Origin of the sequence: Paenibacillus sp. S150 (assembly GCF_019352175.1) — a bacterium.
Lineage (GTDB): Bacteria > Bacillota > Bacilli > Paenibacillales > Paenibacillaceae > Paenibacillus_AQ.
The window spans coordinates 1-97,739 of sequence record NZ_JACBYI010000025.1 but is presented as its reverse complement, the minus strand read 5'-3'; the positions used below and the strand labels follow the sequence as shown (position 1 = coordinate 97,739).

86 protein-coding genes, 1 pseudogene and 1 riboswitch are annotated in these 97,739 nt (G+C 53.3%); of the genes and pseudogenes, 17 read left to right on the top strand and 70 right to left on the bottom strand.

The annotated features are described in order from the left end of the window. Positions 1-491 precede the first annotated feature (491 nt). Positions 492-1,367, bottom strand: coding sequence for a nucleotidyltransferase-like protein (locus HYD27_RS20830; RefSeq protein WP_219218341.1), 876 nt, complete (start codon positions 1,365-1,367; stop codon positions 492-494). A gap of 128 nt (positions 1,368-1,495) precedes the next feature. On the opposite strand from HYD27_RS20830, the gene HYD27_RS20825 reads away from it, so the two are divergent. Continuing rightward, positions 1,496-1,861 (top strand): DUF2614 family zinc ribbon-containing protein, encoded by a 366-nt coding sequence (locus HYD27_RS20825; protein WP_219218339.1) that lies wholly within the window; start codon positions 1,496-1,498, stop codon positions 1,859-1,861. A 69-nt stretch (positions 1,862-1,930) separates the two neighbouring features. Here HYD27_RS20825 and HYD27_RS20820 read toward each other — a convergent pair whose 3' ends face one another. The 21 genes from HYD27_RS20820 to HYD27_RS20720 form a co-directional block, all read right to left on the bottom strand. After that, positions 1,931-3,652 (bottom strand): glycosyl hydrolase family 18 protein, encoded by a 1,722-nt coding sequence (locus HYD27_RS20820; RefSeq protein WP_219218336.1) that lies wholly within the window; start codon positions 3,650-3,652, stop codon positions 1,931-1,933. Between the two features lie 213 nt (positions 3,653-3,865). Next, positions 3,866-4,297 carry a Fur family transcriptional regulator gene (perR, locus tag HYD27_RS20815; protein ID WP_219218334.1) on the bottom strand — a complete coding sequence of 144 codons (432 nt, stop codon included), beginning with the start codon at positions 4,295-4,297 and terminating at the stop codon, positions 3,866-3,868. Between the two features lie 126 nt (positions 4,298-4,423). Next, positions 4,424-6,349, bottom strand: coding sequence for a DUF4097 family beta strand repeat-containing protein (locus HYD27_RS20810; protein WP_228745234.1), 1,926 nt, complete (start codon positions 6,347-6,349; stop codon positions 4,424-4,426). A 42-nt stretch (positions 6,350-6,391) separates the two neighbouring features. After that, positions 6,392-6,862: a GNAT family N-acetyltransferase gene (locus HYD27_RS20805; RefSeq protein WP_219218333.1), complete on the bottom strand. Its 471-nt coding sequence runs from the start codon at positions 6,860-6,862 to the stop codon at positions 6,392-6,394. Positions 6,863-6,959: 97 nt separating this feature from the next. Then, positions 6,960-8,393 (bottom strand): Asp-tRNA(Asn)/Glu-tRNA(Gln) amidotransferase subunit GatB, encoded by a 1,434-nt coding sequence (gene gatB / locus HYD27_RS20800; protein WP_219218330.1) that lies wholly within the window; start codon positions 8,391-8,393, stop codon positions 6,960-6,962. A gap of 98 nt (positions 8,394-8,491) precedes the next feature. Then, positions 8,492-9,949: an Asp-tRNA(Asn)/Glu-tRNA(Gln) amidotransferase subunit GatA gene (gatA, locus tag HYD27_RS20795; RefSeq protein WP_219218329.1), complete on the bottom strand. Its 1,458-nt coding sequence runs from the start codon at positions 9,947-9,949 to the stop codon at positions 8,492-8,494. A 24-nt stretch (positions 9,950-9,973) separates the two neighbouring features. Next, positions 9,974-10,261: an Asp-tRNA(Asn)/Glu-tRNA(Gln) amidotransferase subunit GatC gene (gene gatC / locus HYD27_RS20790; RefSeq protein ID WP_219218327.1), complete on the bottom strand. Its 288-nt coding sequence runs from the start codon at positions 10,259-10,261 to the stop codon at positions 9,974-9,976. 2,063 nt (positions 10,262-12,324) lie between these two features. Further along, positions 12,325-12,708, bottom strand: coding sequence for an ATPase (locus HYD27_RS20785; RefSeq protein WP_219218326.1), 384 nt, complete (start codon positions 12,706-12,708; stop codon positions 12,325-12,327). Between the two features lie 156 nt (positions 12,709-12,864). Next, complete coding sequence (locus HYD27_RS20780) at positions 12,865-13,635, bottom strand: ABC transporter permease subunit (RefSeq protein WP_219218325.1); 771 nt, start codon at positions 13,633-13,635, stop codon at positions 12,865-12,867. Then, on the bottom strand, positions 13,632-14,543 hold the full coding sequence (locus HYD27_RS20775) for an ABC transporter ATP-binding protein (protein WP_219218324.1): 912 nt from the start codon (positions 14,541-14,543) through the stop codon (positions 13,632-13,634). The genes HYD27_RS20780 and HYD27_RS20775 overlap by 4 nt, the downstream gene beginning before the upstream one ends. Beyond that, complete coding sequence (locus HYD27_RS20770) at positions 14,543-14,734, bottom strand: PLD nuclease N-terminal domain-containing protein (protein ID WP_219218323.1); 192 nt, start codon at positions 14,732-14,734, stop codon at positions 14,543-14,545. Before HYD27_RS20770 ends, HYD27_RS20775 begins: the two co-directional genes overlap by 1 nt. Before the next feature lie 48 nt (positions 14,735-14,782). Then, positions 14,783-15,004 (bottom strand): hypothetical protein, encoded by a 222-nt coding sequence (locus tag HYD27_RS20765; protein ID WP_309242105.1) that lies wholly within the window; start codon positions 15,002-15,004, stop codon positions 14,783-14,785. A gap of 2 nt (positions 15,005-15,006) precedes the next feature. Next, positions 15,007-15,327: a YxlC family protein gene (locus HYD27_RS20760; RefSeq protein WP_219218322.1), complete on the bottom strand. Its 321-nt coding sequence runs from the start codon at positions 15,325-15,327 to the stop codon at positions 15,007-15,009. After that, on the bottom strand, positions 15,308-15,850 hold the full coding sequence (sigY, locus tag HYD27_RS20755) for an RNA polymerase sigma factor SigY (RefSeq protein WP_219218321.1): 543 nt from the start codon (positions 15,848-15,850) through the stop codon (positions 15,308-15,310). Before sigY ends, HYD27_RS20760 begins: the two co-directional genes overlap by 20 nt. Positions 15,851-15,908: 58 nt before the next feature. Further along, positions 15,909-16,085, bottom strand: coding sequence for a hypothetical protein (locus HYD27_RS20750; protein WP_219218320.1), 177 nt, complete (start codon positions 16,083-16,085; stop codon positions 15,909-15,911). A 186-nt stretch (positions 16,086-16,271) separates the two neighbouring features. Continuing rightward, entirely contained in the window at positions 16,272-16,901 is a 630-nt protein-coding gene (locus tag HYD27_RS20745) for an MBL fold metallo-hydrolase (protein ID WP_219218319.1), read from the bottom strand. Positions 16,902-16,907: 6 nt separating this feature from the next. Then, positions 16,908-17,474, bottom strand: a complete 567-nt coding sequence (locus HYD27_RS20740) for a thioredoxin family protein (protein WP_219218317.1) — start codon at positions 17,472-17,474, stop codon at positions 16,908-16,910. Next, positions 17,471-18,085, bottom strand: coding sequence for an undecaprenyl phosphate transporter UptA (gene uptA / locus HYD27_RS20735; protein WP_219218315.1), 615 nt, complete (start codon positions 18,083-18,085; stop codon positions 17,471-17,473). Before uptA ends, HYD27_RS20740 begins: the two co-directional genes overlap by 4 nt. A gap of 372 nt (positions 18,086-18,457) precedes the next feature. After that, a complete protein-coding gene (locus HYD27_RS20730) occupies positions 18,458-21,163 on the bottom strand; it encodes an O-antigen ligase family protein (RefSeq protein ID WP_219218312.1) in 2,706 nt (901 codons plus the stop codon). Positions 21,164-21,315: 152 nt separating this feature from the next. Beyond that, positions 21,316-22,497, bottom strand: coding sequence for a class I SAM-dependent methyltransferase (locus HYD27_RS20725; RefSeq protein WP_219218310.1), 1,182 nt, complete (start codon positions 22,495-22,497; stop codon positions 21,316-21,318). A gap of 58 nt (positions 22,498-22,555) precedes the next feature. Further along, positions 22,556-23,230 carry a DUF6483 family protein gene (locus HYD27_RS20720; RefSeq protein WP_219218309.1) on the bottom strand — a complete coding sequence of 225 codons (675 nt, stop codon included), beginning with the start codon at positions 23,228-23,230 and terminating at the stop codon, positions 22,556-22,558. 143 nt (positions 23,231-23,373) lie between these two features. On the opposite strand from HYD27_RS20720, the gene HYD27_RS32980 reads away from it, so the two are divergent. Further along, positions 23,374-23,616, top strand: a complete 243-nt coding sequence (locus HYD27_RS32980) for a hypothetical protein (RefSeq protein WP_219218308.1) — start codon at positions 23,374-23,376, stop codon at positions 23,614-23,616. Positions 23,617-23,648: 32 nt separating this feature from the next. On the opposite strand, the gene HYD27_RS20710 is transcribed toward HYD27_RS32980, so the two are convergent. Together HYD27_RS20710 and yyaC are read right to left on the bottom strand one after the other, a co-directional pair. Next, entirely contained in the window at positions 23,649-24,434 is a 786-nt protein-coding gene (locus HYD27_RS20710) for an alpha/beta fold hydrolase (RefSeq protein WP_219218307.1), read from the bottom strand. A gap of 121 nt (positions 24,435-24,555) precedes the next feature. Beyond that, positions 24,556-25,083: a spore protease YyaC gene (gene yyaC / locus HYD27_RS20705; RefSeq protein WP_228745233.1), complete on the bottom strand. Its 528-nt coding sequence runs from the start codon at positions 25,081-25,083 to the stop codon at positions 24,556-24,558. A gap of 146 nt (positions 25,084-25,229) precedes the next feature. Between yyaC and HYD27_RS20700 the strand changes: the two genes are divergently transcribed. Beyond that, on the top strand, positions 25,230-25,454 hold the full coding sequence (locus HYD27_RS20700; RefSeq protein ID WP_219218306.1) for a DUF1128 domain-containing protein: 225 nt from the start codon (positions 25,230-25,232) through the stop codon (positions 25,452-25,454). A gap of 99 nt (positions 25,455-25,553) precedes the next feature. Here HYD27_RS20700 and HYD27_RS20695 read toward each other — a convergent pair whose 3' ends face one another. After that, entirely contained in the window at positions 25,554-26,273 is a 720-nt protein-coding gene (locus HYD27_RS20695) for a pirin family protein (protein WP_219218305.1), read from the bottom strand. Positions 26,274-26,694: 421 nt separating this feature from the next. Here HYD27_RS20695 and HYD27_RS20690 point away from each other — a divergent pair, with 421 nt between their 5' ends. Together HYD27_RS20690 and HYD27_RS20685 are read left to right on the top strand one after the other, a co-directional pair. Beyond that, positions 26,695-27,198 (top strand): YtxH domain-containing protein, encoded by a 504-nt coding sequence (locus HYD27_RS20690; RefSeq protein WP_219218304.1) that lies wholly within the window; start codon positions 26,695-26,697, stop codon positions 27,196-27,198. A 151-nt stretch (positions 27,199-27,349) separates the two neighbouring features. After that, on the top strand, positions 27,350-27,682 hold the full coding sequence (locus HYD27_RS20685) for a DUF5665 domain-containing protein (protein WP_219218303.1): 333 nt from the start codon (positions 27,350-27,352) through the stop codon (positions 27,680-27,682). 110 nt (positions 27,683-27,792) lie between these two features. On the opposite strand, the gene HYD27_RS20680 is transcribed toward HYD27_RS20685, so the two are convergent. The 10 genes from HYD27_RS20680 to HYD27_RS20635 all read right to left on the bottom strand — a co-directional run bounded on the left by HYD27_RS20680 (position 27,793) and on the right by HYD27_RS20635 (position 38,734). Then, positions 27,793-28,563 carry a sigma-70 family RNA polymerase sigma factor gene (locus tag HYD27_RS20680; protein WP_219218302.1) on the bottom strand — a complete coding sequence of 257 codons (771 nt, stop codon included), beginning with the start codon at positions 28,561-28,563 and terminating at the stop codon, positions 27,793-27,795. Beyond that, the gene (gene rsbW / locus HYD27_RS20675) at positions 28,560-29,012 is read right to left on the bottom strand and encodes an anti-sigma B factor RsbW (RefSeq protein ID WP_219218300.1); all 453 of its coding nucleotides are present in this window, start codon (positions 29,010-29,012) and stop codon (positions 28,560-28,562) included. The genes HYD27_RS20680 and rsbW overlap by 4 nt, the downstream gene beginning before the upstream one ends. Before the next feature lie 18 nt (positions 29,013-29,030). Then, a complete protein-coding gene (locus HYD27_RS20670; protein ID WP_219218298.1) occupies positions 29,031-29,369 on the bottom strand; it encodes an STAS domain-containing protein in 339 nt (112 codons plus the stop codon). 97 nt (positions 29,370-29,466) lie between these two features. Next, a complete protein-coding gene (locus HYD27_RS20665; protein WP_219218296.1) occupies positions 29,467-31,137 on the bottom strand; it encodes a response regulator in 1,671 nt (556 codons plus the stop codon). A 17-nt stretch (positions 31,138-31,154) separates the two neighbouring features. Then, positions 31,155-32,024 (bottom strand): CheR family methyltransferase, encoded by an 870-nt coding sequence (locus tag HYD27_RS20660; RefSeq protein WP_219218294.1) that lies wholly within the window; start codon positions 32,022-32,024, stop codon positions 31,155-31,157. A gap of 81 nt (positions 32,025-32,105) precedes the next feature. After that, positions 32,106-35,774, bottom strand: coding sequence for a response regulator (locus HYD27_RS20655; RefSeq protein ID WP_219218292.1), 3,669 nt, complete (start codon positions 35,772-35,774; stop codon positions 32,106-32,108). Continuing rightward, positions 35,771-36,943, bottom strand: a complete 1,173-nt coding sequence (locus HYD27_RS20650; RefSeq protein ID WP_219218291.1) for a SpoIIE family protein phosphatase — start codon at positions 36,941-36,943, stop codon at positions 35,771-35,773. Before HYD27_RS20650 ends, HYD27_RS20655 begins: the two co-directional genes overlap by 4 nt. A 237-nt stretch (positions 36,944-37,180) precedes the next feature. Further along, entirely contained in the window at positions 37,181-37,528 is a 348-nt protein-coding gene (locus HYD27_RS20645) for a YflT domain-containing protein (RefSeq protein WP_219218290.1), read from the bottom strand. An 88-nt stretch (positions 37,529-37,616) separates the two neighbouring features. Further along, complete coding sequence (locus HYD27_RS20640; protein WP_219218289.1) at positions 37,617-38,150, bottom strand: hypothetical protein; 534 nt, start codon at positions 38,148-38,150, stop codon at positions 37,617-37,619. 77 nt (positions 38,151-38,227) lie between these two features. Further along, positions 38,228-38,734: a DUF948 domain-containing protein gene (locus HYD27_RS20635; RefSeq protein ID WP_219218288.1), complete on the bottom strand. Its 507-nt coding sequence runs from the start codon at positions 38,732-38,734 to the stop codon at positions 38,228-38,230. 195 nt (positions 38,735-38,929) lie between these two features. On the opposite strand from HYD27_RS20635, the gene HYD27_RS20630 reads away from it, so the two are divergent. After that, positions 38,930-39,097: a DUF1328 domain-containing protein gene (locus tag HYD27_RS20630; protein ID WP_025709419.1), complete on the top strand. Its 168-nt coding sequence runs from the start codon at positions 38,930-38,932 to the stop codon at positions 39,095-39,097. A 315-nt stretch (positions 39,098-39,412) separates the two neighbouring features. After that, positions 39,413-39,796, top strand: coding sequence for a hypothetical protein (locus tag HYD27_RS20625; RefSeq protein WP_219218287.1), 384 nt, complete (start codon positions 39,413-39,415; stop codon positions 39,794-39,796). A 326-nt stretch (positions 39,797-40,122) separates the two neighbouring features. Here the strand turns inward: HYD27_RS20625 and HYD27_RS20620 are convergent, their stop codons facing one another. Together HYD27_RS20620 and HYD27_RS20615 are read right to left on the bottom strand one after the other, a co-directional pair. Further along, complete coding sequence (locus HYD27_RS20620; RefSeq protein WP_219218286.1) at positions 40,123-41,169, bottom strand: C40 family peptidase; 1,047 nt, start codon at positions 41,167-41,169, stop codon at positions 40,123-40,125. Positions 41,170-41,400: 231 nt separating this feature from the next. Then, positions 41,401-42,276, bottom strand: a complete 876-nt coding sequence (locus HYD27_RS20615; RefSeq protein ID WP_219218285.1) for a cation diffusion facilitator family transporter — start codon at positions 42,274-42,276, stop codon at positions 41,401-41,403. A gap of 139 nt (positions 42,277-42,415) precedes the next feature. On the opposite strand from HYD27_RS20615, the gene HYD27_RS20610 reads away from it, so the two are divergent. Then, positions 42,416-42,601 (top strand): hypothetical protein, encoded by a 186-nt coding sequence (locus HYD27_RS20610; protein WP_219218283.1) that lies wholly within the window; start codon positions 42,416-42,418, stop codon positions 42,599-42,601. A gap of 106 nt (positions 42,602-42,707) precedes the next feature. Here the strand turns inward: HYD27_RS20610 and HYD27_RS20605 are convergent, their stop codons facing one another. Then, a complete protein-coding gene (locus tag HYD27_RS20605) occupies positions 42,708-44,333 on the bottom strand; it encodes an ABC-F family ATP-binding cassette domain-containing protein (protein WP_219218281.1) in 1,626 nt (541 codons plus the stop codon). Positions 44,334-44,451: 118 nt separating this feature from the next. Continuing rightward, positions 44,452-45,444, bottom strand: coding sequence for an MBL fold metallo-hydrolase (locus tag HYD27_RS20600; RefSeq protein WP_219218279.1), 993 nt, complete (start codon positions 45,442-45,444; stop codon positions 44,452-44,454). 259 nt (positions 45,445-45,703) lie between these two features. Between HYD27_RS20600 and HYD27_RS20595 the strand changes: the two genes are divergently transcribed. From HYD27_RS20595 to HYD27_RS20585, 3 genes are all read left to right on the top strand, one after another. After that, positions 45,704-46,837 carry a virulence factor gene (locus HYD27_RS20595; protein ID WP_219218278.1) on the top strand — a complete coding sequence of 378 codons (1,134 nt, stop codon included), beginning with the start codon at positions 45,704-45,706 and terminating at the stop codon, positions 46,835-46,837. A 99-nt stretch (positions 46,838-46,936) separates the two neighbouring features. After that, positions 46,937-47,152: riboswitch (Lysine riboswitch) on the top strand. 165 nt (positions 47,153-47,317) lie between these two features. Beyond that, positions 47,318-47,497 (top strand): hypothetical protein, encoded by a 180-nt coding sequence (locus HYD27_RS20590; RefSeq protein WP_219218277.1) that lies wholly within the window; start codon positions 47,318-47,320, stop codon positions 47,495-47,497. A 254-nt stretch (positions 47,498-47,751) separates the two neighbouring features. Then, a complete protein-coding gene (locus HYD27_RS20585) occupies positions 47,752-48,063 on the top strand; it encodes a DUF3889 domain-containing protein (RefSeq protein WP_219218276.1) in 312 nt (103 codons plus the stop codon). A 7-nt stretch (positions 48,064-48,070) separates the two neighbouring features. Here HYD27_RS20585 and HYD27_RS20580 read toward each other — a convergent pair whose 3' ends face one another. The 9 genes from HYD27_RS20580 to xylA form a co-directional block, all read right to left on the bottom strand. After that, positions 48,071-49,210 (bottom strand): transglutaminase domain-containing protein, encoded by a 1,140-nt coding sequence (locus HYD27_RS20580; protein WP_219218275.1) that lies wholly within the window; start codon positions 49,208-49,210, stop codon positions 48,071-48,073. A gap of 1,406 nt (positions 49,211-50,616) precedes the next feature. After that, entirely contained in the window at positions 50,617-52,986 is a 2,370-nt protein-coding gene (locus HYD27_RS20575; RefSeq protein ID WP_219218274.1) for a glycoside hydrolase family 95 protein, read from the bottom strand. A gap of 112 nt (positions 52,987-53,098) precedes the next feature. Further along, a complete protein-coding gene (locus HYD27_RS20570) occupies positions 53,099-54,826 on the bottom strand; it encodes an ABC transporter substrate-binding protein (protein ID WP_219218273.1) in 1,728 nt (575 codons plus the stop codon). 205 nt (positions 54,827-55,031) lie between these two features. Then, positions 55,032-55,931, bottom strand: a complete 900-nt coding sequence (locus HYD27_RS20565; RefSeq protein ID WP_219218272.1) for a carbohydrate ABC transporter permease — start codon at positions 55,929-55,931, stop codon at positions 55,032-55,034. A 14-nt stretch (positions 55,932-55,945) separates the two neighbouring features. Beyond that, positions 55,946-56,926, bottom strand: a complete 981-nt coding sequence (locus HYD27_RS20560) for an ABC transporter permease (RefSeq protein ID WP_309242103.1) — start codon at positions 56,924-56,926, stop codon at positions 55,946-55,948. A gap of 119 nt (positions 56,927-57,045) precedes the next feature. Then, the gene (locus HYD27_RS20555) at positions 57,046-58,833 is read right to left on the bottom strand and encodes a sensor histidine kinase (protein ID WP_219218271.1); all 1,788 of its coding nucleotides are present in this window, start codon (positions 58,831-58,833) and stop codon (positions 57,046-57,048) included. Between the two features lie 155 nt (positions 58,834-58,988). Beyond that, entirely contained in the window at positions 58,989-60,521 is a 1,533-nt protein-coding gene (locus HYD27_RS20550; protein WP_309242106.1) for a response regulator transcription factor, read from the bottom strand. 99 nt (positions 60,522-60,620) lie between these two features. Then, positions 60,621-62,117, bottom strand: coding sequence for a xylulokinase (gene xylB, locus HYD27_RS20545; RefSeq protein WP_219218268.1), 1,497 nt, complete (start codon positions 62,115-62,117; stop codon positions 60,621-60,623). A 222-nt stretch (positions 62,118-62,339) separates the two neighbouring features. Beyond that, on the bottom strand, positions 62,340-63,659 hold the full coding sequence (gene xylA / locus HYD27_RS20540) for a xylose isomerase (RefSeq protein ID WP_219218267.1): 1,320 nt from the start codon (positions 63,657-63,659) through the stop codon (positions 62,340-62,342). A gap of 537 nt (positions 63,660-64,196) precedes the next feature. Between xylA and HYD27_RS20535 the strand changes: the two genes are divergently transcribed. Both HYD27_RS20535 and HYD27_RS20530 read left to right on the top strand, forming a co-directional pair. Beyond that, positions 64,197-65,357 (top strand): ROK family transcriptional regulator, encoded by a 1,161-nt coding sequence (locus HYD27_RS20535; RefSeq protein WP_219218265.1) that lies wholly within the window; start codon positions 64,197-64,199, stop codon positions 65,355-65,357. Positions 65,358-65,489: 132 nt separating this feature from the next. After that, entirely contained in the window at positions 65,490-65,690 is a 201-nt protein-coding gene (locus tag HYD27_RS20530) for a hypothetical protein (protein WP_219218263.1), read from the top strand. Positions 65,691-65,770: 80 nt separating this feature from the next. Here the strand turns inward: HYD27_RS20530 and HYD27_RS20525 are convergent, their stop codons facing one another. From HYD27_RS20525 to HYD27_RS20510, 4 genes are all read right to left on the bottom strand, one after another. After that, on the bottom strand, positions 65,771-66,211 hold the full coding sequence (locus HYD27_RS20525; RefSeq protein WP_228745231.1) for a GNAT family N-acetyltransferase: 441 nt from the start codon (positions 66,209-66,211) through the stop codon (positions 65,771-65,773). A 111-nt stretch (positions 66,212-66,322) separates the two neighbouring features. Then, positions 66,323-66,556, bottom strand: coding sequence for a glutaredoxin family protein (locus HYD27_RS20520; RefSeq protein WP_219218261.1), 234 nt, complete (start codon positions 66,554-66,556; stop codon positions 66,323-66,325). A 199-nt stretch (positions 66,557-66,755) separates the two neighbouring features. After that, positions 66,756-67,697 carry a thioredoxin-disulfide reductase gene (gene trxB, locus HYD27_RS20515; protein ID WP_219218260.1) on the bottom strand — a complete coding sequence of 314 codons (942 nt, stop codon included), beginning with the start codon at positions 67,695-67,697 and terminating at the stop codon, positions 66,756-66,758. Positions 67,698-67,903: 206 nt separating this feature from the next. Continuing rightward, entirely contained in the window at positions 67,904-69,871 is a 1,968-nt protein-coding gene (locus HYD27_RS20510; RefSeq protein ID WP_219218259.1) for a heavy metal translocating P-type ATPase, read from the bottom strand. Positions 69,872-70,536: 665 nt separating this feature from the next. Here HYD27_RS20510 and HYD27_RS20505 point away from each other — a divergent pair. Then, positions 70,537-71,337, top strand: a complete 801-nt coding sequence (locus HYD27_RS20505) for a polysaccharide deacetylase family protein (RefSeq protein WP_219218258.1) — start codon at positions 70,537-70,539, stop codon at positions 71,335-71,337. A 350-nt stretch (positions 71,338-71,687) separates the two neighbouring features. On the opposite strand, the gene HYD27_RS20500 is transcribed toward HYD27_RS20505, so the two are convergent. The 9 genes from HYD27_RS20500 to HYD27_RS20460 all read right to left on the bottom strand — a co-directional run bounded on the left by HYD27_RS20500 (position 71,688) and on the right by HYD27_RS20460 (position 80,913). Further along, positions 71,688-72,743, bottom strand: a complete 1,056-nt coding sequence (locus HYD27_RS20500; protein WP_219218257.1) for a hypothetical protein — start codon at positions 72,741-72,743, stop codon at positions 71,688-71,690. Positions 72,744-73,201: 458 nt separating this feature from the next. Beyond that, positions 73,202-74,494, bottom strand: a complete 1,293-nt coding sequence (locus HYD27_RS20495; protein WP_219218256.1) for a homocysteine synthase — start codon at positions 74,492-74,494, stop codon at positions 73,202-73,204. A gap of 202 nt (positions 74,495-74,696) precedes the next feature. Further along, entirely contained in the window at positions 74,697-75,137 is a 441-nt protein-coding gene (locus HYD27_RS20490) for a GNAT family N-acetyltransferase (protein ID WP_228745236.1), read from the bottom strand. Between the two features lie 241 nt (positions 75,138-75,378). Beyond that, a complete protein-coding gene (locus tag HYD27_RS20485) occupies positions 75,379-75,717 on the bottom strand; it encodes a hypothetical protein (RefSeq protein WP_219218254.1) in 339 nt (112 codons plus the stop codon). Between the two features lie 517 nt (positions 75,718-76,234). Beyond that, positions 76,235-76,957 carry a GntR family transcriptional regulator gene (locus tag HYD27_RS20480; RefSeq protein WP_219218253.1) on the bottom strand — a complete coding sequence of 241 codons (723 nt, stop codon included), beginning with the start codon at positions 76,955-76,957 and terminating at the stop codon, positions 76,235-76,237. Positions 76,958-76,967: 10 nt separating this feature from the next. Continuing rightward, positions 76,968-77,981, bottom strand: coding sequence for a sugar kinase (locus tag HYD27_RS20475; protein WP_219218251.1), 1,014 nt, complete (start codon positions 77,979-77,981; stop codon positions 76,968-76,970). Next, positions 77,974-78,729, bottom strand: a complete 756-nt coding sequence (gene dagF / locus HYD27_RS20470) for a 2-dehydro-3-deoxy-phosphogluconate aldolase (protein WP_219218249.1) — start codon at positions 78,727-78,729, stop codon at positions 77,974-77,976. The genes HYD27_RS20475 and dagF overlap by 8 nt, the downstream gene beginning before the upstream one ends. After that, entirely contained in the window at positions 78,726-79,835 is a 1,110-nt protein-coding gene (locus tag HYD27_RS20465) for a DgaE family pyridoxal phosphate-dependent ammonia lyase (protein WP_219218247.1), read from the bottom strand. Before HYD27_RS20465 ends, dagF begins: the two co-directional genes overlap by 4 nt. Next, positions 79,813-80,913 carry an amidohydrolase/deacetylase family metallohydrolase gene (locus tag HYD27_RS20460; RefSeq protein ID WP_309242102.1) on the bottom strand — a complete coding sequence of 367 codons (1,101 nt, stop codon included), beginning with the start codon at positions 80,911-80,913 and terminating at the stop codon, positions 79,813-79,815. The genes HYD27_RS20465 and HYD27_RS20460 overlap by 23 nt, the downstream gene beginning before the upstream one ends. 415 nt (positions 80,914-81,328) lie before the next feature. Here HYD27_RS20460 and HYD27_RS20455 point away from each other — a divergent pair, with 415 nt between their 5' ends. Beyond that, entirely contained in the window at positions 81,329-83,665 is a 2,337-nt protein-coding gene (locus tag HYD27_RS20455; RefSeq protein ID WP_219218245.1) for a helix-turn-helix domain-containing protein, read from the top strand. 22 nt (positions 83,666-83,687) lie between these two features. Here the strand turns inward: HYD27_RS20455 and HYD27_RS20450 are convergent, their stop codons facing one another. From HYD27_RS20450 to HYD27_RS20420, 7 genes and pseudogenes are all read right to left on the bottom strand, one after another. After that, positions 83,688-84,704: a glycoside hydrolase family 130 protein gene (locus HYD27_RS20450; protein ID WP_219218243.1), complete on the bottom strand. Its 1,017-nt coding sequence runs from the start codon at positions 84,702-84,704 to the stop codon at positions 83,688-83,690. Positions 84,705-84,706: 2 nt separating this feature from the next. Continuing rightward, on the bottom strand, positions 84,707-84,955 hold the full coding sequence (locus HYD27_RS20445) for a glycosyl hydrolase-related protein (RefSeq protein ID WP_219218240.1): 249 nt from the start codon (positions 84,953-84,955) through the stop codon (positions 84,707-84,709). Continuing rightward, positions 84,955-85,401 (bottom strand): hypothetical protein, encoded by a 447-nt coding sequence (locus HYD27_RS20440; RefSeq protein ID WP_219218239.1) that lies wholly within the window; start codon positions 85,399-85,401, stop codon positions 84,955-84,957. The genes HYD27_RS20445 and HYD27_RS20440 overlap by 1 nt, the downstream gene beginning before the upstream one ends. A gap of 35 nt (positions 85,402-85,436) precedes the next feature. Next, positions 85,437-87,238 (bottom strand): annotated as a pseudogene (locus HYD27_RS20435) (glycoside hydrolase family 3 N-terminal domain-containing protein). Positions 87,239-87,271: 33 nt separating this feature from the next. Further along, positions 87,272-88,885, bottom strand: coding sequence for an extracellular solute-binding protein (locus HYD27_RS20430; protein ID WP_219218238.1), 1,614 nt, complete (start codon positions 88,883-88,885; stop codon positions 87,272-87,274). A gap of 37 nt (positions 88,886-88,922) precedes the next feature. Beyond that, the gene (locus HYD27_RS20425; protein ID WP_219218237.1) at positions 88,923-89,834 is read right to left on the bottom strand and encodes a carbohydrate ABC transporter permease; all 912 of its coding nucleotides are present in this window, start codon (positions 89,832-89,834) and stop codon (positions 88,923-88,925) included. Positions 89,835-89,850: 16 nt separating this feature from the next. Further along, the gene (locus HYD27_RS20420) at positions 89,851-90,801 is read right to left on the bottom strand and encodes an ABC transporter permease (RefSeq protein ID WP_219218236.1); all 951 of its coding nucleotides are present in this window, start codon (positions 90,799-90,801) and stop codon (positions 89,851-89,853) included. Between the two features lie 369 nt (positions 90,802-91,170). Here HYD27_RS20420 and HYD27_RS20415 point away from each other — a divergent pair, with 369 nt between their 5' ends. Together HYD27_RS20415 and HYD27_RS20410 are read left to right on the top strand one after the other, a co-directional pair. Then, a complete protein-coding gene (locus HYD27_RS20415) occupies positions 91,171-93,924 on the top strand; it encodes an alpha-mannosidase (RefSeq protein ID WP_219218235.1) in 2,754 nt (917 codons plus the stop codon). 29 nt (positions 93,925-93,953) lie between these two features. Continuing rightward, positions 93,954-95,234 carry a glycoside hydrolase family 125 protein gene (locus tag HYD27_RS20410; RefSeq protein WP_219218234.1) on the top strand — a complete coding sequence of 427 codons (1,281 nt, stop codon included), beginning with the start codon at positions 93,954-93,956 and terminating at the stop codon, positions 95,232-95,234. A gap of 313 nt (positions 95,235-95,547) precedes the next feature. On the opposite strand, the gene deoC is transcribed toward HYD27_RS20410, so the two are convergent. Together deoC and HYD27_RS20400 are read right to left on the bottom strand one after the other, a co-directional pair. Next, complete coding sequence (deoC, locus tag HYD27_RS20405) at positions 95,548-96,225, bottom strand: deoxyribose-phosphate aldolase (protein ID WP_219218233.1); 678 nt, start codon at positions 96,223-96,225, stop codon at positions 95,548-95,550. Positions 96,226-96,274: 49 nt separating this feature from the next. Then, positions 96,275-96,610: a hypothetical protein gene (locus HYD27_RS20400; protein ID WP_219218232.1), complete on the bottom strand. Its 336-nt coding sequence runs from the start codon at positions 96,608-96,610 to the stop codon at positions 96,275-96,277. Between the last annotated feature and the right edge of the window lie 1,129 nt (positions 96,611-97,739).

Below are 97,739 nucleotides of genomic sequence, written 5' to 3'. Positions count from 1 at the left end.
ATTAGGCACGCCGCCAGCGTTCGTCCTGAGCCAGGATCAAACTCTCCAAATTGGTTTTAGAAAGAGCGATTGCTCATTTTGAAACATCTGACGAGAATTTGCATTCTCTTGATGAATTCCCAAGCGTCCAAGACGCTGTGAAACCCACCGGTTTTGGAATCACCGAAGTGAATTCCGATACTCACTCGTTGTTCAGTTTTCAAAGATCAAGTTCTCATTTTTCTTCATCGTTGCTTGTCAGCAGCGACCTTTATAATATATCACAACGCCCTTGCTTTAGTCAATCATTTTCTAATTCCTTTTTTCGACTGCCTTCCGCTATGCTCAGCAGTATATTACCTGCGTCAGAGGGACGAGTTATAATTTAACATAATATTAACATAAGAGTCAACTATAAATATTCCCTGGATTGATCATCTCATACAGCATGGGAACAAACAAAAAAAGAGAGCATACTGCCTCTCCTATCCATGCGTATTTCCAATATATATTTATAAAGTGTAGCGTACTGCATGACCATCTCCGGCATCCTCTGCCCACGAAGCAATTTCCCTGATTTGTGATCGCGATACAAGCTTGCGCAATACCAGCGGCAGTTCAGCGCCAAGCGGGCTAAGGCCGGAATGCTGGAGCAGTTCTTTTATACTCCATGGTTCCTTGCGGCTGCCCAGAATATTCAATAGTATGGTACAACAATCAGACATCTTGGACATAATGGCAAATTCGCAGGCCAGCAGGATAAGCTCCACTCTCTGATCCAGCGTCTCAGTACTTACAGTTAATTCCTCATACAGCTTATGGACGGATGAATTCAGGCCTTTGACTTGCTCCCACACTGCAGGGTCGGGAAAATAACCCGCCTCACTCACTTCTATCCGCGCCCAATGATATAAGGCGATCAATACACAGTTGTAAGCATCCATAGTGCAGCGGGCTTCCAAATACCGCTTGGATTTCACGTACATATGCAGAAACCTGGAGAATTCCATAAACAGTATACGTTCCTTAAGCGGCCCCTGGAACTGGATAATCTCCCGGCGCATCGCCTCCAGAATCCCCTTGGGGTCCCATATGACTTCACCTGCTATGAGGCTGGTAAGAAGCTCGTTGTTGTCTCCCGCCATCACTGCTCTTTCCAGAGCCGAAAGACCGACATGGACCGACTGTGTGCGCCGCTCCCCGGCAATGGTATGGGTGATAATCCGCTCCTTGTCCTGCTCCTCATGCAGCATCAGTACCACCATATCAAAATCATGAAGAAGCGCACTCTGAAACGGAGCATTTCCCTTCTGATGCAAAGCGACAGCTCCCAGGACGTTCTCATCAAACGTTTCTCCACTAAACAAGGTCAAATTGGACAGTTCCATGCTTCCCTCCATCAAATTTGGCGAATTTGCGTCTGTCAGTTATAATTCTCTTAAATATTAATATTCTACATATTCATGTCAGTTCCTCCTGGACAACCGAACTATATTTTAGTTAGGAGCAAACACTCATGAAGTTTAAATCGGCTAAAATCAATGCCTTTCGCACCTGGGGACTGCTGCTTACCATGCTCGGAATGGGCCTTATGATCCTGGGGACGGCAGGCATCGTGTTCTGGGGGTCGGCCGGAAAGGTTGTTGCTGCAATTGGGCTCGTTATCGGCCTGTTCTCCATGATGGCAAGTCTGGCGATCTATTTCTGGGCAGGCATGCTCTCAACAAGTGCGGTGCAGGTAGAATGCCCGGAATGCCATAAGCTGACCAAAATGCTTGGCAAAACTGACCGCTGCATGTTCTGCCATACCATACTTACAATGGACCCTGCACAAGCGACCATCACTGCAGAACAGCTTGAAAGCCGGCAGCTTAAGCAATAGCCTATTTTTTATTCCCACAAAAAAACAGGGGTTCCCGTGAGGGGACCCCTGTGCTATGACTAAAAATAATTATTGGCTAATCTGCTGCAAGGTCTCCCAAGCCTCAGCAATGGCAAAGCTGCGGTTCCAGGAGCCTATGCCTCCCAGCCCAAATGATCGGGCGAGCTCTACTCTGGCTTTTAGCGAGACCTTGTCTTCGATCCATATTTTACGCAGGACGCCATCCTCTGTATACTCCACATAATTCTGCCCCGCAGCCTTATCAAATACTGGCGTCAGCTTCTTATCGGCAAGAATTTCCCGGACCGCATTCATACTAACGGCTTTGGAGCTAACCCTGGTTTGTCCGTCCACCGTGGTTTCCGACCAAATGCGGGTATAGAGCGGGATACCGAGTATCAGCTTCTCAGCAGGAACATCATCCTCTTCAATAATGCGGCTTATGGAATTTTCCACCCAAGGCAGCGAAGCAACCGAACCGGCGGTAGGGCTGGACGCCCAATGCTCATCATAAGCCATTACGATCAAGAAATCCGTAACTGCCGCAAGCGACCGGCGGTCCAAAAAGAGCGACCACATCTCGCTGTTTGATTTTGGGGTTACATCCATTGAGACAATGAGATTTTTGGCTTGGGCCATCGGCTTCAGCTCCCGCATAAACTGCGTAACGTTCTCCCCGTCCTTGGTGTAGACATTTTCAAAGTCAATATTAATTCCATCCAGACCATACAGATCAGCATACTCGAGCATCTGCACGATGGCATTCATCCGTTTCTCATAACTGGACAGCGCCTGGGTAGTAAGGTCGGCATCGAAGCTGTTGCTCAGCAGCCCCCAAACCTCCATCCCCCGATTATGGGCCCACTGTACGTATGCGTTGTCAGCCTTGCTGCGGACATTGCCGTTTATATCGACGATTTCAAACCAGGTAGGGCTGACCACGTTAACCCCGGGAAGAGCGCCGAAATTAGCCGGATCAGGCTTGCGTTCATATACAGCTTCCCAGAAAAGGTTGACCGGCTTTCCTTTCCAGCTGCGTTCCGCGCGCGAGGGAGTGACTGGCTTCGCGTCCACCGCCTTCTCTCCGTCCGGGATAATATCGCCAGCCTTGATATAGCCCGTGAATCCGCTGCTCATCTGCACATACAGCCAGTCCTCACCCTCCGAGTGCCAAATCCTGACCACGGTTCCCGGAGGCATATCGGCAACAATCGGGGCATGGATAGTAGCTTCACTGCGCAAAGCTTTGGATCTCCCGCCCTCTTCGCCTTTGATTTTGCCAAGCGGGACGGTTTCTCCGGCGGTCATCAGCAGAACGGCTCCGGTAGCCTGGTCCTCTTCCACCTCGAACCCATACAAATTCTCAAGCGTGTCCGCCGGCAGGTAGGTTACCCCATCCTTTTCTTCAGGGGCCAGACGGAGCTGCAGCGGCTCATTGTTCAAGCTGGCGGCAGTAGTATCCTCTTGCATATATAACAGCTCATTGTCTGTCGATAAAATGACCGATTTGGTCGCTTCTTCATAATGAATGGATGAATCCACATATTCCTGCAGCAGCGGAAGCGGTAAAAGCAGTCCGTCTCCCGTACCTGAAGCGGAATAGCCCGTCAGCTCTCCTTTGACAAAAACAGGATGCTCCAGACCTTTCCAGTCAGGAACGATATGCAAACGGTTCGGCAATACATAATATACAACCCAGTAGGCTGCTGCGGCTATAATGACAAGTCCCAATAAACGGCGAAAAAGACCTCCGCGCTTCCTGACGCGTCTTTGTCTCTGTCTTGTTTCCAAAATGTACCTCCAGATCACTAGTAGAATATAATGCCGGGTATAGCCAATCTTAAGTATACGCTATGACAGGCTCCTTAGTTGCGCAAATCTGCTGGAAGGGCTGGGCTTTTTTAATAGAATGACGAACTACAATATATCATAAGCTCAAAAAAAACGTGTGGCCTCCGTTACCGGATACCGCACGTTTCAGAAAATTCTCATCATTATAAAATTTCAATGCGCTTTCTCGCTGCAGGACTTGCAGACTCCATACAGCTCCATGCGCAAGCCATGAATTATGAACCCTGTCTCCTGCTCGGCGCGCAGTTCTACCTCATGGAGCGATGGATAGCTGAAATCCTCAATCTTGCCGCACTCCTGGCAGATAACATGATAATGATCAGACACATTGGCATCAAAACGGCTGGAATTATCACCGTAGGTCAGCTCGCGGACCATCCCCGCTTCCATGAACATCTTGAGGTTATTGTACACTGTTGCCACACTCATGCTTGGAAACTGCGGCTCAAGAGCACGGTAAATATCATCTGCCGTAGGGTGATTCATCGCTTCCATCAGATAGGAAAGAATCGCATGACGCTGGGGCGTAATACGGACACCGGTTGTCTTCAATTGTTCCAATGCATGCTGTACGCCACTACCCATCACTGCCACCGCCTTTTAATAAAAAAACGTAATAATAACTCTAATGTAATTGTAAGACCAGACTTTCGATGTTGTCAACGGAGTCAATACATTATATTTATTATTATATAATAAAAATTACTTATTTCAATATTTCATCACATTTAGGTTGCTGTTTCCTTCAACATGCAGCTTAAACTCGCCGTTGCCTACTTCGCCGGAGATATTTTTTTTGTCGATGGTCAGCTCCGGTATATCGGTAACGATATCGCCATAGCCGCTGGAGCCGTCCAATGTGAAATTTCCCGACACGGGAAGATACAGCCTGATATCGCCAACCGCACTGTAGATATCCCAGTTGCCTCCAAAATCCGCCGAACGGACATTGATTTTGCCGTTGAGGGACTCGGCATGCAGCTTCGATCTGGCCCCGTCAATCTCCAGATTGCCGTTCTTGCTGGACAGGTCCATCTCATCCCCGCTGCCCTCTGCCGAAATATTGCCGACAGCCGTTGAAAGCTTAAGCGCTCCCGTTACATCCCAGGCTGCCATGTCCCCGCCGCTTGTCGCCAAATCAACACTGCCCTGAACGGTTCTGGCCCGGACAGCCCCATTCAGCGTTTTTCCTTTGACATTGCCGAAAATACGGTGGAGAATCATCTCCCCGTTGCCGGTCTCCAAGCTGATATTCTCAATGGCCTCTACATTCTGCAGGGTAATACCGCCATTCATCGTCCGCACCTCCAGATTAAACCGGCGGTCTTCAGGCAAGGAAATATCAAGGTCCATCCGCGGCTGGCGTTTGCCGGAGTCTCCGTATGCCTTGCTCTTAGGAGTGATTTTGATTGTGGTGCCTTCGACCACTTCTACAAAGGACTGTTCCGAAATCGCCTCGGCGACCGCACCCTCCAGCTGATCTACCCATACGGTTGTTGCAATTTCGATATCCTCGACGGGTGCGCGGTGGATCAGAATATCACCGTTAATGGCGTCTATAGCAACTTTGGAGGTGACCAGTTCAACCGGAACAACGAGCGGAGCCTTTTGGAATTTGCTTCCCTTGGCCTCACCGTAATCCACAGCCGCTGCGGTCAGATTAAGACTGACCCGGTTCCACAGATGCAGATAATGCTCCTGCTCCGAAACAAGGAACACACTGGCGGCGAGCACAATTGCAGTCAGCAGCCCCCGCAAATCCATGCGTGAAGGGGCCTGCGTTCTTCCCTGGCCCAGGCGTTGTGAGAAAAAATGCATGAGCAGGTACTCCACTCCCCACAGCACGGCAATGACCGGCCACCATTTCAATAACAGCAGCATAGTCTCGGTTCCGTTCCTCCAATCCAGGAACAAGAGCACACCTACCGCTGTGAGCAGTGCGGATGCCGTGTATCTGCCAACCCTCCGGCGGCGCTGTTCATTGCCGCTCTGCCGGGACAGCGCCTTTGCGGTCTCGCGGACGCCCAGAAATATTCCACAGGCCGCCAGCACCGCCGAAATCGCCACACCGGCGTAATGCTCAATGAAATATTGCAGCCAGACCGGCTTTTGCCGGAAAAGAAACAAAAGCGCTCCGCCCAGCAGCAGCAAAAGCCCAAACGAGATTCCCGGCTCGCTGACCAGACGGCGCCGGTTCCCCTGGGAATTGGGGAGCGGCATCAATTCAGGGTCCTGCTCTTCGGGCAAACGCAGAAGACGGTCTGCCGACTGCAGTACATCGAAGACATTGTAGAAATACAGCACCGGAATCATCAGAGCCAGCAGAATGAGCAGCGGCACATTAATCTGCATGCCAATCGAAGAAAAGTAGAGCAATGCAGCGATATCCAGCAAAATGATGAAAATGAAAGAAATCCCCTTGCGGAGCAGCCCGAAATAGATATGTCCCGTGCCGGGGACAAGCGCTGCCAGAAGTCCGGCAATGAACTTCCGTTTGCGGCGGGGACGCCGCTTCGGGCGGGGCGGAATCAAAGGCTGCTGCTGCTCCTGACCGGCGTCTCCCGCCTGCGCAGCGGGGCCAGCCTCCCCTTCCCCCTGCATGGGAAGCATGGCGGGATCATTGTGCTCGGGACTCATTTCGGGATTCCTCCTGTCGTCATGACTGTGTTTTCTCGTTCTTCAAACGCGGCCGCTCCTGTGAAATTCAATCAACTCTACGCCGGGGGCAACCTCTTCAAATCCGGCAGGCACAAAACCGTGCTTGGTGTACAGGGCAACAGCCGGAACATTAAGCTTTCCTGTAGATACAATGTACTGCTCCATATCCGGGTACTGCTCAAAAATATATTCCAACAGCTTGCCGGCTACTCCCTGGCGGAAAAAATCCGGATTAACCATCATTCGGGTCACGGTAAGCTTGCCTGGCGCTTCCTCCTGGACCGCAACAGCCCCCGTTAACTCCCCGCTGTCGTCGAAACTGCCGTAGAAAGTCTCCGCAGAGCGGCTCAGCATGTCTCTGGTCTCCAATAACGGCGGAATCTCATGGAAGCCTATGATTTCCGCCTCCAGCCTGTATGCCTTGTGCTGAAGGCTCCAGAGCTCACTCAAGATGTCCCCGTCCTGCAAATCGAGCCTGTATATTGTGTTCATCTGCACATTCCCCTTATATGCCGCGAAAGGCCTGCCGTTGCCGACAAGCCCTAGCGCTTATGTTCCTAATGTATATTACCCCAAAAGCGGGAAAGCTCTAGCTGTTCAGCACTTCAGCAAGCAACGTATTCACAAGCCCAGGGTTCGCCTTGCCTTTGCTTTCTTTCATGACCTGTCCCACCAGAAAGCCTATCGCCTTCTGCTTGCCCGCCTTATAATCCTCAACAGACTGGGGATTGGCAGCCACAACCGCTTCAACGATCTGCTTGATGGCCCCCTCGTCGCTGATCTGCACCAGCCCCTTCTCCTCAACGATTGCCGCCGGCAGCTTGCCGCTCTCCAGCATCTCCTTGAAGACGGTCTTGGCGATCTTGCTGCTGATCGTTCCGCCCGCGATCAGGCCAATCATTTCACCCAGTCCCTGCGGGGTGATCTTCACCCGGGACAACTCTAACCCGGCACCATTCAGATAACCCAGCAAATCACCCATCATCCAGTTTGCAACGGCTTTGGCATCCTTGGTATAGGCAAGACTGCCCTCGAAGAAATCGGCGAGCAGCTTGGAGGAAGTCAGCACACCGGCATCATAGGCAGTAAGTCCGTATTCCTCGCTGTAACGGCTCTTTCGCGCATCCGGCAGCTCCGGAATAGTCGCACGGATTGATTCTTTCCAGGCATCATCAATATGCAGCACAATGAGGTCCGGGTCCGGGAAGTAGCGGTAGTCATGCGCTTCTTCCTTGCCCCGCATGGACAAGGTCTTGCCCTGAGCCTCGTCCCAGCGGCGGGTCTCCTGAATCACAACGCCGCCGTCATCCAGAATTCCGGCCTGGCGGATTTGCTCATATTCAAGTCCACGCAGCACGCCGCGGAAGGAGTTCATGTTCTTAAGCTCCGCGCGGATGCCGAATTCTGCCTGACCTTCCGGGCGCAAGCTGATGTTGGCATCGCAGCGCATCGAGCCTTCTTCCATTTTCACATCGGATACATCGCAATACTGCATAATGGCACGGATCTTCTCCAGATAGGCGCGTGCCTCCTCCGGAGAGCGCAAATCCGGCTCGGACACGATTTCGATCAGCGGTGTACCCACACGGTTGAAGTCGACCAGAGAAGCAAAGCCGCCGTCCACGTGAGTCAGCTTGCCGGCGTCCTCCTCCAAATGAAGGCGGGTGATGCCGATCCGCCTGGTCTCTCCGTCCACCTCAATGTCAATCCAGCCGTTCAGGCCGATGGGCTGATCGTATTGCGAAATCTGATAAGCCTTTGGAGAATCGGGATAAAAGTAATTTTTGCGGTCAAATTTGCTGATATCCCCAATCGTACAATTCAGCGCCATAGCCGCTTTCATGGCATATTCCACCGCCTGGCGGTTCAGTACCGGCAGGACGCCGGGATGTCCCAGACAGACAGGGCAGGTATGCGTGTTGGGCGGAGCACCAAATTCTGTGGAACAGCCGCAGAAGATTTTGGACCGGGTATGAAGCTCCACATGAACTTCCAGTCCGATGACCGTTTCGTATTTAGCCATATCTATTCTCATTCCCTTAAAAGTTTTGTGAGCCTATACTCCTGCTTGAGCATCTTCAAGCAAAACCTGCTTGGAAGCTCCAGCTGTCAAGACGGCAATTACAGCTTAGGAAGCTGCTTGTGATGATCCGTATGCTGTTCAAAGGCATGCGCTACGCGCAGCATTGTACTCTCGTCAAATTCTTTGCCGATAATCTGCAGACCTACAGGCAGCCCTTCGGCAAAGCCGCAAGGAATGCTGACAGCCGGAATCCCCGCAAGGCTGACCGGGATCGTCAAAATATCATTCAGATACATCGTCAGCGGATCTTCAGTCTGCGACCCCAGCTTGAAGGCGGTTGTCGGCGCAGCCGGTCCGATGACTACATCGTACTTTTGGAAAACCTCGTCAAAGTCCTGCTTAATCAGGGTCCGCACCTTCTGGGCTTTCAAATAATAAGCGTCATAGTAGCCCGAGCTCAGCGCGTAAGTACCGAGCATAATCCGCCGCTTAACCTCGGCCCCAAAGCCCTGGCTGCGGGAATTATGATACAGCTCAAGCAGCCCGCCCCCATCATCGGCGCGCACTCCGTAGCGGACACCGTCAAAACGGGCCAGATTGGAGGAGGCTTCCGAGGAAGCAAGCAGGTAGTAGGTTGCTACTGCGTATTCGGTATGCGGCAACGAAACCTCTTCCCAGACCGCGCCAAGGCCTTCCAGCACGTTCAGAGCGGACAACACGGTCTCGCGGACAGAAGGATCGATGCCCTCGCCGATGTATTCCTTCGGCACAGCGATCCTCAGGCCGGAGATATCACCCGTAAGGGCACTGAGATAATCAGGAATATTGACTTTAGCCGAGGTTGAGTCCTGCGCGTCGTAGCCGGCAATCGCCTGCAGCACATAAGCGGAATCCTCAACATTGCGGGTAATCGGCCCAATCTGGTCCAGGGAAGAAGCAAAAGCCACCAGGCCATACCGTGAAACCAGGCCATATGTAGGCTTAAGGCCGACAACGCCGCAATAGGATGCAGGCTGGCGGATAGAGCCGCCGGTGTCGGAGCCGAGCGCAAACAATACTTCTCCCGCAGCCACAGCTGCCGCCGACCCGCCGCTGGAGCCGCCGGGAACACGATCCAGGTCCCACGGGTTGCGCACAGCGCCGAAGGAGGAATTCTCATTGGAGCCGCCCATGGCGAACTCATCCATATTCAGCTTGCCGATCGTTACGGCATCCGCCTGGCGCAGCTTGGAAACAACAGTGGCATCATAAACCGGCTGGAAGTTTGAAAGAAACTGACTCCCGCAAGTAGTGCGCAGCCCTTTGGTGTTAATATTGTCCTTGATTCCAGCCGGAAGGCCAAAGAGCAGTCCGCGGGCGGCTCCGGAGGCCAGCTTGTCATCAAGCGCACGCGCGGAGGCGCGGGCCCCCTCTTCATTTAATGTCAAAAATGCATGCACCTTCCCGTCGCGCTCTGCAACGGCAGCCAATGATTCCTCAGTCAGCTCGCTGACTGAGGCTTCTTTGCTGTGCAGCATGTTATGTAATTCAGGCAATCGATATTGAAACAGGCTCAACATTCTTCCTCCTTTCGCTTTTGTTTATTCCAGAACTGCGGGAACCTTGAAGTGCCCGTCCTCAGCTTCGGGTGCATTAAGCAGCGCTTCCTCTTGAGACAGGCTCTCCTTGACCACATCATCGCGCATGACATTGCTGACCTGAAGCACATGTGTTGTCGGCTTTACGTGTTCAGTGTCTAGCTCATTGAGTTTCTCAGCATATTGTAAAATAGCATTCATCTGTTCAGTAAGTTTCGCCTCTTCTTCCGGGCTTAAATGCAGGCGGGCCAGCCTGGCCACATGCTGCACATCTTTGACGGTAATGCTCATTTCGGATATCCCTCCTGTTTAAAGGGCTAAAGCGCCCGGATAACGTGTTTAATTATATTGTAGAAGCCTCTACAATTCAATGCGCTTGTGGTTACAAGGCGTTCCAATTCGAAAAGCCCCACTTCAGTGGGGCCGAGCCGGGTGCGGCGTCAAGTTCAAAACCGGACAGAATATACTATCCTACGAGCCGTTAGCCCCCCGATTAAGAGCTACCTCCTGAAAAATATAGAACCCGCAGGTTCAGCACGACTACAACGCATTTTAACTTATTCCCAAACTTCACACGGCTTATCACAGCAAAAGAAATTCATAATTTCCTAACAATAAGAAAAACGGCTTCGCCGTCCTCTGAAAGAGGCGGTATCCGTTTCTCCAAAAATAGAAGGATAATTGATGACGTGAAACATATAAACCTGAATTTCGAAAGTGAATTGAACAAGTCCAGATCGGACAAGGGATAAACCCTCTTTTTCCTTCACCCATTTGGTGCAAGTTGTTTTTCACAAAAAATCCCTTCGTTTAGAGCCTTTTAGATGATTTGTAGATGCTTACTTTCGAAATTCAGGATAAATTCTTATCTTTGAACAAAACGGCGATGCCGCCCTTGACTGGACAGCACAGCTGTTGGGATTTCAGGTGTAAGGCTGGCTGCGGTTCCCTGGCTCTCCGGTTCCCCTGGCCGGCTGAAGCTCTTCCTCCCCGATCCTCCAGACCTTCCTGCTCAGACCCGTCGGCTAAGCCCAAGTGGAAAAAGGAAACTTAATCCCCACTTTCCCTTTTTCGCTTGCGTTAGCGGGAAAAAGGAGACCTAATCGACCCGTTTCCCTCCCTTGCAGAGGAATACGTCTAACTTAAGATGAACTTGAAACACATTCATAAAAAGGTCAGCCATTTTGGTGGTAAAAAATATAACTAAGGTAGCGCATTCGGCTCCTGGATCATCCCTAGTGGTAAAAAGTACAACTAAGGTAGCGCATTCGAATTCTGATTCATCCCTAGTGGGAAAAAGTACAACTAATCCGGCTGAAATCAGCCGTATGGGGTGAGCAGGCCTCTATTAAGTGTACAAAATCCCACTAAAGCCCGTTAAAGCCAGGATTCCAGCCTATTAGTGTTACTTTTTCCACTTCGCTTCCATTCCCTATGAACCTCCTTGCGTTCCATCAGCGTTTTCAGGTTCTCCGGTTCCATTCATATACAATGAAACTCCCCGCATCAAGCTGCGGGTATTGAACCTGTAGCAATTAAATTACCTTTTTGGCTCAACACCAAAATCAGCGGTTGACGATGTGAATGAAGTCCGCTGCGGGTTAAGAGGGTTCTTCCGATCCCGCTGCTAAAGCCCGGTTTCCTGATTGGAATAAGATTGCAGGTTGAAACCGGTCTTTAAAGGCGAACACTATCGTTTCTCCGGAATTCCTCTACCCTCCGCTTGTCCGCACTTAGTGCCGGCCCCTAATTTTTAGATAAAGCCGACTTTTCCCACGATTCCTTTAAGACTTTTCCTTCCGTGTAAGTGTACTAATTCTTACGAATTCCACTTCATTCACTTCATTCCACTTTACGTCCCTGCCCAGTAGCGGCCTCGGTTGGACCCGCTCTATTCCGCGCTTCCTCCTGCAAAACATAGAGCCCGCAGACCCAGCACGGCTCAGGAGACTCAGCACAATTCAGCAAACTCTGCAGACTCAGCAAACTCAGCACGGCTCAGCAAACTCAGCACGGCTCAGCAAACTCAGCACGGCTCAGCAGCTCAGCACAGCTCAGCACGATTAAGACGCATTACAATTTTCCCTCTAACTTCATAACATACCTTATCCACAATTGACGAGAAGCATAATTTCCTAACAAAATAGCCCCACAAAGTGGGGCCTTGGCTTCGATGATGACTCAGGTACTTTGCGGGGACCCCAAAACATATAAATTCTTATCTTTCAAGCAGAAACGGCTACGCCGTCCTTGTAAAGGACGGCGTGTTTCAGCGAGAAATATAAGGATCATTTAGAGTGCCCAGCATATAAATTCTTATATTTCAACAAAAAAGCCAGCTTGCGCCGGCTTCCTTAAATCCAAGCGCGGAGATTCACCTGTTTGATGAAATCCGCCTGGGACAGACTTTCCTTAGTAGTTGTCTCTGTCTCTTCTGCTTCTGCGTCTTCGCCGTTCATCAATTGATGAAACAGCTTCTCGTTGTGCGTGGACAAAGCATAATCAATCAACGCTTCTTGCGTTGCTCTTTCCGCCTGGGCTGCCAGCAATTGCTCTTCCGCTTCAATATCCTCAGCTGTAACATAGAAATTCCTGTTCGCCTGCGGAACACGGATGACGTAATCAAACGCATTGTCAGGATTACGGTCGTAAGCAATCAGGTAGCCGTAGTCTCCGATAGGAAGACTCTGCTCAAAAGCGTCCGCAACTATGACAATCTTCTCACCTAAACGCAGCATCGCCCTGCCTCCTGACCTGGAATCTATCATGTTTTGCTTGTTCCAACAGTCTACTAAAAAAAGATAGAGCTGTCCAGCGCCAGCAGCGGGTTGATCAAACTTTTGCAGAAAATATTCCGAAAATCGATAAAAATCGGCAATTTCCGCACTTTGACCTCAATCCGGCAATTTATTCCTGCGGATCAGGACTGAAGCACCGGCAAGGCATAAAATAATCAGTGCGGCAGCTGAAAGAATCGGCCCTTTGGCAAGGCCGCCTCCTTCTGTCATTATATCGGCAGACAGGGCGGTGAGCGCCGCTGGAGTCCAAGCAAGCGGGCCGGGCAGCAGCCCCTGTGCCAGCGACATAGCCGCAGCGGCCAGCAGGCCAAGGATGGCAGCCGAGGGTCCGCGCAGCCAGGCGCTGAACAGCAGGGTCAGCGAGACTGCACAGAGCAGCCACAGCCCGTACAGTCCGGCTGCAGCCAGCAGGCTGCTCCAGGAAAGCGGACCTATAAGCTGTTCTGTATAATAGGCAGCTCCGGCTGCGCCCGATCCAAGAGCAAGGATAAGCAGGGTCAGCTGTGCGGCCCATTTGGCCGAGACGATAGCCGCCGGGGTGAGCGGCTTGACCATCAGCATCTCGATAGTTCCGCTGCTCCGCTCACCGGCCAGGCTGTTCATCACGCCAAGCACGAGTATCAGCATACCTAAGATACCGTATTGTCCAAGCGCCTGAGCCATAACCACAGCAGCACCCGGCATCTCGTAGCCTTCCAGCATCCCCGGAGGCAAATTACCGGAAGCTGCAAGGATTTCCGGCATGTAATATGTCGTGAGCGGCTGCATAACACCCAAAATAATGAATACTGCCGGAACCCAGATCAGCCTATAGCTGCGCAAGGCCTCCAGCATTTCCTTATGGTAGAGTGTCCAGACATTCCTCATGCCTCCACCACCTTCATAAACAAATCCTCCAAGGTGGAAGAGCCTGCTTCGAATTGCAGCAATGGAATACCGAGGCTCCCGGCTTCCTGAAGAATTGTCCGCCGGGCGAGTTCCACATCGCTCACGTTCAAGGTGGCGGAGCCGGAAGAAATTATAGACTGTTCAACAAATGACCGGTTGGCAAGATCCTCAAGCCATATCAGCGCTTTCACATCCAGCTCCGTACTTAGCCGGATGACCGGTAGGCTGTACTGCGAGCGCAGCCGGGACAACGCTCCCTGCTCGGCGATTAAACCATGATTCATAAGAATAATATCGTCACATATCTCATCAGCATCATGAAGAACATGGGTAGAAAAAATAATGGTTGTCTCCTCCCGTATCTTCCGCAGCAGTTCCATCACCTCCCGGCGTCCAATGGGGTCCAGCGCAGAGACCGGCTCATCCAGAAGCAGCAGCCGGGGACGGTGCACCAGCGCCTGGGCAAGACCGAGCCGCTGCTTCATGCCTCCGGAATATCCGGCAATCTTGCGGCGGGCATCATCCCGGAGTCCAACACGCTCAAGAACGTCCGCCGCAAGTCCAGCAGCTTCCGCGGAAGCTATACCGCACAGCTTCGCAGCAAAAACAATGTATTCCTGCCCGCTCATCCAGCCGTAAAATGCCGGAGACTGGGGCAAATAGCCGAGCGCACTGCGGTAATTCCCACCGGTACCGCCGTCAAAGGATATGGACCCCGAGCTAGGCTTCAGCAAACCTGCAAGCATGCGCAGGGTGGTCGTCTTTCCCGCTCCATTGGGCCCCAGCAAGGCTACGCACCTCCCGGCCTCAACATCAAAGGAAATCCCGTCCACCGGGATATGCCTGCCATAGACCTTGCGTAAGTTCGCAGCTGTAAGCAGCGGCATCAGCTTTCTTTCCTTCCCACAGTAAAATAAGCGACGCTGCCCAGAAGATTTCCAAAAATCAATATAATACCCCACAGCCATTTCGGCCCCCGGGTCTGCTCTGCCTTGGCCAAAGAAATCAAACCGATAACGGCGAGCAGTGCCTGCAGCGCCAGCAGCGGCCAAATCAGCCCCCATCTTATCTCAGTCATGAATATTCCCACCCTTCTATGGCTTCGCCTGCTCCACAATCCGGTTGATCAAAATTTTCTGTTCGCTTTTCTCCAGTCAGAAAGGACCACGAACAGCAGATAACAAATAAGCGGTGTAGGTATTCCGGTCAGCCCCCATATTCCCCAAAACCAGGCCATTTTGCCTTTGCCGCGCTTCTGTGCATTACGAAACAATAGGGTGCCCTGCAGCAGCAGCGCCACTGCGATGCCTCCCAACAACCAATACGGCACATCCTGCAGTTCCTTCACTCTTACGCATCCTCCCGCCGCAGCCTGAGCCGCATGACCGCCAGGCAGCCGAGCGCAGCGATTGGAAATGCCGCCTGCAGTATCCAGTACGTCACTGGCGCAAATCCCAAACCAAGCAAGACCACGCTCACCATGAATAGCGCTACAAGCAAGAACCACAGAAATTCTCTGCGGCGCTGATGCTGCCTGCGGATTGCTTCCCCGGCAATGAGCCGCTCCAGCTGAGGCAGGGACGGCGGTGTAACGTCGCCGTATTGCGCATCCAGCCGTTCAAGGTCCGCTGACAGCATACGCAGCAGTTCTTCATCCTTCTCCTTCTTCATCCTCACTCAGCTCCTTTCGCAGTTGATTCAATCCTGCGGCTACCCGCGATTTGGCTGTGCCGGAAGGGATCTGCAGAATATCTGCAATCTCTTCATACCCGTAGCCGTAATAATGCTTCAGCAGCACAGCCATCCGCTGGGCGGAAGTCAGGCGCGAAAGAGCATCAAGCACCTCGCTCCATTCCATGTTCCGGCTCTCAAAACGCCAGCGGATGGACCTTGCCCCCTCTTCCTGGCGTTTCCACTCCATTTCAAGCTTCCAGCGGCGCTTCCTGTCAATGTACAGCCTGGTAGCAATGGTAATCAGCCATGAGGAAAAAGAAGAAGAACCGTTGTAAGTCGTGATCTTCTCCATGCACCTGACCATGGTATCCTGGGCAAGCTCCTCTGCGAGCGATGGGTCCATGGTGGCCTTGACCAGATATTTATACAGAAAGGCATAATGATCCCGCAGCAGCACAGCCAGCGCGGAAGCATCGCCTTGCTGCGCCCTGATGATCCTGTCGTGCGTCCCGTCGCTCATCTGCTCCTCCATCTATAGCTTTCATTCACCTGTAATACGAATATGTATGGCGAATCGTTCATTCGCGGTCCAAATTATTTTGCAGCTCCCACAGCCTGCGCCGCCAGGGCTGGACAGCCCCTTTGCCGTGCGGGAAGCTCCAGAAGAGACATGCCTTCTTATCCTTCTTCCAAGCATCGGAAGCTGGCGCTGTGCAGGCTTCATCCGTATGGACTTCATGTTCAGTATCTTTCATCATTCTGCCCCCAATACCTGTATCCCTGAAAATAGACAAAAAAAGAACGCAAACCGGGATTATTCCACAGTCTGCGTGCTTCGCGAGGTTAAATGTTACATTTAATTAACGTTATTGTAGCAACTTTGCAGCCTCTTGTCCATCAGTAATTTCCCGTTTTTTGTCGCTTCCCGGAGAAGAGGAACATTACATCGGAACGTAAGGATTACGGAGCCGTTCAAACCCGACCGTTGTCCGCGGCCCATGGCCGGGAAATACTCTGACTTCCTCATCCAGGCTGTATAATTTGCCCCTTATGGAATCAATCAGATCCCGTTCGCGGCCTCCGGGCAGATCGGTGCGCCCAACCCCCAGCTTAAAGAGTACATCTCCGGAAAAAAGATCACTGCCGCACAGGAAGCTGACGCTGCCGGGAGAATGTCCGGGCGTATGCATCACACGGAAGGTAAGTCCCAGCAGCTTAAGCACCTGGCCTTCTGCCAGATCATATTCAGCAGGCCCGGTACTGATAGGAGGCGTTACGTCCGGCCACATCAGCGAGCCGTTGAGCTTGGGGCTGCCCAGCCATTCACTCTCCAGCGGGTGGAGGTATACCGGACACTTCTTGGCTTTGCGGACCTCGTCCAGTCCGGCGATATGATCAAAGTGGGCGTGAGTCAGCAGAACAGCCTCAATCTCCATACCTTCGGCAGCGCGCAGAAGAGCCGCAGGATTCGTGCCCGGATCGATAATGATGCCGCGTCCGGGATCAGCTCCGGTAAGCAAGTATGCATTCGTCTGAAGCGGTCCAAGATTATATGAACGGATATTAAGCATCGTTTCTTAGAATCCGGAGATCAGGCTGCGCAGCTCTTTGGCGATTACTGCGTGCGATTCCGTTCCTTCCCCATAGGCTTGCCCCATCGCCTTGCGCACTTCAGCGATTTTGCTCTCATAGCCGGCTGCTTCGCGGTCCGGATTCTCCTGTTTGAACTCCCTCATCAGCGATTGCACATGCTCCGGGCGGGGGCCCCAATGGCCCAGCACATAACCGCCGGTATCGGCAAAAATAACAATCGGCACGGCTCTTCCGCCCATAGTCAGGAAATCGTCCATAACGTCCTGATTTTCTTCCAGAATCAGCACCTCGGTCTTGATTCCTGCCGTTTCCAGAATGCGGAACACGACTGGCACATTGCGCACAACATCCCCGCACCAATCCGCAGCCAGTATCAGCACGCGCAGATCGTCGCGGTGGTTCAGACTCTCAAAATACTCACGGTCGTCCTGGTCCTCCCAGACGAATTTCTCGTACCAGGATTCGAACGCCTGCTGATTCTTCGTCATGCCTTCCACGAACTGGCGCGGAGTAAGGCCCTGGCCAAACTTAGTAGCTAAATTCTGCTTCATACTGCACTACCTTTCTTCTTGGATTTGTACCATTTGAACAGGAAGTATATAACAATGACAGCAATGGCGGCAAGAATCAACTCATGGGTGTACTGCGCAGCGACTTCGTCAATCGTTTCCCATTTGTCGCCAAGAGTATAACCCAAGTAGACAAAGAGCGCACTCCATGGAATGACCGCAAGCGTAGTCAGCAAGGTGAACTTGCCCAGCGGCATGCGCGAGATTCCGGCAGGAACAGATATGGCATGGCGCACAACCGGAATGAACCGGGCCGTGAAGATAACGCCGGTGCCATACTTATTGAACCATTCTTCCGAATGGTCAATATGCTTTTTCTTGATAAAAATGTACTTTCCGTATTTCTCCAGCACGGGTCTGCCCCCGTAACGGCCGATCCAGTACACAAATATCTGGGCTATAACTCCGCCTACCGTGCCGAAGAGTACTGCACCAAAATAATTAATCTGCCCCTGCGAGACCAGATAGCCGCCAAAGGCCAGTACAATTTCACTTGGAATAACCTCAATCATCAGTCCGATCATAATCCCGAAATACCCAAGGCTCTGAATCCATTCAAACAAATGCGAGATCAGATCAGAAATAACATGCACTGCAGCTCCTCCTCCCGTTTTTCGCGAAATTCTTTTTCCTTACCGATTCCGCTCTATGTACCCAGCTTCTACTAGCCTATTCTAGCATAAGCAGCCTTACGACTTCTACTTAAGGGAAACTGAAAACCTCTCCGGCGTGATGTGGATTATCGGCGGCTTGCGGATCACAGCGGGAGCATTTTTGCCGAAAAGCCTGTCAGTCAGTACGATTATTGCCGCCCTGCTGCTTGTCGCTATCCTAGCGTTTATGTGCTCATGGCTGGTTTCGGCACGGAGCAAGGCCTGGGAACAGAGGCAGCAGCTGCAAACAACCGGCGGGTGATATTTTTTTCCGATTATAGGCTGATCATGAACCTGTAAGCTTATTAAGGCTTAAGTTCCCGGTGCGGCAACCCCGCCGTTTACAGGGAAGGCTTCCACCCCGGAACGGGAGGCTTCAGCATGCGCTGTCATGAGCCGGAGGTATATGCCTTCGGCTTCTTGCAAAGCCCCAAACCGGCGGTCATTGTGCTGCATCCCCTTGCTTCCTTCCTGTTCAGCCAGCAAACGGTACTCCCGCAGCAGCTCAAGCCCGGCATCCGCGCTCTGGCATGCTCCCTTCCCATCCCCTGCCCTCAGCCTCCGAACACTCATATCCAGCATTCCTTCAGCCGCCTCAATCCGCTTGTCCGCATTAAAGACATCCAGCCGCTCGGCTCTTCGCACCCGGTACAGTGCCGTTCCCGGATCATTTCCGCCCATGGCCCGCTTAGCCAGTTCCCAGTGCAGCTCCGCATTCTCCGGAGAATAATCCAGACTTTGCAGAAGCAAGGCACTCCCCTGCCTGTCCGGCAACAGCCGGGATAAAGCTGCCGCGGCACGCGGCTCACGGGGGTTCCATCGGAGGGATTGCCGCAGCAGGGAAATTGCTGCTTCACTCTGCGGTGCAGCCGCCGCCTGCTTATATAGCGACTCGCCTTTCATTGCGTGAAAAGAAAGGCTCGCCAGCGTTAGCGCCACGCCGCAAAGCAGGGCTACCCCGGCAGTACGCCCCAGGGGGCGCAGCAGCGCGAAGAACTTCCCGCGCCTTGGCTGGACGGGTACCGGCGCGAGCGGCGGGGACAAGGCTGCGGGGATCGCAAGGCCGGTTCCTGCAGCGGAGCCGAGCGATTCGCCTGCGGCCGGCAGAGCAGCAGGCGAACCGGAAAGCTGCGCCGGGGAGCCTGAGGCCCGCGCAGTTGCAGCGGAGGCCGGAGAAACCAGAAATCCGCCTGCGGCGGACGCCGGAATTGTAGCTGCGGATGTGCGGGAACCTCCCGGTGCGCCTGTTCCGGGCGGTGGCTCTGCTGATGCGGGGAAGCATGCAGAGAAGCATGCAGAGAAGCCTGCGGAAGCGGCTGCAGGGGGCTTCGGAGAATTGTCTGCGGCAGGGCAGTGAAGCTTTTCGGCCAGGGCAAGCGCCGGCAGCAGGAACAGCAGCAGCCAAATGAGGCCATAGCTCCAATCAAAATCGACGGCGCTGTGCAAGGCAAGCGCCAGCAACGGCGGCAGCAGCCTTGGCGCCGCTGCCGCCGCCAGCCATCCTGCGGCAGCCAGCAGCAGCAGGATTACGGCAAGGCCGACACCTCCCAGGTTCAGCAGGAGGTCGAGGTACCCGCTGTGCACCTGGCTGCCCACATAGGGGCGGGACTGGGCGGCGAGATACGTGCTCCGCCAAGTCCCGCCCCCGCGCCCCAGCCAGGGCGCCTCTGCCGCGAGCTTCCAGGCATCGCGGTACAGCAGCCCGCGGGCGGCGACCGTCGACGACGGTCCGGTGATCCGCCCGCGCACCTGCAGAAGGACGGCGCCGCCCGCCGCCGTCCAGACCGCCGCCGCCAGGACCACTCTGGCGGCACGTCCCCCGCCTGCCGCGCCCGGCCGGCGGCGGCACAGCCAGGCGCCGCCAAGCAGTGCGGCGCCCCACAGCCCGGCCAGCAGCAGCAGGCCGGACACAGGCTCCGCCGCCAGCCCGGCACGGGCCAGCTGGCGGCAGAGCAGCGCCGCAGCGGCCACGGGCGCGGCGCCGGCAAGAAGAAGCGGCGCGCAGAGCTGCCGCCTCCAGGGCAGGACCGCGGCGCAGGCCAAGGCCGCGGCCAGCCAAGCGCCGCGCGACTCGCTGAGCAGCAGCGCGGCGGCGCAGGGAAACAACGGCAGCATGCGCAGCAGCCGGTGCTGTTTCCCTGCTGCCCTCCTGCACATCCTGCCCCAGTTTTTAATCCTGTACCTGCCGCCCCCCTCTTTAATCCCAACCTTCCCGCTACGCTCTTTAATCCCGCACTCTCTGATACCATCCTTCCCGTTACGCTCTCTAATCCCGTCCCTGCCGCTCCACTCTCTACATCCAGCGGACAGCCCCGGTGCTCCAGCATTTCCTGTTTGTTTCCATGCTTCTGCCCCCGGCTGTGCCTGTTCCATTCCGGCGGCGACGGCAAACAGCCGCTCCAGCAGAAAAACAGCCATCACCGCGCCGAAGCTGTTCGGGTATTGCAGCAGGCCGGCCAGTCTGGCGCCAGTGGCGCTCACTTCCGGCGCTGAGCTGTATGCTACCGCATAGGGAAGATCCAGGACCCCGGTTGCCGCAAGCAAAGCGCTTAAGCTTATGGCCATCCCTGCCAGATGCCAGGCAGCGGCAAGAAGCCGGGCACCTTGCCGGTGTCCCGCACAAAAGCAGGCAAGTATAGCAAAGGAAGCATAAAACCCCCAGCGCAGCAGCTCATTCAGCGTTTCCTGCGAGGATACGGGACCACGCAGTCCTGCTGCTGCATAAAGAACAAGGACCGCCAGCGGACAGCAGAGCAGCAGCAATTGGGCATTCTTCATTCCAAGGCGCTTTACTAGATCGCCTTGGACCCCGCTTTCGGGTAATCCGGGGGCAGCGGCCAGCACACACACCGCAAGGACGCAGCACAGAACGAACCATACCGCAAGAAACGGATACATCTCCCCGGCAAAAAACAGCCCCCGCAGCAGACAAGCAGCCATAGCCGCAGCAATTACCGCTCCCGCACAAGCATATACTACTGCCAGCCCCCAGCCTTTTTTCAGCTTTTTCAGCCTCATTCGAATTTCCCCTATGTGAGTCAAGTTACCCCTAGTATTTCCAGATTGAGTCTGAAACAAAAGGCAACGCAAACAGGACGGGCCCGCTCCCGCGTTGGGAACGGCCGTCCTGTCATGGCATTAACTATTCATCCTATAAAATGCTCAACCCTTCACAGCACTCTTGGCAGCAAATCGGCACAGACGCGTTCAAGATACGGCTTCGCGCCGAGAAAATCACGGAACGCGCTGTACTCGCGCCATTTGGCGGCATTGTCTGCGCTTGTGCTTTTAACGGCACGGATCAGAATATTCTTCGGTGTATGCTCCATGTCAATGAATTCAAGCAGCTGTGTGCGGTAACCCATGAGGTCAAGCAGCTTCGCCCGGACAGCATCAGTTGCCAGGGCTGAGAAGCGCTCTTTCAGAATTCCATGCGACAGAAGCGGATTCAGCACCTCGCTTTCGATCTGGGCGAACAGCTCATGCTGGCAGCAGGGAACGGACAGGATCACCGATGCGCCCCAGCGGACGGCTTTTTCCAGTGCAGCGTCGGTTGCCGTATCACAGGCATGGAGCGTTACGACCATATCGACCTGATCCAGCTCGTTATAGTCCGCAATATCTCCAACCAGGAAACGGAGCTTATCATAGCCAAGCTTGGCCGCAAGCGCGCCGCAGTGCTCAATCACATCGGCTTTGAGATCAAGGCCGACAATGTTCAGGTCCCGCTGCTCGCGGATGGCCAGATAATGATACAGCGCAAAGGTCAAATAGGATTTGCCGCAGCCAAAATCAACAATGGTCAGCGGCCGCCCGGCCGGCAGATCGGCAAGCACGTCCTCCACCATCTCCAGGAAGCGGTTGATTTGGCGGAACTTATCGTATTTCTTCGCCAGCACCTTCCCCTCGCTGTTCATAATGCCCAGCTCCTCCAGAAACGGAACAGGCTCTCCTTCATCCAGCACATACCGCTTACGGCGGTTATGGGCCAAATCCGGCACCTCCTGCTTGCTCGGCGATTTGGTCAGGATAGAGACCTTATATTTCTTGCTGATCAGCACTTGATAATCGGCCTCTATGGTACAGAGCAGCCCCTGGCGGAATGTTTCTCTAAGGAGCGGCATCAATTCCGCCGCCGCCTCATCGGCAGGAATATTGCGGTGCTCGACCTTGGGACCGGTATAGTAGGCAAACTGATAATGCAGCTTGCCTTTTAATTCAACGGGCTTCACCTGCACCTTGGTAAAGGCAGCTTCACCTTTGCTGCGCAGCTGGCTGAGAGTCGCCGCTATGAGGATGCGGCCGCTCATGACTTGTTCAATCAAAGCATTCAAAGATTCCACAGGGTACATCTCACTTTCACAAGCAATTTATAATAATGAAGACAGCTGTCTCCTGAATATCCTTACACTATAGCATTGTCGGCTTAACAATAGCAGCGGCAAGCCTTTCCCATTCTTGCAGGCCTTCGCCGACCTCCTGCGCGGGGAGGCCGCCAAGCTCAAGCTCCTCCGGGCTTTTCAGCAGCAGACGGCTGTACAGCGCTTTTCCTTCCTCTGCCACATTCTCTCCTTGTTCCCGTAATCTGTAGAGACTGTCCTCAGCTTTGGCATACCGGCCAATTGATTCCATGTAGGCAAGCACTAGCCGCTCTGTCTTGGCCGGCAGCCTGTAGCCCTGGGTCTCCCTCAGAAGCTCATCGATGTCGTCCGGCATTTGCAGCAATTCACGGTCTGCGCCATGAAGATCAGCATACAAAAAAAGATGCAGCGACCTCATGGCTCTGAACAGCGCCGCTTCCTTGTCTCCGGCAGCAGCATAAATTGCCCCTTCTTCCTTGAGCAGCCGCGCCACGCCCTGAAGCTTGTCGGATTCCACAACACCCCCGAGCAGATACATATCAATAATATCCTCTACGGACAAAGAATTCAGCAGCCGGGAATTCAGGCGGAAATGCCGTATCAGCAGCTCATCGACCTCCCATAAGGCCTCAGTTGTTTTCTTCTCCTGCTTAAGCGTCATGACCTTGGCGATCATCGCTGTCATATCTTCAATCATCCGTACGATATAATCTCTTCGGAACATCTTGCACACCCCTTTCCATAGCTGCAGCGCATGGACTGCCATTCTTCCCTCAGCCACCCCATCCTTAAGGCAGCCTCATAGGATCATCTTAACCCATTATTAGGACCTGCGCCACTTGGGAAGGCAAGCGGGCAGGAACGGTTTTGGATATCCGGGTCACCGCCAACCCGGTAACGCAAATGACCACGCAGGCTGTGCGTTTGATCGGCCCTGCACTCGGCGGGCTGCTGATTTCTCACCTGCCGGCCGGCTATACGCAATTTTCAGTAATGGCAGTTTCCATACTCTTCAAGAGTCGCTGCCGTTTCTTCAACCGCAAAGAGGCAGCCCCGCCCAGTCCGGCGGGTGCTGCCTCTTCTTGCTTGCAGTGTGCAAGCTATGGTTAACAATCCATACTGAACTTATTTAGGCACAGCACTTATTTACGCACAGCTGCATGCACATAATCTTTGATGATTTCCGCCAGGCGTTCTGGCGCTTCATACATGCTCATATGTCCTGCTCCTGAAATGGTGGCCTGAGTTACATTCGGCTTGTCCGAGGTAAATGTCCGGTCTGCCGGCACCTTGCTGTCCTCTGCACCGGCTACAAGCAGCACAGGCAATGCGGCGGCCGAGATGACATCGCGTCGGTCCGGACGCTCCCGCATGGCCATCGCCGCCCCCACCGCACCTTGCGGAGGCGTTCTGTAGCCAATCTCTTTCGTGCGCTCCAGCAGCTGCGGAGATGCCCCCCGCGCAAAAAGCCCCGGCACCAGTTCGTCCACGAACGCGAAGATCCCTTCATTCTGAATCTTGCTTACGCTTTTCAGACGGTTCTCCTTGGCCTCCTCGCTGTCAGGGTAGCCGGTCGAGTGAATCAGCCCAAAGCCTTTCAGACGGGACGCATGGCGCTGCGCAAAGGAAAGAGTGATGTATCCGCCAAGGGAATGCCCCAGCAGATAGCATTCTGAAATTTCCAGCGCATTAAGCAGGGACAGCACATCATCGGCCATCTGATCCACGCTGTACGCCCCAAGCGGAGCATCCGAGGCACCATGGCCGCGCAGATCCGGAGCAATTACCCTGTAATTGCCGCTCAGAAGCGGTATTACCTGCTCCCAGTAGCTGGAGCTTCCACAGAAGCCGTGCAGCAGCATAATTACGTCACCCTTGCCCTGATCACTGTAGCAAATATTGCTTCCCTCACAACGAACATTTTCCATGGCAGCTTCCTTCTTTCTATGTAGTAGCCAAACACGGCTCGCGGACAACTGGACGATCCGCGGGTTGAGACGGTTTGCTTGTCTTAATTATTAAGCTATTTCTTCACTCTTGAAACGCTCTTCAGGCATTCATTCGAAATCCCGCCGCAGCCGCTGCGGCAATCTGCCCGGCCATCACCATCACCCGGTGCAGCGGAGTGCTCTGCAGCGTCCGGTAAGGCCGAGGCCCGTTCACATCAACAATCGCCGCCAAGCTGTAATGGCCTACTGCCGGCAGCATCAGCCCCACCGACTGTGCAGGCTGCAGCGGCTCGGCAGCGGTCAGAAAATAGCCAAGCGAGGCCGGGGGACCAAGGCAAGCGTCCACGGCAATAATAACCTGCCCTGGAGGAATCTCGGCTATGCGCTGCACCAGATTATCTGCGTCACAAGGAGCTGGAAGCGTGCCGCTCACCTGCAGAAAGCCGTGCTCCAGGAGCCGGCTGCCGGTCAACGGGCCAAGCGCATCGCCGGTGGACCGGTCTGTACCTATACACAAAAAGGTGACATTCTCCACCGGATGCACGGACGCGATCTCCCGGAAGAACAAAACCAGCCCGGCTGCATCCATTTTTCTGCGTTTTCTGCTCTCCTGCTCTCTGATCGCCAAGGCTATCACCCTTTCTGCTTGTAAATTCGCCTTTGTATTTCCTTTAATTTAACATGCATTTCAATGGGGCGGACAAAAAAATGGTGTTTCCGCCTTCAAACATGATAGAATATTTGAATTAATATACAGAGAGGACTGTTGCCCCCATGGATTTATCACAGCCTACCCAGGAAAATGTTGAATATATGATCGAAGGAATTAAAAACAAGCTGAAGATGGCCAGTGCGGCAGCCATGCAGGCTTCTGCCTTCTCGGTGAAGAATTACGAGGATATTCTTGATATTTACGAGGTGGCCATGGGCAGTGACCGCCTGAGCATTTCACAGGTGGAGGCGCTGGTCTCCGAGCTTGGACGCTTGCGGGCCAGATAGAATCAGGAATAATGACCAGCCTGAGCCCCATGCCTTACAGCCATCAGCGGATGGACATATAAGTCATGGGGCTCTCTTTGGCCTGCTGTCTGCCGGAATTCAGGGAAGATCGATCAGTACAAACTCCGCATTGCTTCCGCTGCCCATTCCTTTGAGATTCAGATCACAGCTTTTGCGGATTCGGGCAGCATCGCCCGGCTGAAGCTGAAACACTCCGTCCGCGCAGGCAACCTCCAGATTGCCGGAGATGAGGTAAATATGGGTCCGCCTGTCCTCAGGCTGCAAATATTTCAGCTCACGGTTTGTTTCCAGGGAAGACAGGTAGATGGTTGCATCCTCATTGATCTCAAGCGCGCCCTCTTTTCCTTGTCCCGAAGCTGCCGGCAGAAGCGTATTGGTCTTGTGCTCCACCGGATAGAACTTTGCATCCCAACCGGGCTTCCGCCCCGGCTGGTCCGGCAGCAGCCATATTTGCAGAAAACGCGTATTTTCACTGTCCGACGGGTTCGTTTCGGAATGGTTGATTCCCGTACCCGCGCTCATGATCTGTACACTGCCACCCTGCAGTTCGGCATGGCTGCCCAGATCATCCTGATGCTTCAGCACCCCGGAAACCACATAAGTAACAATCTCCAGATCATGATGCGGATGTTCATGCATGCCCTGCCCCGGCTTCAGTTCATTGTCGTTATGGGCAAGAAGCGCCCCAAAGTGCGCATTGCTGGGATCGTCATAATCGGCAAAGGAAAAGCTGAACTCACTGTGTATCCATTCTCTATTCGAAGTATGGCGCTCCGCTGACGTAATTACTTTAATCATTACTGTGCACCTCCAAAGATGTAGGAACCTTTTACTTACTGCAAGCCCTGACCGCTTCCTGAGCTATTGCTGCAATAGGCGCTTTAATTATGTATTTCTTACCCTCTTCCTTTCTTTGTCAATCAAAGATCATACCGACCTTCCATTTATTTTTGGGGTTTTGGCAGTTTGTAAAGTTGGAAAATCACCCGTTTTAATAACAAAATGTCTCCTTACGTCTCAAATGCTTCAATAATCTCCGGTAATCTTTCCCATGCTCCCTTGCTGTTTCAGCCTATACGCCCACGTTTATATACGAAGTAAGAACCTTCAGGCCACCCTGAAATCCGGATGCCGGCCGCACGGAATATAAAGCTCTAGATGCCGCCCGCCTTGCAGCCGGAAACTGGAATACAATAATCTGAATGAGGAGTGATTGGTTATGAATAAAGCAGAAAACGAATATCCGGTAGAGAGCGGAAGCACATTTTTCAAAGGTATTTTTATCGGAGGTTTGATTGGTGCTGCCGCAGCATTGCTGTTCGCTCCCAAGCCGGGCCGAGAAATACGCAGTGACCTGTCGGACAAATTCTCGACCGCAACGGACAAAACAAAAGAGGTTGCAGGTGTCGTAACGGATAAAACCAAAACCATTGCCGCTACCGTCGGAGAGAAAGCCACTGACCTTGCCAGCACTGTATCGGCCAAAGCTTCCGATATCTTCACTACAGTCAATGACAGCAAGCAGCAAATTGCATCCACCCTGTCGGAAACGGGTAAAAAAATTGGTGAAACGGTAGGAAGCGCCTCCGCTGATGTTGCGTCTGATGTCAAGGACGCCTCTAAAGATATCGCCGATGAAGCCGCTGCTTCTTCCAAGGATGTAGCGGATAAGGCTAAGGATGCCAAAGAGGAAGTCAAAGCGTCTTACAAATCTTCTTACTAACTGTGGTGACCCACGGCTTATCTAGATTCCGGGAACAGCCAGCTCACCGCAGCTGGCTGTTATTATGTGACAGAATGCTTCTTCTTGAATGAATGAGGCTTGAATTTCTTATTAAAGTCCGGTTAAGGACTATAGAAAGCAGGTACGCCTTATGGGAGATGCGGGCAGCAACACGAAAAGCTACGAGGTGGATGAGCATCCCTTCGAGCTGCGGCATGAGGTCAAGCGGTTAAACGCCAGGCTTGATAAAATTGCCGATTCGCTGGAAAAATCAGAATTTAAAGATATCCTGGAAAACTATACCGACCCCAAGAAGCGGATCATCACCAATCTTATGGCAGGCATATCCCGTGGTCTGGGACTGTCGCTTGGCACCTTTGTTATTCTCGGCTTACTGGGCTATATCCTCAGTCTGTTCCTGGACGTGCCGGTGATTGGAGAATACCTCGGGGAAATCAAGAAGTATATTGATGCCAACAGTTGATCCCATTCCCGGGAAACGGCAAATAACAGCTTTTATACTCCAGACCAAAAGGACATGCCCTATCCCGCCGGGGATAAGGCATGTCCTTTTGTATTCCTGCCCTGCTCTATTTAATACGATGAATTCGCCATAATCTGCTTAAGCTTTTCTGTCGCCCGCTTCTGAATCCGCGATACGCTCATTTGTGACACTCCAAGCTTCTGGGCAATGGCACGCTGCGATTGGCCGTCCTGGAAAGCCAGCAGCAGCACCTGCTGCTCCTGTTCCTTAAGCTGCCCCAGAGCCTGCTGCAGATCCATGCGCTTCTCTACGGTCTCATAATCATTGGCATCAGAGCTGATAAGCTCGCCAAGCGTGGCGCCTGTCTCCTCTTGTGAAATAGGGGAATCCAACGACACATAATGATAGCATTCTCTGCCGGCCAGCACTTCCACAGTTTCTTCCACGGTAAGATCAAGATAATGGGCGATTTCCTCTACTGCAGGAGAACGCTCCAATCTGATGGTTAGCTCATCAATGGCCTGCTGGACAAGGGCGCCTTTTTCTTTGATCCTTCTAGGAACCTGTATGTACCAGGATTTATCGCGCAGGAAATTTTTCATATGCCCAATCATGCTTTTCATGGCATAAGGCTCGAAAGGAATTCCCAGACTGATGTCGTATTGCTGCAGCAGCCTGATCAGCGCCATTTGTCCTACCTGGTACAGGTCTTCGTAAAGGTCCGGACGGTTACGGGCGATTTTGCCGGCAGCCATCTTCACCATCGGTTCATATTTACGGATCAAAACTGTTGCAATTTCATTATCCTTGGTCTGCTGGTATTCCCAGATCAGACTTACCGCTTCGTTCATGGACTCGGGGGGAGTCACTTTGTCGTTCATACTTTCTCCTCGCTGAAATTAAGCCGTTTGGTCAAGGTCACGGCTGTCCCTCTCCCTGCTTCGCTCACAATGCTAACGTCATCCATGAGCGCCTGCATCAGGTAAAATCCCAGCCCGCCAACCTGAACATCATTCAGCTCTTTGTCATGCAGCGTCATGCGTTCTCCGGACGCATCCAAACCGTCAAAGCTCTCCCCCTCGTCTTTGACTGTTATGGACAAGGCTCTTGTTCCAACTTCAAAAATTACGTCAACCAGACCGTCTGCCTGCCCGTAGGCATAGAGTACGGAATTATTGCAGGCTTCCGATACAGCAACTTTCATATCCTCGATATCTTCATAAGTAAAGCCCATTTTTGAGGCAATGCCATATAAATTCAGTCTGACGATATCGACATATTCTGCACTGGCGGGTAACTGAAGAATTACTTTTTGCACGTCATCACTCATCCTTAGTTCGATCCTTTCCTAGTGGGAATTCTCTTGGGGGGCAAAAAACTTGGAGATGCCTGTCATATCAAACAGCTTCTGTATTTGCGGCGGGACTTCCTCGACTGAAAACTTAACGTCCATTCCATGTCTTGCTTTGAGAATCGAGAGCAAAATGCCAATCCCCGTGCTGTCGATATATCTCAATTCCTGCAGATTGATCACGAGATCAAGTTCTGTATCCCCAACGAGCGGTTCCATAACCAGACGAAAATCGGGAGCAACCGACAAATCGAGCTCTCCGATTAAATAAACCGTGCAGACATTGTCTTCAGTTTCGGTTCTTGCGTGGAACTTTTCACTTTTATTTGTATTCATAGACAATCTCTCCTGATAAATGTTTTCTTTACCAATAACCCTAAAGTCCTACGCTTGAAACAAAAAACACGACATTGGCATATTGGTACTTATTGGATTACGCTTTGAAAAGGGAAGTATTCTGTTCAGCCGCCGGCAGGTCCCTGGTGCTGTAACTTGAAATAATCTGGCTCAAACTGCTCATCTTCAGCGGTTTGCTGATATATCCATCCATTCCTGCCGCTGTGCAGCGGTTCTGGATCCCTTCCATAACATTGGCGGTCATGGCAATAATCACCGCCTTTGTGGCAGTATATCCTGAGCCTTGCCGAATCCTGGAAGTAGCCGTCAATCCGTCCATTACCGGCATTTGCAGATCCATAAAAATAAAATCATATTCCTCCTGAAGAGAGAGCTCCACCGCCTGGCTTCCATCCTCGGCCACAGTGGAATCATACCCCAGCTTGTCCAGCATGCTCACCATCAGCCGTTGATTAATCGGGTGATCATCCACTACAAGGACTTTTTGGCGCCATCTGTGATCTTGCACGGCACCGGAATGCTCTTCCTCCTGAAAATTTCTTCCGAGCTCGCCGTCCGGCACCGTAGCTTTGATCGTAAAAACAAAAGTGGCGCCTTTTTCTTCCATGGACTCCACGCGGATTTCGCCGCCCATCATTCCGACCAGCGATTTGCAAATGGCCAGGCCCAAGCCCGTTCCCCCATACTTGCGCGTCATGGATGAGTCGAGCTGGGAAAAAGGCTGGAACAGCCGGTCACACTTCTCCGGAGAAATTCCAATGCCTGTATCCTTAACGGTGAATTCAATCATAAGCTTATTATCTGCAGAAGATGTGCAGGAAGCAACAAGGTAAACTCCCCCCTGATTGGTGAATTTAACCGCATTCGCCACCAGATTAATCAATACCTGCCGCAAACGGGCCATATCCCCGTAGATCAGCCGGGGCAGCTTCTGGTCAATGAAATAGGCCAGCTCAAGATTTTTTTTGCCAGCCTCTGCGGAAAATAGGCTAAATACCTCCTGAATGGTGGTCTGAAGCTCAAACAGCTGCTCTTCCATTTCCATTTTGCCTGATTCCATTTTGGTGAAATCAAGAATATCGTTAATAACGGTAATCAGCGTATCGGCACTTTTACGGATAATTTCCGTATACTCCTTCTGCTCAGGGGTCAGCTCCGTCTCCATGAGCAGGTCAATCATCCCGACCACCCCGTTCATCGGCGTGCGAATCTCATGGCTCATCATGGCCAGGAATTCCGTCTTGGCTTTGGCGGCAATTTCCGCCTCTTCCTTGGCCTTGATCAGCTCCCCGTTGATTTTCTCAAGCTCCTGCGTCTTTTGCTGCAAAAGCATGGACTGCATCTGATGCTTCTTGGTGGTAAGATACATATCGACAAAGCCTTCGATTTTGGATTTCAGAATCTGGGGGATGAAGGGCTTGACCATATAATCAATCGCACCAGCAGAATAACCGGCGAACAAATGCTCCGCTTCCTTGCTGTTGGCCGAGATGAAAATAATCGGAATATCCTTCGTTTTCTCTCTGGATTTGATCAATTTGGCGGTTTCAATTCCATCCATACCCGGCATTTGTACGTCCAGCACAATCACTGCAAACTCATGCCTTAACAGACACCGCAGCGCTTCTTCGCCGGAATTGGCTTTGACAAGCTTATAATGCTGACTCTCAAGCACCGCTTCCAGCGCCAGCAGATTCTCAGGACGGTCATCGACAAGCAGTATATGAATCGGTTCTTGAACCCCCATTGGCCCCTCCTTACCCGCTACTTATTCTTGCGGTATATTTTTTCAACCCTATCCAAAGGCTCGTAGCTGTCGCTGTATCTGGTAAAATGTATAGATTCCTTGGAACCGAGCACCAGGACTCCAAACCGGCTTAGGCTTTCATGGAATAATCCATGCACATGATCCCTGAGCTCATCGTTGAAATAGATCATGACATTCCGGCAGAAGATGACATTGAATTCGTTAAAGGATGTATCTGTAGCCAGATTATGCTCTGCAAAAATAATATTTTTGCGGAGATAGGGCTGCAGAATCACCGAATTATATTTAGCTGTATAATATTCGGAGAATGCACGGGTTCCGCCCGCCTCCATGTAATTCTTGGTATACTGCTTCATCTTGCTGATCTCGTACACGCCTTCCTTGGCCTGCTGCAGCGAGCGTGCGTTCATATCGGTGGCATAAATGCGCGCTTTGTCGTACAGCCCTTCCTCATGCAGGAGGATAGCCATGGAGTACACTTCTTCTCCTGTGGAGCATCCGGCGTGCCAAATCCGAATATAAGGGTAGGTACGAAGCAGCGGAACCACCTTCTGGCGGAAGGTCAGGAATAGCCCGGGGTCCCGAAACATCTCCGTCACAGGAATCGACAGGGTGTATACAAACCGTTCAAAGCAGTTCCGGTCATGCAGCACCTTCTCCTGCAGGGCAGATATACTCGGCACATTCTCCGCGTGTACATGATGCCAGATCCGCCGTTTCAGGGAAGGCAGCGCATAGTTCCTGAAATCATACCCGTAAAGGCGATGCACCCCGCTAAGAAGCAGCTCAATTTCTATCTGCTCAAGCTCCTGTTTGGTGCCGGTCTGGGCAGATTGCTCTTCATACCCGCGTTCCATCGCTGTCATTGTTATCTAAGCTCCCTTGCGCTTACCGTATTTCCGGACCGGTTTATTTAGTACTGTAATCCTATTACCCCAAAAGCAGGCTTACGAATACAACCACACACGCATTAGCGAAAGAAGCTGCTCCGTGCTGATCGGCTTCTTCATGTAATCGGAAGCTCCGGCTTCTATACACTTGGCCCGGTCCTCTTTCATCGCCTTGGCTGTAAGCGCAATTATCGGCAGCTTCTGGTACTGCGGCATCTGCCGGATCCGGCGCATGGCCTCATATCCGTCCATCTCCGGCATCATCATGTCCATAAGCACCAGATCATAATCCTCCTGCTCCACCAGCATATCCAGCGCCTCACGGCCGTTCTCCGCAAATTTCACTTCCATATGGTAGCCTTCGAGCACACTGGAAAGTGCGAAGACGTTGCGGATATCATCATCCACCAGCAATATTTTCTTGCCGTCGAACAATTCTTCTTTATTGTGCAGCTTTTGCAGGATTTTACGCTTGTCTTCAGGCAGATTGGCTTCCACCCGATGCAGGAACAGCGTAGTTTCATCCAACAGTCTCTCCGGCGAACGCACATCCTTAATAATAATGGATTCTGCATATTTACGCAGTCTTGTCTCTTCCTTGCTGTCCAAATCCTTACCGGTATATATAATAATCGGCAGGTCATTCAGCTCCTCATCATCACGGATCTGGTCCAGAAGTTCAAAGCCGGTCATATCATCCAGCATCAGGTCGAGGACCATGCAGTCATATCTCTGCTTCCGCAGCTCGTCCAGCGCTTCTTGTCCCGTCGAGACTGCGGTGATGGCTACATCATCATGTCCGATAAGCTCCATAATAGAACGCCGCTGAATATCATCATCCTCTACAATCAGCAAATGCTTCAGGGTGCTGTCCGTATAATTCTCAATCTGCGAGAACGCACGGTCCAGCGCTTCCCGGGAGGTTGGCTTTCTTAAATAGGCCATCGCCCCCATCATCAGCCCCTGCTTGACTTCATCATTCACTGAAATGACATGTACAGGAATATGACGGGTCTGCGAGGAGCCCTTGAGCTCGCGGAGTATTGCCCAGCCATCCATGACCGGCAGCTGGATATCGAGGATGACCGCATCCGGCAGATATGTCTTGGCCATATTCAGACCAGTATCGCCCTGGAGGGCCACCAGACCCTTGAAGCCGCGGCCTCTGGCCATATCGAGCAGAATTTTGGCGAATTTGTCATCATCCTCAATGATCAGGAGAATCTTATCCTTGGACGACAGATCCTCACGGTCATCCTCCATAATGGTAATCTCCGGAAGGGCAGATGAAACCTCCTCCGATTGTTCTGCCCTCAGCTCATTGGCGTATCCGGCAAGGACTGATACCTCCTGGGCGGCCGCAGCCTCCACCGCGCCCGGTAACAGGCTGTATTCGCCTTTAACCGGCAAGTACAGGGTGAAGCTGCTGCCTTGCCCCTCGCGTGATTCCAATCCAATGGCTCCGCCCATGAGCCTTGCAAGCTCCCTGCTGATGGACAGCCCTAGTCCTGTGCCGCCATATTTGCGGCTGGTCGTGCCGTCCACCTGCTGGAAGGCTTCAAAGACTATATCTGTCTTATCCGCCGGAATCCCGATCCCGCTGTCTTTCACGGAAATCGCAATGTATTCGAACTCATGCGGAAGGAAGGCGGGCAGATGGTCCTTCTCCGCAGGACTTACTGAAAATTCCACAAAGCCTTTACTGGTGAATTTAAAGGCGTTGGACAGCAAATTCCGCAAAATTTGCTTCAGCCGGTGGCTGTCTGTGAAGAGCGTATCCGGCAGCGGCTCATCGAACGAAAGGCGCAATGACAGCCCTTTTTTGACAGCCTGCGGCGCAAAATTCTGTTTCACAAAGGTCTTGAGCTCGGTGAGGGGAATTTCTTCATAATTCAGCTCCATCTTGCCGGCATCCACCTTGGACAGATCAAGAATCTCATCGATCATTTTGAGCAAATCCGCGCCGGACATATAGATTGTATGCGCAAATTCCACCTGCTTCTCCGTCAGATTCCCGTCCTTGTTCTCTGTAAGCAGCTGGGACAGAATCAGCAGGCTGTTCAGTGGGGTGCGCAGCTCATGCGACATATTAGCCAAAAATTCGGATTTATATTTGCTGGTCACGGCCAGCTGCATAGCCTGCTTCTCCAGCTGGCTGCGGGCATGCTCAATTTCATCCTTCTTCTCTTCAACCTGCTGCACCTGATCCTCCAGCGCACGGGTCTTGGCGACCAGCTCCGTATTGTAATGCTCCAGCTCTTCCTGCTGCCGCTGCAGCAAATCTTCGGAGCGTCTCAGGGCATCCGTCTGCTCCTCCAGATTCTCATTGGAGCGGCGAAGCTCTTCCTGCTGCGTCTGCAGCTCCTCCGACTGGCATTGCAGCTCTTCGGTAAGCGCCTGCGATTCCCGCAGAAGTTCTTCCACCGCCAGCCGGTGGCTGACATTATTCAGAATCACACCGAGGCTGTTCGCAAGCTGATGCAGCAGTTCATTCTGCAGAGTGCTTAAGGGCGCGAAGGAAGCAAATTCAACAACGCCCATCAGTTCATCCTCGAAAAGCACCGGATAAATCAGGATATGGTCCGGATGCGAGCCCCCAAATCCGGAAGCAACCGAAACATAATCCTCCGGAGCCTCGGCAAGCTTAATCGGCTTTTTATCCAGTGCGCTTTGCCCGACAAGGCCTTGGCCAATTTCGAAGCTTTCTCTGGGCTTGCTCCCCGCTTCTCCCGCATAATAGGCACTGCTGGACAGCAAATTAGGATTCTTCTGGCCCTTCAGGTAGAGCACCCCATATTGGGCGCCCAGCACAGGGGTGAATTCACTGATGAAGGTCTGCGAGACCTGCTCCAGCGAGCTGACTCCGCGCAGCAGATCCGTCACGCGGGCTATATTCGCATTCAGCCAGGCCTGGTCACTTTGCGCCTGCGCATACACCTTCTCCAGTTCCTGCTTCTGTTCGATATCTTCAGCCATTTCCTGGAATACCCTGGCAACATCCCCGATCTCATCCCTGGAGGTAACTCTGATCCGGCGGATGGCCCTGAGCTTGCCGTTGCCGAAGCTCTTAATCATCATGGATACGACATTAAGGCCGCGCGTAATGCTCGGAATCACCCACAAAACGACTCCAAGCCCCAGCAGCAGCCCCACAATCATAATTAAGTTTACCATTTGAATGGATCTTTCATAGGCACTCTGGGCACTGGCGTTCTGCTCAGTCATTCTGAAGGCGTTATAGTCCGAGAGGGCATTGAGGCTGCTCAGCACCTCATTCTGAATATCCTGCCCCTCCGAATTCCGGTAGGCATTGGCATTCTGAAAATAGCCTGCCGAGAGCATCTCAAGCACTTTGTTTTGATAATTGATATAAGCAGAATAAGCCGAATCAATCCGGTTCAGCAACTGCATTTCTTCCGTTGTTTTCGTCGAATCCTCTATCGCCTTTAAATATTCTTCGGCTTTTTGAATTTTAGCGTCAATCTCGCTTTTTTGGGAATCTACCGAAAGCTTGTCGGCATTCAGCATGGATATGGTCAGAATACGCGCCATGTCGTTCACTTCCCCCCGGAGTCCGGAGGACGAACGGCCCTTGTTGTATCTTTCCTGAAAGCTGTCCAGCTGGCTGCTCATATAATTGAGCCGGTCGTATCCAATGAAGGTCAGTGCCAGCATAATAGCCAGCATTGCACTGAAGCCGATCAGCAGTTTCGCCTTTATTTTCATTCCGGATCTGTTCCTTTCTTCAGCGAAATCCATACCAGGCATTTGTCATCGTCGCGCTCCTGATTAGGTGCTTCATTGAAGAAAGCAGCGCGCATCGGCTCCTCCTGCCATTCATGCCCTCCGTTCAAATGCGAGACCATAAACTCCAGCTGCTCTTCCTGCCCGCCTTCTGCCATTTCCAGCAATCCGTCTGTGTAGAGCACCAAATGCCCTTCATCCTCGAAAAAAAGGGTTTGCGGCTCAATTTCAATCGTGTCGAATAAGCCCACCGGATGGCAGTTGCTCTCCAGCAAGAACGGTCTGGAAGCCCCGCCTTCGAAGAAGAGCGCCGGCGGGTGTCCGGCATTCACATAGTCAATGCGCTTCAGCCGGGTATCAATGACCAGATAAATCGCCGTAAAATAATACTGCACCAGTTGCTTCTCGATATACAGCTGGTTAAAACGGCGGTTCAGCTCCTGAATCACCTTCTCAGGCTGCACATAGGTCGTAACGGTATCCTTGAGTACGGAGGCCAGAAACATACAGAAAAGCGATGAGGATATGCCATGTCCCATCATATCCAGCAGAATAACGGCATACCGCCCTTCTCCAAGCGGATACCAGGCGTACAAGTCGCCTGCAAGCTCGAAGGAAGGCTGATAGATGGCATGCACCTCGAACGCCTCTTCCTTCAGCGGCAGACTTAGGACCGCATTCTGCACCAGTGCAGCCAGCTTCAGTTCATCCTGAATCCGCTGATCCCGTTCCACATGCCAATCCTTCTCGCGCTTTAGGCGCAGCGCCAGCCGGATTCGTGCCATCAGCTCCACCTTGTTAATCGGCTTGGTCACATAATCTACGGCACCGGCGTCGAGCGCCTCCGCTAATTTCTTGGAATCGCCAACGGCCGTAACCATAATAATGGGTATATCCCTTAGATGTTCATGCTGCTGGACAACACGGCAGGCCTCAATCCCGTCCATCTCCGGCATCATCATATCCAGCAGAATCAGATCTATGTCCGACTGCCGCGGACGCTCCCCTTCATGGCCGGAGCCGATCCCCAGCAGCTTCAGCATTTCTTTGGCCGAAGCTGCCGTTATAAAATTCCGGTAATCTTCTTTTTTTAGAATTTCACGGATAATGATTACGTTGGTCGGATTGTCGTCTACGATCAAAATTCTCAAACCTCTTCACCTCGCACGAATAGTGTTTCAACCGTAAAATCCAGAAATGTTCAGCTCTATCATACGATATTTAAACGGCCAGTTTCCATAAAGCAAAATATTGGAAAAAGGATAATTTATAGCGTGAAGCATATAAATTTTTATATTTTCAACAAAGTAACCTCCAGCCCCACCGCTTGCAGTGGGACTGGAGGTTACGCTATTGGACTATACAGCTCTCCATACGAAAACCATCAATTATTGCAGGTTTTTTTTGGCGATAACGAGAACCTTGCCCAAATCAAGCTCTTTTTCGTAGAAAGCCGCTTCCGCCGCACTGAACCCCAGTGAAGTAATCTTGTTGCGGAGCGCATCCCCCCGTGAACGGAACATGTTGGCAATCGCGCCGAATAATCCTTCTTCCTGCAAGCCGACCTCATTCGCGCCCGCCGCATCCACAATCCGGCCTTCCCGATCCTCATTGTGGCTGATTACATAGATGTCATCCCTGGTGTAGCCGCTACCCAGCAGCCGATTCACTTCTTCTATCGCCTGAATACCATTCTCAAGCAGCTTGGCATAAGCCTGCGTACGGATTGAATCCATGAAATCACGCTCCTTATAAATATTTAAGAGGGCAACGTTATAAAGATGACTGAGTTCCATTAACCATTTTTACAGCGTATGAAACGCCTTAGGAGGAATTCCCGTCAAACAAATCAACCCCGTCCCATTCACCCGTTTGTGCATTGCGGTAGATCTTAAGTGCAGTATTCCCCCTCAAATACACATCTCCGTCCTCGGCAACGAAATCCGGCTTGCCCAGAATTTCATGGAGATTATTTCTTTGCGGCTCAATCCGCTGTCCGTTCAGGTACAGCCCATATTCTCCGGCCTGTGCCGGAGCAACATGCACATATAGTACGGCTCCCTCACAAATTCCGACGGACATCTCGGCGTAGTGATACTCCTGGCATTCCTGCCAGGGGTCCGGAGTAACGGCGAGCGGCAGGCCCTTAATCCGCAGCAGTTCTTCTTCCGGCACATGCAGCGGCACCCCTGCCAAAGAATCGAAGCTGCCGACGTAGGGATTCGCATTCATATTATGCTCGAAGGCCAGCACTGCGGACGGCTGCGGGTACAGCCAAGCGGCAGGAACAGACACGTTTTGCGGAGATGCCGTTAAGTAAGGAGAGAGGAGACCCAGTAAGAGAAAAATAACGTTCATATACCATCCCGCCTTTCTTCTGTTCTGCTGCTTAGTATTCCCGTCCGGGCAGGGTGTTCCTTAGGTTTGCCGCTTAATTAATGGCGGAATTTCTGCCAGATGGCGGCAGCTGCATCCACCCCTTTTAGAGCCATGGCAACCTTCCCGGGGGATTTCTTGGCATTTACAGCCTCATATGATTGTACAGTGCGCTCTTCAGAAGGGGTAAGCCGGGTGTCTTCTATAGATACGGCCTTGGCCTTTTCCTTCAATTCACGCGACTTGCGGTATTTCTCAATTACCGTTACGGATACCTGCTTCACGGTGAGTGTCAATTCATTCATGACATCGCCCAGATTTTTCACCGAATCCACAATCGGATCAATCTTTTGAATTTTGCTCTGAACATCCGCGGTGATATCGTTCGCATGTCTGACCGTTGTTTTCACCTCATAGGTAAGCTCATCAATCGTTTTCTGAACTTCCTGCAGAGTCTGGCTGACTTTGTCGAGGGATTCCTTCGCTGATTTCAAGGTTTTAATTAAAAAGAAGACCAGTACGGCGAATGCAATCGCAACAAGTGCGACGCTAAGATCAATAATCATGTCAAAAACCCCTTCCAAATCTTAAATGTCGGCTTGCTCTGCCTTATTATTGCATAGTTACCCTTACACCCATTGCCCGAAACAATTTGTCAAGCCTCTTTAAGTCCAGCCCTCCCCTTTGATTCAAAACAAGACTCCCCGTTTAAACAATGACTACATTCGACTATACCTTCACCACCGAAAGGATGACATCTCATGTTAAAATGGTCGGTAATTCTGCTTGTTATCGCTTTAATCGCCGGAATTTTCGGGTTTTTCAATGTTGTCGCAGCCGCTGTAGGCATCGCAAAAGTGCTGTTTTACATCTTCCTGGTTCTGTTCATCGTCTCGCTCTTCATGGGGCGCAGGGGAAGATCGATGTAACCGGCAGACCCTGCCTAAGAAATCAATCCCCGCATTCAAACATCCTGAGCCCGGACTCCTGTCGGAGTGTCCGGGCTTATTATGTGAAACGCAATCCCCACCGCCTTTTTTCCACCGATTCCGCTCAACCCTGCCGCCTGATTCCTTATATCTTATTCACACTGCAGAAACTGTAGGCCTTCCCTCGCCGTGATTGCAATAAATAAAAATTGGGACGTTTGGTTCATAGGGTCCTCTTTATGTTTACAACCTTATTAGCACAGCAGAACATGGAAAAACCTACTACAACCAAAACAATCTCAGGAGGAATGACCAATGAAAAAATTCGCCAGCATCGCAGTAGCAATGGGTCTTGTAGCTTCTATTGCTGCAACGGCTTCAGCCGATGAAGTAACAGGAACTGCAACAGACACCTCCACAGTAACAGGCACCATCTACAGTGATACATTTGAAACTATAATCACCCAAGCCGATATCAAGCCCGCAACTCCTGTGATCATTCTGACCAAAGCAACTCCTTTCCACCTGTCCACGAACAGCATAACTCCGATTGGCTGGCTTAGCGCACAGACCATAGACACCACCGGGGTTGTCGTAACTGACAGCTGGGGCAATGAATGGAGAGAAATCTACACCTGGCTGGGCAAAGCATGGATCAAGGTGCCTGCATCCGCTTATGTGATTACTCCGGCTCTGTAATCATTCCACCCTTTCACCCTTGCGTCAAGATACGGTTGTGAAGCATATTGCACAGCTTGAACAACGGCCGTAACTTCGCACCTTTACTTGCGCCCTCTGCGGGCGTACATACAAAGCAGCCATACGGAATCTGACAGATTCCGTATGGCTCTTTATTTTCTGCTGCGGCTGTTTCCGGAGTGCGGACTGCACATAAGCATAGAAATAGAGGCTATCTCTCCAGTAGAACCGTTCTACTGGAGAGATAGCCTCACAAAACATCCGCCCTATTTCACCCGTCACAAACTTGTACTGCTGTCGCTTCGTATCTTATGCAACTCTATATTTTAGCGGATGACCGAGCCTCCGTAAAGGAAACGATTCATCCAAGAAGCGCTTAAATTATCGACCCGGACACCGCCGGAAGCCACCGAATAGGTCTGAAGCAGCTGGCCGTCTCCCAAATACATAGCCACATGCGTAATTCTTGCCGTAGACTTGTCTACTCCCGCATATGCTGAAGCTGAGCTGCCTTTATAATCCATAAAAAACATTATATCTCCACGCTTCAGAGCGGAAATATCGGTTACCACCGAGCTGTTCTGCTTGATCCAATCCCCTTGCTGCCGGGAATCTGCGGGAAGCTTCAGATTGGCTGCATCCAAGAAGATCTGCCGGATGAAATCGGAGCAATCGAAGGTGCTTGTATCGCTGCGGCTGGAGCCATACTCGTATGGGGTTCCGAGATAGCCCATGCCTGCGGCAATTACACTTTCAATTACAGCGGACTGGGATGGATTCGCAGGCACCGGCGTTGGTGCTGGTGCCGGCACCGGAGCGGGTGCTGCCGTTCCGCCGCCCGTTGAAATGTACTGATCCGATGCGCTTGTATAGCCGACATTGCCCTTAGCCGTTCTGACCTTGTACCAGTAGCTGTTCGTCTGCTCCAGAATGGTTACCTGATCACCTTTGTATAAATATCCCATAACCTGACCGCTTGTTGAAGGTGTCTCACGCAAGCGGACAGTGGATTGGATCACTGCTGTTTGTGTTGCCGGAGCTGCATTTACACTAATATACTGCGTTCCCCTGCTCGTATAACCAACATCGCCGTTCGCTGTTCTGACTTTGTACCAGTAGCTGTTCGTTTCTTCCAGAATGACCACCTGGTCGCCTTTATCCAAATATTTCAGCACTTGGCCGTTTGTCGACGGAGCGGTGCGCAGACGCACTGAAGCTACAATAACGCCTGTTTGTCCGGTGGATGCCGCAATAGATGCATTGGAAGAAACTGATGCAGCCTGTACCTGCTGAGGATTGAACACTCCCAAAGATACTGCAAGTGATGCCGAGACCAGCAGCGATGCTGCCAGTTGCTTATGTGATACGATCATAGCGTTCCCCCGCTTAGTATAATGAGAAATTCAACAACGGCGCGCGCTGCGTTTGTTGCTTTCTGCCCTCATTATAGGCTTGACCGGGAAATGGAACATGCTCCAAATTTCACAAAAAGGCTTGCCAACTTATGGTAATATGCAGGTCTATAGTCTTGATTTCTCCTTGGATTTGGTGGAAATTACAGCTAACTAGGAGAAATTAAGGAATACGTCCGTGAATAAGCGGCATCAGTCTGCCTGCTTTGGCTCGACATGGACCTGAACATGCATAATGTTATCCAGCCTGCCCATCCGCTCCTCAATAGAGTCGCTGATCTCATGCCCTTGCATGACCGTGATTTCGGCATTCACTTCCACAACGACATCCACCAGCACATGATTTCCGTGAACCCGGGCTTTTAAATCCTTGATGCCCTCCACTCCCGGTGTCCGGGCGATCGTGCTGCGCAGATCCAGAAGCTTATCCTCGTCGAATCCGTCCGTCAGACGGTAGGTCGAATCGCGGAAAATATCCCATGCCGTCTTCAAAATCAGCAATCCGACACCCACAGCGGCGGCTGAATCGATCCACGGCAAGCCGAACTGTGCGCCGGCGATGCCTGCCGCCGCCCCTATGCTGACCATCGCATCCGAGAAGTTATCCTTCGCTGCGGCCATCAGCGCACCGTTATTAATCTGTTCGGCGAGCCGCTTGTTATAGATATATACCCCCATCATGGCTGCAGCACACACCACCGCCACCCCGGCCGACCAGAGCTGCGGCGGCGCCTTGGCTCCTTCAAACAAGGAGCGTACAGCCTCCACAATCACCTGAATGCCCACCACGGCCATAATAAAAGAAGCCAGCAGTGCCGCTATTGTCTCCGCGCGGAAATGTCCGTAGGTATGGTCCGAATCGGGGGGCTTCCGCGAAATCCGCAGGCCGATCAGCACCGCAAGGGAGGCGACAATATCCGTCAGGTTATTGAACCCGTCGGCAAGCAGGGCACTTGATCCGAAGACATAGCCGCTGACCAGCTTGAAGGCCGAGAGAACGAGATAGGCGATGATGCTGACCAGAGCACCCCGTTCACCCTTACGTATATCACCATAGATATCAGCCAATTGCCTCACTCCCCCATATTGATCTCTTTACTGTTCCCGAGCCTTGGCAGATCATTCTTTGAATTATTCTTGCCCTTGTGGCAGCATTTAAAAACAATTAGAATGAAGGAAAGGCGTGCTACCTAAGGGGGTTAACATAATGAGCGAGAGCAACGAAAAACCAAAAATCAATCTGGCGGATGCCATCCGCCAAAAGCTGGAACAGAAGAAGCAGCAGTCTTCCTCCAAGCCCGGCTCCGCCTTTCAGGCCGGTTCAGCCAAACCGCTGAAAAGCCAAAACAACAAAAAGCCCAACAACCAGCGCCGCCGTACCGGCGGGTCCTAGAACGGGTGCTTGTTATATTTGAACATAAACGGCTGCGTTATCCCTCGGGACAACGCAGCCGTTTGCGTATGAACTCATTGCCGTTCAATGCTTCAATATATAGTGCTTACACCTCTACAGGATACATCCGCGCACGCAGTTCCTTAATTTCCGGGTTCTCCAGATATTCATCGTAAGTCATGGAGCGGTCGATAACCCCTGCCGGTGTAATCTCAATGATGCGGTTAGCGATCGTCTGGATGAATTGATGGTCATGGGAGGTGAACAGGATTGTGCCGTCAAAATCAATCAGCCCGTTGTTCAGCGCGGTGATGGACTCCAGGTCCAGATGGTTGGTAGGTTCATCAAACACGAGCACATTGGCGCCGTTCAGCATCATCTTGGCCAGCATGCACCGTACCTTCTCGCCCCCGGACAGCACACTAGCCTTCTTCAGGGCTTCCTCTCCGGCGAACAGCATCCGGCCAAGGAAGCCGCGCAGGAAGGTTTCGTCCTGATCCTTGGAGTATTGGCGCAGCCATTCCACCAGGTTCAGGTCCACACCATCGAAATAGCTGGAGTTGTCCTTCGGGAAATAAGCCTGGGTTGTGGTAACGCCCCATGCATATTCACCGGCGTCAGCTTCCTGCTCGCCCATAATCACATCGAACAGCAGTGATTTCGGCTGGGAATACGGGCCGACAAAAGCAATCTTATCGCCCTTATTGACCACAAAGCTAATCTCATCCAGCACCTTCTCGCCGTCAACCGACTTGGTCAGTCCGCTGATCGTAAGCAGCTGCTTGCCGGCTTCACGCTCAGGCTTGAAGTTCAGGAACGGGTATTTGCGGTTCGACGGGCGGATATCGTCCAGTGTAATCTTCTCCAGCTGCTTCTTGCGGGAGGTTGCCTGCTTGGACTTGGAAGCGTTGGCCGAGAAGCGCTGGATAAATGCCTGCAGCTCCTTGATCTTGTCTTCCTTCTTCTTGTTCGAATCACGCTGCAGCGCCTGGGCCAGCTGGCTGGACTCATACCAGAAGTCATAGTTGCCTACATACATCTGGATTTTGCCGAAGTCGATGTCGGCAATATGCGTACAGACCTTGTTCAAGAAGTGGCGGTCATGGGAGACGACTATAACAGTGCCTTCATAGTCCATGAGGAAATTCTCCAGCCAGCCAATGGATTCCAGATCCAAATGGTTGGTAGGCTCATCGAGCAGCAGATTGTTCGGCCGTCCGAACAGGGCTTGCGCCAGCAGGACGCGGACCTTCTCATTGCCGCTCAGCTCGGCCATTTTTTTGTCATGCAGCTCACGCATAATACCCAGCCCGATCAGCATCGCTGCCGCATCCGGCTCGGCATCCCAGCCGTTCAGCTCGGCGAATTCACCTTCAAGCTCCCCGGCACGCAGGCCGTCGGCTTCCGAGAAGTCGCTTTTGGCATAGAGCGCATCTTTTTCCTTCATGATTTCATACAGCCGGGTGTGGCCCATAATTACCGTTTCCAGCACCGGGTATTCATCATACTCGAAATGGTTCTGCTTGAGAATTGCCAGGCGTTCGCCGGGAGTAATATGAACTTCGCCGGTATTGGCTTCAATCTCGCCGGACAGAATTTTCAGGAAAGTCGATTTGCCGGCGCCATTGGCACCGATGAGGCCGTAGCAGTTGCCGGGTGTGAATTTTATGTTTACATCCTCAAATAGTGCGCGTTTTCCGTAGCGGAGTGTTACGCCGCTTGTACTGATCATTAAGCATTACCATCCTTTTCACTTAGGGTTCCGGCTCATTATAGCATAAAATCAAGGGAAAAAGCCCGCCAATCCGCCTACAAAATGCGGTTTGGCCTTCAAAGGGATGCGGCGGCTCCTACTGGGCGGGCGTACGCTCTTCGGGATGCACTACCAGCGTCTCCCCGTAGGCCAGCGTGCGTATGCGTTCCCCGGCAATCCCCTGAGCCTGCCGGGCCTGCTCCATCCGGTCCAGCGCCTCCCGGGCCGTGTCATCGGCCAGCCGGAAGGTGCCGAAGTGCATCGGGATCATAAGCTCAGCCCCCACATCCAGGAAGGCCTGGATGGCCTCCTCAGGATTTACATGCTGCGAACTCATGAACCATTCCGGCTCATAGGCACCGATCGGCATCAGCGCCACATGCAGCTTGAAGCGGCGGCCAATCTCCTTGAAGCCCGGAAAAAAACCGCTGTCCCCGGCAAAATACAGATTGGGCGGCAGCTTGCGCTTGTTCCCGTCTTCGCCTTGCGGATGCGTTCCGGGATTGGCCGGCTCCAGCACAAAGCCGCCCCAATGGGATGTATTGGTATCAAAAGGCGTCCGCCGCGTCCAATGCTGGGTCGGCACGAAGGTCAGCTTCAGCGCCCCGAGAGTAAGCTCCTCCCACCACTGCATTTCGTGGCAGTTCGGAAAGCCCTTGCGCAGCATTTTGCGCTTCAGCCCCGCCGGCACCACGAGTGCGGTTCCCGCCTTGTACAGCTTGCGGATGGAGGCCAGATGCAGGTGATCGTAATGCGAATGGGAGATCAGGATCAGATCCACCGGAGGAATTCCACTCAGCGGAATGCCGGGCTGGCTGATCCGCTTCTCAAATCCGAGCCGCTGCGCCCAGACGGGGTCGGTAATTATATTAATTCCTTCATATTGAAGTAAAAAAGTCGAATGCCCTATCCAGGTGATGGTTGTCTCCAGGCGGTTCTCCGCGAGGTAGCCGAGCTTGGGCGGATGGTTCGGCACTTTGTAGGAGTAATCCTTCTTCTTGATGCGGCGCTCTTCGCGCCATTGGCGGAGCTGCTTGAGCGTTTTATCGGTACTGACATTGTCGATGTTATTGTAGCGTATCTTGGCCATTTGCATCTCTCCTTCACAAGCTCAAGGACAAATATATGCGAATCCCTTCAGCTTTCTTTTCCTCTAACTATAGGATTCCCCGGATGGTTTTGCAAAAAAGCATTCTATGCGCATCCCCCATTTATTACAAAGTTTAACCATTTGGCACCCGGCTTAAGCGGACCGGTACAGCAGCCCTTTTGTGTTGGACAGCAAAAATGGGGTAAAATGCGGGTAAAGCATCTCAGGTGCTTATGCCGTTCAAAGGGGAGCTTAGCGTATGAAGATTACATTTATTGAACCGACTCCAAGTCCCAATACGATGAAACTTCATCTGGATGAGACTCTGGAGTCTGGAGTCCGCCGTACCTATACACCGGAAAGCCAGCGTTCCGCCCCTTCCTGGGCGCGGGAAATGCTCGCGATTCCTGGCGTCACCAGCATTTATCATGCGGCTGATTTCGCCGCGCTGGAGCGCAAAGGCAATGCCGATTGGGCGGCAATTCTGCGCGAGGTCCAGATCCGCTTCGGCGCGGAGGGCCTCCGCACAGAGTTCAATCCGGAGGATGAGAACGCCGGTGCCCATTTCGGGGAATCGCAGGTGTTCGTGCAGATGTTCCGCGGCATCCCGATCCAGATCCGCGTCAAGACCGGCGCGAGTGAGGAGCGCATCGCCCTCTCCGCCCGGTTTACGAAGGCGGTAACGGATGTGGCCAGCGCCGTAATGATCAAAGAGCGCAAGCTCACCGATTACGGCGTGCGCTACGGCGAGCCCGAGGCCATTGCGCGCGAGGTCGAGCAGGAGCTGGAAGCGGCGTATCCGCAGGAACGCCTCGACTCCCTCGTGCAGCAGGCCATCGCGCACGGGGCTGCCGGCGAGTTCATCGAGCAGCGGCAGAAGAAGGAACAGGCCGAGCTGCTGCGAGACCTGAAGGACGAGGACTGGCGCGTGCGCTACGCCGCGCTGGAGGATCTGGCGCCTACGGCAGAGCTTCTGCCGGAGCTGCGCACGGCGCTGCACGACCCCAAGCTGCATATCCGCAGGCTTGCGGTCGTGTACCTGGGCGACATCCGCACGCCGGAGGCGATGGAGCTGCTCTATGAGGCGATGGCAGACAGCGCCCCGGCCGTGCGGCGCACGGCCGGAGACACGCTGTCCGACATCGGCGACCCGGCGGCGACGGCGGTGATGACGGCGTCGCTGGCAGACAAGAGCAAGCTCGTCCGCTGGCGGGCGGCACGCTTTCTCTATGAGGTGGGCACAGCCGAGGCTCAGGACGCGCTGAGCCTGGCTGCGGATGATCCGGAATTCGAGGTCGGCCTGCAGGCCAGAATGGCGCTGGAGCGCATAGCATCCGGCGAAGAAGCCGCAGGTACTGTCTGGCAGCAGATGTCGGAGCGCCGGAGAACCTAACGTCAACCTGCCGTAAATTGTCATTTCTTGCACGGATAAGTTGCATTATACTAATTCCTGCTATGTTCATATCGTTACAAAATAGCCTCATCATACCCAAGATGAGGTAGAGGCCGCGGATATAAAGAGTACGCCCGTGGAGACGCCATAAGAGCCGTCTGTGAAACGCCGCCGAAAGGAATATCCGCCGAAGCCTGCGCCGCTGCTCTTACCAGGCCGCGCGGGCTGGGGCCGTTGCCGAAAGGCACGGAACTGTCACAGGGCACGGCTTGTCAGGAAACTTCGGCCAGGGCGCTGTGTTGCGCTATCTGAACAGGGAGTATGGTGCGTAGCTGTAAATACAGGAAACCGCAGAATCCGTCTGCGGTTTTTTTGTGCTTGCAGGATGGGTAATCTTCTTGGTTAGTGACCTTTGAACAGGAGCACCACTATTAGAGGGAGTGTCCTATCCATGCAGGCGAGGCACTGGCCTTTTGCCTGGTGGCCATATTCGGGCAGAACCTGGGTGCCTTCACAGGGGGAAGCATCGGCTGGTACGGCATCCTCGTCTCTTATGTCAGCCTGCCGCTGTTCCTGCTGACCCGGATTTTCTACCGCTGGTTCCGCAAGAGCAGCATTGTCCCGCTGGATCAATGCGACCTGAGCACTCACGCCGATTAACGCCTGGCTTAGAGCACAAGCCGCCCGGCCTATGCCACTTCGCCAATAAAACTAGCTGGAACAGCAATCATATAATTTTCACCGCAGCAGCAAACAGGGATGCCCGCAGCCAAATGGCGCGTTGGCATCCCTGGTTGCTGTCTGCTGTAATTGGCTATCCCAGCCATAGGTATCTCCGTGATTAGCGCAATTCAGCATAGAATCCGTTGACCGGGGGGACGCTAACCGCAAATTCACATTCTAAGGTGGTTGCCATGAAAAAAAGTTGGTTGATATCCTTGCTGGCCCTATTCTTGGTCATAGGCAGTCCGGTAAGCTCCGCCGCTCCCGGCTATGCCAAATGGGGAACCGTAGCTGTGAAAGCTGCACAGCAGAAATACAACGCCGATATTATCGATTATAAGCATGTGGGACGCACGCAAATACAGCCTAAACTTACGGAGGAACTGTTCAAACTATGGATCAGAACCCGTGCAGGCAAGGAATTTGGCGTCTTTGTCGCCATCCGCTTTGATCCGTCAACCGACCAGATTCAAACGATTCAATTCTCGGAGACGAACCGCTGACGTTTATTTATTTCCAGGTCAGATATACCCTTAAATCCCCCGTGTTGTCGAACGGGCTGCTGTTGTATGACAAGTTCTCCAAACCTAAGCTGTACAACCCCTGCAGGTCTGTTTTGAGCAGCTTCTCGCTGCCCCGGTAGCGGAATAAAAGAGACTGCTTGCCGGACGCTGCCGCCTCTTTGGCAAGTGTGTGCAGCTCTGCCGCAGAAGTAATCACCCGGGCTTCCTCATACAGCCGGTAATCGAGCTTCTTCTGGAGCTCCTGATACACAGCCGCATTCTGGCCGCCGCGGCTTACCAGCTCGGAGAGCGTCTGGGCGTAGCCGACGGACGCTGCCGGGTAGGACTTCGTCCAGCTGTGGTCGCGGCGCATCTGGGCATCTGTCCGCATGTAGTAGACTGTGCTGATTCCCCCCTCCGGGCTGGGCGTTGGATCATCCCAGGTTGTGTCCAAATGGTACCAGCGCCCGTCCAGCTGCACCAGATTCCAGGCATGCGACTGGGCCACTCCCCCCTCCGGTCTCGCCTTACCTTCAACAATTTTGTTCGGGATTCCCGCGCCGAGAAGCAATTTATAAGTCAGAAGCGAATAGCCCTGGCAAACGGCGCTGCCTGTCTGCAAGCCTTCATAGGCGGTATACTTGCGGTACGTGGTATCATATTTCAAGTGCAGCACAACCCAGTCATGAATTACCTTGACCTTCTGGTGGGTGTTCATTCCCGGTGTAATAATCTGCTGCAAAATCGTCTTCACCTGCTTGTTCACCTGAGCCGTCTGCTGCAGGGTCTCGCGGTATTCCACCTGCACCGATACATTGGCCGAGCGGCTGCTCCCCCGGTAAGAAAAGGCGTAGCTGTCAATAATATAATACAGGTAAGGGTCACTGCCCATCGCCTGGTCAACCGCCTTCTGCACCTGGGACTTCAGATGGGTTGTCTTGCCCTCAAACACGAACGTGATGTTCTCTCTGCGGTTATTCATCGCCCCGGTCAGCTTCCCGGCCATCTCGGCTTCCGAACGCAGCACCGCTGAAGTACTGGCGGCATAGGCCTGGTCCAACCCCCAATAAAGCGCCGGCGGCAGAGCTGCGCAGACAAGCATTCCTCCCAGAATGGTTTTCATCAGAGACAGATGCTTTTTTCCCATAGATTCTGTATCCTCCTGCATGCTATATTATGGCTCACTGAATAGTATGTACTCTATAGTAGATGCCGGAATTCCAGTCTGCACAACCGTAACATTCCATATTCCGTCCAATTTATTCCCGGAGCAGGGATCTCATCTTAAAATACTGCTTATTGTCTCTATATCGGTCCGCTGCTGCCGCAGAATAAGCCCTTCCGCTCAAGAATACACAGCTCCTGCCTCTGCTGACAACGGGCTTCGAATCGCCATACGTATCTTGATAGGCCATTTTCCACTGTTCAACTTCAAATGATATAGTTTCAGAAAATGTAGTTAAAGCTTGCTGCGGGTCTCGTAAAAACATTGCAATTCAAGACAGGAGGTCCGTTTACCCATTGCCCGTTCAAGTGGAAACGGCTGCGCCGTCCTTGACCGGGCAGCGCAGCTGTTGGCATTTCAGGTGTAAGGCTGGCTGCTGAAGCCAGGCGGGAAGACAAGTGAAAAAGGCCACTTCATATTCCCCCAGCCGCTTTTTCGCAAGCGTTAGAGACTGCGACGAAATAAAGTACAGCTAAATTGTTGACAAAACTCCCAAAACCGTGGAGATTTTGTCAACAAAAGCGGGTACTCATTTCCTCGCAGCTCCTAAGTGGAAAAAAGGAAACCTAATCGATACGGTTCTCTCCCTTTCAGAGGAATACGCCTACATTAAGCTGAACTTGAACCATTCATCCAAAGGGCAGCCATTTTAGTGGTAAAAAGGATAACTAATCCACCCCATTCGGATCCTGGATCTTCCCTAGTGGGAAAAAGTACAACTAATCCGGCTGAAATCAGCCATATGGGGGGAGATGGCCTCCATTAGGTGTACAAAATCCCACTAAAGCCCGTTCAAGCCAGGATTCCAGCCCATTAGTGTTAATTTTTCCACTTCGCTTCTGTTCTCTATGAATCTCTTCCTTGCCTTCCATCAGCTTGTTCAGATTCTCCGGTTCATTTCATAATAAGCCGGTTCCATTTAGGATAAATTAAGTTTCTTTATTGTGTTTTTTAAAGATTACAGAACCACCTTCCGCTTAAACAGCGGAGCGCACGGACCCGCGGAACAGCGGCAGCGGCCGCCTGTGTCTCCGGATTCTCACGGCTAAGGGGAATGAAAATAATCTGGAGAGCACAACGCTCCAGACAACGCTCCGTTCGCGGAGCATCCACTCCAAAAGCCTACGTATATCCTGCGCAAGCAGAAACGGCTACGCCGTCCTTATAAGGGACGGCGTGTTTCAGCGAGAAATAGAAGGATCATTTAGTATGCAAGGCAATATAAATTCTATTTCAAAAAACACTGCTTTCCCGCAGATTCCCTGCAGGAAAGCAGTATTTAATGTGCTGCAGTATTGTCACGCCTTCAACCCTGCAGCTATACCCAGCTACGCGCTTACAAGAAGGCTCTCTCCTGCTTTCAGGTGCACCGGGCCTCCGGCTTCCGTTACCGTGCCGTCCGGAAGCTGAAGCTTCAGCCCACAGGAATAGCTTATGCTGCACAGGCCTTCCTTAGACGCGGCAATCTTGGCTGAGACGAGGGCATGATCCTGCCATACGATATCCACCACGAATCCGCCACGCGCCTTGAGTCCCAGGACCCGGCCGTCCTTCCAATGGTCCGGCAGCGCCGGCAGCAGGCTGATTTCACCCAGATGGCTCTGCAGCAGCATTTCCGCAATCCCCGCAGCCGCCCCGAAATTCCCGTCAATCTGGAACGGCGGATGAGCGTCGAACAGATTCGGATACACGGAACGCGTCAGAAGCGTACGGACAAAACCGTAAGCAGCCGCCCCATCCTTAAGCCGGGCATACAGATTGATCAGCCAGGCACAGCTCCAGCCGGTATGGCCTCCTCCGGAGGAGATTCTCTGCTCCAGGGACAAGCGGCCGGCTTCGAGCAGTTCCGGTGTCTCCCGTTCGTTGATCAGATTGCCGGGATACAGTCCATACAAATGTGATACATGACGGTGGCCCGGCTCGGACTCGGTGAAGTCCCGGAACCACTCCTGCAGGCGCCCGTCCCGGCCGATCTTCAGCGGAGACAACCGGCTCAGCGTTTCCTCCAGCCGGTTCCGGAAGTCCTCATCAACACCAAGAATCTGCGCCGACTGCAGGCAGTTTCCGAACAGCTCACGAATCAGGCTCATGTCCATAGCCGATCCCATGGAAACGCTGCACGGCCGGCCCTCTTCTGTCACAAAACGGTTCTCCGGCGAAGTGGACGGACTCGTAAGCAAGAGACCGTCCGTTCCTTCCACCAGCCAGTCCAGACAGAATAACGCCGCTCCTTTCATAAGCGGATATGCGGTTTGCGCAAGATATTCAAGGTCCGGGTTAAATGCATAATGCTCCCACAGATGGCTGCTGAGCCATACCCCGCCCATCGGCCAGAATGCCCAGCTGGCATCTCCGCCTGAGGGCGACGCGCTGCGCCACAGATCCACATTGTGATGGGCCACCCAGCCCCGGGCACCGTAATGAATCGCCGCCGTTCTTGCTCCCGTAACACTGACCTCCCGGATCATGTCAATCAGGGGTTCATGGCATTCACTCAGATTGCATACCTCGGCCAGCCAATAATTCATCTGCGTATTGATATTTGTCGTATAGTTGCTGTTCCAGGGCGGCGTAATATGAGGGTTCCAAATCCCCTGCAGATTGGCAGCCTGTGTTCCCGGACGTGAGCTGCCCATCAGCAAATAGCGGCCATATTGGAACAGAAGCGCCTCCAGTGCCGGGTCCTCCTTGCCTTCCCGATATGCGGCCAGCCGCTGGTCGGTCGGCAGCGCCTCCGCTTCGCGGCCTCCAAAATCCAAATCCACACGGCGGAAAATAGCCTGGTGCTCCTCCGCATGGCGCCGGCGCAGCTCTTCATAGGAGCGGCGCAACGCTGCCGACAATCTCTGCGCGCAATTCTCCGCAGGAGTCAAGGCAGCTGCCTGGCCTCCCCGGATATGCCCCGCTTTATGCTTCAGCTCTTCATAGGTGGTCCCTGCCGCAAGCAGAAGCACTGCGCTGTCCGCGCCGGAAATCACGAGCTTCCCGTCCACTGCCCGCACGCTTCCGCCGGTTACCACAGCCTGAAGCTGGAGCTCAAAGCCGATGCCAAGCCCTTCCTCATACTGCACCGGATAGGGATGGTCACCATGATAATTATCGGCAACATGCGTAGGGCATTGCCCGCGCATAATAAGCTTTTGATCGCCGCTGCTCTGAACCTTATGCTTCAAAGGGCTGTCCAAAGAAACCGTAATATTAAGCTTGCCCCTTGCCTGGCTGGCAGTATGAACGACGCACACCCCGTCGGGAGCGCTGATGAACGCCTCGCGGGTAAAAGCGCCTTCAGTTGTGTGATATCCCACTGTGGCTATGCCGCTGTCGATATCCAGCCTCCGCTGGTAGCCCCCGGCTTCCTCCACTCCCTGATATTCCAGATACAGATCTCCCAGCGGTAAATACGGCTGCGTATTTACACCAAGCATATGTGCATTAACAAGCTCTTCGGCCTCGCAATAGCTTCCCGCCCCGAGAAGCCCCCGCACCTTCTTCAAATAACGCTGTGCTTCATAATTATTGCTGTCACGGGGAAATCCGGCCCACAGCGTGTCCTCATTAAGCTGAATATGCTCTTTCACCGCACCGCCGAACACCATGGCGCCCATATGCCCGTTGCCAAGCGGCAGCGCTTCTTCCCATACGCCTGCCGGCCGGTCATACTTCAGCATCCAGGCATGCGCTCTGCTCTCATCTGTCATGTCTCTCACCCTCCATAATCTCAAATTACAGGCAAAAGGCCCTGACCAAAGTCGGGCCTTTTGCTTAACACTGGCAGGATAGCATATTCATGCTCCGCTTGCCACTTATATCTTAAAGTTCTTTTCCGGTCCACAGGGATACTCTCTTCTTAACGAGTTCTGTGTATTCTTTTTCCATATCTTCAGCGCCTGCTTTGTTCAGCTCGGCAATGAACGCATCATATACCTTGTCGAAGTCAGCCGGTTTGGAGAGGACCGCTTCAGGGATGCGCTTGCGGATAATATCCTGTGTCTTTTTGTAGATAACCTGATACTGTCCATCGGTAGGAACCGGCATGTTGTACAGAGCGCCCCATTCCTTGACCGGGAAAGCATCCTCTGCAGGGAACAGATCTTTCCAGGTTGTAGCGTTGTAAGCGGCCAGAGATTCTTTTTCGGCTGCGGAATACTCGGCAACGATTTGTTCCGGAAATCTCGTAGTGTAGTAGTTGCCGGTTGAGTCCTTCACGCCGTCACCATAGCGTTGGCCGAAGATGGCGTATTGTTCAATGCCGGTTTCTTTGGTGAAGTTGTTGAAATCTTTCGTTTTCTTCTCCAGAACTTCCGGCAGAAATTCACGCTTGCCATCAGCATTTACAGTGTAATGCGTGCCTTCGATACCCCAGTTCTTCAGAACCTGGGCTTCCTCGGAAGTCATCCAGTCCAGCCATTTAATTGCGCGGACCGGGTCCTTGCAAGCCGTAGTGATGCTGATGCCATAGCCGTCAATGCCTGTAGCCTGGAAGGAATGGTCTTGATATTCTTCGGACAGGGTGACAGGGAAGTGGGCATAAGTGTAATCATCCTTGCCGGCAGCTTTCAGTGCGTTTTCACCGTCCTGATATTCCCATTCCTGGGAGATCAGGCCGAGTACGCGTCCGCTGGCCACTTTGGCTTTGTACTGGTCGTCTTTTTGCACAAAGGTATCCTTATCCAGCAGGCCTTGAGCATACATATTGTTCAGCCAGCGGAAGTATTCCTTTTCTTCCGGCCGTTTGTAGTGAAGCTGGGCTTCATAGGTTTCCGGATTTACATAGTATTCACCGTCATCCGGTGCACCGGTTGCCTGGAAGGCAGGGTTGGTCACCGTAATCATGATTTTCCAGTCATCCGCGTTCAGGGACAATGGAATGGTTGGCTGGCCGTCGGTTTCCGGATACAGGGCAACGTAGTCCTTCAACACTTTCTCATAATCGGCCAGTGTTTTTACTTCAGGGTAGCCCAGTTCTTTCAGCACCCGGTGCTGAATTTCAAAGCCGCCGGTGGCATCAAAGGACTGCTGGTCAACCTGGGAGTTGGTTGGCAGGGCATAAATCGCCTCATCTTCGCTGCTGTATTTCAGGCGGTTCATGTTATCTCCGTAAATCTTCTTCAGGTTCGGGGCATATTTGTCGATCAGCTCAGTCATATCTACAATCAGACCGGCATCCACCAGATTGCCCAGGCTTCCCTTGGCAAAAATCATATCCGGCACATCGCCGCTCGCAGCCATCAGCGCAATTTTATCTTCCCCGCCGCCGCTGCCGACATCAAATTCGGCATTTATAGTCACGCCTGTTTTCTCGGTGATCACTTTACCTACATCGTCCTGCATGTTGTTCCAGTTCGGGCTGGCATCCGCACCGAAGAACGAGAATGTGATTGGGCTCGTATCTTCAGCAGCATTGTTGCCTTCCTGGTTCGTTCCCGTATTGTTGCCAGTGTTATCCGCAGCGTTATTGTTACCGCCGCCGCAGCCTGCAATCAGCATTGAGCTCATCAGCATGAGCGTAAAAATAGTTTTGATGCTCTTGCGTTTCATTGTGTCTCCCCCTTGTTAAATTGTGTGTTTCATCTATGCATATCAGGCCAAGCCTGTATATACCTTGTTAGCGCTTGCATAAAGCATATAATAATAAGTTTCCCAGCATCACTTGTTCCGACAGGCGGATAAGCGGAGTGCACAATCAGGGCCGGCTCTAGCCGGAACCCTGAACTGCGCACTCTCCACTCTATCCCTTCAGAGCTTAAGCCTTTACTGCGCCCAGGGTCATGCCGTTTACAAAATACTTCTGCAGGAACGGATATACCACCAGGATCGGTACAGTAACTACAATGGTAATCGCCATCTTGATCGACTCAGGAGAAATCTGGGCCATCCGGTTGGCCATATCGTTGGCGTTCACCATGCCGCTGCCCTGGTTGGTCGAGGCCAGCACCTTCATGAGCTCATATTGCAAGGTGGTCAGGTGCGGCTTGTTCCCGTTATACAGATACGTTGTAAACCACTCGTTCCATTGGCCTACGGACAGGAACAAGGCGATCGTTGCAAGCACCGGCTTGCAGAGCGGCATGATGATTTTATAGTAGATCACGAAGTCATTGGCTCCGTCCAGCTTCGCCGACTCCTGCAGGGCAAACGGCAGGCCGTCCATAAAGGAGCGGATAACGAAGACGTTAAACGCAGAAATTGCACCCGGCAGAATATAAATCCAGAACGTTCCGATCAGATTGAGATCTCTCATCAGAATGTACATTGGCACCATGCCGCCGGAGAAATACATGGTCATCGCCAGGAAATACGATACAAACTTTCTGGCTCTGAATTCCGGACGGCTGAGCGTAAAGGCCAGCATTGAAGCACTGACGAGTCCCAGAATCGTACCGGAAATCGTTCGGAGCACCGAGATCTTGAAGCCCTGTATCAGGCCGGTATAGCTGAAAATTACTGCAAAATTCTCTAAAGTCGGAACTCTCGGCCAGATATAGATGCCCCCGCGGACGGTGTCTGTAGAATCATTTAAAGAAATCGCCAGCACGTTCAGGAAAGGATATAAAGTTACTATCATGATGATTCCCAGAAATATATACAAAAATATGTCGAATGCACGTTCAGACTTTGACATTTGAAAAGCTTTGCCTGCCACTTCTATCCCTCCCCCTACATGATGCTTTCTTTAGTGACCTTCTTCATTACACCGTTAGCCAAGAGCAGCAGAATTACACTCACTACAGAAGTAAACATGCTGATCGCAGTACCATAAGAGAAACGCCCTATTTGAATCCCGTACTTAAGCGCATACAAATCCAGCACTTCCGAATAATCGGTTACGAGGTTGTTGCCCAGCTGAAACTGCTTCTCAAAGCCGATGCCGATCAGGTGGCCGATGGACATGATCAGAAGCACCATGATGGTTGTGCGGATACCCGGCAGGGTAATATTGAACATTTGCTTGATTCTTCCCGCTCCGTCCACTTTTGCGGCTTCGTAGAGCTCTTTGTCAATACCTGTAATGGCCGCCAAATATATAATTGCGTTCCATCCGGTTTCCTTCCACAGATCCGAGACGGTTACAATTCCCCAGAACCATTTGGCCTGGGCCATGAACTGAATCGGTTCATCTATGACATTAAGCCACAACAGAATTTCATTGACGATGCCTCCGTCGATGGAGAGTGTCTTCGAGACAATCCCGGCGACGACGACCCAGGACACAAAGTGAGGGAGATAAGATACCGTTTGAACGGTCCGCTTAAAAGCATTCCCCCGCAGCTCGTTGAGCAACACCGCGAACATAATCGGAACAATGAAGCCGAACACCAGTCCCAATCCGCTCATCGCGAGCGTATTTCTTAGCACAAGATAGAAACGTTCATCATGAAAAAGCTCCTTGAAGTTGGCTAAGCCTACCCATTTCTGGTCGCCAAAGGACTTGGCCGGTTTATAATTTTGAAATGCCATTGTCCATCCCCACAAGGGTACATAGCTGAAAATAAATACCCAGATCACGAAAGGAATAGACATCAGATACAAGTACTTTTGCTGCAGTACACTACTCCAAAATCCACTTTTCCTCTTCGTAGGTGGGGTGGGGGTTACGCTTTCATTGACTGTAACACCTTTATCCGTGAGCGCTTTCACGTTTATTATTCCCCCTTCGTTTTTATATTCATATCATACCCCAGGCTTTTGAAAGCGGATACCCGACAGATTTAACGTAAAATCATATGAAAATTAGACATTATTCGGCGGGACAAGCTTTACGTTCTGAAATCATGGTCTTTGGGAATGGTGAAGCAAATCCGTGTACCCGCACCCGCTTCACTGCTGATCTTCAGGCCATGCTCCTCCCCGTAATACAGGGTAAGCCTTTGATGCACATTCCGCAGACCGATACGGCTCCGCTGCTCTTCGTCCGCCTTGCTGATCACCTTGACGATCTCAGCCAGTTTCTCCCCGGAAATGCCGATACCGTCATCCTCTACGCAGATTTCAAGCACTTCTTCCCTTACCGCCACACTGATGCTTACATGGACGGTGCCTTCCTTATTTTCCAATCCGTGCACCACTGAATTTTCGACCAAAGGCTGAATGATCAGCGGCGGAATCAGAATGTCAAAGGCCCGGGGATCGCAATCAAGCATATACTCCAGCCGCTCTTCATACCGGAATTTTTGAATTTCAAGATAGGAGCGGATCATTTCTATTTCCTCCTTCATCGGAGCCTTCTCTCTGCCCACCTCCAGATTCTTGCGCATCAGCTTGCCGAGCAGCCGGACGATGTTGGCAATTTCCTTCTCACCCTTAAGGTGGGCATTCATCCGGATCGATTCCAGGGCATTGAACAGAAAATGCGGGTTAATCTGGCTGGCCATCATCTTCAGCTTGATTTCCCTTTGGGCAATCTCAAGTGCATTGTTTTTTTCATTGCTCTCCACAACCTGGGCGATTAGCTGGTTTATACTGCTCACCATATAGTTGAACTGCCGCGACAGCTGGCCAATCTCGTCGGTCCCGTCAATTTGGGACACCACATTCAGGTTTCCCAGCGCCACTTGATTCAGCTGTCTGCTGAGGCGGAGCAGCCGGTTAGTCGTGAGAAAAGAAATCGTGTATACGAGCACTAATGCAATCAGCAAAACGCCCATGATTATAAGCAGGCCCAGCATGCTTACCTTGTTGGCGGAGCTCAGAATACTGCCGGTCTCAAATACAGAGATGACCTTCAGCTTGCTTACGCTCAGCTGCGGAGTCAGCTCATCGACGATGACAAAGGAGTTCTTGCCCTTTACCGTTGTCCGTAAGACATCCTTGGTTGTCTTTGACAGGTCCATCCCGATATCAAAGGCATCCAGCGTACTGCCCACCAGCCCGGGATTCTTGGCAGCGACAATATACCCCTGCTCATCTGTAATAATGGTCTCAAACGGTTCCTGATACAGCATTCCGTTCAACTCGGACTGGCTTACCTGCACCATTAATACACCGGTTCTATTATATTCCGGATAGGAAACCTGGCGGATCAGACTGAGCTTCTTGATCGTTCCCTTCTCACTGATAGGATAGCTCTCTTTGTCGGGGATATACAGCCAATAAATGTTTTTGCTCTGCATAACCGTGCGGAACCAGGGACGGGACTCAATGACAGGGTCCAGAGGAATTACCGACATGTTATCCACCAGCGTTGGATTGTCGATAAAGAAGCGGATATTGGACAACTCGCGGTACTGCAGGATGTAGTTCTGGAAATCCTTATAGTTCAAGTAGGCCTTCGTAACATCCAATATATTGGTGTAACGCGTGTTTACGAGCTGCTTCAGATTATCGTCAAAATACAGCAGATTTGAAATATCCGTCGGGACCCGCAGCTTGGTGATCATTTGGCTCTTGATCTTTTCGACATTGTTCGTTGCCTGTTCAATGGCTCTGGTCAAGGCCGTTCCCCGGAAATAGCTGGTCAGGATAATCCCAACAATCAGAACGGGGATCATCACCACAATGATGTAGAAAAAAATCAGCTTGTACTTCAGCTTCATATTGTTGATCATACGCACCAGTTTTTTTATAGCAGTTCCTCCTCCCTATGCTTGAGCTTGAATCATGGAGAAACAGGCTGTTCCCCGCATCTGCTGCAGCGCGGGAACAGCCTGTACCTCATAATCGTCTATTATACAGATATATAATTGATTTCAGCAGCCCCCAATTATTGCTCCTTGCGGAACGCGGTTGGAGACACACCGACATATTTGCGGAATTTGGCATTGAAATAATCCGAATTCATATAGCCGACTCTTTCGGCAACCTCGTACACCTTCATGCCCTGGTTCAAAAACTGCTTGGCCTTCTCGATTCTTACCTTGTCCAGATAAGTATTAAAATGCTCACCCACCTGGTTCTTGAACATTTTGCCCAAATAAGCACTGTTATAGTTAAAAACTTCCGCAAGCGATCCCAGCTTCAGGTTCTCATTGTAGCGGCGCTGGATCAGATCGGTAATCCGTTTGATCTCATCCCCGCGTCCGCCGCTGTTCATCTGCCTGGAAATCTGCTCCATATAGTCTGCAACCAGCGTCTGGACATCACTGAGATAATCGCTGCCGTACACTTCACTTATAGGGGCTGCATGACTCAGTATGAACGGACGGATATCCGGGTTAGCCGCTTCCAGACGGGCGATGGTGCTGCTTACGATCCGCATCAGATTATCCTTGATGTAGATTTCGTCGCGCTTTGCTGCAACCAGCTTGCGGATAATTTGCCCGACCAGCATGGCAATTGCCTCATTGCTTCCGGTTTCAATCGCCAGCAGCAGCTGGATTTCCACATCGCGTTCGGGGTCCGGCTCCTCCCCGGATTCCTGCTCAGGCTCGGCCCACTCATCCGGCGCTCCGCTCAGAATGATGTCCTTCCGGCCAAAAAAAGCCTCCCCCAGCAGCTCGCCGGCCGCTGTAAAAGACCGGGATACCTCTTCCGGCCCCGCTGCAGGCCCTCCGGCCGCGGCGCGGAATTCCAGCTCTTGCCCGGCGATGATTCCATTCAGCTTCCGCCATAAAGCGGACCGGCCGGTTTCGTCCTTCAGCGGTTCCTTCAGCAGGATACCTATATAAGGCGGCAGCGAGAATATTAATCCGTTATCCGGCTGCCACTGCCGCTCCAGTTCACTTCTGACCTGCTCTTCCCGCGAATCTCCGCCCTTAAGCAGACCCTTGAGCTCCAGCAGCACAACCTCGCAGGCTTGTCCTTCCAGGCCAAGCTCCGCAGCGGCCCCGGCTCTGACGGCTTCGTCCTCCTGGGGCTGAAGCAGGTGGCGAAACAGGATATCCTCACTTCGCACAAACTCCATGTTCTGCCATTCGCTCACGCGTTCCTCTTGGATTATCGTTTCGCGGAGCTCCTGCAAATAGGAGATCAGCTCATCCTCATCAACCGGCTTAAGCAAATATCCGTCAATGTGAAAAGAAATTGCCCGTTTGGCATATTCGAAATCCGCATAGCCGCTGAGGATCAGCACATGACAGTCAGCGTTTTCTTTACGCAGTTCGCCAATCAGCTCCAAGCCATCCATACCCGGCATGCGGATATCCGCAATAATCAGCTTGGGTGCATGCTCACGGAATTTATCAAGCGCTTCCAAGCCGCTTGCAGCTGTCGCGGCTACGGTATAGCCGTGGTCCTCCCACGGAATCAGCGTGCTCATCCCTTCCCGCAGCTTGGGCTCGTCATCTACAATCAGCACTTTTATCAATGTGGTCAACCCCTAAGGCAGAATCCCGGGAGGCCTCTGCCGCCCTCCCGGCAATTCCAAGATGTAGGCCCGAGCTTGCCCAGGCTCTGACTATTTACGGTATTCCGCCAGTTTATCATTTAAAGCACGTGTTTGGCTATATACTTCCCGGTACAATCCAAACAGCCCGTCATAGATTGCCGCCTGCTGCGCATTGGGTCTGTAGACTTCCGCCGCTCGGATGAAGGCGTCTGCGCATTTGCCCAGCGAAGCAAACCATCCGCTGCCATAAGCCGCCAGCATTGCGGCACCCATTGCAGGTCCCTGCTCGCTCTCCAGCTTGATGATCGAGGCATTGAAAATATCCGCCTGCATCTGCAGCCAGGCTTCATTCTTCGCCCCGCCGCCAATCGCAACAATCTCGGTAATTTCCTTGCCGGAATCACGCACGATATCAATGGATTCGCGCAGCGAGAACGTAATCCCTTCCAGCACCGAGCGGGTGAAATGGGCCAAGGTATGGCCGGAATCCATGCCGATGAAGCTGCCGCGGATATTCGGATCGGGATGCGGGGTGCGTTCACCGCTGATATAAGGTGTGAACAGCAGGCCGCCGCTGCCGGCGGGAACGGAATCCACTCCTTGAAGCAGCTCATCAAAGCTTTTTTCACCGGCAAAGGTTTCCTTGAACCAGGTAAGGCTGTGGCCCGCAGCAAGTGTAACCCCCATGATATAATAAGCGTCCTTCTCCCCGTGGTTGAAGAAATGGACTTTGCCTTCGAGATTCAGATCCTTATTGCTCTCGTAAGACAGCACCACTCCGGAAGTTCCGATACTGCACATCGTCCGGCCTTCACCCAGAATTCCGGCACCCAGCGCGCCGCAGGCATTGTCCGCACCGCCGGCGAACACCTTGGTGGACGGCAGCAATCCGGAAGCTTCGGCTATCTCCGGAAGCAGGGCTCCGGTCTGCTCGAAGGATTCGACAAGTCTTGGGCAGAGGGAGAGCGGCAGCTTGAACGCTTCGGCTATCTCCGGACTCCACTGCTTGGAGCCTACGTCGAGCAGCAGGGTTCCGGCCGCGTCGGAGTAGTCCATCGCATAATCTCCGGTCAGGCGGTAACGCACATAATCCTTCGGCAGAAGGAACAGCTCAGCCTGCGCCAATACCTCTGGCTCGTTCTCCTGAACCCACAGAATCTTCGGAAGCGTGAAGCCTTCCAGCGCCCGGTTTCTGGCGATTTCGATCAGCTTGCCGCCAAGCGTCTTCTCAATCTTACGGCACTGGGCGGTAGTGCGTGTATCATTCCACAGGATAGCCGGACGCAGAGCCTTTCCTCCGCCGTCAACGAGTACAAGCCCATGCATTTGCCCGGAGAAGCTGATTCCATCCACTTGTGACGGAGCTGCACCGGATGCCTCCATCAGGCGCTTCAGGCTGACGATCGTTCCTTTAACCCAATCCTCCGGATTCTGCTCGCTCCAGTTCGGCTGGGGTCTGCTGAGCGGATAAGCTTCAGAGTGCTCGTAAGCCACCTTGCCCTGGGGATCGACCAGTACAGTCTTCACTGCACTGGTTCCGAGATCGACACCGATTACATAGTTCATATTTATCCTCCTAAAAGTTTTGCGAGCTTCTGCTCCACGTATCCACTTCAAGCAAAACTCGCTTCGTAAGCATGGCAAGGCAACAATAGATCCTGAAAAGTTAAGAATAAGCGGCACTTATTGGGCTTTGACAAAAAGGGGCTGCCGAAGAATGCTCTCTTCAGCAACCCCCGTTGCGTTAGTAGTTCAGGCAAAATAATGCAGCTCTTGGTCCCGCTTCTCTTATTGCTCGGCAAGGATGTATTGGTTCAAAGTAGCTCTTAGCAGTTCCTGGCGTCCGGACTCATTCTTGCGCGGACTCTCATTGTTCAGCGCGTAGTCAGCCAGCGAAGCCAGAGTAGCTTTGCCGGATACGATGTCAGCGCCAACGCCTTCAGTGAAGCTGCTGTAGCGTTTGTCGATGAAGTTTTCAAATACGCGGTCTTCAAGCAGCTTGGCGGCAACCTTCAGGCCTTTGGCATAAATATCCATACCGGAGATGTGCGCCAGGAACAGATCCTCAGGCTCGAAGGATGGACGGCGAACCTTGGAGTCGAAGTTGATTCCGCCTTTGCCGAGTCCATCGTTCTTCAGCACTTCATACAGCGTCAGGGTAGCGTCGTAAATGCTTGCAGGGAATTCATCCGTATCCCAGCCGAGCAGCGGATCGCCCTGGTTCGCATCCAGAGATCCCAGCATACCGTTGATGCGGGCTACGCGCAGCTCATGCTCAAAAGTATGGCCGGCAAGTGTCGCATGGTTCGCCTCAAGGTTCAGCTTGAACTGTTTGTCGAGGTTGTATTTCTGCAGGAACGCAATGGTTGTTGCCGCGTCGAAGTCGTATTGGTGCTTGGTAGGCTCTTTCGGTTTGGGTTCAATCAGGAACTGTCCGTCGAAGCCGATTTCCTTAGCGTAATCCACAGCCATGCTGAACAGGCGTGCGATGTTGTCCTGCTCAAGGCCCATATCTGTATTCAGCAGCGTTTCATAGCCTTCGCGGCCGCCCCAGAATACATAGTTTTGAGCGCCCAGGCGTTTACCCACCTCCAGACCTTTCTTCACCTGTGCAGCTGCGTGTGCGTACACATCGGCGTTGCAGGTGGAGCCGGCACCGTGCATATAGCGCGGGTTGGTGAACATATTGGCTGTGTTCCAGAGCAATTTTTTGCCGGAGGCTTTCATGCCTTGTTCAAGGATGTCTGTGATAGTGTCGATATTGCTGTAAAATTCACGCAAAGATGCGCCTTCCGGGGCGATATCCACATCGTGGAAGCAATAGTACGGCAGGTCCATCTTTTCCATGAATTCAAAAGCGGCTTCCGCACGGGCCTTTGCCTTGTCCAGGGCGCCCAGCTTATCCCAAGCGCGGACTGCAGTTTCAGCGCCGAACGGATCGGAGCCGCCGGCTGTTAAGGTATGCCAATAAGCCATTGCAAACTTCAGATGCTCCTCCATGGTTTTGCCGGCTACGATTTCTTTCGGATTGTAGAATTTGAATGCATAAGGGTTGGTGGAACGGCTTCCCTCGTAAGAGACCTTGCCCACTGTTTCAAAATAAGCCATTTGTGAAATCCTCCTCGATATTTTGCTTCGCCCGCAAGCGTTTACAGCACCATCTTAACACATCTTTTTGACTTTGTATATTGGTTAAACAAAGTTTTGCGCAACTTTTATTTGTAGCGGATTGGTCCGCCTGGAAGTCCGCGAAGGCACAGCCTTCTCCCTCCGGCCCGCCTGTTAATCATGAACATAAAGTACCCCTGCGCAGCATAGCCTATGCGGCTATCGCGGCCAGACCCGCAATCCCCAGCCGGCGGGCTGTACTCCCCTTCTCCACGGCTTCGCTTGGCTGCCGGAATCCTTGCAGCATACAAATGCACGCTGCCGCCTGTTGCATTTTCCCGGACATCGCACTAGACTAAGTGGCATACTCTAAATGAAAAAGTTGCAAATAGACCGCAGAGACGGGGAAAAACCGGATTTGTAAGTCTGACTGTATTCTGTACCATTGAAAGCGGCCCGTCCAAGCCGGATAGAAGGATGAAATTATGGCGTACAACCTGTACATCCGTATCTTTTCAAAAAAGGAAGTGTAGACCGTTGAGGGTTACTGGTGATCAGGCACTGGTCAAAAAAATCAATAAATCGATCATTTTACATACGATCCGCAAGCAGTCTCCGGTATCCCGGGCCAGGGTATCCGAAATGACCGGACTGAACAAAGCCACGGTATCCAATCTTGTTGCCGAGCTCTGCGGTCAGGAGCTGGTCACCGAGGCGGGGCCGGGGGAATCCAGCGGCGGCCGCAAACCGCTGATGCTGCATTTCAACAGCATGGCCGGCAGTGTAATCGGAATTGAGCTGCGGATAAAGCAGCTGAAGTCGGTGCTGTGCGATTTGGGAGGCAGCATTCTGCATGAGCTGGACTGCCCGCTGGAGGTCCATGACCTGCCTTATGTTCTGGAGAAGATGAAGAATACAATCTCGGAGCTGATTGGCTCTGCCCCCGTTTCTCCTTACGGCATTGTCGGGATTGGAGTAGGTGTGCCGGGGATGGTGGATGAGCATGGTGTTGTATTGTTTGCACCCAATCTGGGCTGGGAAATGGTTGATCTGCGGGGCATTCTGGAGCAGTCGTTCGCGGTCCCTGTGACCATAGACAACGAGGCCAATGCCGGAGCACAAGGAGAGCTGAATTTCGGTGCGGCACGCGATGTGCGCCACCTGCTCTACATCAGTGCAGGCTCGGGGATCGGTTCCGGAATCATCATCGGCGGGGAGCTGTACAAGGGAGCCCGGGGATATGCCGGAGAGACCGGCCATATGACCATTGAAGCGGAAGGCAAACCCTGCAGCTGCGGCAGCCGGGGCTGCTGGGAGCTGTATGCCTCGGAAAAAACCTATGATAATCCCGGGCTGGACCTGCCCGCGCGCAGCACCACCGAGCTGGTCACGTATGCGCTCGAAGGGCAGGAAGATACGCTGCGCCATTTCAATTCCATCGGGGAATATCTCGGGATCGGGGTCACCAATCTGATCAACAGCTTCAACCCCGAGCTGATTGTGGTCGGCGGCGCCTTGTCCGAAGCCGAGCCTTGGCTGGGCGAGCCGCTGCGCAGAGTGGTTGCCGAGCGGACGCTCCCCTATCACAAGCAGCAGCTCGAAATCACCTTTTCCCGGCTGGGCAGCCGCGGAACAATGATCGGGGCCGGCTTTGCGGCGGTGATGCATTTCCTCGGGAACATCCGCGTAACCCTCTAGGCAAAATTGACGTAAATTCGCCGCAATTGCAGCCGTGTTAGGTACAGCAAAAGGAAGATCAATCCTCTATAATAAGGGATGCAAGTGTGATAAATGTCACTACACCCCTTTTTCTGAACGGAGAGAGAGTCCATGACCTATGTTGACACGTCTGATATTTCGGCGCAGATGTTCATCACTGTGCTGCTGCTGCTGCTCATCATCGCTCCACTCATCAGCCTCGGTGTGCTGCGTCTGTTCCAGTCGAGAAGGAAATCGGGATTGCTGCTTATTGCCGGCGGAATTGCTGTGTACGCCCTTTTTCAGATAATTATGTATCTTATCGAAGCTTGAGAATAAACGAGGGAATACATTCCGTACAAAGCCAGCCCCTGCCTTAGCGCAAGAATATGCTTTGTACGGATTCCCCGCAGTTATACAATGTCTCTTTCTGACACAGGGACAGACATAACACAGCTGAAGCGCTCGACGCCCGGATACTTTTCGCCCAAACTGCTGACAGTAAATCCGCAGCTGCGGTAGAAACCGGCGGCATCCCGGTCCGTCTCGGCCTGCAGCGTTTCGATTTCTTTACATTTCCGGATTTCCCCGATCATTGCGGCACCGATACCCCGTCCCCGCAAGCGGCCAAGTACGGCTATATGCAGGATTTCAGCTCCAGCCTCCGGACCATGCCGGATTCCGATGACCCCGGCCAATTCCCCACTGGCGAAGGCGCCCAGCAGTTCCCGGGAATCTTCCGCAAGGTACCTCTCCAACTCTTCTTCAGCTTGTGCCGCATCCGCCCACATGCACTCTGCCAGCAGCCGCTCTGCTGCGGCTCTGTCCCAATAATTCTTTAAGCTGATTAACAATTATTCCCGCTCCTCTCCGTCGAAAACCTCCCAAATTCCGAGAAATAAAAGACCGCTCCCAGTTGGAAGCAGCCTTTTCCCTCTCAATAACGGGCTAAACTATTGAATTATTTATACAGAGGCCAACGCCTTGTCGAATTGGGTTTTGTTCATGCCTACAATTTTGAAATCGCCGATGACGGTGATTGGCACAGCTCTCATTCCCATATCCCAAACCTGCTGGGCAAAATCATCGTTTTGTTCAATGTTGCGTTCCTCGTAGGAGATGCCTTTCTCGCTCAGGAAGCTTTTGACCTGACGGCAATGCGGGCAGTTGGTTGAAGTGTACACAATTACATTTTCCATATTATAATCTCCTCCTAAAAGTTTTATGGGCATGGCTTCCTGCATTTCTTCGCAATAAAACCGGCTTCGGAAGCATACTCATAGTTTGAATTAGCATGCTTCTTCGTTAGAGCCTCGTGCACAACTCCCTTCGGAAGCTTACACTAAAACATCAGCTTACTATATTATAGCACCGCAGTGCCCGCTATACCAAGGGAGCTTACAAAATAACCGCGCTGTGCTCCAGGCTCTCAATGTACTTCTCGGCATCCATAGCCGCCATACATCCGCTGCCCGCTGCGGTAATTGCCTGTTTGTAACGGGTATCCTGCACGTCTCCGCAAGCAAATACGCCGGGGATGTTGGTCTCGGAGGTGCCTGGATTGGTGACGATATAACCGTTCGCATCTGTCGTAATCTGTCCGCCGAGGAATGCTGTATTCGGGTGGTGCCCGATAGCGACAAATACGCCGCTGGCTTCAATGAACTCCTCTTCGCCGGTTTCATTGTTAAGCACCTTAATGCCGTTAACGCCTCTGTCGCCGGAGGTTACCTCCAGCGGTGTGCGGTTCAGTCCCCAAGCCACCTTTTCGTTGTCGCGGACGCGGTCCTGCATGATTTTGGAGGCACGCAATTCTTCGCGGCGGTGGACAAGGGTTACTTTTGACGCAAAACGGGTCAGGAAGCCTGCTTCCTCCAGCGCCGAATCGCCGCCGCCGACCACGACAATCTCTTTGCCGCGGAAGAAAAAGCCGTCGCAGGTGGCGCAAGTGCTGACACCCCGCCCAATGTTGTCCTGTTCCCCCGGAATCCCCAGGTATTTGGCCGTTGCACCCGTCGACAGAATCAAGGTATCTGTAGTCAGTGCACCCATGCCTTCCACATTCAGCTTAAAGGGACGTTCCCCAAGCTCAACACTGTCCACCCAGCCTGTAACAAATTTTGCACCGAAGCGTTCAGCCTGCTTGCGCATATTGTCCATCAGATCCGGTCCCAGGATGCCTTCAGGGAAACCCGGAAAATTCTCGACTTCCGTTGTAGTGGTAAGCTGGCCGCCCGGCTGAGGGCCTTCAATAACGAGCGGATTCAGATTGGCCCGGGCCAAGTAGATGGCTGCAGTCAATCCGGCAGGTCCGGTACCAATAATAATTGATTTATACATGTCTAGATCCTCCTTGAGATGGACGGCTTAGGCGTCGGCTTTTATATTTCTTAATTAAAATTATTATAATGTAGTACTAATTATGCTCAACTCAAGGGAATCTGTCAATATGCCAGACACGATGTAATCGCTCCATTTTGTGAACAATTCAATTTTAAGCAATCAAAATTTCAAGCGGAGCAAAAAAACACCAATTCCGACCTTTTTCAGCGTAAAAGCCGCAGTCCATTGAGAATCACCAGGATCGTGCTGCCCTCATGGCCGATAACACCGAACGGGAGGGCAATCCCCTGCAAAAAGTTGCTTAACATCAGGGTGGCAATCACCGTAGCTGCAAAAATCATATTCTGCTTCACAATCCGCTGTGAACGCCGGGCCAGCGCAATCGTAGAGGCGATCTCTTCAATGTTGTCGTTCATCAGCACAACGTCGGCAATCTCCAGCGCGGCTCCGCTGCCCTTCATGCCCATTCCCATGCCGACCGTGGCTGTGGCAAGCGCCGGTGCGTCATTCACTCCATCGCCCACCATAATCACATTCCCGTATTGCTCGCGGAGCGCCTTAATATGTGTCACTTTGTCCTCGGGCAGAAGTCCTGCGAACACAAGGTCGACACCGGTCTGCCCGGCAATTACTTCCGCAGTCACCGTACGGTCACCGGTCAGCATCGCTACCTTAATCCCAAGCTCCTGCAGCTTGCGCACCGCAGCTTCCGCCTGCGGCCGCACCGTATCCTGCAGCGCAACCATCCCGGCAATTTGCCCGTCTTCGAGGATTAGGGATACGGTCTTTCCCTCCTTCTCCAGCTTCCCGCGCAGCGCTTTCCACTGCTCATCCGCGCTGAGTACCGCTTCGCCGTTCCGTTCATCCAGCAGATCGGATTTGCCGATTCTCCACAGCCGCCCGCCGATCAGCCCTTCAATCCCCCAGCCGGTCACGGATTTGCTCTCCTCAACCGCAAGCAGTTCAAGGTGCTCCTCTTCGGCCATGCGCACAATCGCTTCCGCCAGCGGATGGCGGGACAGCTTCTCAATGGAGGCGCTGGCTGCCAGCAGCCCATTCCTGTCATATCCCTCTCCGGCTATAAAATCAGTCACCTGCGGAACCCCCTCAGTGAGCGTTCCCGTCTTGTCAAAAGCAACCACCGAGGTCTTCGCCATATTCTCCAAATGGACGCCGCCCTTGAACAGGATGCCTTTGCGCGCGCTCTTGGAGATCGCGGACAGCATGGCCGGCATAATGGACGACACCAGGGCGCATGGGGAGGCCACCACGAGAAATACCATCGCTTTATAAAAGGTGGCGCCCCAGCTCCAGTCCAGCACAAGCGGCGGCAGAACAATCAGGGCTGCTGTTGCAGCAACCACCGCCCGGGCGTAAATTGACTCCAGCCGCTTGATGAACCGCTGTGATTCCGGCACTTCGCTCTCCGCCTCTTCGACCATCCGGATGATTTTGGCAAAAAGCGTGTTCTCCGCAGACTTGGTCACCTCGATATACAGCGGCCCTTCCCCATTGACGGTTCCGGCAAATACATCGCTGCCGGCCGTCTTCTCGGCGGGCAGCGACTCACCTGTAATGGAGGCCTGGTTGACAGCCGATTCCCCGCGGCAGACAATGCCGTCCGCAGGGATCAGCTCACCCGGGCGCACCAGGAGCAGGTCCCCAACCGCGAGCAGATCAATCGGCACCTCGCTCATAATCCCTTGTTCTATACGCACAGCGGTGGCCGGCTTAAGGGCCATCAGCGATGAAATGTCCTTTTTGCTGCGCTCCATCGTGTAGCTCTCCAGGGCTCCGCTCAGCGCAAAAATAAAGATCAGCATCGCACCTTCGTTCCAGTACCCAATCGATGCCGCGCCCAGTGCGGCGGCTATCATCAGCAGGTTCACGTCCAGGTCACGTTCCTTGACCAGCGTTTCCATCCCTTCCTTCGCCTTGCTCCAGCCGCCTACGGAATAGGAGACCACATACAGAAGGATCGAGATCGCCTCCGACCAGCCGCTGACGGCCCAGGCGGTCAGCATCAGCAGCCCGCTGCCGAGCGCTGCCTGCATTTCGGAATTGCCCAGCATCGCCCGCGGATCAAACCGGCGGGGCCGCGGGGTGCGCGGCTGCTGCGTGCTGCCTCCACGCGTTATGGATTTGGGAATTTGTTTGGATGTAGCTTGCATAAGTAAATCACCCTCCTGATTGGTTTGCGGAAATTCAATTGGTAATCTCTCTTGCCGATGACAACGCGCTGACTGAGAATGAGAGCCATTATTAAGCCCCTTAAAATGACACATGCTGCCCCGGCTCAGCCGGGACAGCATGGTAAATGAGAATGATAATCGTTTTTGCCATTGTACAAATTTATTTCCTCTATGCAACTTACAGCTCTAATATAACATGAAAACCGCAAATGTAAACCCGGAGACAAGCCTGATTTTTTGGGGTGCTTGGACTTGTGAAGCTGAAGATAACGTATAGAAGCCCTGCTCATGAAATTTGATTTGAATTGAGCGGCCAATATGTCCATAGTTAACTTCTTTAAAATAAGTATGCGGGCTTTTAATTGTCGTTTATATAGATTGCAGCTGGAGGATTTAGTGTATGATTGTAATTTATGCAATCGTAAGCTGCATTGTTCTGCGCTGAATCGCATTTTGCTGTATTTCCTGCATTAGATTTCGGGAATAGGGGTCAAAACCGCCTTTCTCAGGGGATCGGCATAAGCCGCTTGATAGGCCCTTCGTAGCTTTTCAGGTTCAAATGATATATTAAAAATCTTGCCAACAGCCGCCGCCTCTGGCATTCTTCATAGTGAAGCTGATAATTGCCAGGAGGATGATATATTATGAAAATCAAGCTGGATCTTTTCCCGGGCGGTGTTACTAAAGCGCTCACACTGAGCTGGGACGACGGCAGAGTCTATGACAGACGGCTGGTGGCGATCCTGAACCGGAATGGCCTGAAGGGTTCCTTCCATTTGAATTCGGGATTCTTCGGCAAAGAGGGCTACATCACGGACGGGGAAGTCGCGGCCCTCTATGAGGGGCATGAGATTTCAGCACATACAAGCGCCCATCCCTTTCTCACCATGACCCCCCGCGAGGGCATCGCCCAAGAAATCCTGAAGGACCGCGAGCGTCTGGAGCAGCTTGCCGGTTATCCCGTGAGGGGCATGTCCTATCCGTTCGGTGATTACAATGACCAGGTGCTGAGCACGCTTCCGGCGCTGGGAATCGAGTATTCACGCACCGTGCGGTCCCACGGCGGCTTCAGCCTGCCGGACAACCTGCTGGCCTGGCATCCCACCTGCCATCACCGGGATATGCTGGCCCTTGGACAGCAATTCCTGGAGGAGCAGCCCAGATTTTCGCGAATGCAGCTTCTGTATGTCTGGGGGCACAGCTATGAATTCAACGACAATAACAACTGGGAGGAATTAGAGCAGTTCGGCAGCCTGATGGGCGGTCACCAAGACATCTGGTACGCCACCAATATCGAAATTGCCGACTATCTGTCCGCAGTCCGGGGATTGCGTTTCTCCGCTTCCCAAGCCATTGTCTATAATCCATCAGCATTGGAGGTATGGTTCACGGCTGAGGACCAGGCCCGCCAGATACCGGCAGGTGCAACTGTGCAGCTGGTTTAAAGCGGGAAAGCTTTTCCGCTATCCGCATTCCTGATACCTGTGCAGCTTTCAAAAACCCGATTCCTCCCGTCACCCTCCGGGAGAAACCGGGTTCTCATTTTGTATGGAACGCTTCACGACTGGCAGACACTGGCTAGACTGGCAGTTATGCCAGCTGATCATGCTGTCCTGATGACGGCCAAATAAGGTAAGGTCCATAGGTCCATACGAAATACCATTGAACTTGCGGGCGGACCGGAAATGCCTTTAGCGCAGAAGAACGATGGTTAACCGAACCGAAAGGCGCCTGGCGAAAAGCTCTGCGCTGATAACCCGTCCGGACAGGATCATCAGCGCAGACAGGCGGGCCGCTACAGCCGCCCTCCGGCAGCTGTATCCGCATGGTCCTGCCGGGCCATCCAGGTCAGGCAGGCTGCCCGCAGCAGCGCCTCGGTCCGCTGGCCCGCGCTGCAAAAGATCCCGCTCAGCCCGATCCGGTACAGATCGGCCAGGGCATACGCCGCCGGTGCTCCCGCGGCGAGCAGTGCCGCCGCCGGCTTGACTCCGCGCACGGCGGCCAGCACCTCTTCCGCCGCCCGGGCGAAGCCTGCGGCGGCCTCTTCCGGCGCGGCTTCGCCGGCCGCGCCGTCCAGCACCAGGAAATCGGCGATGCGCGCGATTTCCCCCGCGGCGGCGCGCTCCACATCGGGCGAGATCATCGCCCCGATGCGGCACGCTGCCGCGTAAGCGTGGCCGAGAGTCTGTTCGGCCACGCCCTCGATGAATTCGCGCTGTGCCGCGAATTCGGCAGCGCTGGCGGGATACGGCGCCAGCAGGTCCAGGCGGCAGTCGCCGCCCAGGCGCTGGCGCTCTGCGACCGCAGCGAACAGCGCGTCAAGCTGCGCATCCTGCAGCGCAGCAAGCCTTGCCGGCTGATCATCCAGCTCCGGCATGAAGGGCGGCATGACGGCAGCCCAGACACCGTCGGCCGATTCCAGCAGCGCAGCAGCCGATGCCCGCAGCCGGTAATAAATCCGCTGCAGCATCCGTTCTTCCTGCGCCTTGTCTTCGCTGAACAGCCAGCCGGCGTAGAGTTCGCTCACCTCCGGAGCAAGCAGCCACTCCCCGCTCCGGATCAGGCAGGGACCTGCCGGCAAGCCTCCGTCTTCCTCCCGAGGAACCGGACGCTCCTCGCGTCCGTCCCGCAGCACCAGAAAGGCCGGACGTCCGCCCGGACGTCTGAAACCGGCACGGTTCAGAGGCTCGGTTCTGCTTGAGCGTTCTCCTTCAGCAATAAATTCCGCAGCCGCGGAGGCCACAGATGCTGCCTGGCTCATCTCCACCCCAATGGTCCGGTCCCCGGCAAGATACTTGAACGGGCGCTTTTCATTATTCCGGTTAAGATCCTGCTCACGTTCACCCTTCATCTCCGCACCCACCTTTTTCAGCTTTGGATTGCTGCCGGTTTTCATTTTTGGCCTTGATGTTCCGCCGGCATTGTAGCATACTCCATTCTATAAATACGGGATTTTGCAGCAAAATATGCAAGCGTTACCAATTAATTAGGGGCAGCAAACCGGGAGAACAATGACACTTTGCCGTCGTCCTCCTGTTTTAGGCATATGCATACAGAGCAAGCGATATTCTGCATTCCTTGCAGCTTATAAGCAAAAAAACACCGTCCAAATACAATGCCCGTCTTTTAGTTGAACAGGCAGCCTGTTGCATATGCATCTCAAGCTTGCCTCGATTCTTAACTGTAAAAGAAAGACATTCCGTATCTGGACAGTGGCCTTCATGGTCTGAGAACCCGAACTACCTTTGGGTACCCGGGTTTTAGTATTTGCAAAGTATAATTCCGGCAACTGCCTGCTGCCGCACTTGACTACTGCTGGCTGGCCGCAATAGCCTGCTCCAGATCATACAGAATATCATCAATGGATTCCGTACCTATGGAGAGCCGGATAAGCTCCGGGGTTACCCCGGCTGTAATCTGCTCCGCATCCGACAGCTGCTGATGGGTGGTGCTCGCCGGATGAATAATCAGCGATTTGGAATCTCCGACATTCGCCAGGTGGGAGAACAGCTTCACACTCTCGATCAGCTTGACACCGTTCGCCGCTCCGCCCTTGATCCCGAAGGTCAGAATGGCTCCCTGCCCCCTGGGCAGATATTTCCGGGCAAGCTCATAGGACGGGTGGCTTGGAAGCCCGGCATAGCTGACCCATTCCACAGCTTCATGCTGCTCCAGATACTGGGCTACCTTGAGCGCATTCAGGCTGTGCCGCTCCAGCCTCAGATGCAGAGTCTCAAGCCCCTGCAGCAGCAGCCAGGAGTTGAACGGTGAGATTGACGCGCCCAAATCACGCAGCAATTGTACCCGTGCCTTAATGATATAAGCAATCGGTCCCACAGCTTCCGTGTAGACCAAACCATGGTAGCTCGGGTCCGGTTCGGTCAGGCCGGGGAATCGGCCGCTCACCTTCCAATCGAACTTGCCGCTGTCCACAATAATCCCGCCGATGGAGGTTCCATGTCCCCCAATGAATTTGGTTGCTGAATGCACGACGATATCCGCACCAAATTCAATCGGCCGGAGCAAGTACGGACTTGGGAACGTATTATCCACGATCAGCGGAATTCCGTGCTCATGGGCGATGGCCGCTACAGCCTCAATGTCCAGCACATTCCCCTGCGGATTGCCGATGGTCTCGGCGTACAGCGCCTTCGTTTTGTCCGTGATTGCACTGCGGAAGTTCTCCGGGCTATCCGAATCCACAAAATGCACCTTAATCCCCAGCTTGGGGAGTGTAGTTGAGAACAGATTATAAGTGCCGCCGTACAGACTGGCGGAAGAGACAATTTCATCTCCGGCCCCGGCAATATTCAGTATGGACAAGGAAATCGCCGCTGCCCCGGAAGCAGTCGCAAGCGCCCCCGCCCCGCCCTCCAGTGCAGCAAGGCGCTGCTCAAAAACATCGGTAGTCGGGTTCATCAGACGGGTATAAACGTTGCCGAATTCCTTCAGCCCGAACAAATTGGCCGCATGCTCTGCATCACGGAACCCATAGGAAGTGGTCTGGTACAGCGGGACAGCACGCGCGAAGGTGGTTGGATCAATCTCCTGGCCTGCATGAACGGCTAATGTTTCGAACGACAGCTTGCGATCTTCTGACAATGGATTTTCCTCCCTAAGAATACATAATGGTAAAACTTTACATCCAAGAATTGTACCTATTCTCTCACAAACCATCTCATTTGAAAAGATAAATATCTCATTATTCCACTGTGTTTTATTAACTTAAGTAAAACTGCAGACTTATAGCGCATTCCACCCATGGATAACGCTTTCAAATTTCTCAGTGCAGCGGACTGTATCACTATGTATCGGACTTTGATTCAACGTCCATTGTATCTTGAAATAACGGTGTCCGAGCTAAGATCCTCTGTGGCCCCTGCCCCATCTTTTCAAAGCCGCATTGGATCACCGGACGAAGCGCTTCAGTCATCAGCCCTCTGCACCGGAAGGCTCTGGATAGACCAATACCAATTTTCCGCTTTGACCGAGGTCCTGTTGTCCAGCAATGGCAGCCGCAGGTTCCCGCCAATTGCTCTTGCTGCTTATCGCCCCCCCAGCGGCAGCCCGAATCGTCGATGTGGAACTGGATAATTTCATCAGTTTCGCCAATGGACCGGCATGGCGGGATATCCATGTAACGCGTTACTTCTTCAGCCGCGAAATGCCGGAATACTGCCTCATGGCCTTCAAGCGTCAACAATCTTAACCTCAATCTGTCCGTTTCAACGGCAGGGTACTTCATCTTCCTCAATGCTCTCTCCTTCATCACAACCACTTACTCGGACCAAATTCGCAGTCACTTTTACCTCTCATTCCGTCATATTGACCACTCACGCTGGATTCAAGAGCACTTTTACCTTTCATTCCGACATATTGCCCTCTCACGCTGGATTCAAGAGCACTTTTACCTTTCATTCCGCCATATTGCTCTCTCACGCTGGATTCAAGAGCACTTTTACCTTTCATTCCGACATATTGACCACTCACGCTGGATTCAAGAGCACTTTTACCTCACCCCCGCCACATTGACCACTCACGCTGAATTCAAGAGCACTTTTACCTTTCATTCCGCCACATTGCCCTCTCACGCTGAATTCAAGAGCACTTTTACCTTTCATTCCGCCACATTGCCCTCTCACGCTGGATTCAAGAGCACTTTTACCTCTCATTCCGTCATATTGACCACTCACGCTGGATTCAAGAGCACTTTTACCTCTCATTCCTCCACATTGCCCTCTCACGCTGGATTCAAGAGCACTTTTACCTTTCATTCCGCCACATTGCCCTCTCACGCTGGATTCAAGAGCACTTTTACCTTTCATTCCGCCACATTGCCCTCTCACGCTGGATTCAAGAGCACTTTTACCTCTCAACTTATCATGCAGCTCGTCCAACAGTCATGTACAGTTGCCGACATCTTAACGCTTGAAAACAGGGGGCTACGCTGACGGTTCATTAGGTTGTGTTATTGAGAATTCCCGCTCCACAAAAAAAGACCCGCGCCGCAAGCAACGAGAGTCTGGGAGGAATGAAATCCGCCTTAGTTTTTTCAGCAAATGAACCCGTCCAGGAATTCACCTGTCTTGCCCATCATCAAACTTATCCACCAATATTCTTGTCCATCATGTGCTTATCCATCATCGAAATTATCCACCAATATTCTTGTCCATCATGAAATTATCTATTATCGAACCCCAGCATGATTTTGTCCTGTAACGGAATTGTCCACTAATGTTCTCGTCCATTGTCGTACTTGTACAGCCATATTGCCAGCACGAACTCATCCGCTATCGAAGAAGCTTGTCACCCAGACATCCATCTTTAGCATTACCGCCGGCTTCAAGTGTCGTAGCTGACCAGATAATGATGAAGCTCCGTGTTATAGCAGCCGATGCTGTGTTCAATCAGCCTGCCTTCGCCGTCGTAGGAGTTGCGCAGGCGCTTGAGCACATGCGTCCCCGGCGGAAGCTCCAGCAGCAGGCAGGCCTCAGGAGGTGCCGGCTCCACAAAGAAACGGTCCTTGAATTTCTCCAGCACGATGTCGTTTTCCTCCAAAGAGTCGTACAGCGACTGGATATCCGTATCCATTTCTTTGACGCCTCCGCCGGGCAGTGCGGCAGCCGTCAGGAAGTGCACCAGATGAATATACGGCTGCCCATTCAGAATGTAGAGACGTTCAATCCGCTGGCAATACGGCCCGTAGCGGTTGTATTCCTCCGTACCGGCATCGTTCGCGATGAGTTCGGACACCAGCATTCTTTTTTCCAGCTTATGGCCCTCTTCTACGAGCAGCTCTGTAAATCTTTTGCCCTTGGAGAGCTTCTGGTAGGAGGTATTGCGCATCACAATCGTGCCGATGCCGCTTTTCTTTTGCACATAGCCTTCCTGGGACAGCTCCTGGACCGCGCTGCGAACCGTCATTTTGCTGACGCCGAATTCCTTTTCCAGCTGCGGCTCGGAGGGAATGATGCTGCCCAAAGGATATACACCGTGCAGAATCCGGTCTTTGAGGATTTTTTGGATCTGCTGATATAAAGGGCCTTGCTTGCGTTTCAGGGACACGTGCCGTTCACTACCTTTCAACATCTAAGGTATGGTCTGACAGCGCCCGGAGCACCTCACCCTCGGTAAAAAGCGCCGTATCGCCTTGGATGGTATGGGCCAGCATCGCCGCCGCCGCTGCCATGTCAACCGTCTGCTGCAATGGATACTGCTGCAATTCCCCATGGATGACCGCGCTGGCAAAGGCATCGCCGGCACCGATCCGGTCAAACACGGAAAAGGTCAGCTTCCGGGAGAACTCGAACGTACCTTGATGATAAATATATCCGGTTAAAGAATGCGTATTGTTATCGTTAATCTCGCGGTGGGTTCCCGCTGCCGTTCCGATCCGGAAGCGCTTCGCGGCCTCCGGTATGGCATGCTTCAACTGTGTTATTCTATCATATTCTCCCGTTCCGATACCAAGAATAAACTGCGCATCCTTCTCATTCATCATCACTGTATCCGCCAGCTCCAGCAGCTCCTCATAATGCGGGCGGGCCTTGGCATAGCCATCTGCACCCCATAGCGCCGGGCGGTAATTGCAATCAAAGACAACCCTGCCCCCGGCGCTTTTCACTGCTGCGGCGAGCTGCTTCATCTGCTTGCGCACCGCTTCATTCATGGCCAGCGTAATGCCGCACAAATGAAGGACGTCCACACGGGAAGCGAGAGCGGACATATCATAATTGCCCGCCTCTGCGGTATTGAAGCTGCTGCCCAGCCGGTCTGTGTAGGTGACTCTGCCGGGGCGGGCGCCGAAGCCATTCTCCAGAAAATACATCCCCAGCTGCTTGCCGCCCCGGCTGATCAGTGATGTATCCACCCCAAGCTTGCGCAGATAAGCAATAGCCGCTTCGCCTACCGGAGTGTCCGGCAAGGTCGTTATGACAGCGCCGTTATGCCCGTATCTTGCCAGTGCCGCCGTTACATTGACCCCGCTCCCGGAAAAAGAGTAGTCCAGCCTGCTGCTCTGGACCAGCGTTTCATAGCCCGGAACCTGCAGCCGCATCATCACTTCGCCAAAAGCGGCAATCCTAGGCATAACGGTCCACCAGCGATTTCATGGTTTCGAGCAGTCTGCGGACATCCCCTACGTTCGTATTCCCGGTCTGCGGATCAATAATCGAGGAATAGACATGCGGAATAACCTGCGGCACGCCTGCCTGAAGCGCAATTTCCAGAATGGTGCCGAAATTGTCCATGTCGATTCCGCCCGTAGGCTCCAGCGCGAAGCCGGCTTCCCCGCAGGCCTGGGCAACCGCACGGTACTCTTCCTCCAGCTTCAGCCCCTGCATCGGATAATATTTGAGTGCATTGCCGCCCATGTCACGAACCAGTGCGATGGCGGCAGGAACCGGAACAATGGCTTGCGGCTCGTTCCCCGAGCTGATGGGACCGGTTGATATATTCACATAGCCCGGCCGGCCGCAGGGAGAGACCAGGCTGTTAATCCAGCTGTCCCGGGCGCCGAGATTGGCGCGGGTCGCCCCCACTGCCGGAAACACCTGATTGATATGGCTTCCCGGATAGCTTTTGGCAATTTCCGCCACCACCGCCGCCTGCCGGTTGTCTCCGGCTCCCAATCCGATGGATACGGCGTCCCGGATCGCTTGGCCATATTCGGTCATGGCGGCTGCCGCTTCCCCCGCCGTGGCGTAATTTTTGGAGAGCACGCCTACCAGGACATGCCCCTCCGCTGCCGCATAGACCTCCTTGGCATTCTCAATGCCGCCTGCCAGCACATTAAGCGCGGCTCTGTTCTTATACAAGCGCTGCTGAATATTACTCATTCGGTTTGCCCCCCCACGATTTCAGTTATTCTGCTTACGATGACCTGAAGATCGTCTCCCTGCAGAGACCTTGGATCGATATCGAAATAGCCCTGCTTGACGCCATAATCCCGCGTATACACCGCAATTTCACCTTCGCGCAGCCGGTCATTGACGGTCTTGGCGTCCACCCCCGCAGCAGAGGCCTCAATCTGGATGCGGCCGCGGAATATCGCTCTGCCCGCTTCATCCTGCACGATGCGGACCGAAACTCCGCGAAGCCCGGCCAGCGGCTGAAGCGCCTCCAGCGCCTGTTTCTCGAATTCGCTGTTATCGGCCTTGTCCTGATATTCCTCCAGTGCCTGGAGCAGCCCAAAGGTTGTCTCTTTGCCGACCTTCATGCTGCGGCCGATTCCGTGCAGCTGCACCTTTAGCCACTCAATGTATTTCTTTTTGCCGGCAACAATGCCCGAGGTTGGGCCTTCAATAGCCTTCGAGCCGCTGTAAATGGCAAGATCGGAATATTGGACGTATTTGAGCAAATCCTCTTCCGCAGCCGCATCGGCGATCAGCGGCACCCCTCTGCGTCCGGCTACCTCCCAGGCCTCTTCCACGGAAATCATGTTCTTCTGGACGGCATGATGGGATTTGACATAAAGAATCGCGGCGGTGCGCTCACCGATAGCCTGTTCAATATGCTCTTTGCGGCCTTCGTTGGCGTAACCGGCTTCCACCACCCGGCCTCCGCCAAGGAATACCATGGTTTCAACCGGAGCACCATACTGCACATTATGGCCCTTCAGCATAATAATTTCATTCTTCAGCACCGGCTCCTGGTGCAGGCGAAGACTGAGCCGCGGATCTCCGCCGGTCACGATGGCCGCCACCGACAGCGCAATGCCGCTGGATGCCGAATTTACGACAACCGCGCCTTCGGAACCGAGCAGCCGGGCAATGTAATCTCCCGATTTGTCCACGAGGTCGGCAATTTCCACATACTGCTGTCCGCCTTGCTTCATCGCCTCCATGACCGAATCCGTCGGAGCGGAAACTCCAAGGATGCTCATTCTTCCACTGGCATTAATCACACGCTTCAATCCATATCTAGCCTGTAATGAGTGACCCATTTGCAAAGACTCCTTTAGCCTCAATATAGTGTTGCGCGACCCGGACATCGCCTTCCGAGTCCTTCAGCTGCTTCTCGCCTGCCTTCAGGGCAAACAAGGTCAGGTTCGCCTGCTGTCCTACCCTGATGTACCCGAGCTCCGGCTTGCCCAGCCACTCCGCTGCGCTGCTTGTGACCGCGCGGATGACCTCTTCCAGACTGTAGCCGAGACACAGAAATTTCGTCAGCACATTCGACATGCTGTACACCGGCCCGTCCAGACGGTTGCCCCGGTAGATATCCGTGCTGATTGTATTCAGCGCAATTCCTGCCTGCTTGGCCTGTTCTGCAATCCGGAAGGAGAAGCTCGCCGTGCCATGCCCCACATCCAGATGAACCCCGCGGGCGGCTGCATCCAGCAGCCCTTGCAGCGGTGTGCCGTCCGCATGGAACAGATTATTGGATTTGCCGTTAAGATAATGGGTGATAACATCGCCCGGCCGCAGCAGCTCCAGCACCTCGGAGATAGCCGGCGGAGCGGAACCGATATGCACCATGAGCGGAAGCGCCGTCTCCTCCGACAGTCTGCGTGCCAGCTTAAGCGGCTGAATGCCGCTGTCTTTGACGACACTTTGGCTGATGCGCGCCTTCAGACCGACAATGAATTCGGGATAAGCGGCTGCCGCCGCCAGGGTCTTGGTCCGGTCAATCCATTCCAGCTGCGACAGCTCATCTATCCGCTCAAGTCCAATCCTTGAAATATTCAGCAAAGCAAACACCTTGGTAGCGGCCTTCAGGCTTTCGGTATAAAAAGCCCCGATCCGGTCGGAACCGCAGCTTCCGGCATCCACCAGAGTCGTTACCCCCTGCTTCACACCAATCTCGTCGATGTCATCGCCGTAGGGATGAAGCTCAGGCACGGCATGCACATGCAAATCAATCCATCCGCTGGATACATATAACCCGGAACAGTCCAACCCGCACTCTCCATCAGTCTGGCCCGGCGGTGCAATGGCGGTGATGACTCCGTCCCGAATGGCGATATCAACCCTCCGCCCGTCGACAAGCTGCAAATTGCGCAGCACATTCTCTGTACCCACTCTTCCCATCTCCTTCTTCTTCAACCCGGTCAGACAAGCAGAAACGGCTGCGCCGTCCTTATAAGGGACGGGGTGTTTCAGCGAGAAATAGAAGGATAATTTAGTATGCAAAGCATATAAATTCTTATATTTCAAGCAGAAACGGCTGCGCCGTCCTCTCCAAACAGGCTATGCTTCCGAAGCAGCGATACACAGAGTATCGCTTTCAGGTACCTTTACAGCAAGGAATATAAGGATGATTAACGGCATGAGCCTTTACAGCCTTATATTAAAATATAAACCTGACCTGCTGCTCCATTTTAAAGATTATAATGTTATAATGTTTATATTAGCATAAGTATGATCCAGAAGAGAACAGTGATTTATGATCCAAAGATTTCTAATCCGAACATCTTAGCACTGGAGGGACTGCTTAATGGCAAATCCGGCACCCAAGCCATCCTTGCTCAACAGGTTCCGGTTGACCTGGAATCATTTCAAATCAAAGCTGCTGCTGAAATATGCTTTTTCCTACATCCTTATGTTCCTTATCCCTCTGACCGGAGTAACTATATTCGTCTATGAAAACGCTGTGAAGGGCCTTCGTGTCGAAATCGAACAATCCAATGTCAATCAGCTCAACCAGGTGAAGAGCACCATAGATGCCCGCATGATTGAGCTGCAGGAAATATCGGGCAGAATCGCCTATGACAAGCATCTGACCCCCTATATGGTACGGCATCCCTACTACAGCCTGGAGGCGGTCCAGGCGCTGGCGAATTACAAGGCCAGCAGCAGCATTGCGGAGGACCTGTTTCTCTATTTCCATGACGATTCCAACATCTATTCTTACCGGGGGCTGGCTGATCTTCATGTCACTTTCAGCAGCCTCTACCAGTTTGAGCATTGGACCTTCGAAGAATTGCGGCTGGATCTGAATGAAACCCGGCAGCCGCTGGTGCGCCCCGCCGAGCAAGTAACCGTCAACTCCCGCAAGGAGCCCATGCTGGTCATGCTCGTCCCGGTTAAGCCGAATGATCCGTTCCCCTATGGAACCGTTGTGTACCTGATGAAAGAATCCAAGCTGACCGGAGTCATGGATTCGATTCTCAGCGATTTCTCGGGAAGCAGCTATATTTTTGGCGCCTCCGGAGAGGTGCTGACCGCGAACAGCCATGGCATCAGCCTGCCCCGGGAAGAACTGAGCAATTTGTCCGCACTTGAGCCGGGTATTCATAACCTGGTGCTGGACGGGGAGCAGTATTCCGTCGTTTCTGTAAAGTCTGAAGAAAATGGCTGGACCTATGTGACCACGATGCCAAGCTTCCAGTTCTTCAGCCGGGTCGCCCATGTCCAGACCCTGATCCTGCTCGTCTTCTCCATTACGGTCATCACCGGCATAGTTGCCGCACTGCTGCTGGCCAAACGGCAGTACCATCCGATCAAGGATCTGATGGAATTCGCCAAGCTGGGAGGCAGCGGCAATGACTCTCTCAAGCTCCGCAATGAGTGGGAATGGATCCGCCAGACTCTGCACGAATACAGTGCCAGAATTGATCTTCAGGAGCCCTTCGTCCGCAATCAGTGCATGCTGCTGCTGCTTAAGCACGGCAAGCCGGATGATCCCGAGATTGAGCAGATGATCCTCAGTGCAGGCCTCAGGCATCCGCAGGGACAAGGCCTCTATTTCTCGGCCATCCTGTCCTGGGATGACGCGGTGCCGGGCGGCAAATCCTGGCATGAACGCCATCAGCTGCAGGAGATGCTCAGCAATGTATGCCTGCCCGGTCCTGATGCCCAAATCTTCGGCGTTGAATTTTCGGCCAAGGACCAGTTCGCCCTGATCATTTCGCTCCCCGGCCATGACGACGAACCTGTCCAGCGCCGGATGGAGCAGGTCATCGAAGGCATTCAAGCTGTGATCCGCGAGCACTCGCAGCTGGCGCTGAGCATCGGCGTCGGCATGGCTTACCGGGACCTCGCGCAGCTCAACCAATCCTTTATCGAAGCTGCGGCAGCGCTGGAGCACCGGATGATCCGGCGCAGCGGGCAGGTGACGTATTTTGAGCAGCTGGCCGGGCTGAATCCGCCCGCCGACGAGAGCTTCTGGATTCCGCGCAAATCCATGCTGAAGCTGGAGCAGAGCCTGAAGCAGGGCAACGAATCGGTAGCCGTCCAGATGATTGCCGACACCATTGATACGATCAAGGATGAACCGCTTCAGGTTCATCTGCTGCGCTGCATCTGCTTTGATCTGCTGAACGCTTTTCTGCGCACCGCCTCTGAGCTGGGTATGGACGAGGTGTTCGCAAATATGCCGGAGCTGACCTCCTTCGAAACGCTTGAAGAGCTGGAAAGCCGTCTGCTCTCTCTGGCTGCCGCCATTTGCGTGCAGGTCGAGCGGAATACGGAAACGGGCGAATCTTCATTAATGGACGACATTCTGGCTTACGTGGACCAGCAGTTTGCAGATTATACGCTCAGCCTGGAGCATGTGGCGCTGAAGTTTGCCATTTCAACCTCTTATTTAAGCCGGAGCTTCAAAGAGAAAACCGGCAGCAATTTCTCACAGTATATCTGGCAGCGGCGTGTGGATGAGGTTATCCGGCTGCTGGTGAACACCAGCGCACCGCTTAAGGAAATCATTGAGCAGGTGGGCTATCTGGATGCGCCGAACTTCATCCGCAAGTTCAAAAAAGAAACCGGTCTGACGCCGGGGCAGTACCGCAAGGAACATGCCTTGAAGGGGGCCGCTGCGAAAAGACCGGTTTAAGTTGGCGAAGCTTCCCCTCCTGCTATTGCGCTTCCTGCAGGATATGTTCTACAAGCTCATCCAGAGGAACGGTCGCAAGCGCAATCGCTGTGTCCGTTACCCCGTAATAGATGTAGAGCAGCCCGTCTTTGACTACATTGCCGGTCGGGAAGATAACATTCGGGATCTGAAACCCGAATTTCTCGTAGTACATCTCCGGCTCCATAATGAAATTATGCGTCCGGGCAATGATTTTCTCCGGCTGCTCCAAATCCAGCAGCATGGCTCCTACACGGTAGACAACGTCCTCATCGACGCCGTGATAGAGCACCAGCCAGCCCTTGTCCGTGCGCACCGGAGGTGTCGAGCCTCCGATCTTCCGGGATTCCCAGGACAAATTCCCCGCTGTGGCGAGCAGCTTGGGCTCTTCCCAATGAACGAGATCCTCGGAGTAAGTAATCCACATGGCCGCTTTCTCTGTTCCGTAGGCTTCACCCACATATTCTTCGGGGCGGCGCAGCAGCACGAATTTGCCGCCTATTTTCTCGGGGAACAAAATGTTGTCCCGGTCGTTGATATCCAGCGGAGTCGTGTCCGCCACAAACTCCCAGTCCAGCAGATTGTCCGATTTCAGAATGGAGGACCGCGTCAGCCAATGCCCCTCCTCTTGCCCCCAGCCATCCGGATATTCCGGAATGGAGCGCTGCGGGACGCCCGCCCCTGTAGGATAATAGCTCATGGCGCAGGGCCGCAGGGCGTAGTTCAGATAAAAGGTTCCGTCGATTTTGACAATCCGCGGGTCCTGCACACTGCCGTAAGGAAATCCCAGCATATCGGGCGTCACAATCGGCTCTTCCTTCACATGGGTAAAGTTCACGCCGTCCTCGCTCTCCAGCAGGCCCAGAAAGTTTTTGCACGGGGTCAGTGAACCTGCGGTGCGCTCAATCATGTAGAATTTTCCGTTATCGATGATGACAGCAGGATTAAAGACCGTTACCTTGCGCCATTCATAGCCGCCCGGGACGACAATCGGATTATCCGGATGTCTTTTGATTTGCATGTCTATTCCTCCTGCGAATAATGTTCGTGGTATAGTTTGAGCGTCTGGACCTTATAGGGTTTAAAAGAAAGCCGGATCGCTCCGCCGGAAGCCTCCACAGGCCCCGTCTCCGTCTCCAGCAGATTCGCCATGCAGGCGCGGGTCGCTCCGGCCTTCCCGTCCAGTACCGCCGTCTCTCTGCTGCCTGCGGATTCATACAGCCGGACAACGGTACCGCTGCCGTCCTCTGCCTTCTTGATTGTACCAAGCATCACATGCCCGCTCTGAAAACCGAGCCAGCAGATGCTCCTTCATAAAGAGTGTCCATCGCCCGTTCCAGCGCTTGCGCGGTACGGATGCGGCGCATATCATCCGCCGGCAGCAGCAGGGCCGCTTCATGCGCCGTCTTCACCGTATGCAGCAGGCTGTATACCGGAGGATTCACACGCACGAGCGTAATTTCGATCCCGTCCAGCGGCGGCTTAATCACTGCCTGACGGTTCAACGGGTCCTCCGGCTCAGGCACCGGATCATACAGCTCAATGTCCAGTTGAAGTTCCTCTCCCGCCGTACCGGGAGGCAGCGGAATGAACCAATGATTGCTGTATACGCCGGGAGAGAGGTAACGGGACTTGCGCAGACTCCATTCCTTAAGCTTCAGCTTCTCCGCCCACTGCCTCTCGGCCAGCCAGCCGATAAAACGGTTCATGCGCTTCATGGCTCAACCCTCCTTCCTGACACGGAGCTGTGCCGTCAAATATTCTTCGGAGTGGGCCCCGCCATCATCGTGAATTCTCCCGCCTCCACAATCCGCGATAAATCTGCCGATACGTATTCCATCTGCTCCCTGCCGACGCTGAACGCAACCGTCTGCGTGTCTCCCGGCTGGAGGCTGATCTTGCGGAAGGCCTTAAGCTGCTCTCGGGACGCGTTATACTGGAGGCCAGGTCTGAAATATACAGCTGAACCACTTCACTCCCCGTCCGGGTACTTGAATTGGTTACATCAACGGATACACGCGCTTCGCCGTCCACAGAAATAACAGCAGGCTCAACCCGTAAGTTGCTGTACTTGAACTCGCTGAAGCTAAGGCCGTAGCCGAACGGGTACTCGGCATTGAAGTCCGTCTCCAGATACCGTTTGCCTCTCGTCCGCCGCTTGTAGTAATACACGGGGAGCTGACCGGCATGCTTCGGAATGCTGATTGTCAGACACCCGGAAGGGTTCACCTCGCCGAAGAGAATATCGGCTATGGCATGTCCGCCTTCCTGGCCGGGGTACCAGGCTTCCAGAATGGCATCGGCATGCTCCACAATCCACGGCTCGGCAATCGGACGGCCATTGATATAGACCACAATCAGCGGTTTGCCCAGCTTGTGGACTTCCTGCACCAGTTCAAGCTGCACGCCCGTCAGGTTGAGGGTGGCACGGTCAATGCCCTCGCCGCATTCCATATCGTTCCAGGAATGTTCGGTCACGACCGAAGCGCCGGTGAGCAGATCAATCGTCCCTTCGCCAAAGTCCCGGGCGCTAGAGCCGCCAATCGCCATCACTACGGCATCGGCATCGGCTGCGCAGGCCAGCGCATGCGCGAAGCCTTCCCGGGAATCGCCTTTAATCCGGCAGCCCGGCGCATACAGCACGCTGTCCGGTCTGCCGCCCAGCGCTCCGCAATCCGTGATTACGAAGCCGTCAAATCCCCATTGCTCCCTCAGCACATCCTGCAGAAGATAGCGGTTCGTTGTGCAGGGAACCCCGTCAATCTCGTTGTAGGCGGTCATGATGGATAAAGCTCCGGCTTCCACAGCCTTACGGAAAGGCAGCAGATCCACCTCATGCAATTCGCGGAGCCCCATATGAACAGGCGCTGAATTCCGTCCGCCTTCCGAGCTGCCATAGGCGGCGAAATGCTTCAGGGTCGCCAGAACAGCGTCCTCCGCGTCGAGCCGTTCCCCCTGCAGCCCTTTTACAGCTTCCACTCCCATCGCGGCAATCAGAAACGGGTCTTCGCCAAAGGTCTCCTCCGTCCGCCCCCAGCGCGGATCACGCACCACATCCAGCACCGGCGAATAGGTAGCCGCCCCGCCCTGGCTGCGGGTCTCCAGCGCCACTGCCCGGCACATCTCCCGGTACAATCCGGGATTCCACATACTGCCCAGGGCCAGCGGTACGGGAAATACCGTCGCGCCGATAGCCATATGCCCGTGAGAGCATTCCTCACCGAACAGAATGGGAATGCCAAGACGGCTCTCCTTCATGGCGTAGGCCTGAATGGCATTGACCGCCTCCGCCCCTTCCTTCGGGGACAGGCCTGTCTCCAGTGTGACGCCGGTTTAGGGATCTGCGCGCAGGGTTCCATACAGCGAGCCTACGCCGCCGCCTGCGATCTGGCGCTTGAAGGCTTCTGTCATGCCGGCAGTTCCGTCCGGGCGCTTCTCATAGCACTGCCAGCCGAAAGGCTGGACTAATTGTCCAGCCTTCTCTCCAAGTGTCATGCGCTGCAGCAGGTCCTGTACCCGGTCCGCCACAGAGCGTGTTTTATCCTTATAGATCATTTCTACAGCACCTTTCTGCACAAAAGACCTGAATTAGTTGGACTTCCAGCGGTCATAGGCTGCCTGGTTGATTTCCGCCACACGCTCCCCGCCCATTTTCTTGATGGTCGCCACATAATTGTCCCACCCCGTAAGCGGCTCGGCACCGGTGATGAACTTCGCTTCCATCTGCTTCACATACGTGCTCAGATCCGAATTCAGACTGCTGATTTCGGTCTGCTCTTCCACGGTGAGGAACAAGGCCGGGAACGGAATACGTGCGCCTTTATCGAGAAGCTTTTGCTTCGTCTCCTGCTCCACCCAGAGGTCAAAGTCCGTCTTCAGCCCCTTGTTGATATCATCCATGGACAGAGTTGGCGCCGGGATACCATAGTTAGGCGTCAAGGTCGCCCGGTAATCTTCCATTTCCTTGCCGTCCGGTACAGGCAGGTACTGCTTGACGCGGTTCTCTTTATCGGTGTATTCCCAGAGGATGCCTTCCGGCCCTTTATTGAAGAACAACGCGCCTTCATAGGAGTACAGGTAATCCACCCAGCGCAGGGAGGCTTCCGGCTGCGGATTGCTCTCGGAAATGGCGAACGCGCCGGTTGTAATGCCTCTATTCTTGGCAATCGCCGGGGCGGCAACCGATTCGCTGCGGACCGGCGCGAACATCGGGTCTGACGTCGAAGGCTCTCCGCCTTTGGTCATGTAGGCGTGCCAGTCGGAGAACAGGGCGACGCGGTTGTTCTGCGCTTTGGCCTTCTTCTGCTCCGCCGTCTGCGAGAAGCTCTCATGGTCCAGCAGCTCCTCGGACCACAGGCGGTTCATATAGGTCAAATACTCCTTATAGCCTTCCTCAAGCGGGGTGTAATGCACCTTGTCCGCATCATCCACATAAACCTCTTCTTCGTAAATGCCGAAGGCGCCAAGCAGCCAGGTGCGGATATCGCGAAGGTTCGCAGCGGCAGTCGTAATGGAAGAGATCGGAATCTCATCCGCAAGGCCGTTGCCGTTCGGATCTTCCTCCTTAACACGCTTCAGGTAGGTATACAGCTCCTCCGTCGTTTCGGGAAGCTTGTCGATATTCAGCGCCTTCAGGAAATCCCCGTTGTACCACATCGGGTTGCGGTACCAATGCTGGCTGAATTCCACAACCGGCAGGGAATAGATATGCCCGTCCGGTGCTGTGATTGATTTGCGGACATCCGGATTTTCCTCCAGCAGCGCCTTGAAGTTCGGGGCGTATTCATCAATCAGGTCCTCCAGGGGAATCAGGATGCCCTGCTCTCCATAGTTCATCTGCTCTGCAGTCGTCAGACCCGCTGCATAAAAAATATCCGGGTAATCCCCGCTGGCAAACACCAGATTCTTTTTGGTCTCAAAGCTGTCCTTAGGCGCATTCTGGTATTCGAGCGTAATGCCGGTCATCTCCTGCATCTGCTGGAGCACTGCCATGTTCTCCCAGTTCTGAATCCCTACATCCGGCGCCATCAGCGTCAGTGTGACGGGCTGATCAACAATCGGAAAGCCCTCCTTGTTCACAGTGACATCTCCGGTACCGCCGCTGTCCGCCGCTCCATCGCCCGATGAGCCGCAGCCTGCCAGCAGTGTCAGGATCATAGCCGAAGACAGCAGAAGCTTCCATGGTTTGCGTGTGGTCTGCATAGATGATTCCTCCTTATTATCATTACATTTTATACGTTTACCCTTTAACAGAGCCAATCATGACCCCTTGGACAAAGTAGCGCTGCAGGAACGGATAGACCGCCACAATGGGCAGTGTAGAGACGACAATGACTCCATATTTAATCAGCGAGGCCGTTTCTGCCTTATTATTCATGGCCATCGCCACCTCGCCGTTGATCGCGGCGCCGGTGGTTTCAGCCGACATTTCCTGAAGGACAAGAATCTGGCGCAGCACCATCTGCAGCGGATACTTGGCTTCATCGTTCAAATAGATCAGGGACGGAAAATAACTGTTCCAGTGGCCCACGCCATAGAATAGAGCCATAACGGCTACAATCGGCGCGGACAGCGGCAGTATAATGCGGATGAACAGCTTCAGATTCGTACAGCCGTCAATGTGCGCCGCTTCCTGCAGCTCCTTCGGGATGGTCGTCTGGAAAAAGGTGCGGGCCACGACGATGTTCCAGACCGAAGCGGCCACCGGCAGAATCAAAGCACCCATGCTGTTGATCAGGCCCAGATTCTTGACCAGCAGATACGTCGGCACCAGGCCGCCGCTGAAGAACATCGTGAACAGAATAAAGACCATAAACAGCTGGCGCCCGACAAAATCCGATCTGCTGAGCGCATAGGAGGCCGGCAGGGTCACGGCGAGATTGAGCAGGGTTCCCGCCACTGTGTAGATAATGGTGTTCAAATAACCATTCCATATCTTCGGGTTCTCAAAAACAAGCTTGTAGCCGTCCAGTGTCACATCCTTCGGGAACAGCCACATGGCTCCCGAATTGACAGCCTGCGGCGAGCTGATCGAAGCGCTGAGAATATAGATCAGCGGGTAGAGTACAGCCACCAGCGCAAGACACAAATAAATATAGGTGCTGATCAGAAACAGCTTGTCCCCCCTGGATTCTTTCATGGCAGTAACCAAAGACTTCAACTCCTTTCTACCAGAGGCTGTTCTCACTGGTGCGTTTGGCAATCCGGTTGACGGTAACCAGCAGAATGACGTTGACCACCGAGTTGAACAATCCGACAGCCGTTGAGAAGCTGTATTGGGCGTTCACCAGGCCGGCGCGGTATACATAGGTGGAGATTACATCGGAAGCTTCCATATTGAGCGAGTTCTGCAGCAGCAGAATCTTCTCGAAGCCGACGCCCAGAATATTGCCCATATTCAAAATCAGCATGATCGTAATGGTGGGCACAATCGTCGGCAGATTGATATGCAGCACCCTTTTAATCCGGCTCGCGCCATCCACAATGGCCGCTTCATGCAGTTGGGGGTCTACGCCCGACAGAGCCGCGAGATAAATAATTGTTCCCCACCCGGTGCTCTGCCAGACGCCCGAGAAGACATACACCGTTTTGAACCAGGCCGGATCGGTCAGAAATTCCGCAGGCTGAAAGCCCAGGAACTCAATGACACGGACAATCATTCCGCTGGAGGGAGATAAAAAGGTAATGATCATCCCCGCCATGACGACTACAGAAATGAAATGCGGCGCATAGGTAACCGTCTGGACCGATTTTTTGAACGGGCCGTTGCGGACTTCATTGAAGGCCAGCGCCAGAATAATCGGCAGCGGAAACCCGATCGCGAGTTCATAGAAGCTGATGCTGAAGGTGTTCCAGAGCAGATCCCAGAAAAAATAGGAATTGAAGAACCGTTCAAAATGGTCAAAACCCACCCATGCACTGCCCGTGATTCCCTTGGAAGGCACGAAATTCTTAAAAGCAATCTGGATGCCGTACATCGGACCGTAATGAAAAACGAGGAAATACAGCAATGCGGGAAGCATGAACAGATAGAGCTCCCAGTTTTGCCAGATTCTTTTGCCGAGGGACTTGTTCTTCAATGAAGGATTTCCGGATACCGCAGCATTACTCCCCTTCATTCTCCCACTCCTCTCTATGTTAGTTTTCATGACATTAAGTCGTATAGCCGCTTCGCATTCTTCCTAATGCAACTCCTGCTAACGCTTACAGGACACAGTGTAGTGAAAGTAAGCTGACACCGTAAATATGTAGGATCTGCATTGTCATGTAAAAAGAATGTAAAGCCGCGCCGCTGCGGCACTTATTGCTTGGCCCTGCTCCCGTTGTCTCGGGATGCTCCAGCACTGCAAATGTGTGAATTATGAACCTCCCCCCGGGCTGCAAAAGTTACATATTGAGATCACAGGGCAGGTATGCAAACATTTGCTACGAATGCCAAGCTAAATGATTGACTGACGATATAGGACGATACTTAGGAGGTTTCTGTCATGACCCGTACAACCGCCCACCTGATCTCCCACACGCATTGGGACCGGGAATGGTACATGCCTTACGAGCGTCATCACGTTCTGCTGGCCAAGCTGATGAATGAACTCCTGGAGACCCTGGAGAAGGATGAACGCTACCGTTATTTCCATCTGGACGGACAGACCATTATCATTGAAGACTATCTTCAGGTTCACCCTGAGAAAAGAGAGGCCCTGGAGCAATTCATCCGTGAAGGACGCATTGTCATCGGCCCCTGGTATGTGCTGCAGGATGAATTCCTGACCAGCTCGGAAGCCAATGTCCGCAATCTGCTGATCGGCCATCAGGATGCGGCGAAGTATGGCGTCATCTCCAAGCTGGGCTATTTTCCCGATTCCTTCGGCAATATGGGACAAGTGCCGCAGCTGCTCCGGCAGGCGGATATTGAGACTGCAGTGTTCGGACGCGGCGTGAAGCCGACGGGCTTTGACAATATGGTCGGTGAGCTGAACAGCGCCGGCTATGAATCGCCGTATTCCGAAATGTTCTGGGAGTCCCCCGACGGCTCCGTCGTACTCGGACTGCTCTTCGCGAACTGGTACAGCAACGGCAATGAGGTGCCGGTGGATGGGCAGGAAGCCAAGGCCTTCTGGGACAAAAAGCTCGCCGATGCCGGTAAATATGCCTCCACTCCGGAGCTGCTGTTCATGAACGGCTGCGATCACCAGCCGGTGCAGCGCAATCTCGCCGACGCCCTGGAGACAGCCAGGGGGCTGTACCCGGACGTGGATTTTATCCACTCCAGCTTCGAGCAGTATTTGCATGCGCTTAAGCCCTCGCTGCCCGCCGAGCTCGTGACGGTGAACGGCGAACTGCGCAGCCAGCACACCGACGGCTGGGGCACGCTGGTGAATACCGCTTCCGCCCGCGTCTACCTGAAGCAGATGAATCAGCGCGGACAGGCGCTGCTGGAGAAAGGGGCCGAGCCTTTGGCCGCGCTGGCTTATCTGGCCGGGGGACAGGCCTATCCCCATGCCCAGCTGACCTACGCCTGGAAGACCCTGATGCAGAATCATCCGCATGACAGCATCTGCGGGTGCAGCGTGGACGAGGTTCACCGCGAAATGATCGGACGCTTCGAAAAGAGCAGACATGTGGGCGAGGCTATTATTGAAGAGAGCCTGAAGGCCATATCCGGACAGATCGGAACCTCAGGCGTGACTGCTTGGGGAGAATCCGCCATTCCCGTAGCCGTCTTCAATACAACCGGCTGGGAACGCAGCGGAACGGTCAGTGTGGAGGTGATCTTCGCCAAGCGCTATTTCAAGGAAGGGCCGAACCCGGCGGCGATTGCCGAGGCGCTGGATGAGCTGCCGCTTGATCTGAACAGCGGACGGCTGCTGGATATGGACGGACGGAGTATTCCTTGCCGGGCGGAGGATCTGGGTACCCGGTTCGGCTATGAGCTGCCGGATGACCAGTTCCGCAAGCCTTATATGGCCCGCAAAATCCGTCTGACCTTCGAAGCCGCACAGGTACCTCCGCTCGGTTACACAACATATGCCTGGATGCAGTCACCGGATGTCGTTACCGAAGCTGCCGCAGGTCCGCTGAAAATCATCGATCAGGGCATGGCCAACGACTTCCTGGCCGTTCAGATCCGGGAGGACGGCTCCTATGATGTAACCGACAAGCGCACCGGCAAAGTCTTCGGAGGACTCGGCGTCTATGAGAACTGCGGCGATATCGGGAATGAGTATGTATTCCGTCAGCCGGAGGGCGATGTTCCGCTGACGACCCGGGGACTTGCGGCGCGCGTCTCTCTTGCCGAGCATGAGCCCTGCCGCATCACCTACGAAATCGTTCACGAATGGGAAATCCCGGCTTCCGCCGATGCTTCGTTCGCGGAGGAGAAACGCCGGATGATTCCGTTCCGGCAGCGCAAGGCGGGAAGGTCCGCTGGGCAGGTGCCGCTGCAGATCGTGACCCGGGTCAGCCTGGAGGCTGCCGGGACCGGCATTCAGGTCTCTGCCGCGTTCAATAATCAGGCCATGGACCACAGGCTGCGCGTCCTCTTCCCTACCGGACTTGCCGCCTCCACCCTTCTGGCCGATTCCGTATTTGAAGCGGCGGAGCGCGAGATTGAGCCGGCTCCCGATTGGATCAATCCAAGCAACGCCCAGCATCAGCAGGCTTTTGTCAGTGTGTCGGATGGCAGCGCCGGACTTATGGCCGCCAACAAAGGACTGAACGAATACGAGGTCCTGCGGGACGGAAGGAATACCATGGCCGTGACCCTGCTGCGCAGCGTGTCCGAGCTGGGCGACTGGGGCGTGTTCCCCACGCCGGAAGCCCAGTGCCTGGGCGAGCATACCGTGGAATTCGCGGTTCGTCCTTATGCCGGAGCTGCTGCCTGGCCCTCGGCTGCTGCCTGGGCCTATCAATATCAGGCCCCTTGGTTCGCTGTGCAGGCGGGCTGGCAGCAGGGTCCATTGCCTGCCGAGTATCAGCCGCTGGAGTGGCAAGGGCATACGCTTGCGCTCTCCGCATTCAAAATGTCAGAAGCAAATAAAGATATTATCCTGCGGTGGTATAATCTCGCGCACACGGAGCAGGACTTTACGCTTAAGCCCCATTTTCCCGTACAGGCTGTATATGCCAGTGATATTCTGGAGCGGCGGAAGGACAAGGAAGCAGCAGATGAAGGAATCCTTCGCAGCTCCGTCGGCAAAGCCCAAATCGTCACCTACGCGCTGCAACCGGTACAACCCTAATATCAACTATGCCCAGGAGGAGTTAGATTATGAACTTGCCCGCTTCCATTACCCGGTATCTGAATGAAGCCGACGAACGGCTCGCGCATCACCCGAAATTGCAGCAAATGTTCCGCAACTGTTTCCCGAATACGCTGGAGACTACAACCAAGCTGCTGGACGACGGCACCACCTTCGTATTCACCGGCGATATTCCGGCCATGTGGCTGCGTGATTCCACCGAGCAGGTGCGCCACTATATTCCTTTTGCCAAAAATGATCCTGAGCTTCAGCGGATTCTCCGCGGCCTGATCGCCCGGCAGATGTTCTATGTCAATATTGATCCGTACACCAATGCCTTCAACGAAACGGCGAGCGACAAGCATTACCGGGACACCGACGACTGCAATCTGAACCCGTGGATGTGGGAGCGCAAATACGAGCTGGACTCCCTCTGCTTCGTCGTGCAGCTGGCTTATATGTACTGGAAGGAAGCGGAGCAGACCGATATCTTCGATACCGCCTGCTACCAGGCGCTGACCTCCATCGTGGATGTGATAGCAACGGAGCAGTATCACGGGGAGAAATCGCCATACCATTTCATCCGGCAGACGCTTCAGGATACGGAGACTTTGTACAACAACGGACGCGGCATGCCCGTCAATTATACCGGGATGAGCTGGTCCGGCTTCCGTCCGAGCGATGACAGCTGCGAATTCGGCTACAACATCCCCTCGAATATGTTCGCCGCGGTCATTCTTGGGTATATCCGTGAAATTGCCAGCGAAGTGTACAAGGATGAAAGACTGGCGGCCCGGGCCGCGAAGCTGCGCAAGGAGATCGACTTCGGAATCCGTACCTACGGCATCGTGAACCACCCGAAATACGGCAGAATCTACGCCTATGAAACGGACGGCTACGGCAATTATTCCCTGATGGACGACGCCGGCACACCGGGGCTGATGTCCATTCCTTATATTGGTTATGTGGGAGTGGAGGATGAAATCTATCAGAATACCCGCCGGTTTGCCCTCAGCTTCGACAATCCCTTCTATTTCGAAGGCAAGCATGCCAAAGGCATCGGCAGCCCGCATACGCCGGGAGGGTACGTATGGCATATGGCGCTGTCCATGCAGGCGCTGACGGCAGACAACGATGCGGAGATCAAAGAGCTGATCGATATGCTGATCCGCACCGATGCCGGTACCGGATACATGCACGAGGGCTTCCACCCGGACGATCCCGCCGATTTCTCGCGCGAGTGGTTCGCCTGGTCCAACAGCCTGTTCGCCACCCTGATCGGCAAAGCGATGGACAAAGGGCTGGTCTGACAAGCAGAAACGGCTACGCCGTCCTTGTATAGGACGGCGTGTTTCAGCGAGAAATAGAAGAATAATTTAGTGTGCCTAGCATATAAATTCTGCCCTGAAATAACGCTGTCGCAGCGATATTTCATTCCTCAGTGGTGCCGCGCAGCGGCATGGGTGTCTTATCTTTCAAAATAATCCCACAAAGTGGAGCCTTGGCTTCGATGATGGCTCAGGTACTTTGCGGGGACCCCAAAACATACACAGCAGAAACGGCTGCGCCATCCTTTAACCAAGGAGGGCGCAGCCGTTTCTGTTGTGCCGGACTGTATTAATTTTAGTAGCTGCTCTGGCTCTGCTCGCCTTTGGCAATAGCCACCCCGCCGCTGGTGCCGATGCGGGTTGCCCCTGCTCCAACCATAACCAGCGCATCCTCTGCGCTGCGTACGCCGCCGGATGCCTTGACACCGGTGTCAGGACCTACCGCTGCGCGCATCAGTGCGATATCTTCCTTCGTTGCACCGCCGGTGGAGAACCCGGTCGAGGTTTTCACGAAATCCGCTCCGGCTTCTACCGCGAGCTTGCAGGCGCGGATTTTCTCTTCATCCGTAAGCAGGCAGGTTTCAATGATCACCTTGGTCAGCGCCTTGCCGCCGGCCGCCCCGACAACTGCGGCGATATCCCGCTTCACCAGCTCATTGTCACCGTCCTTCAGTGCGCCGATGTTGATAACCATGTCCACTTCGCCCGCACCGCTCGCGATCGCATCGGCCGTTTCAAAAGCTTTTGTGTCAGGTGTGGACGATCCCAGCGGGAACCCGATAACCGTACATACTTTGACCTCGGGCGTATCCTTCAGTACTTCGTGGGCAACAGCTACCCATGCCGGATTCACACAGACCGAAGCAAATTTATAGGTTTTGGCCTCTTCTGCCAGCTTGATAATATCTTCTTTACGGGCATCCGCCTTCAACAGCGTGTGATCAATGATCCCGGATAGTGTGTTTGTACTCATTGTTAATTCCTCCATGATAATCGGTAGTAGACATTCATATTCCTTGTAATCATACCAATAGTAGAGGGCTTTGGAAAGCTGTCCGGGAAACCTCCCGCTGCTCCGGGTCCGGCTGAAGCCTGCCCGTTTGCAAAAATGCTCCTATACAATTAACCGGCAATATGATGGCTATTCCTCTAAATACAGCCCCGGAATTGCCTCTCGTGAAAACTTCTCTTATTGCTCGGTCAGCGACTGTATATCCACGAACGGAGCGGACATGCCCGTACTTCACAGAAGTTAAGGCGTTGCCCCCAATGACCACCACAATTAAGACCGCAATGACACCGCTGATGATTTTGACGGGACGGAACTGCTTAAGCTTTGGATTCATCTCCAATTTCATTTGACTCCCCTCCTGAGCTATGGATATGCTTGCTGGTTACCTTTCTAAACGGTCAAAGAATGGCAACGGCCGCAAGCTTTTCCGTCCATTTAAGTTCACTAATTCCACTTCATTTCACTTCCTGCCCCAGGCAGCGCTCCTGGTTTGCCCTCCCTGATTCCGCGCCTCCTCCTGCAAAGCACAAGCCACAGCTTCAGCACAATTACCACGCTTTAACTGATCCCCAACTTCATACACAGCCGTTTCAGCGAGAAAGATAAGGCTAATGTATAGCGGGAAACCTATAAATTCTCTCTTTCAAGAAAGACGCCTATCGGCGTCCTATATAAGAATGCTGCCATTTCAGTGGGGAGGAGAAGAATCATTTCGCGCTGATTCCACCGTCCAGCCGGCTTCGGGCGAATTCAAAGGTATTTCTGCCTTTGATTCCACCGTCCAGCCGGCTCGGTCGAATTCAAAGGTATTTCTGCCTTTGATTCCCTCTGCCTGCCCGCTGCGGACAACGCATTAGCGCAGTTTGCTTAGCCGAAGTCCCGATCCATTCTTTCATTTACAGCGCAGCCGTGAAATAACGGATAAGCTTCGCTTCCCCCAAAACATATAAACCTGAATTTTGAAAGTAAGTATCCACAAATCGTCTAAAAAGCTCTACACGAAGGGATTTTTTGCTAAAAACAGCTTGCACCAAATGGGTGAAGGAAAAAGAGGGGTTATCCCTTGTCCGATCTGGATCTGTTTAATTCACTTTCGAAATTCAGGATAAATTCTGATCTTTCAAGTGGAAACGGCTTCGCCGTCCTTGACCGGGCAGCTCAGCTGTTTGCATTTCAGGTGTAAGGCTGGCTGCTGAAGCCATGTGAAAAAGGTCACTTCATACTCCCCTCAGCCGCTTTTTCGCAAGTGTTAGCGGGAAAAAGGAACCCTAATCGATCCGTTTCGCCCCCCCTTACTAAGGAATACGCCTAAATTAAGATGAACTTAACCATTTATCCAAAGGGCAGAGATGGCGTAAAATAGTATGTGTAAGGATCGGGGAGTCTAGTAAACGACAAAAAAGTAGGGTATCCTTGGGATTGCAAAGTCACCAAGAAAAGGAGCCCTACTCAATGACCAGTATACAACAAAACCC

What these genes read in the sequence shown, in the direction of transcription:
- HYD27_RS20830 (WP_219218341.1), bottom strand. Translation starts at nt 1,367, where the DNA reads ATGGAACTGTCCAATTTGACCTTGTTTAGTGGAGAAACGTTTGATGAG.
- HYD27_RS20825 (WP_219218339.1), top strand. Translation starts at nt 1,496, where the DNA reads ATGAAGTTTAAATCGGCTAAAATCAATGCCTTTCGCACCTGGGGACTG.
- perR (WP_219218334.1), bottom strand. Translation starts at nt 4,297, where the DNA reads ATGGGTAGTGGCGTACAGCATGCATTGGAACAATTGAAGACAACCGGT.
- HYD27_RS20810 (WP_228745234.1), bottom strand. Translation starts at nt 6,349, where the DNA reads ATGAGTCCCGAGCACAATGATCCCGCCATGCTTCCCATGCAGGGGGAA.
- HYD27_RS20805 (WP_219218333.1), bottom strand. Translation starts at nt 6,862, where the DNA reads ATGAACACAATATACAGGCTCGATTTGCAGGACGGGGACATCTTGAGT.
- gatB (WP_219218330.1), bottom strand. Translation starts at nt 8,393, where the DNA reads ATGGCTAAATACGAAACGGTCATCGGACTGGAAGTTCATGTGGAGCTT.
- gatC (WP_219218327.1), bottom strand. Translation starts at nt 10,261, where the DNA reads ATGAGCATTACCGTCAAAGATGTGCAGCATGTGGCCAGGCTGGCCCGC.
- HYD27_RS20785 (WP_219218326.1), bottom strand. Translation starts at nt 12,708, where the DNA reads ATGCTGCGTTTAGGTGAGAAGATTGTCATAGTTGCGGACGCTTTTGAG.
- HYD27_RS20780 (WP_219218325.1), bottom strand. Translation starts at nt 13,635, where the DNA reads ATGAGGAATGTCTGGACACTCTACCATAAGGAAATGCTGGAGGCCTTG.
- HYD27_RS20775 (WP_219218324.1), bottom strand. Translation starts at nt 14,543, where the DNA reads ATGCCGCTGCTTACAGCTGCGAACTTACGCAAGGTCTATGGCAGGCAT.
- HYD27_RS20770 (WP_219218323.1), bottom strand. Translation starts at nt 14,734, where the DNA reads ATGACTGAGATAAGATGGGGGCTGATTTGGCCGCTGCTGGCGCTGCAG.
- HYD27_RS20760 (WP_219218322.1), bottom strand. Translation starts at nt 15,327, where the DNA reads ATGAAGAAGGAGAAGGATGAAGAACTGCTGCGTATGCTGTCAGCGGAC.
- sigY (WP_219218321.1), bottom strand. Translation starts at nt 15,850, where the DNA reads ATGAGCGACGGGACGCACGACAGGATCATCAGGGCGCAGCAAGGCGAT.
- HYD27_RS20750 (WP_219218320.1), bottom strand. Translation starts at nt 16,085, where the DNA reads ATGAAAGATACTGAACATGAAGTCCATACGGATGAAGCCTGCACAGCG.
- HYD27_RS20745 (WP_219218319.1), bottom strand. Translation starts at nt 16,901, where the DNA reads ATGCTTAATATCCGTTCATATAATCTTGGACCGCTTCAGACGAATGCA.
- HYD27_RS20740 (WP_219218317.1), bottom strand. Translation starts at nt 17,474, where the DNA reads ATGAAGCAGAATTTAGCTACTAAGTTTGGCCAGGGCCTTACTCCGCGC.
- HYD27_RS20730 (WP_219218312.1), bottom strand. Translation starts at nt 21,163, where the DNA reads ATGAGGCTGAAAAAGCTGAAAAAAGGCTGGGGGCTGGCAGTAGTATAT.
- HYD27_RS20725 (WP_219218310.1), bottom strand. Translation starts at nt 22,497, where the DNA reads ATGTACCCTGTGGAATCTTTGAATGCTTTGATTGAACAAGTCATGAGC.
- HYD27_RS20720 (WP_219218309.1), bottom strand. Translation starts at nt 23,230, where the DNA reads ATGTTCCGAAGAGATTATATCGTACGGATGATTGAAGATATGACAGCG.
- HYD27_RS20710 (WP_219218307.1), bottom strand. Translation starts at nt 24,434, where the DNA reads ATGGAAAATGTTCGTTGTGAGGGAAGCAATATTTGCTACAGTGATCAG.
- HYD27_RS20700 (WP_219218306.1), top strand. Translation starts at nt 25,230, where the DNA reads ATGGATTTATCACAGCCTACCCAGGAAAATGTTGAATATATGATCGAA.
- HYD27_RS20695 (WP_219218305.1), bottom strand. Translation starts at nt 26,273, where the DNA reads ATGATTAAAGTAATTACGTCAGCGGAGCGCCATACTTCGAATAGAGAA.
- HYD27_RS20690 (WP_219218304.1), top strand. Translation starts at nt 26,695, where the DNA reads ATGAATAAAGCAGAAAACGAATATCCGGTAGAGAGCGGAAGCACATTT.
- HYD27_RS20685 (WP_219218303.1), top strand. Translation starts at nt 27,350, where the DNA reads ATGGGAGATGCGGGCAGCAACACGAAAAGCTACGAGGTGGATGAGCAT.
- HYD27_RS20680 (WP_219218302.1), bottom strand. Translation starts at nt 28,563, where the DNA reads ATGAACGACAAAGTGACTCCCCCCGAGTCCATGAACGAAGCGGTAAGT.
- rsbW (WP_219218300.1), bottom strand. Translation starts at nt 29,012, where the DNA reads ATGAGTGATGACGTGCAAAAAGTAATTCTTCAGTTACCCGCCAGTGCA.
- HYD27_RS20670 (WP_219218298.1), bottom strand. Translation starts at nt 29,369, where the DNA reads ATGAATACAAATAAAAGTGAAAAGTTCCACGCAAGAACCGAAACTGAA.
- HYD27_RS20665 (WP_219218296.1), bottom strand. Translation starts at nt 31,137, where the DNA reads ATGGGGGTTCAAGAACCGATTCATATACTGCTTGTCGATGACCGTCCT.
- HYD27_RS20660 (WP_219218294.1), bottom strand. Translation starts at nt 32,024, where the DNA reads ATGACAGCGATGGAACGCGGGTATGAAGAGCAATCTGCCCAGACCGGC.
- HYD27_RS20655 (WP_219218292.1), bottom strand. Translation starts at nt 35,774, where the DNA reads ATGAAAATAAAGGCGAAACTGCTGATCGGCTTCAGTGCAATGCTGGCT.
- HYD27_RS20645 (WP_219218290.1), bottom strand. Translation starts at nt 37,528, where the DNA reads ATGGATTCAATCCGTACGCAGGCTTATGCCAAGCTGCTTGAGAATGGT.
- HYD27_RS20640 (WP_219218289.1), bottom strand. Translation starts at nt 38,150, where the DNA reads ATGAACGTTATTTTTCTCTTACTGGGTCTCCTCTCTCCTTACTTAACG.
- HYD27_RS20635 (WP_219218288.1), bottom strand. Translation starts at nt 38,734, where the DNA reads ATGATTATTGATCTTAGCGTCGCACTTGTTGCGATTGCATTCGCCGTA.
- HYD27_RS20630 (WP_025709419.1), top strand. Translation starts at nt 38,930, where the DNA reads ATGTTAAAATGGTCGGTAATTCTGCTTGTTATCGCTTTAATCGCCGGA.
- HYD27_RS20625 (WP_219218287.1), top strand. Translation starts at nt 39,413, where the DNA reads ATGAAAAAATTCGCCAGCATCGCAGTAGCAATGGGTCTTGTAGCTTCT.
- HYD27_RS20620 (WP_219218286.1), bottom strand. Translation starts at nt 41,169, where the DNA reads ATGATCGTATCACATAAGCAACTGGCAGCATCGCTGCTGGTCTCGGCA.
- HYD27_RS20610 (WP_219218283.1), top strand. Translation starts at nt 42,416, where the DNA reads ATGAGCGAGAGCAACGAAAAACCAAAAATCAATCTGGCGGATGCCATC.
- HYD27_RS20605 (WP_219218281.1), bottom strand. Translation starts at nt 44,333, where the DNA reads ATGATCAGTACAAGCGGCGTAACACTCCGCTACGGAAAACGCGCACTA.
- HYD27_RS20600 (WP_219218279.1), bottom strand. Translation starts at nt 45,444, where the DNA reads ATGGCCAAGATACGCTACAATAACATCGACAATGTCAGTACCGATAAA.
- HYD27_RS20595 (WP_219218278.1), top strand. Translation starts at nt 45,704, where the DNA reads ATGAAGATTACATTTATTGAACCGACTCCAAGTCCCAATACGATGAAA.
- HYD27_RS20585 (WP_219218276.1), top strand. Translation starts at nt 47,752, where the DNA reads ATGAAAAAAAGTTGGTTGATATCCTTGCTGGCCCTATTCTTGGTCATA.
- HYD27_RS20580 (WP_219218275.1), bottom strand. Translation starts at nt 49,210, where the DNA reads ATGGGAAAAAAGCATCTGTCTCTGATGAAAACCATTCTGGGAGGAATG.
- HYD27_RS20575 (WP_219218274.1), bottom strand. Translation starts at nt 52,986, where the DNA reads ATGACAGATGAGAGCAGAGCGCATGCCTGGATGCTGAAGTATGACCGG.
- HYD27_RS20570 (WP_219218273.1), bottom strand. Translation starts at nt 54,826, where the DNA reads ATGAAACGCAAGAGCATCAAAACTATTTTTACGCTCATGCTGATGAGC.
- HYD27_RS20555 (WP_219218271.1), bottom strand. Translation starts at nt 58,833, where the DNA reads ATGATCAACAATATGAAGCTGAAGTACAAGCTGATTTTTTTCTACATC.
- xylB (WP_219218268.1), bottom strand. Translation starts at nt 62,117, where the DNA reads ATGAACTATGTAATCGGTGTCGATCTCGGAACCAGTGCAGTGAAGACT.
- xylA (WP_219218267.1), bottom strand. Translation starts at nt 63,659, where the DNA reads ATGGCTTATTTTGAAACAGTGGGCAAGGTCTCTTACGAGGGAAGCCGT.
- HYD27_RS20530 (WP_219218263.1), top strand. Translation starts at nt 65,490, where the DNA reads ATGACCTATGTTGACACGTCTGATATTTCGGCGCAGATGTTCATCACT.
- HYD27_RS20520 (WP_219218261.1), bottom strand. Translation starts at nt 66,556, where the DNA reads ATGGAAAATGTAATTGTGTACACTTCAACCAACTGCCCGCATTGCCGT.
- trxB (WP_219218260.1), bottom strand. Translation starts at nt 67,697, where the DNA reads ATGTATAAATCAATTATTATTGGTACCGGACCTGCCGGATTGACTGCA.
- HYD27_RS20510 (WP_219218259.1), bottom strand. Translation starts at nt 69,871, where the DNA reads ATGCAAGCTACATCCAAACAAATTCCCAAATCCATAACGCGTGGAGGC.
- HYD27_RS20505 (WP_219218258.1), top strand. Translation starts at nt 70,537, where the DNA reads ATGAAAATCAAGCTGGATCTTTTCCCGGGCGGTGTTACTAAAGCGCTC.
- HYD27_RS20500 (WP_219218257.1), bottom strand. Translation starts at nt 72,743, where the DNA reads ATGAAGGGTGAACGTGAGCAGGATCTTAACCGGAATAATGAAAAGCGC.
- HYD27_RS20490 (WP_228745236.1), bottom strand. Translation starts at nt 75,137, where the DNA reads ATGAAGTACCCTGCCGTTGAAACGGACAGATTGAGGTTAAGATTGTTG.
- HYD27_RS20485 (WP_219218254.1), bottom strand. Translation starts at nt 75,717, where the DNA reads ATGAAAGGTAAAAGTGCTCTTGAATCCAGCGTGAGAGGGCAATGTGGC.
- HYD27_RS20475 (WP_219218251.1), bottom strand. Translation starts at nt 77,981, where the DNA reads ATGCCTAGGATTGCCGCTTTTGGCGAAGTGATGATGCGGCTGCAGGTT.
- dagF (WP_219218249.1), bottom strand. Translation starts at nt 78,729, where the DNA reads ATGAGTAATATTCAGCAGCGCTTGTATAAGAACAGAGCCGCGCTTAAT.
- HYD27_RS20465 (WP_219218247.1), bottom strand. Translation starts at nt 79,835, where the DNA reads ATGGGTCACTCATTACAGGCTAGATATGGATTGAAGCGTGTGATTAAT.
- HYD27_RS20455 (WP_219218245.1), top strand. Translation starts at nt 81,329, where the DNA reads ATGGCAAATCCGGCACCCAAGCCATCCTTGCTCAACAGGTTCCGGTTG.
- HYD27_RS20450 (WP_219218243.1), bottom strand. Translation starts at nt 84,704, where the DNA reads ATGCAAATCAAAAGACATCCGGATAATCCGATTGTCGTCCCGGGCGGC.
- HYD27_RS20445 (WP_219218240.1), bottom strand. Translation starts at nt 84,955, where the DNA reads ATGCTTGGTACAATCAAGAAGGCAGAGGACGGCAGCGGTACCGTTGTC.
- HYD27_RS20440 (WP_219218239.1), bottom strand. Translation starts at nt 85,401, where the DNA reads ATGAAGCGCATGAACCGTTTTATCGGCTGGCTGGCCGAGAGGCAGTGG.
- HYD27_RS20430 (WP_219218238.1), bottom strand. Translation starts at nt 88,885, where the DNA reads ATGCAGACCACACGCAAACCATGGAAGCTTCTGCTGTCTTCGGCTATG.
- HYD27_RS20420 (WP_219218236.1), bottom strand. Translation starts at nt 90,801, where the DNA reads ATGAAGGGGAGTAATGCTGCGGTATCCGGAAATCCTTCATTGAAGAAC.
- HYD27_RS20415 (WP_219218235.1), top strand. Translation starts at nt 91,171, where the DNA reads ATGACCCGTACAACCGCCCACCTGATCTCCCACACGCATTGGGACCGG.
- HYD27_RS20410 (WP_219218234.1), top strand. Translation starts at nt 93,954, where the DNA reads ATGAACTTGCCCGCTTCCATTACCCGGTATCTGAATGAAGCCGACGAA.
- deoC (WP_219218233.1), bottom strand. Translation starts at nt 96,225, where the DNA reads ATGAGTACAAACACACTATCCGGGATCATTGATCACACGCTGTTGAAG.
- HYD27_RS20400 (WP_219218232.1), bottom strand. Translation starts at nt 96,610, where the DNA reads ATGAAATTGGAGATGAATCCAAAGCTTAAGCAGTTCCGTCCCGTCAAA.